The 115343-nt window shown below is 39.9% G+C and carries 95 protein-coding genes (2 of these 95 running past the window's edge); 43 read left to right on the forward strand and 52 right to left on the reverse strand.

Translation table 11 applies throughout. The features are described from left to right. Positions 1 to 1310 carry the 5' portion of an asparagine synthase-related protein gene (locus G0Q07_RS04180; protein WP_163344912.1) on the reverse strand. The gene continues 241 nt to the left of window position 1, outside the view, so the window shows 1310 of its 1551 coding nt (coding positions 1-1310); the start codon lies at positions 1308 to 1310; its stop codon lies off the left edge, out of view. Positions 1311 to 1312: 2 nt separating this feature from the next. After that, positions 1313 to 2659, reverse strand: a complete 1347-nt coding sequence (locus tag G0Q07_RS04185; protein ID WP_163344913.1) for an oligosaccharide flippase family protein — start codon at positions 2657 to 2659, stop codon at positions 1313 to 1315. A gap of 138 nt (positions 2660 to 2797) precedes the next feature. On the opposite strand from G0Q07_RS04185, the gene G0Q07_RS04190 reads away from it, so the two are divergent. The 6 genes from G0Q07_RS04190 to lon all read left to right on the forward strand — a co-directional run bounded on the left by G0Q07_RS04190 (position 2798) and on the right by lon (position 10029). Beyond that, positions 2798 to 3502 carry a DNA alkylation repair protein gene (locus tag G0Q07_RS04190; RefSeq protein WP_163344914.1) on the forward strand — a complete coding sequence of 235 codons (705 nt, stop codon included), beginning with the start codon at positions 2798 to 2800 and terminating at the stop codon, positions 3500 to 3502. A gap of 123 nt (positions 3503 to 3625) precedes the next feature. After that, on the forward strand, positions 3626 to 4396 hold the full coding sequence (locus tag G0Q07_RS04195; RefSeq protein WP_163344915.1) for a Bax inhibitor-1/YccA family protein: 771 nt from the start codon (positions 3626 to 3628) through the stop codon (positions 4394 to 4396). A gap of 113 nt (positions 4397 to 4509) precedes the next feature. Beyond that, the gene (locus G0Q07_RS04200) at positions 4510 to 5673 is read left to right on the forward strand and encodes a GNAT family N-acetyltransferase (RefSeq protein WP_163344916.1); all 1164 of its coding nucleotides are present in this window, start codon (positions 4510 to 4512) and stop codon (positions 5671 to 5673) included. A gap of 51 nt (positions 5674 to 5724) precedes the next feature. Continuing rightward, entirely contained in the window at positions 5725 to 6891 is a 1167-nt protein-coding gene (locus tag G0Q07_RS04205) for a GNAT family N-acetyltransferase (RefSeq protein ID WP_163344917.1), read from the forward strand. 156 nt (positions 6892 to 7047) lie between these two features. Beyond that, positions 7048 to 7311 carry a type B 50S ribosomal protein L31 gene (locus tag G0Q07_RS04210; protein WP_163344918.1) on the forward strand — a complete coding sequence of 88 codons (264 nt, stop codon included), beginning with the start codon at positions 7048 to 7050 and terminating at the stop codon, positions 7309 to 7311. A gap of 264 nt (positions 7312 to 7575) precedes the next feature. Further along, a complete protein-coding gene (gene lon / locus G0Q07_RS04215; RefSeq protein ID WP_163344919.1) occupies positions 7576 to 10029 on the forward strand; it encodes an endopeptidase La in 2454 nt (817 codons plus the stop codon). Positions 10030 to 10096: 67 nt separating this feature from the next. On the opposite strand, the gene G0Q07_RS04220 is transcribed toward lon, so the two are convergent. Both G0Q07_RS04220 and G0Q07_RS04225 read right to left on the reverse strand, forming a co-directional pair. Further along, the gene (locus G0Q07_RS04220; RefSeq protein ID WP_163344920.1) at positions 10097 to 10402 is read right to left on the reverse strand and encodes a metal-sulfur cluster assembly factor; all 306 of its coding nucleotides are present in this window, start codon (positions 10400 to 10402) and stop codon (positions 10097 to 10099) included. 12 nt (positions 10403 to 10414) lie between these two features. Next, complete coding sequence (locus G0Q07_RS04225; RefSeq protein ID WP_163344921.1) at positions 10415 to 10837, reverse strand: SufE family protein; 423 nt, start codon at positions 10835 to 10837, stop codon at positions 10415 to 10417. 164 nt (positions 10838 to 11001) lie between these two features. Between G0Q07_RS04225 and rbr the strand changes: the two genes are divergently transcribed. Next, the gene (gene rbr / locus G0Q07_RS04230) at positions 11002 to 11580 is read left to right on the forward strand and encodes a rubrerythrin (RefSeq protein ID WP_163344922.1); all 579 of its coding nucleotides are present in this window, start codon (positions 11002 to 11004) and stop codon (positions 11578 to 11580) included. A 90-nt stretch (positions 11581 to 11670) separates the two neighbouring features. Here the strand turns inward: rbr and G0Q07_RS04235 are convergent, their stop codons facing one another. From G0Q07_RS04235 to sufB, 5 genes are all read right to left on the reverse strand, one after another. After that, entirely contained in the window at positions 11671 to 12888 is a 1218-nt protein-coding gene (locus G0Q07_RS04235; RefSeq protein WP_163344923.1) for an aminotransferase class V-fold PLP-dependent enzyme, read from the reverse strand. Between the two features lie 54 nt (positions 12889 to 12942). Beyond that, positions 12943 to 14310 (reverse strand): Fe-S cluster assembly protein SufD, encoded by a 1368-nt coding sequence (gene sufD / locus G0Q07_RS04240; protein WP_163344924.1) that lies wholly within the window; start codon positions 14308 to 14310, stop codon positions 12943 to 12945. A 1-nt stretch (position 14311) separates the two neighbouring features. After that, on the reverse strand, positions 14312 to 15064 hold the full coding sequence (gene sufC, locus G0Q07_RS04245) for a Fe-S cluster assembly ATPase SufC (protein WP_163344925.1): 753 nt from the start codon (positions 15062 to 15064) through the stop codon (positions 14312 to 14314). Between the two features lie 63 nt (positions 15065 to 15127). Beyond that, complete coding sequence (locus tag G0Q07_RS21375; protein ID WP_262888006.1) at positions 15128 to 15352, reverse strand: SufD family Fe-S cluster assembly protein; 225 nt, start codon at positions 15350 to 15352, stop codon at positions 15128 to 15130. After that, a complete protein-coding gene (gene sufB / locus G0Q07_RS04250) occupies positions 15256 to 16572 on the reverse strand; it encodes a Fe-S cluster assembly protein SufB (RefSeq protein ID WP_262887990.1) in 1317 nt (438 codons plus the stop codon). Before sufB ends, G0Q07_RS21375 begins: the two co-directional genes overlap by 97 nt. A 268-nt stretch (positions 16573 to 16840) precedes the next feature. On the opposite strand from sufB, the gene thiL reads away from it, so the two are divergent. Further along, positions 16841 to 17878 (forward strand): thiamine-phosphate kinase, encoded by a 1038-nt coding sequence (gene thiL, locus G0Q07_RS04255; protein WP_163344926.1) that lies wholly within the window; start codon positions 16841 to 16843, stop codon positions 17876 to 17878. 72 nt (positions 17879 to 17950) lie between these two features. On the opposite strand, the gene lpxA is transcribed toward thiL, so the two are convergent. From lpxA to G0Q07_RS04275, 4 genes are read right to left on the reverse strand one after another with little or no spacing between them, the layout of a single operon-like run. Next, positions 17951 to 18733, reverse strand: a complete 783-nt coding sequence (lpxA, locus tag G0Q07_RS04260) for an acyl-ACP--UDP-N-acetylglucosamine O-acyltransferase (RefSeq protein WP_163344927.1) — start codon at positions 18731 to 18733, stop codon at positions 17951 to 17953. A 28-nt stretch (positions 18734 to 18761) separates the two neighbouring features. Next, positions 18762 to 20141: a bifunctional UDP-3-O-[3-hydroxymyristoyl] N-acetylglucosamine deacetylase/3-hydroxyacyl-ACP dehydratase gene (locus G0Q07_RS04265; protein ID WP_163344928.1), complete on the reverse strand. Its 1380-nt coding sequence runs from the start codon at positions 20139 to 20141 to the stop codon at positions 18762 to 18764. 18 nt (positions 20142 to 20159) lie between these two features. Next, entirely contained in the window at positions 20160 to 21197 is a 1038-nt protein-coding gene (gene lpxD, locus G0Q07_RS04270; protein ID WP_163344929.1) for a UDP-3-O-(3-hydroxymyristoyl)glucosamine N-acyltransferase, read from the reverse strand. A gap of 36 nt (positions 21198 to 21233) precedes the next feature. After that, positions 21234 to 22490, reverse strand: coding sequence for an HD domain-containing protein (locus G0Q07_RS04275; RefSeq protein WP_246222979.1), 1257 nt, complete (start codon positions 22488 to 22490; stop codon positions 21234 to 21236). 268 nt (positions 22491 to 22758) lie between these two features. Between G0Q07_RS04275 and rimP the strand changes: the two genes are divergently transcribed. From rimP to G0Q07_RS04295, 4 genes are all read left to right on the forward strand, one after another. Further along, positions 22759 to 23223: a ribosome assembly cofactor RimP gene (gene rimP, locus G0Q07_RS04280; protein WP_163344930.1), complete on the forward strand. Its 465-nt coding sequence runs from the start codon at positions 22759 to 22761 to the stop codon at positions 23221 to 23223. 11 nt (positions 23224 to 23234) lie between these two features. Beyond that, positions 23235 to 24470 carry a transcription termination factor NusA gene (gene nusA, locus G0Q07_RS04285; RefSeq protein ID WP_163344931.1) on the forward strand — a complete coding sequence of 412 codons (1236 nt, stop codon included), beginning with the start codon at positions 23235 to 23237 and terminating at the stop codon, positions 24468 to 24470. A 60-nt stretch (positions 24471 to 24530) separates the two neighbouring features. Continuing rightward, on the forward strand, positions 24531 to 27515 hold the full coding sequence (gene infB, locus G0Q07_RS04290; protein WP_163344932.1) for a translation initiation factor IF-2: 2985 nt from the start codon (positions 24531 to 24533) through the stop codon (positions 27513 to 27515). A gap of 148 nt (positions 27516 to 27663) precedes the next feature. After that, on the forward strand, positions 27664 to 30447 hold the full coding sequence (locus G0Q07_RS04295) for a PQQ-binding-like beta-propeller repeat protein (RefSeq protein ID WP_163344933.1): 2784 nt from the start codon (positions 27664 to 27666) through the stop codon (positions 30445 to 30447). A 53-nt stretch (positions 30448 to 30500) separates the two neighbouring features. Here the strand turns inward: G0Q07_RS04295 and queA are convergent, their stop codons facing one another. From queA to G0Q07_RS04320, 5 genes are all read right to left on the reverse strand, one after another. Further along, positions 30501 to 31550, reverse strand: a complete 1050-nt coding sequence (gene queA / locus G0Q07_RS04300; protein ID WP_163344934.1) for a tRNA preQ1(34) S-adenosylmethionine ribosyltransferase-isomerase QueA — start codon at positions 31548 to 31550, stop codon at positions 30501 to 30503. 98 nt (positions 31551 to 31648) lie between these two features. Beyond that, positions 31649 to 32362, reverse strand: coding sequence for a tRNA pseudouridine(55) synthase TruB (gene truB, locus G0Q07_RS04305; protein ID WP_163344935.1), 714 nt, complete (start codon positions 32360 to 32362; stop codon positions 31649 to 31651). Positions 32363 to 32403: 41 nt separating this feature from the next. After that, a complete protein-coding gene (locus G0Q07_RS04310) occupies positions 32404 to 33183 on the reverse strand; it encodes an undecaprenyl-diphosphate phosphatase (RefSeq protein ID WP_163344936.1) in 780 nt (259 codons plus the stop codon). 12 nt (positions 33184 to 33195) lie between these two features. Next, on the reverse strand, positions 33196 to 33450 hold the full coding sequence (locus G0Q07_RS04315; protein ID WP_163344937.1) for a DUF3098 domain-containing protein: 255 nt from the start codon (positions 33448 to 33450) through the stop codon (positions 33196 to 33198). 30 nt (positions 33451 to 33480) lie between these two features. Next, complete coding sequence (locus G0Q07_RS04320; RefSeq protein WP_163344938.1) at positions 33481 to 34356, reverse strand: cell division protein FtsX; 876 nt, start codon at positions 34354 to 34356, stop codon at positions 33481 to 33483. A gap of 394 nt (positions 34357 to 34750) precedes the next feature. On the opposite strand from G0Q07_RS04320, the gene rplM reads away from it, so the two are divergent. The 4 genes from rplM to tsf all read left to right on the forward strand — a co-directional run bounded on the left by rplM (position 34751) and on the right by tsf (position 37329). Beyond that, the gene (gene rplM, locus G0Q07_RS04325) at positions 34751 to 35206 is read left to right on the forward strand and encodes a 50S ribosomal protein L13 (RefSeq protein WP_163344939.1); all 456 of its coding nucleotides are present in this window, start codon (positions 34751 to 34753) and stop codon (positions 35204 to 35206) included. Then, positions 35206 to 35592, forward strand: coding sequence for a 30S ribosomal protein S9 (rpsI, locus tag G0Q07_RS04330; RefSeq protein WP_163344940.1), 387 nt, complete (start codon positions 35206 to 35208; stop codon positions 35590 to 35592). The genes rplM and rpsI overlap by 1 nt, the downstream gene beginning before the upstream one ends. 100 nt (positions 35593 to 35692) lie before the next feature. After that, complete coding sequence (gene rpsB, locus G0Q07_RS04335) at positions 35693 to 36460, forward strand: 30S ribosomal protein S2 (RefSeq protein ID WP_163344941.1); 768 nt, start codon at positions 35693 to 35695, stop codon at positions 36458 to 36460. Between the two features lie 44 nt (positions 36461 to 36504). Beyond that, on the forward strand, positions 36505 to 37329 hold the full coding sequence (gene tsf / locus G0Q07_RS04340; RefSeq protein WP_163344942.1) for a translation elongation factor Ts: 825 nt from the start codon (positions 36505 to 36507) through the stop codon (positions 37327 to 37329). Between the two features lie 124 nt (positions 37330 to 37453). Here tsf and G0Q07_RS04345 read toward each other — a convergent pair whose 3' ends face one another. Continuing rightward, positions 37454 to 39229, reverse strand: a complete 1776-nt coding sequence (locus G0Q07_RS04345; protein WP_163344943.1) for a T9SS type A sorting domain-containing protein — start codon at positions 39227 to 39229, stop codon at positions 37454 to 37456. Positions 39230 to 40405: 1176 nt separating this feature from the next. Between G0Q07_RS04345 and G0Q07_RS04350 the strand changes: the two genes are divergently transcribed. The 3 genes from G0Q07_RS04350 to G0Q07_RS04360 all read left to right on the forward strand — a co-directional run bounded on the left by G0Q07_RS04350 (position 40406) and on the right by G0Q07_RS04360 (position 42753). After that, on the forward strand, positions 40406 to 40753 hold the full coding sequence (locus G0Q07_RS04350; RefSeq protein WP_163344944.1) for a hypothetical protein: 348 nt from the start codon (positions 40406 to 40408) through the stop codon (positions 40751 to 40753). Positions 40754 to 40808: 55 nt separating this feature from the next. Beyond that, entirely contained in the window at positions 40809 to 41555 is a 747-nt protein-coding gene (locus tag G0Q07_RS04355) for a PRC-barrel domain-containing protein (protein WP_163344945.1), read from the forward strand. Between the two features lie 499 nt (positions 41556 to 42054). Next, complete coding sequence (locus tag G0Q07_RS04360) at positions 42055 to 42753, forward strand: energy transducer TonB (protein ID WP_163344946.1); 699 nt, start codon at positions 42055 to 42057, stop codon at positions 42751 to 42753. A 73-nt stretch (positions 42754 to 42826) separates the two neighbouring features. On the opposite strand, the gene G0Q07_RS04365 is transcribed toward G0Q07_RS04360, so the two are convergent. The 4 genes from G0Q07_RS04365 to lysS all read right to left on the reverse strand — a co-directional run bounded on the left by G0Q07_RS04365 (position 42827) and on the right by lysS (position 47501). Then, the gene (locus G0Q07_RS04365; RefSeq protein WP_163344947.1) at positions 42827 to 43291 is read right to left on the reverse strand and encodes a hypothetical protein; all 465 of its coding nucleotides are present in this window, start codon (positions 43289 to 43291) and stop codon (positions 42827 to 42829) included. A 188-nt stretch (positions 43292 to 43479) separates the two neighbouring features. Further along, positions 43480 to 44643, reverse strand: coding sequence for an IS4 family transposase (locus G0Q07_RS04370; RefSeq protein ID WP_163348876.1), 1164 nt, complete (start codon positions 44641 to 44643; stop codon positions 43480 to 43482). Positions 44644 to 44783: 140 nt separating this feature from the next. Then, positions 44784 to 45182: a hypothetical protein gene (locus tag G0Q07_RS04375; RefSeq protein ID WP_163344948.1), complete on the reverse strand. Its 399-nt coding sequence runs from the start codon at positions 45180 to 45182 to the stop codon at positions 44784 to 44786. 612 nt (positions 45183 to 45794) lie between these two features. Continuing rightward, on the reverse strand, positions 45795 to 47501 hold the full coding sequence (gene lysS / locus G0Q07_RS04380; protein WP_163344949.1) for a lysine--tRNA ligase: 1707 nt from the start codon (positions 47499 to 47501) through the stop codon (positions 45795 to 45797). 241 nt (positions 47502 to 47742) lie between these two features. On the opposite strand from lysS, the gene recJ reads away from it, so the two are divergent. Next, positions 47743 to 49470 carry a single-stranded-DNA-specific exonuclease RecJ gene (gene recJ / locus G0Q07_RS04385; protein ID WP_163344950.1) on the forward strand — a complete coding sequence of 576 codons (1728 nt, stop codon included), beginning with the start codon at positions 47743 to 47745 and terminating at the stop codon, positions 49468 to 49470. On the opposite strand, the gene G0Q07_RS04390 is transcribed toward recJ, so the two are convergent. The 5 genes from G0Q07_RS04390 to purE all read right to left on the reverse strand — a co-directional run bounded on the left by G0Q07_RS04390 (position 49467) and on the right by purE (position 54835). Continuing rightward, entirely contained in the window at positions 49467 to 50099 is a 633-nt protein-coding gene (locus tag G0Q07_RS04390) for an HAD family hydrolase (protein ID WP_163344951.1), read from the reverse strand. The genes recJ and G0Q07_RS04390 overlap by 4 nt on opposite strands. 129 nt (positions 50100 to 50228) lie before the next feature. Continuing rightward, complete coding sequence (locus G0Q07_RS04395) at positions 50229 to 51371, reverse strand: 1-acyl-sn-glycerol-3-phosphate acyltransferase (RefSeq protein WP_163344952.1); 1143 nt, start codon at positions 51369 to 51371, stop codon at positions 50229 to 50231. Between the two features lie 39 nt (positions 51372 to 51410). Then, the gene (locus G0Q07_RS04400; protein ID WP_163344953.1) at positions 51411 to 53453 is read right to left on the reverse strand and encodes a helix-hairpin-helix domain-containing protein; all 2043 of its coding nucleotides are present in this window, start codon (positions 53451 to 53453) and stop codon (positions 51411 to 51413) included. Continuing rightward, positions 53450 to 54268, reverse strand: coding sequence for a PorV/PorQ family protein (locus tag G0Q07_RS04405; RefSeq protein WP_163344954.1), 819 nt, complete (start codon positions 54266 to 54268; stop codon positions 53450 to 53452). The genes G0Q07_RS04400 and G0Q07_RS04405 overlap by 4 nt, the downstream gene beginning before the upstream one ends. 60 nt (positions 54269 to 54328) lie before the next feature. Continuing rightward, positions 54329 to 54835, reverse strand: coding sequence for a 5-(carboxyamino)imidazole ribonucleotide mutase (purE, locus tag G0Q07_RS04410; RefSeq protein ID WP_163344955.1), 507 nt, complete (start codon positions 54833 to 54835; stop codon positions 54329 to 54331). A gap of 88 nt (positions 54836 to 54923) precedes the next feature. Between purE and hpt the strand changes: the two genes are divergently transcribed. The 11 genes from hpt (at position 54924) to G0Q07_RS04460 (ending at position 69511) form a co-directional block, all read left to right on the forward strand. Further along, entirely contained in the window at positions 54924 to 55463 is a 540-nt protein-coding gene (hpt, locus tag G0Q07_RS04415; protein WP_163344956.1) for a hypoxanthine phosphoribosyltransferase, read from the forward strand. A gap of 16 nt (positions 55464 to 55479) precedes the next feature. After that, the gene (locus G0Q07_RS04420) at positions 55480 to 56052 is read left to right on the forward strand and encodes an adenylate kinase (protein WP_163344957.1); all 573 of its coding nucleotides are present in this window, start codon (positions 55480 to 55482) and stop codon (positions 56050 to 56052) included. 88 nt (positions 56053 to 56140) lie between these two features. Beyond that, the gene (gene obgE, locus G0Q07_RS04425; protein WP_163344958.1) at positions 56141 to 57130 is read left to right on the forward strand and encodes a GTPase ObgE; all 990 of its coding nucleotides are present in this window, start codon (positions 56141 to 56143) and stop codon (positions 57128 to 57130) included. After that, positions 57130 to 57822, forward strand: a complete 693-nt coding sequence (locus G0Q07_RS04430) for a phosphatase PAP2 family protein (protein WP_163344959.1) — start codon at positions 57130 to 57132, stop codon at positions 57820 to 57822. Before obgE ends, G0Q07_RS04430 begins: the two co-directional genes overlap by 1 nt. Then, a complete protein-coding gene (locus G0Q07_RS04435) occupies positions 57823 to 59601 on the forward strand; it encodes a MutS-related protein (RefSeq protein WP_163344960.1) in 1779 nt (592 codons plus the stop codon). 324 nt (positions 59602 to 59925) lie between these two features. Beyond that, complete coding sequence (locus G0Q07_RS04440) at positions 59926 to 61194, forward strand: ATP-binding protein (protein ID WP_246222980.1); 1269 nt, start codon at positions 59926 to 59928, stop codon at positions 61192 to 61194. Further along, the gene (locus G0Q07_RS20590) at positions 61080 to 61760 is read left to right on the forward strand and encodes a toprim domain-containing protein (RefSeq protein ID WP_246222981.1); all 681 of its coding nucleotides are present in this window, start codon (positions 61080 to 61082) and stop codon (positions 61758 to 61760) included. Before G0Q07_RS04440 ends, G0Q07_RS20590 begins: the two co-directional genes overlap by 115 nt. A gap of 139 nt (positions 61761 to 61899) precedes the next feature. Beyond that, the gene (locus tag G0Q07_RS04445; RefSeq protein ID WP_163344961.1) at positions 61900 to 64551 is read left to right on the forward strand and encodes a DNA gyrase/topoisomerase IV subunit A; all 2652 of its coding nucleotides are present in this window, start codon (positions 61900 to 61902) and stop codon (positions 64549 to 64551) included. An 18-nt stretch (positions 64552 to 64569) separates the two neighbouring features. Further along, a complete protein-coding gene (locus tag G0Q07_RS04450) occupies positions 64570 to 65067 on the forward strand; it encodes a shikimate kinase (RefSeq protein ID WP_163344962.1) in 498 nt (165 codons plus the stop codon). A 167-nt stretch (positions 65068 to 65234) separates the two neighbouring features. Next, a complete protein-coding gene (locus G0Q07_RS04455) occupies positions 65235 to 66866 on the forward strand; it encodes a thiamine pyrophosphate-binding protein (RefSeq protein WP_203532671.1) in 1632 nt (543 codons plus the stop codon). A 188-nt stretch (positions 66867 to 67054) separates the two neighbouring features. Then, positions 67055 to 69511, forward strand: a complete 2457-nt coding sequence (locus G0Q07_RS04460) for a helix-turn-helix domain-containing protein (protein WP_163344963.1) — start codon at positions 67055 to 67057, stop codon at positions 69509 to 69511. A 109-nt stretch (positions 69512 to 69620) separates the two neighbouring features. Here the strand turns inward: G0Q07_RS04460 and G0Q07_RS20215 are convergent, their stop codons facing one another. After that, entirely contained in the window at positions 69621 to 74153 is a 4533-nt protein-coding gene (locus G0Q07_RS20215) for a PKD domain-containing protein (protein ID WP_203532672.1), read from the reverse strand. A 1654-nt stretch (positions 74154 to 75807) separates the two neighbouring features. Between G0Q07_RS20215 and G0Q07_RS04495 the strand changes: the two genes are divergently transcribed. The 4 genes from G0Q07_RS04495 to G0Q07_RS04510 all read left to right on the forward strand — a co-directional run bounded on the left by G0Q07_RS04495 (position 75808) and on the right by G0Q07_RS04510 (position 85569). Further along, a complete protein-coding gene (locus tag G0Q07_RS04495; RefSeq protein WP_163344964.1) occupies positions 75808 to 76443 on the forward strand; it encodes a response regulator transcription factor in 636 nt (211 codons plus the stop codon). Between the two features lie 488 nt (positions 76444 to 76931). Further along, a complete protein-coding gene (locus G0Q07_RS04500) occupies positions 76932 to 81329 on the forward strand; it encodes a T9SS type A sorting domain-containing protein (protein WP_163344965.1) in 4398 nt (1465 codons plus the stop codon). Between the two features lie 288 nt (positions 81330 to 81617). Beyond that, positions 81618 to 84863, forward strand: a complete 3246-nt coding sequence (locus G0Q07_RS04505; RefSeq protein ID WP_163344966.1) for a ligand-binding sensor domain-containing protein — start codon at positions 81618 to 81620, stop codon at positions 84861 to 84863. Next, entirely contained in the window at positions 84847 to 85569 is a 723-nt protein-coding gene (locus tag G0Q07_RS04510; protein WP_163344967.1) for a L,D-transpeptidase family protein, read from the forward strand. Before G0Q07_RS04505 ends, G0Q07_RS04510 begins: the two co-directional genes overlap by 17 nt. 11 nt (positions 85570 to 85580) lie before the next feature. Here the strand turns inward: G0Q07_RS04510 and G0Q07_RS04515 are convergent, their stop codons facing one another. Then, positions 85581 to 86243: a transaldolase family protein gene (locus tag G0Q07_RS04515; RefSeq protein WP_163344968.1), complete on the reverse strand. Its 663-nt coding sequence runs from the start codon at positions 86241 to 86243 to the stop codon at positions 85581 to 85583. A 198-nt stretch (positions 86244 to 86441) separates the two neighbouring features. Here G0Q07_RS04515 and G0Q07_RS04520 point away from each other — a divergent pair, with 198 nt between their 5' ends. Next, positions 86442 to 87230, forward strand: a complete 789-nt coding sequence (locus G0Q07_RS04520; protein ID WP_163344969.1) for a M23 family metallopeptidase — start codon at positions 86442 to 86444, stop codon at positions 87228 to 87230. A gap of 59 nt (positions 87231 to 87289) precedes the next feature. Continuing rightward, complete coding sequence (locus tag G0Q07_RS04525) at positions 87290 to 88177, forward strand: alpha/beta hydrolase (RefSeq protein ID WP_163344970.1); 888 nt, start codon at positions 87290 to 87292, stop codon at positions 88175 to 88177. A gap of 39 nt (positions 88178 to 88216) precedes the next feature. On the opposite strand, the gene G0Q07_RS04530 is transcribed toward G0Q07_RS04525, so the two are convergent. Further along, positions 88217 to 89104 (reverse strand): hypothetical protein, encoded by an 888-nt coding sequence (locus G0Q07_RS04530; RefSeq protein WP_163344971.1) that lies wholly within the window; start codon positions 89102 to 89104, stop codon positions 88217 to 88219. A 196-nt stretch (positions 89105 to 89300) separates the two neighbouring features. On the opposite strand from G0Q07_RS04530, the gene G0Q07_RS04535 reads away from it, so the two are divergent. Beyond that, positions 89301 to 90617, forward strand: a complete 1317-nt coding sequence (locus G0Q07_RS04535) for an aspartate kinase (protein ID WP_163344972.1) — start codon at positions 89301 to 89303, stop codon at positions 90615 to 90617. Positions 90618 to 90656: 39 nt separating this feature from the next. Here G0Q07_RS04535 and G0Q07_RS04540 read toward each other — a convergent pair whose 3' ends face one another. The 3 genes from G0Q07_RS04540 to G0Q07_RS04550 are packed head-to-tail and all read right to left on the reverse strand — an operon-like array spanning position 90657 to position 92765. Then, entirely contained in the window at positions 90657 to 91487 is an 831-nt protein-coding gene (locus G0Q07_RS04540) for an MBL fold metallo-hydrolase (protein ID WP_163344973.1), read from the reverse strand. Between the two features lie 58 nt (positions 91488 to 91545). After that, entirely contained in the window at positions 91546 to 92088 is a 543-nt protein-coding gene (locus tag G0Q07_RS04545; RefSeq protein WP_163344974.1) for an isochorismatase family protein, read from the reverse strand. A gap of 56 nt (positions 92089 to 92144) precedes the next feature. Then, entirely contained in the window at positions 92145 to 92765 is a 621-nt protein-coding gene (locus tag G0Q07_RS04550) for a KpsF/GutQ family sugar-phosphate isomerase (protein WP_163344975.1), read from the reverse strand. Between the two features lie 383 nt (positions 92766 to 93148). On the opposite strand from G0Q07_RS04550, the gene sucC reads away from it, so the two are divergent. Together sucC and sucD are read left to right on the forward strand one after the other, a co-directional pair. Then, positions 93149 to 94279, forward strand: coding sequence for an ADP-forming succinate--CoA ligase subunit beta (sucC, locus tag G0Q07_RS04555; protein ID WP_163344976.1), 1131 nt, complete (start codon positions 93149 to 93151; stop codon positions 94277 to 94279). Positions 94280 to 94308: 29 nt separating this feature from the next. Further along, a complete protein-coding gene (gene sucD / locus G0Q07_RS04560) occupies positions 94309 to 95181 on the forward strand; it encodes a succinate--CoA ligase subunit alpha (protein ID WP_163344977.1) in 873 nt (290 codons plus the stop codon). A gap of 53 nt (positions 95182 to 95234) precedes the next feature. Here the strand turns inward: sucD and arsC are convergent, their stop codons facing one another. The 12 genes from arsC to G0Q07_RS04620 all read right to left on the reverse strand — a co-directional run bounded on the left by arsC (position 95235) and on the right by G0Q07_RS04620 (position 108017). Beyond that, a complete protein-coding gene (arsC, locus tag G0Q07_RS04565) occupies positions 95235 to 95573 on the reverse strand; it encodes an arsenate reductase (glutaredoxin) (protein ID WP_163344978.1) in 339 nt (112 codons plus the stop codon). A 14-nt stretch (positions 95574 to 95587) separates the two neighbouring features. After that, the gene (gene ppk1 / locus G0Q07_RS04570) at positions 95588 to 97654 is read right to left on the reverse strand and encodes a polyphosphate kinase 1 (RefSeq protein ID WP_163344979.1); all 2067 of its coding nucleotides are present in this window, start codon (positions 97652 to 97654) and stop codon (positions 95588 to 95590) included. A 99-nt stretch (positions 97655 to 97753) separates the two neighbouring features. Next, a protein-coding gene (gene prfB / locus G0Q07_RS04575) for a peptide chain release factor 2 (protein WP_163344980.1) occupies positions 97754 to 98843 on the reverse strand; the annotation gives its coding sequence in 2 pieces (ribosomal slippage) (positions 97754 to 98779 and positions 98781 to 98843; 1089 coding nt in all). Positions 98844 to 98925: 82 nt separating this feature from the next. Continuing rightward, entirely contained in the window at positions 98926 to 99396 is a 471-nt protein-coding gene (locus tag G0Q07_RS04580; RefSeq protein WP_163344981.1) for a regulatory protein RecX, read from the reverse strand. Between the two features lie 120 nt (positions 99397 to 99516). Next, a complete protein-coding gene (locus G0Q07_RS04585; RefSeq protein ID WP_163344982.1) occupies positions 99517 to 100815 on the reverse strand; it encodes a WD40/YVTN/BNR-like repeat-containing protein in 1299 nt (432 codons plus the stop codon). Between the two features lie 11 nt (positions 100816 to 100826). Next, positions 100827 to 102224 (reverse strand): outer membrane beta-barrel protein, encoded by a 1398-nt coding sequence (locus G0Q07_RS04590; RefSeq protein ID WP_163344983.1) that lies wholly within the window; start codon positions 102222 to 102224, stop codon positions 100827 to 100829. Positions 102225 to 102324: 100 nt separating this feature from the next. Continuing rightward, positions 102325 to 103053, reverse strand: a complete 729-nt coding sequence (locus G0Q07_RS04595; protein ID WP_163344984.1) for an ABC transporter ATP-binding protein — start codon at positions 103051 to 103053, stop codon at positions 102325 to 102327. A gap of 98 nt (positions 103054 to 103151) precedes the next feature. Beyond that, complete coding sequence (locus tag G0Q07_RS04600; protein ID WP_163344985.1) at positions 103152 to 104618, reverse strand: DUF5687 family protein; 1467 nt, start codon at positions 104616 to 104618, stop codon at positions 103152 to 103154. Between the two features lie 77 nt (positions 104619 to 104695). After that, positions 104696 to 105400 carry a hypothetical protein gene (locus G0Q07_RS04605; RefSeq protein WP_163344986.1) on the reverse strand — a complete coding sequence of 235 codons (705 nt, stop codon included), beginning with the start codon at positions 105398 to 105400 and terminating at the stop codon, positions 104696 to 104698. Positions 105401 to 105407: 7 nt separating this feature from the next. Next, positions 105408 to 106121 carry a hypothetical protein gene (locus tag G0Q07_RS04610; RefSeq protein ID WP_163344987.1) on the reverse strand — a complete coding sequence of 238 codons (714 nt, stop codon included), beginning with the start codon at positions 106119 to 106121 and terminating at the stop codon, positions 105408 to 105410. After that, positions 106122 to 106454: a PadR family transcriptional regulator gene (locus G0Q07_RS04615; protein WP_163344988.1), complete on the reverse strand. Its 333-nt coding sequence runs from the start codon at positions 106452 to 106454 to the stop codon at positions 106122 to 106124. Positions 106455 to 106577: 123 nt separating this feature from the next. Next, on the reverse strand, positions 106578 to 108017 hold the full coding sequence (locus G0Q07_RS04620) for a lamin tail domain-containing protein (RefSeq protein WP_163344989.1): 1440 nt from the start codon (positions 108015 to 108017) through the stop codon (positions 106578 to 106580). A gap of 85 nt (positions 108018 to 108102) precedes the next feature. On the opposite strand from G0Q07_RS04620, the gene G0Q07_RS04625 reads away from it, so the two are divergent. Beyond that, positions 108103 to 109113, forward strand: a complete 1011-nt coding sequence (locus G0Q07_RS04625) for an aspartate-semialdehyde dehydrogenase (RefSeq protein WP_163344990.1) — start codon at positions 108103 to 108105, stop codon at positions 109111 to 109113. A 117-nt stretch (positions 109114 to 109230) separates the two neighbouring features. Here the strand turns inward: G0Q07_RS04625 and serS are convergent, their stop codons facing one another. Beyond that, complete coding sequence (gene serS, locus G0Q07_RS04630; protein ID WP_163344991.1) at positions 109231 to 110505, reverse strand: serine--tRNA ligase; 1275 nt, start codon at positions 110503 to 110505, stop codon at positions 109231 to 109233. A 182-nt stretch (positions 110506 to 110687) separates the two neighbouring features. Here serS and G0Q07_RS04635 point away from each other — a divergent pair, with 182 nt between their 5' ends. Together G0Q07_RS04635 and G0Q07_RS04640 are read left to right on the forward strand one after the other, a co-directional pair. Next, on the forward strand, positions 110688 to 111602 hold the full coding sequence (locus G0Q07_RS04635) for an alpha/beta hydrolase (RefSeq protein WP_163344992.1): 915 nt from the start codon (positions 110688 to 110690) through the stop codon (positions 111600 to 111602). Then, complete coding sequence (locus G0Q07_RS04640; protein ID WP_246223019.1) at positions 111596 to 111739, forward strand: hypothetical protein; 144 nt, start codon at positions 111596 to 111598, stop codon at positions 111737 to 111739. The genes G0Q07_RS04635 and G0Q07_RS04640 overlap by 7 nt, the downstream gene beginning before the upstream one ends. Before the next feature lie 97 nt (positions 111740 to 111836). Here the strand turns inward: G0Q07_RS04640 and rpmA are convergent, their stop codons facing one another. The 5 genes from rpmA to G0Q07_RS04665 all read right to left on the reverse strand — a co-directional run. Further along, positions 111837 to 112400 carry a 50S ribosomal protein L27 gene (gene rpmA, locus G0Q07_RS21380; protein ID WP_163344993.1) on the reverse strand — a complete coding sequence of 188 codons (564 nt, stop codon included), beginning with the start codon at positions 112398 to 112400 and terminating at the stop codon, positions 111837 to 111839. Between the two features lie 19 nt (positions 112401 to 112419). After that, a complete protein-coding gene (rplU, locus tag G0Q07_RS04650; RefSeq protein WP_163344994.1) occupies positions 112420 to 112731 on the reverse strand; it encodes a 50S ribosomal protein L21 in 312 nt (103 codons plus the stop codon). Between the two features lie 172 nt (positions 112732 to 112903). After that, entirely contained in the window at positions 112904 to 113056 is a 153-nt protein-coding gene (locus G0Q07_RS04655; RefSeq protein ID WP_163344035.1) for a hypothetical protein, read from the reverse strand. A gap of 11 nt (positions 113057 to 113067) precedes the next feature. Further along, complete coding sequence (locus tag G0Q07_RS04660; protein WP_163344995.1) at positions 113068 to 115089, reverse strand: transglutaminase-like domain-containing protein; 2022 nt, start codon at positions 115087 to 115089, stop codon at positions 113068 to 113070. Between the two features lie 51 nt (positions 115090 to 115140). After that, positions 115141 to 115343, reverse strand: partial view of a hypothetical protein gene (locus G0Q07_RS04665; RefSeq protein WP_163344996.1) — the 3' portion only. The gene runs 544 nt beyond the window's last position; only the last 203 of its 747 coding nucleotides appear in the window; its start codon lies off the right edge, out of view — the gene reads right to left on this strand; its stop codon occupies positions 115141 to 115143.

The following is a 115343-nucleotide window of genomic DNA, read 5'->3' on the forward strand; positions in this document are numbered from 1 at the left end:
TCAAAATCAAGCTCATGCTTTTTGAAAAAATGATCTTCGAGCGTTTTATTATATAGTCGCTCCCGGTTTTTGTTTCGGGCATCAATGCCGGCAAAAAACTGAAGGCATTGTTTATCAAAAAGTGGCATAAAAACATCAACCCCGAAAAATGAATAAACCTGGTTTGAATTACTTATAAATTTACATTGTCGCTCTTGTAAATCCCAGTATTCAAATGCTTCAGCAGGACTAAGCTTACTTTGTTTTAACAGATATTCGTCGAGGTATTTCTGTAATTCAGCTTGAAAATCTGGCTTTGCCGGAAGCGAAGTGCCTAAAGTTTTTGTCAAGGTAGTTCCGAGCTCCGATGTTTTTAGATCCAGTATTGAATTGTTAAGGTGATCACCTCTTAAAAAATCTCCGGGATGGCCGGGAAGTACAACGGTGTTCTCGTCGATAAACTTATTTTCTTTCAAAAACTTTATGGCAAAATAATCCTGCAAATAAGGCATCGACGACCAGTGTGATGAATATTTTGCATAGTCGGTAAATGTTTTTTCCTGCTGAAAATTCTCAATTAACGCTTCATTGTATTCAATAAATTGGTATTGAAATCCTAGTTTCCGGGCAACCTTTTCAGCTGTTGCTTTTTCGGTATTATTTTTTCTTCCCCATGTAGCACATATTACATTTTTATGCCCGAATTCTGCCAGCAGACAAGCCAGTAACCGCGAGTCGTAGCCTCGGGTAAGCGGCAGCAAAACCTGTTTGTTTTTTAGATGCTTGTAGTATTTTTCAAATGTTGCGCTTAAATGACCCGATACAGTTTTTGGAGTCTGTTCTTTGTTTGCTTTCTGATGGAGTTGAAACACAAAATCAGAAAAAACCTTACCTGAACTATTTTCAACGTTGATAATCTCGCCAGGTTGTATTTGTGCTATGTTTTTGCTGAGTGTTTGGTTAAAAGGCGTTACTCCAAACTGTAGAAAATGAGAAGATGCAAACGTGCCAATATCTATGTCTTCAAGTGTTTGTTGCAACTTCTCCGGTTGGTCGCTAATTGAAAGTTCAACATTATCTTTTTTATAAAAGAATGGAAAACTCCAGGTATGCGAACACGTTGCCCAGGTTTCTTCTTCGTTTTTTATAATGATAGAGAATTGTCCGTTTAGCCCGGAAACAAAATCTTTAAATTGCCGGAAATCAGAACTGTTTTTTTGTATCTGTTCCAAAAAATCTTGTTCGCGTAAAAACGTTTCATTCAGCCAGGCAAACCCGGTAACACTGGCATTTTTTTCTGTCGACCATTTATATTTTTCAAGATACAGCATGCTTACAACCAAATTTTAAGAAGCGCAATGGGAATAATCAAAAGTATCATTTTAAAAAAGTATATACCTGCTTGTTTCAAATTTACGCCTGCCAAAAACAACGAATAAATCGTTAAAAATGCAAAAAACAGTACGCCCGATAAACTATACAAAACAACGGTGGAAACCACATCCTTTAGAATTAAACCACCAACCACCAAACTTGCCACTCTGGTAATCAGTAAAAGGATATTGTACCACATCGATACGTTTTGTTTTTCTTTAACAATAAGGATTGCGGATAGTGGAGAACCCAGCATTACAAAATAAAGCCAGGGCGCAATAAACTGCGCCAGGTAACCTGAAAATGCCCATTCGCTGCCAAAGAGTACACTGAAAATCTGTTGACCCCAGAAACCGAGAATGGCAAAAGGAACCAGACCAATGAAAACTTGTTTCCGAAAAAGAGAATAGGTAAGCTCTTTTAATTTAGCAGGTGTTTGGTCGAGTGTTTTTGCATTTTGAATGTAAACACTGGATATTGAAATGCTTAACAACTGAACGGGCACGCTGATGTAGCGATGCGAAAAGGAATAAAGGCCCAGCATTTTATCGCCAAAAAATGGTTTGAAAAGAAATACGGGGAGTTGACTGCTTACAAAATTCATCACCTCTGAAACGATTGAAAACTTAGGAAATTTAATGTAACGCTGTGCCAGCGCCTTTTCCTCAACATTAAATTTTCCGAGACGGAAATGACTTGCTTCATCAACTTTAAACGAGAATATGATAAAGGTTAAAAGTTGCGCAACTACAGCTCCCAAAAACAGTCCTGTGGACGGAAATAAAAAAAATGCGCATTGCAAAACGCCTGTCAAAAAAGCACGGCTAATTTCTAAAATCGAAAGCCGGCGAAACTGTTTTTTGCTGATATAAATATTCCGGATCAATTGAATAGCACTAAAAAAGTAGGCATATAAAGGGACAAGGAGTAAATGCAGTTTTTGGTTGGTATCCGGCTGCCAAACCAGAATAATTAGACCAACTATTGCCAGCATAATTAAATTTACTCCGGAATTAATTTTCTGGGCAAAACTGCCAATGAGTTTTCGTTCGTTTGGTGTATCAACCAGAATAATTGCTTTTTCGTATTTGCCCGTTGATACAATCGAAAGTACCGATGCAATGGTCAGGTAAAGTACAAAATCGCCAAACTGTTCAGGAGCATACAAACGGGCAATCGCCAAGGCAAAAACAAAAGGAACAGCACGGGCTAGCACCATTCCGGTAAAAAGGGAGGCAATGTTTTTATAAAAATCACTTTGATTAAACCGGTGAAATCTATTTCTGAAATAACTGGAAATATTCATGCGTTTAAAACACGATGTTTTTATTTATGTAAATATCATAAAAATAATTGCTTTGATTAAGCTTTTTCGTGAAAACGAAGAAATACTGGCGCTTTTTATATTTTTGCTCACTGAACATTAAAACGGGAAACAGTAATAATGGATTTTATTCTCGATAATCAGGAAACGGAAAAAAAATTTCAGCAGCTGATAAAAGTTATCAGGCTACGGCAAAGTGGAGAAGTGGCAGAGGCAATGAAAGAGCGTGGAATTTCGTATAAAGTAAGTTGGGGCGTGTCGTTGCTCGATATGCGCGAAATTGCCCAATCGTATGAAGCCGATCATTTACTGGCGCTTAAACTTTGGAACAAACAATGGCGCGAAACCATGATATTAGCCACTCTCATTGATAATCCGGCGGAAGTGACCGAGGAACAAATGGATTTTTGGACAAAAAGTTTTGAGAATATCGAAATTGCTGAGCAAGCCTCAACCAACCTTTGGGTGAAAAGTAAGTTTGCATTTGTAAAAGCGCTGGAGTGGTGCCGCGGTAAAAAACATCTGGTGCGCTTTACCGGAGTTCACCTGATTGGGCGACTGGCAATAACCGACAAAAAAGCAATCGACGAAATGTTTGAACCGTTTTTCGAGGAGCTGACAACACTGGCAAAAGACAAAAAATTGTATACCCCAATCTATCGTTCGGTAATTGGTATGGGAAGCCGCTCGAAAGTGCTGAACGAACAATGCATTGAGCTGACAAAACAATTTCAGTTGAGCGAATCGGAAAATGCCGTGAAGCTCGGCGAGAGTTTATTCGACGAATTAGGCAGTGAGTATGTTCAGGAACGATTTCAGGAATAATTGCATTAACTTTCTTTAACTGCAAAGCTGTCATGCCGAAACTTCATGGCAGGTTCTTTGTTATCATTGTCTCGACTCAGTAAAAAACAGAAAACTGGGAATTGTACGTTTAATCTTAATAAAATGATGAATCTTTCAAAATCTTCAAATCCTGTTTTAAAAGAAAAAGCTTTTAGCAGGAACTATACAGCACAGTCGGATGTGATGACTGTACATGGAACAATAAACAAAACTGCTTTAATGTTGCTACTGGTAATTGCCGGTGCGGTATTTACCTGGAACAAATTTTTCGATGCCGGTGCAACTACCCTCGAAGGAGGTTTGGCAGCAGTTGGCCCTTGGTTGGCAATTGGCGGAATTGGTGGTTTTATTACCGTTTTAGTTACCGTTTTTCGCCCTCAGAGTTCGGGAATATCTGCACCGATATATGCTGTGTTTCAAGGCCTGTTTTTAGGTGGAATATCGGCCCTTTTCGAGGCGCAGTATTCTAATATTGTGATGCGTGCCGTAATGCTTACACTCGCCGTTTTTATGATGATGTTGTTTTTGTATCGCTCGGGAATCATTAAGGTTACAAAAAGATTTATGATGGGTGTTATGGCAGCCACAGCAGGTATTGCCTTGGTTTACTTTGTCAGTTTTATTGCCGGTATGTTTGGTGCCCAAATGTCATTTCTGCATGGTAATTCTAATCTCAGCATCGGAATTAGCCTGGTTGTTGTTGCCGTTGCGGCATTAAATCTGGTGCTCGATTTTTCATTTATCGAACGTGCTTCAGAATCCGGCGCTCCAAAATATATGGAATGGTACGGAGCATTTGGTTTAATGGTAACGCTCATCTGGTTATACCTTGAAATTTTGCGTTTGCTATCGAAATTAGCCAGCCGAAATTAAAATATATCAACTTTAAAAAAGAGGATTTATGCTGAATGAAAGGGTAAGTCCTTTTTTGTTTTTAATGCTGAAGTATTATTTTCGAATATTGTTCAACCATAAACCAGAATGGAATGGAGCTTATTCAGGTTACCGGTAAACACCTGGTAGACGATTTTCATAAAGTACCGAAAGTAATTTACAAAAAGGATAGAAACTGGATCCCCCAGCTTCGGGCGATGATCGAAAATACGTTTGATCCGGCAAAGAACAGCCGTTTTCAGAAAGGCGATGCCCGGCGATGGATTCTAAAAAGTGACGAGAAGCTAATTGGAAGGATTGCCGCATTTTATGACGATGATTATTCCTCGAGCTACGATCAGCCAACAGGCTGTTGTGGTTTTTTCGAGTGTGTAAACAACGAGCGCGCTGCTTTTAAACTGTTCAATGTGGCTTACGAGTGGCTAAAAGAAAATGGGATGGAAGCTATGGATGGCCCGGTAAATTTCGATGAGAATTTCTTTTTCTGGGGATTGCTAAAAGACGGATTTCGGCCGCAAACGTTTGGAATGAATTACAATCCGCCCTACTACAATGATTTATTCGCCACCTACGGTTTTAAAACCTATTACGAACAGTACAGCTATTCGTTAGACATAACGAACCCTGATTTGCCCGATCGTTTCTGGAAAATTGCAGAATGGGTGGCAAAAAAGCCGGGCTATTCTTTCGAGCACTTTTCTTTAAAAAATCAGGATAAATACCTTCGCGACTTTATTGAGATTCATGAAAAAGCCTGGGGGAATCACAGTAACTATAAACCAATTGAATTTAAGCTGTTGAAAGATCTTTTGGCGAGCGCAAAAGTTATTTTAGATGAGGAATTTATTTGGTATGCATACCACAACGGAAAACCCATTGCCTTTTTTATGCAGGTACTTGATTTGAACCAAATTATTAAAAAGCTAAAAACAGGGAAACTGAGCTTTTGGGACGGAATTAAACTGCTGTATTTAAAAAAACGAAAAACAATCACTCGCTGCCGGGTTATTGTTTTGGGGGTGGTTCCGGGCTACCAGGGTAAAGGAATTGAATCAGCTATTTTTTATCATCTGAAGAAAGTGCTGTTACGGAAATCGTGGTACAATGATATGGAAATGAGTTGGATTGGAGACTTTAATCCAAAGATGATTGCCATGTTTAAAGCGTTTGGAGCTGACCAAACACAAACGCACTCTACACTGCGTTATTTGTTCGACCGGGAAAAAGAATTTGTACGGGCTCCGATTATTGATTAAAATTAGTTCTTATTGTAGTTTTTTAAATTATAATTGCCACAAAATTAAAGAATGCAGTTACTAGAAGTTGTAGACAAACGGACAAAAAAACAATTTCACCAGGTACCGAACATCATTTATAAGAATGATCCGAACTGGGCCGCTCCTTTGCAGGGGATGGTTGAAGGAATTTTCGATCCAAAAAAGAATAAGACTTTTCGCAATGGGAAAGCCATTCGCTGGGTTTTGGTTGACGACAATGACAATTTAATTGGCCGGATTGCTGCATTTATAAATTTCAACCTCGCAAAAACATACGAGCAACCAACAGGTGGCTGTGGTTTTTTCGAGTGTATTGATGATCAGGAAGCAGCAAATTTACTATTCAAAGCGGCTGCCGATTGGAATACGGAAAATGGTATGGAAGCCATGGACGGGCCGATAAATTTTGGCGAGAATTACGTAAACTGGGGCTTGCTGGTTGATGGATTTATGCCACAGGGATTTGGCATGCCCTATAATCCAAAATATTACGAAAAGCTTTTTCGCGAGTTTGGTTTCGAGGTTTATTTCGAGCAGTATTCTTTTCACCTCGATTATACCGTTCCGTTTCCCGAACGTTTTTGGAAAATTGCCGGCTGGGTAGCTAAAAAACCACAATATCAGTTTAAACATTTCGATTTTAAACAGGCTCATAAGTTTGTGAAAGATTTCTGTACGGTTTATGATGCAGCCTGGTCGTTTCACGAACATTACAAACCGCTTGATCCGGACGATCTTCACGATTTTCTGACAGAGTCGAAAGCGATTCTCGACCCCGAGATGATCTGGTATGCGTACGCTGATGGTAGGCCGATTGCTGTGTTTGTGATGATTCCTGATATTAATCAGCTACTCATAAAACTAAATGGAAAACTGAATTTGCCGGGTATTTTAAAGTTTTTTTACTACAAAAAGAAAAAGGTAATTAACCGTACCCGAATCTTCCTGATGGGGGTAGATCCGAAATTCCAGCGAGCTGGAATTGAATCAGGGATATTCTGGCACCAGGAACAAATAATGAAAAAGAAATCGCACCAACATTATAAAGAAGTTGAATTGTCGTGGGCGGGTGATTTCAACCCGAAAATTATTGCCATATACGAGGCAACAGGCGCTAAAAAGGCCAAAACACATTACACAATGCGGTATATGTTCGACCGGAGTAAAAAGGTGACAAAAGCACCATCGATCAGTTAGGATTAACAACTTGTTTAAGAAGCAAATAAATAGAGTAAGTTTTTGGAAAGTTGCAAACTATATATATCTTTGCAGCCCGAAAATTAGAGTAGAAATATAAATTTTCGAATGGATTGCACAACGAGAGTGTAACCATTCAACAAAAAATAAAGCAAAATGAAAAAAGAAATTCATCCAAAGGAATACAGACTGGTAGCTTTTAAGGACATGTCGAACGGACATACTTTTATTACCCGCTCTACTGTTGATACAAAAGAGAAAGAAACTATCGACGGTGTTGAATACCCGATTTATAAACTGGAGATTTCAAACACTTCTCACCCGTTTTACACAGGTAAAACCAAACTTGTGGATACTGCAGGACGTGTTGATAAATTCATGAACCGTTACGGGAAACACATGGAGAATAGAAAGAAATAATTTTTCTTACAGATATAAGGAAAAGCATTCGTCGAATAGATGAGTGCTTTTTTTATTTCTAAAAGCTCAGAAATGTCTTGTTCCGGGATGTTTTTGTGCAATTTTGTCGGTTGGTTTCCCGAATTCCGGTGAACAATCCGACAATGTAAGCAGTCTGTGTAAATGGCATGGCAATTGCTTTATTGTACCCCGCACATAAAACCGGCAATGTTTTGCCCGTTCTGCGTAATTAGCGACAGAATGTCATTATAATTAATAAGAAACATGGGTAAATATAAAAATACAGCTTTTCAAAAAATGTTCGGATCGGGAATGATGGATAACGAATCAGACTTTCTTCCAATTATTGCTGATGGCGATGACAAGGATTTAAAGAATGTGGAAGTACCGTCAGTTCTTCCAATTTTGCCCTTACGTAATACCGTTTTGTTTCCGGGGGTGGTTTTACCAATTACCGTTGGTCGCGAGCGATCGTTAAAATTAATTCGCGATGTAAACCAGGGAAGCAAATTACTGGGTACCGTTGCGCAAAAGGATTATACGATTGACAAGCCCGAAGCAAGCGACTTGTACGGAATAGGTACGGTGGCCGAAATTATGAAGGTGTTGGAAATGCCCGACGGATCGACTTCTGTAATTATTCAGGGAAAACGACGATTTCGAATTAATGAGTTTGTAGACGAAGATCCTTATTTTAAAGCATCGGTTGAACCGTTGACTGATATTACTCCTGAGGACGACAATGAGTTTAATGCCATTGTTGGATCGTTGAAAGACTTGTCGATAAAAGTTGCGCAGTTTTCGGCCAATGTGCCGCCCGAAGCAACTTTTGCCGTTAAAAATATCGAGAATTCAACTTTTCTGATCAACTTTATTTGTTCGAATACCGACATAAATGTTGACGATAAACAAAAGCTGCTGGAGATTGGAAGCCTGAAAGAACGTGGAGTGCAAGCCATTAGCTTTTTGGTGAAGGAAGTGCAGATGCTGGAGTTGAAACAGGATATTCAGAAAAAGGTGAAAACCGACATGGACAAGCAGCAACGCGATTTCATGTTGAACCAGCAAATGAAAACCATTCAGGACGAGCTGGGAGGTAATCCGGTAGAACAAGAAATAAATGCTTTAAAAGAAAAGGCAAAAGAGAAAAAGTGGAACAAAGATGTGGATGAATTTTTTCATCGCGAGGTGGAAAAACTGGGCCGATTGAATCCGGCAGCCGGCGAATATTCGGTACAGTTCACTTTCTGTCAGACTTTGCTCGATTTGCCCTGGAACGAATATACCAAAGATAATTTCGACCTGAAACATGCCAACAAAGTGTTGGATGAAGATCATTACGGTCTGGAGAAAGTGAAAGAACGTATGCTTGAGCACCTGGCCGTGTTGAAATTAAAAAACGATATGAAAGCGCCGATTCTTTGTTTATACGGCCCTCCGGGAGTTGGAAAAACATCGCTGGGGAAATCGGTTGCACGCGCTTTAGGGCGAAAATATGCACGAATGAGTTTAGGTGGGTTGCACGATGAATCAGAGATTCGCGGACACCGTAAAACGTATATCGGTGCAATGCCGGGGCGTATTATACAAAACGTAAAAAAGGCAAAATCATCGAATCCGGTGTTTATTCTGGATGAGATCGATAAAGTGTCGAAGCACTTTCATGGCGATCCGGCTTCAGCGCTGCTTGAAGTACTCGACCCGGAACAAAACGGCGAATTTCATGATAACTACATCGAACAGGATTACGACCTGTCGAAAGTAATGTTTATTGCTACAGCCAACTCACTGAGCACAATTGCACCACCATTGCGCGATCGATTGGAGTTGATTGAGGTGAGTGGTTATCTTGTAGAGGAAAAGGTAGAGATTGCAAAACGTCACCTGATTCCAAAACAGTTGGAGAATCATGGTTTAACGAAAGGGGATATTACTTTTCCTAAAGAGGTTATCGAGTTGATTATTGATGGCTACACCCGCGAAAGTGGTGTGCGTGAACTGGACAAAAAGCTGGCGAAAGTTGTTCGTCGGATTGCTAAAAAAATTGCTTTTGAGGAAACCTACAATAAAAAGCTGACCAAAACTGATGTGCGCGAATACCTTGGTGTAACCGAGTATTCAAAGGAAAAGTACCAGGGAAATCACTTTGCCGGTGTTGTAACCGGTTTGGCCTGGACTGCTGTAGGTGGCGAGATACTATTTGTGGAAACCAGCCTGAGCAAAGGAAAAGGAGCGTTAACGCTTACCGGAAACCTGGGCGATGTAATGAAAGAATCGGCAATGTTGGCACACGAGTATTTAAAATCGCATGCTTTCGAATTGAATTTAAAACCCGAGGTATTCGAGAAATGGAATGTGCATGTACACGTGCCCGAAGGCGCTATACCAAAAGATGGTCCGTCGGCCGGAGTGACAATGGTAACATCGCTGGCATCGGCATTTACACAACGTAAAGTCAAGAAAAACCTGGCAATGACTGGAGAGATAACCTTGCGCGGAAAGGTACTTCCTGTTGGAGGTATTAAGGAGAAAATTCTTGCTGCAAAACGTGCCGGAATTACTGAGATTATTCTTTCAGAACAAAACAAGAAAAATCTCGAAGATATTAAAGAGGCTTACATTAAAGGCTTGAAGTTCCACTTTGTAAATACCATTATGGATGTGCTGGATATTGCACTGCTAAAGGCTAAAGTGGATAAGCCGATGAAAATTGAGTAAATTTGGAAGAATCAAGAATAAAAAACGGGCTGCTATTTCAAAATAGCAGCCCGTTTTAATTTTTTTACTAAAAGAATCCCAGTTCCAGCCGGGCTTCTTCGCTCATCATCGATTTATCCCATGGTGGTTCGAACGTTAATTCTACATCAACTTTTTCTACACCGTCAACCGATTGAGCAGCTTGCGTAATATCATCTACCAAAATATCAACCACCGGACAGCCCGGTGCAGTAAGTGTCATTAATATATTGGCCTGGTTATTTTCGTCGATATCAACATTGTAAATCAGTCCCAGGTCGTATACGTTTACCGGAATCTCCGGGTCGTAAACCTCTTTCAGGTTATTTATTATTAAGTCTATTCTTTTATCCATTTCGTATCCTCCTTATCCTGCAATCTTGCTATAAGCAACAGCATATAAACGAATTTGTTTTACCATGGCCAACAGTCCATTTGAACGGGTAGGCGACAGGTGTTGTTTTAATCCCAGATCGTCGATGAAATGCAGCTCTGTTTCAAGCAATTCTTTTGGTGTACGCCCCGAAACAACACGAAGTAACAGCGCTACCAAACCTTTTACAATAACGGCATCGCTTTCGCCACGGAAGTAAATTTTTCCATCCTTCATATCAGCTACCAACCATACACGCGACTGGCATCCTTTTATAAGGTTTTGGTCATTTTTATCTTTCGCGTCAAGATCTTCCAAATCGTTTCCCAATTCAATCAGGTATCCATATTTATCCATCCAGTCTTCGTACATCGAAAACTCCTCAATTATCTCCTGCTGAATTTCTTCCATGCTCATAACTATCATTTTTAGCGTTAGCAAAGATCGTAATTTTCTGCTTTATGGCAATGATGAAAGCCGTTTATTCAGACTAATTCAAAACTATCTTTTTGTATAGTTTACAAATGTCGAAATCTTTATCTTTATCGCTACGAACAGAAAAACGAAAGATCAGTAGTAAAATGACAAAGTTAAAAGGTACAAAAACCGAACAGAATTTATTAAAAGCATTTGCCGGAGAATCGCAGGCACGTATGCGTTACGATTATTTTGCGAAGCAGGCAAAAAAAGAAGGTCTGGAACAAATAGCGGCAATTTTTGAAGAAACAGCGATGAATGAAAAAGAGCATGCCAAACGTTTCTTTAAATTTTTGGAGGATGGAAATGCTGTTGAAATCACTGCAAGTTACCCGGCCGGAAAGATTGGTACTACCATGGAAAACCTGAAAGCCTCTGCCGAAGGTGAAAATGAAGAGTGGATGGATCTTTATCCTGAGTTTGCGAAAGTGGCAGAGGAAGAAGGATTTCGAGATATTGCACTTGCGTTTAAATTAATTGCCCGAGTTGAGGAGGCACATGAAAATCGCTTCCGTACTTTGTACAACAACCTTGAAGAAGGGAAAGTATTTAAGCGTGGCGATAAAGTGGTGTGGAAATGCCGTAATTGTGGTTTTATCCACGAAGGAACTGCTGCACCGAAATTATGTCCGGCTTGTCAGCACTCGCAGGCTTATTTCGAAATTAAAGAGGCAAATTATTAAGCTAACTTTAGTAGAACTTTCATTATAAAAAATGCCATCCGATTGCTAGTTCAATCCGGATGGCATTTTCTTTTGTGTCAAGGTCTGAAACTATAACATCATAATCGCTTTATTCAGTGCCTCCATAAAAATATCAATCTCTTTTTTGGTGTTATACATACCAAATGAAATACGCGCACAGGCCGACATTTTGAAATGTTGCATCATAGGATAAGCACAGTGATGCCCTGTCCGAATGGCGATTCCCATTTTGTCAATTAGTATACCCAGGTCGTACGAGTGAATTCCTTCAATATTAAAACAGATTACTCCCGATTTTTGTGGTGCTTCTCCATAAATCTTCAAGCCTTTGATGGCTTTTAGTTTTTCGGTAGCATATTCCAGTAGCTCGTGTTCGTGGCGGCCAATGTTCTCAATGCCAATTTCGTTAACCAAATCGATGGCTGCACCAAAACCTGCAAGACTGGTAATATTTGGAGTTCCGGCTTCAAATTTATAAGGCAATTCATTAAATGTTGTTCCATCAAACGATACTTCCGATATCATTTGCCCGCCACCTTGGTAGGGAGGCATTTCTTCCAGCCACTTTTCTTTTCCATACAAAACACCAACACCGTTGGGGCCATACACTTTGTGGGCAGAGAATGCATAAAAGTCAACATCCAACTGCTGCACATCAATTTTTATATGTGCCGTAGCCTGAGCGCCGTCAACCAAAACAGCAACATTGTTTTTGTGGGCAATTTCAATAATTTCGGCGATAGGATTTATTGTGCCCAATACATTCGAGACGTGATTAACCGCAATCAACTTTGTTTTTGATGTAATCAGCCCCGGTAGCTTTTCTATTTCAAGTAAGCCTGTGTCGTTAAATGGAAGTTTTACAATTTTTGCATTACGTTTTTGGGCGGCAATTTGCCAGGGAACGATGTTTGAATGATGCTCCATTTCTGAAACGATGATCTCATCGCCTTCCGAAACATATTTTTCGCAAAAACTGCTTGCAACCAGATTAATGCTTTCGGTAGTTCCTTTTGTAAAGATTACTTCTTTGCGCGAAGCAGCGTTTATGAAAGTCTGTACTTTATCGCGAACCTCTTCATATTCAACCGTTGCTTTGTCGGCCATATAGTGTGCACCACGGTGAATGTTGCCATAGTAATCGTTGTGCAACTGTTCCAATTTCAGAAGCACCTGAACCGGTTTCTGTGCCGATGCTGCTGTATCAAGGTAAACAAGTGGCCTATTATATACTTTCTGCTGAAGTATGGGGAAATATGATCTGATTTTTTCGATATCGTAATTCATACACTTTGTAAAATACTGAGCCGGTGAATGCGATTCACTTTCTCAGTCGTTCTTTTAGTAATCGCACTGGTAAGCACAATCGTGACAACGGGCAACTTCGCCGCGCAGACGTTTGTCAACCAGTTCGTCGATACGATCGCGCAGTGGTTCCAGTTTGATTTCTTTTACCACCTCATGCGCAAATGCATTCATCATCATCAGGCGTGCACTGTCCTCCTTAATTCCGCGGGCACGCAGGTAAAATAAAGCTTCTTCGTCAATCTGACCAACCGTTGCCCCGTGACTACATTTTACATCGTCAGCATCAATAATCAGCTGAGGTTTTGTTTGCATGGTAGCTTCGTCGGTCAGCAACAAGTTGTTATTGCGCTGGAAAGCATTGGTTTTTTGTGCATCGCGAACCACGTGTATTCTTCCGGAAAATGCACCGGTCGATTTTTCGTCAAGCACATTCTTATAAACCTGGTTACTTTCGCAGTGCGGTGCGGCGTGAATCACTTCGGTGAAATTATCAACATGCTGTTTCTTGTCCATAAACGACATGCCATACATGTTTGCCTCGGCGTTCTCACCATTTAATGCAAATTTCAGGTTGTTACGAATTAATCCGCCGTGTAACGATGCGGTGTGCGTTGTAACTCGCGAATCGCGCTGCTGATCGATAAATACCGAGTTAATATTTGTTGCTTTGTTATGCTGATTTTGTAGTGCGTAAAACTCTACTTCTGAATTGTTACCGGCAAAAATTTCGGTAACCGAGTTGTTCAGGTACTGGTTAAGGTTTAGGGTATGATCGCATAACAATACCTGTACTTTAGCACCATCTTCAACCAAAATAAAATTCCGCTGTGTTGAGAAGGTATCTTTTTCATCCTGCAACAGATTGATGATCTGAATCGGACTTTCAACGGCTACATTCTTCGGAACATAAAGGAAAAAACCGTCTTTGGCAAAAGCAGTATTCAGCGCTACCATCGGGTCTTCTTCAACATTTGCCAGGCTGGCATATTTTTCCAGTAACTCAGGTCTTTCTTTCGAAATGCTGTCGAGGCTGTCGAAAATTACGCCTTCAGGAAGATCTCCTTTTTCTGTTTCGTTTTTGCTAAACCATCCGTTAAGAACCAGTGCCAGGTTGGTGTTCAGCTGCGGAACATCACAACGAAAAACCTCGTTCAAATCGGCTTTCTTCTCTTCCTTGGTATGGATGAATTTAAAATCGGGCAAAAATGCCGGATTGAGGTTGGTGTATTTGTAATTTTCATTTTTTCGCGTTGGTATACCCTGCACAACAAAGTTCTGAAACGCCTTATTTCGTTGAGCGTTCAAAATATCGGACGAGTTTGCAAAAAGCTCGTCTTTTACTTCGTTGTAATGCGCGGTATATTTTAGCGATAAATCTGTATTGTCAACTAAAACGCTCATGTTAATTTTCTATTTCTGATTTAATCCAGTCGTACCCTTTTTCTTCCAACTGGTGCGCCAGTTCTTTTCCGGCTGTTTTTACAATTTTTCCCTGGTAAAGAATATGAACAAAGTCGGGTACAATATAATCGAGTAGACGTTGGTAGTGTGTTACTACAATTGTTGCCCTTTCGGGAGATTTTAGCGCATTTACTCCGTTGGCTACCGTTTTTAATGCATCAATATCAAGTCCCGAATCGGTTTCGTCAAGAATTGCAAGTTTAGGCTCAAGCAGTGCCATTTGGAAAATCTCGTTTTTCTTTTTCTCTCCACCCGAGAATCCTTCGTTAACCGAACGGTTGGTCAACTTGGCGTGCATGTCAACCATGTCCATCTTTTCACGCATAAGTTTCAGAAACTCCCCGGCCGTAAGTTCTTTTAATCCTTTGTGCTTGCGGTGTTCGTTAACCGACGTTTTCAGGAAGTTTACCATTGGTACGCCCGGAATTTCAACCGGGTACTGGAAACTTAAAAAGATTCCTTCTTTTGCACGATCTTCAGGAGACTTGTCCAGTAAATCTGCTCCTTCGTAAAAAACTTCTCCGTGTGTAATTTCGTATTCTTCTTTTCCGGCAAGAACATTTGCAAGGGTGCTTTTCCCCGAACCGTTAGGTCCCATAATTGCGTGAACTTCTCCGGGTTTTACTTCAAGATTGATTCCTTTCAGGATTTCCATTCCTTCAACGGAAGCATATAAGTCTTTAATTTTTAACATCTTTACTATTATGGTGTTGCGGGAAAGAGATTAGACTCTCGCCCTGAGTTATTTATAATTTGTTTATCCTACACTGCCTTCAAGGCTGATCTGCAGAAGCTTCTGGGCTTCAACGGCAAATTCCATCGGAAGTTTGTTTAATACTTCCTTTGCATAACCGTTCACAATCATTCCAATTGCGGTTTCTGTGTCTATTCCACGCTGGTTGCAGTAAAAAATCTGGTCTTCACCAATTTTCGATGTTGTGGCCTCGTGCTCAACAACCGATGATTTATTTCCAACCTCGATGTATGGGAAAGTGTGTGCCCACAAGTATCGTTTAGAAGTAAGGAATCACACTGCGAAAAGTTACGTGAGTTTTTGGCTTTTGGCATCACTTTTACTAATCCGCGGTACGAGTTGTCGCTTTTACCGGCAGAAATACCTTTTGATATAATTGTTGATTTGGAATTGCGTCCAATGTGAATCATTTTAGATCCCGTATCGGCTTGCTGATGATTGTTGGTAACGGCCACCGAGTTGAACTCTCCAACCGAATTGTCGCCCATAAGAATACAACTTGGGTATTTCCATGTAATAGCCGATCCGGTTTCTACCTGTGTCCAGCTAATTTTTGACGATTCGCCACGGCAAATACCACGTTTTGTTACAAAGTTGTAAATTCCACCTTTGCCGTTTTTATCTCCCGGATACCAGTTTTGTACGGTTGAATATTTCACTTCAGCACGATCGAGCGCTATGATTTCAACAACGGCAGCGTGCAACTGGTTTTCGTCGCGCATTGGTGCAGTACAACCTTCGAGGTAACTTACATAACTATCGTCGTCGGCCACAATAAGTGTACGCTCAAACTGCCCGGTGTTGGCTGAGTTTATCCTAAAATAGGTTGATAATTCCATGGGGCAACGAACGCCTTTTGGAATGTAACAAAACGAACCGTCGCTAAATACTGCTGAGTTTAATGCTGCAAAATAGTTATCGGCTACTGGCACAGATTGTCCCAGGTATTTTTTTACCAGGTCGGGATGATCTTTTACCGCTTCCGAGAATGAACAGAATATTATTCCTTTTTCAGCCAACGTTTCTTTGAAAGTTGTTTTTACTGATACAGAGTCAATGACTGCATCAACGGCAACTCCGGCCAGTTGTTTTTGCTCTTCCAGCGGAATGCCCAGCTTACTAAAGGTGTCTAGTAATTCCGGATCAACTTCGTCAAGACTTTCATATTTAGGGCCTTTTTTTGGGGCTGCGTAATAACTTATTTCCTGAAAATCAATGGGCGGAACTTTTAAATAGGCCCAGTTTGGCATTTTCATTTTCTGCCATTTTTTAAAGGCGTCTAACCTGAAATTCAACATGAACTCCGGTTCTTCCTTTTTGGCAGATATTATACGAATCACGTCTTCGTTAAGGCCTTTATCAATAATGTCGGTTTCAATATTGGTCGTAAAACCGTATTTGTATTCGCCTTGTGTTACGTCATTCAATATTTTATCTTGTTCTTCCATTTTCTGACTCTCTTTCTCTCTCTTGAATGATTAAAAAATATGTGTCTTTTTTAAGGTGCTACTATTGCCGAATTAACTGTCCGGATCTTTGTTTTGACACTTCCGCTCATGAAATTTCCGGAGCTTAATATTATAAATAACAGCAATTTCGATTAAATAACAACGCTTTTTTATTCCTGTTCACGTATAAATTGCAAAGATATAAAACTATAGGTACTTTTGCAGGTGAAAAGCATATAAAAACATACCAATTGGTCTTTAATTAACAATGAATAAAGAAAGAAAACAAACGAATATTTCGGAGTTGGGTGAATTTGGTTTGATAGACCGCTTAACCAAGGGAATAACTATAAAAAACGAAAGCACGGTTAAAGGAGTTGGAGATGATGCTGCAATTCTTGATTTTAAGGAAAAACAAGTGGTTGTTTCATCCGACCTGCTAACCGAAGGGATTCATTTTAACCTGATGTATGTGCCATTGAAACATCTTGGATACAAGGCCGTAGTTGTAAATTTGTCGGACATTTTTGCCATGAATGCAACTCCCAAACAGGTAACAGTTAGTATGGCGGTTTCGGGAAAATTTTCGGTAGAAGCGTTAGAAGATTTGTATGAAGGAATTCACATGGCCTGCGAACAATATAAGGTTGATTTGGTAGGTGGAGATACAACCAGCTCGTTAACTGGATTAACACTGAGCATTACTGCAATTGGCGAGGTTGAAAAGGAGAATGTTGTGATGCGAAGCGGCGCACAACCAAACGATATTTTGTGTGTATCGGGCGACCTTGGCGGTGCTTACATGGGGCTTCAGTTGCTTGAAAGAGAAAATGAAGTTTATAAAGTAAACGAGAACATGCAGCCAAAGCTCGATGGTTACGATTATATTCTTGAACGCCAGTTGAAACCCGAGGCGAGAGGAGATATAATTGCCGCTTTTAAACGACTGGGATTAAAACCTACGTCGATGATTGATATTTCCGATGGGTTGTCGTCAGAAATTATGCATTTGTGCAAAAACTCGGGGGTTGGATGCAGTTTGTTTGAAGAGAAAGTTCCGATGGATTATCAGACCAAACAAATGGCTGAAGAATTAAGCATTAATCCGATTGTGGCAGCGCTGAATGGTGGTGAAGATTACGAATTACTTTTTACGCTTTCGTTAGACGATTATGAGAAAGTAAAAAATGATCCCGACTTTACCATTATTGGTCATATGACTGAAGTAGGTGAAGGGATAAATCTGGTAACCTCAGGCGGTTCTTCAATTCCATTGGAAGCGCAGGGATGGAACCATGGTCAATAAGTTGGTTTACCAATAAACAAAAAATGCCATCGGATTTCCGATGACATTTTTTTATACGATTCTGTTTGGTAATTAATCGGGGAAATAACCACGAATAATACCACGTTTTGAGTCTTTTACAAAAAGTAACACTTCGTCGCGCTCAGGTGTTGCCGCCATTTCTGCCTCAATAATTTCAACCGCCTGCGCAGTATTCAATCCTTTTTGGTAAATGTAACGGTAAATGTCCTGTACTTCACGAATTTTATCGTTGTTGTACTGACGGCGGCGCAAGCCAATTGAGTTGATTCCAACATATGATAGTGGTTCGCGACCTGCTTTAATAAAAGGAGGAACATCTTTACGAACCAACGATCCGCCGGAAATCATTACATGAGAGCCAACTCTTACAAACTGGTGAACGGCAGACATTCCGCCAAGAATGGCCCAGTCGTCTACCTGAACTTCGCCGGCCAACTGTACATTATTTACTAAAATAATATTGTTTCCAACTTTACAATCGTGCGCAACGTGCACGTAGGCCATTAAAAGGTTATTGTTTCCAAGTACTGTTTTCCCTTTTGCAGATGTACCTCTGTTTATGGTAACAAATTCGCGAATGGTGTTGTTATCGCCAATTTCAACGGTTGAATATTCTCCATTGAATTTAAGATCCTGCGGAACACCTCCGATTACAGCACCCGGGAAAATATTGCAATTCTTACCAATTCGTGTTCCGGGTAAAATAGTTACACTTGAACCAATTCTTGTCCCTTCACCGATTTCAACATCATGATCAATGGAAACAAAAGGCTCGATAACTACGTTATCAGCAACTTTTGCATCGGGATGGACATAGGCTAATGGTTGTTTCATTTTATATTTTTTAACTGTCTTTAATTATCTACTTCTTTACAATCTGTGCCATAAACTCACCTTCGGCAATAACTTTATCTCCAATATATGTTGTTCCTTTCATATTGGCAATTCCTCTCCGAATCGGCGAAGTTAATTTTAATTTAAAAATCAGGGTGTCGCCAGGTACAACTTTCTTCCTGAATTTAACATTGTCAATGCGAATAAAATAGGTTGCAAATTGTCCTTCTTGTTTGTTAAGTACCAATAAACCACCGCATTGCGCCATTGCTTCAACCAGCAAAACCCCTGGCATAATAGGTTCGTCGGGGAAGTGCCCCTGGAAGAATGGTTCATTAACAGTAACGTTTTTTACGCCAATTATTTCATCGTCCTGAATGCACACCACTTTATCTACCATTAAGAAGGGGTAACGGTGTGGGAGTAATTCTCTAATTCGGTTAACGTCCATCAACGGCTCGTCATTCGGATTGCATTTTGGAGCAGCATCAGCTTCTTTTTTCAATTGCTTCTTTAGGGCTTTGGCAAACATGGTGTTTGGGCCATGACCCGGTTTCGAAGCTATTATTCTGCCTTTTATGTGCTTGCCCAGCAATGCAAGGTCGCCAATTACATCCAGGAGTTTATGGCGGGCACATTCGTTGTCGAAATGCAAATCAAGGTTATTTAAAATGCCCTGAGGTTTTACTTCAACTCTTGCATGATTGGTTAAATCCGCCAAATGGTCAAGTTCTTCCTGGCTAATCTCTTTGTCGATAATAACAATTGCATTATTAAGGTCGCCGCCTTTAATCAGATTGTGGCTCAGCAAAAATTCAATTTCGCGAAGAAAAACAAAGGTTCTGCAACCGGCAATCTCTGTTTTGAAATCTTTTATTGATTCGAGCGTTGCATATTGATTGTTGAGAACGGCCGATGGGAAGGAAATCATTACATTTAAGCTGTAATCGTTGTCGGGCAGTGCAATAATATGCGAGCCTGACTTTTCGTCAAAAAGTTCAACTTTTTCACTGATTTCAAAATAATCCCGGTCAGCTTCTTGTTCAACAATGCCTGCTTTTTCAATGGCTTCAACAAAATATTTTGAGCTTCCGTCAATAATCGGAGCTTCTTCGTTGTTTACTTCAACTAAAACGTTGTCAAGATCCATCCCAACAAGTGCGGCGAGTGCATGCTCTATTGTTCCTATGCGTGCACCATTTTTTTCAAGTAGTGTGCCACGCGATGTGTCGACAACCAGGTCAACATCAGCGTCAATAATTGGTTGGTTCTCCAGATCTACACGTTTGAATTTAAACCCATGATTCTCCGTTGCCGGCAGAAAATTCATTGTTACATTAACCCCTGTGTGTAATCCTTTCCCCTCAATTTTAAATGAGTTTTTTAATGTCTTTTGTTTTACAACCATTGGAAAGTGAAATATTTCTTATTTTTTTTTGTCTGTATTGATTGTTTTCTTCAACTGAAGCACATCTCTGCGGATTTCGGGAAGGTCTTTCAGAAGAACATAGGCGCGCATGGCCGTTTTAATTTCGATGGCCGGGGAGCCAAGAAGTGTTTGGTTACTTTTGAGGTTTGAAACAACGCCCGATTGAGCACCAAGTGTAACGTTGTCGCCGATTGTAATATGGCCTCCAAGACCAACCTGCCCGCCAAACATGCAGTTTTTACCCACTTTGGCCGAGCCCGAAATTCCGGTTTGTGCAGCCATAACAGAGTTGTCGCCAACTTCAACGTTATGTGCAATTTGAATAAGGTTATCGAGTTTTACGCCTTTACGGATAATTGTAGAATCCATTGTGCCACAATCGATAGTTGTATTTGCGCCAATTTCTACATCGTCTTCTAACACGGCGTTGCCAATTTGGTGTATCTTTTTGAAAGTACCGTCTTCCTGCGGGGCAAAGCCAAAACCATCAGAACCAATAACTGCTCCTGAGTGTACGATGCAGCGGTTGCCGATTACACAATCGTCGTAAATTTTTGCGCCTGGGTATAAAACACAGTCGTTTCCAATTTTAACATTATCACCAACATGTACCTGCGGATAAATTTTTACGTTATTTCCAATCGATGCATTGTTGCCAATATAGGCGAATGCTCCAACGTAACCATCTTCTCCAAGAGTTGCCGTTTCTGCAATGTAGCTGGGTTGCTCAATACCTTGTTTCATGCTGGCTTTAGCCTGTGCATATAAATCAAGCAACGACGCAAATGCCTGATAGGCATCATCAACCTTTATTAAGGTCGCTGAAATCTCTTCCTTTGGAGAAAAACCTTTATTTACCAATACCACTGAGGCCTTGGTTGTATAAATGTAATGCTCGTATTTTGGATTGGCAAGGAAAGCCAAAGTGCCTGGTTTTCCGTCTTCTATCTTCGAAACATTTGATACTCTTGCATCACTATCACCAACAATTTCTCCATTCAAAAATGAGGCGATATCAGTAGCTTTAAAATCCATTATCTGTTTTTTTGGCGATGCAAATATAGGTTTTAACTAGTAAATGTCCAATTCTTTAGGATAACACACAAAATACTTCTTCACTGTTTTTGATAAAGTAGAGAGGTTTATATCGGAAGCATCGTTGATTTCTTTTACTGTTCCATCCTTGTATAAAACCGATATGTTTTCGTAGTGTTTGTTGTAGGCGTTGTTGGTTATAACACCCGTCATCAGGAAGTATTTAGCCAGGTCGGGGTCAGAAATAATATGCTTCTCGATTTGCTTTAAATACTTCTGTTCTTTGGCAGGCGAAATGGGTTTATCACTGAATTTTGTTCGTGGCAACTTGCGGTTGGTAATGCTTTTTGCCATTTGCGACAATACCGGATCCGGATGATTTTGCCATTCTTTAATCGAGATTAAAATGTCATTGTCATCAAGCAGCGTGTACCATTGCAATACATTTTTCCCCTGAATTTCAATATTTGAATGAAAATCCTCAGCGGTGAAATTATTTGTTAAGAATACGTTTAAGGTAGGAGGGGCAAACAATTCTCCTCCGTTTGTGATAATCTCTTTGGCCCGTTTTAATACATTTATTAATAGGAACTCGGCAGCAACAACTGTTTTGTGAAGATAGACCTGCCAGTACATCAGTCGTCGCGAGATCAGGAATTTTTCGATGGAATAAATTCCTTTTACATCAACCACTAATTGGTCGTTGTGAATATTTAGCATTTTTATAATGCGATCGATACCTATGGTGCCCTCAACCACTCCGGTAAAAAAGCTGTCGCGACTCAGGTAGTCCAGGCGGTCCATATCGAGTTGGCTGGCTACAAGTTGGTGCAAAAATTGTTTTTTGTATTTATTGGTGAAAACCTTGATTGCCAGATCTAATTTGCTATTAAACTCGCGGTTTAACTCCTGCATCAGCATTAAGGAAATTTCTTCGTGCGAAATATTTACGAGCGTATTTTCCAAAACGTGCGAAAATGGTGCATGCCCAATATCGTGCAACAATATTGCAATAGCAACTGCTTCGGCCTCTTCATCGGTAATTTCGTGCCCTTTTATTTGCAAAACAGAAATGGCCTGGCGCATTAAATGTACTGTGCCAATTGCATGCTCGAAACGAGTATGGTTAGCGCCAGGAAAGACGAGATACGATAAACCTAATTGCTTGATATGGCGAAGACGTTGAAATATTGGGTGTTCCAGTAAATCGAATATAATGTCTGATTGAAGGTTGATAAATCCAAAAACGGGGTCGTTTATTATTTTCTTTTTGTTGAGATGAATTTGTTGCACTAAGCTATTTATTCGATTGGTTTAAAACTACAAAACTTTCTGTAATACAAATGACAATGTTTTTTTTAGGAAATAAAACGTAAAGGCAGGTAAAAATGAAATTGTTATGCACAGAATGCGGTTAATGATTTTTTAGTTTAAAATCAGCTATTTATGTAGGAGTGGTTATTTGTTAATGTTGGATAATATTACTATTTTTGCCGAGAATTTTCTAAAAAGCGAAGTTTTTAGGGGACCGTTGGTTCCCTATTTTGTTACATATAGAGAAATGATTGCAAAACAGAAAGTTATAGAATTGGCAAGTGAACGTCTTGATGATCAGATGTTTATTGTTGATGTGACGATAAGTTCAGCCAACGATATTAATGTTTACGTTGATGGATTTAATGGTGTCACAATCGAACAATGTATTGCTGTCAGTCGTAATGTAGAGCACAATCTCGACAGGGATGAGGAGGACTTTTCATTGCAGGTTTCGTCTCCGGGGCTTACCGAAAGCTTTAAAGTTAGGCAACAATACGAAAAACATACCGGCAAAGAAATTGAAGTTGTAACAGCCGAAAGTCAGAAATTAGTGGGGCTGCTTTTAGAAAATAATGAAGATGGCATAGTGCTTGAGACTTCTAAACGAGAAAAAGTGGAAGGTCACAAGAAAAAGCAATTGGTAGTAAAAAAACATATTTTAAAATACGACGAAATAAAAAGTGCGAAAGCGGTTATTTCATTTAAATAAAGCGATGCAAGATGGAAAATATTAACCTGATAGATACTTTTGCTGAATTTAAAGAGCTAAAAAACATTGACAGGGTTACAATGATGAGCGTGCTGGAAGAAGTTTTCCGCAGTGTGCTTATCCGTCAGTATGGAACCGACGAGAACTTTGATGTGATTATCAATATTGATAAAGGCGACTTTGAGATTTGGAGAAACCGCGAAGTTGTTGCAGACGGTGAGATTGAAGATCCGAATGTGCAAATAACGTTAAGCGATGCACTGAAAATTGACGACGATTACGAAGTAGGCGAAGAAGTTACCGACGAGGTTAAGTTAGCCGATTTTGGTCGCCGTGCCATTTTGAATCTGCGTCAGAACCTGGCCAGTAAAATTCTGGAACTGGAGAAAGACCATATCTACGGAAAATATAAAGATAAGATTGGCGACATTGTAACTGGTGAAGTTTATCAGGTTTGGAAAAAAGAGATTTTGATTCTTGATGATGAAGGAAACGAACTCATTCTTCCAAAATCAGAACAAATTCCGTCAGATTATTTCCGAAAAGGAGATAACGTTCGTGCAATTGTATACAAAGTAGAATTACGAAATAACAACCCGCTGATTATTTTGTCGCGCACAGCTCCGACTTTCCTCGAGCGTTTGTTCGAGTTGGAAATTCCGGAAATTTACGATGGTTTAATTACCATCAAGAAAATTGTTCGTGTTCCGGGTGAACGTGCTAAAGTTGCGGTTGAATCGTACGATGAGCGTATCGACCCTGTTGGAGCATGTGTGGGAATGAAAGGATCGAGAATCCACGGTATCGTTCGCGAGTTGCGTAACGAAAATATTGATGTAATAAATTATTCGTCAAATCTTCAGTTATTTATAAAGCGATCACTGAATCCGGCGAAAATTAATTCCATTAAAATTATTGAAGACGATAAGAGAGCCGAAGTTTATCTGAAACCCGAAGAAGTGTCGTTGGCAATTGGTAAAGGCGGTTTAAACATTCGTTTGGCCAGCCAGTTAACCGGATATGAGATCGATGTTTACCGTGAGATGGAAGAAGATGATGAGGATGTAAACCTTGAAGAGTTTGCAGATGAAATTGAAAGCTGGGTAATTGATGCGTTAAAGGGAATCGGATGCGATACCGCAAAAAACGTATTGAACATTCCGCGTGCTGAATTGATTAAAAGAACCGACCTCGAAGACGAAACTATCGACGACGTTCTGAAAGTTCTTAATTCAGAATTTGAATAACAACCGACAATATTCATTGGTTTTTATTCACACAAATTAGAAAAGTAAATAAAGAAGTATATGGTAGCAGGCAAAACAACAAGACTTAGTAAACTTGCAAGACAGTTCAACGTAGGTATTCATACCATTGTTGAGTTTTTGCATAAAAAAGGGTATGAAATTGATTCGAACCCTAATACTAAAGTTGCAGAAGACGCCGTGCAACTTCTTGAAAAGGAATATAAAATAGATATTACCATCAAGAAAGAGTCGGAAAAAATGAACCTAAAGAGTCATCGTCCAAAGAAAGAAGTTATTTCGATGGATCCGGAGGCTGCTGATCGGGAGAAAGAAGAACCAAAGAGTGAAGAGCCTGCTGCTGAAAAAAAGGTTGAAAAAAAGGTTGAAGAAAAACCGGCAGAAGAAGTTGTTGAAAAACCTGAGGTAAAAGTTACAGTTCTTGATAAGATTGATCTGGACAAGTTTAACAAGCCAAAAAAGAAGGCTGAAAAACCTGTTGAAGAGAAAACTGTTGAAGAAAAACCTGCCAAAGAAAAAGAAGAAAAGGAATCTGTAACAGAGAAACCTGCAAAAGAGGTTCCTGCAAAAGAAGAAGAAAAAGAGGCACCTGCATCCGAAACAAAAAAAGAAGCTGCTCCTAAAGCTGAAAAGGAGAAAGCTGAAAAAACAACGGAAAGTACTCCGAAGGAAGAAGAGAAAGAGGTTGTTGAGAAAAAGGCGCCCAAATCTGAAGATAAGATAAAGGTGGTTGGCAGGATTGATCTGAGCAATATGAATCAGAAAACACGCCCGGCCAAAAAAACAAAAGAAGAGCGCGAAAAAGAACGTAAAGAGCGCAAAAAGCAGAGAACTGTCGAGCGCCAGGGACAAAATAAAGTTAAAGGAGAAGGTCCTAGCGTTATAAAAGCTAAAGCTAACAAGCTTAATGGTCCAACTGTTCTTGGTAAAATTGATCTTCCCGATAAAAAACAAGAAGGAGGCGACCAAAGCAACAGGAAAAAACGCAGAAAACGTATTACTAAAGATACTGGAAAAGTAAGTGTCGACAGACAACAAAAACCAGGAGAACGTCAGCGAGGGAAATTCCAGCCAACTAAACAAGGGGCAGGAAAGAAAAGACGACCACTTAAAAAAGAGGTTAACGAGGAAGACGTACAAAAACAAATTAAAGATACACTTGCCCGTTTAACAACAAAGGGTAAATCCAATAAAAGAGGTGCAAAACACCGTAGAGACAAACGAGCCGCTGCCAGTGAAAAAGTACAGGCAGATATGGAACAGCAAATGCTGGATCAAAATATCCTGAAAGTAACAGAGTTTGTTACCGTTGCTGAATTGGCTACCATGATGAATGTTACTGTAACTGAGATTATTTCATCATGTATGTCGTTAGGTATGTTTGTGTCTATCAACCAACGTCTTGATGCTGAAACACTAGCTGTTGTGGCCGAAGAATTTGGCTACAAAGTAGAGTTTGTGAGTGTTGAAATTGCAGAAGCAATTGAGGAAGAAGTAGATAATCCGGAAGATTTGAAAGCTCGTCCGCCAATTGTAACCGTTATGGGGCACGTCGACCACGGTAAAACCTCACTGCTCGACCATATTCGAAGTACAAACGTAATAGCCGGTGAGGCCGGTGGTATTACGCAGCACATTGGAGCATACCACGTAAGCCTGGAAGACGGAAGAGATATTTCTTTCCTTGATACTCCGGGCCACGAAGCGTTTACCGCAATGCGTGCCCGTGGTGCACAGGTAACCGATATTGCAATTATTATTGTAGCAGCCGACGATAATGTGATGCCTCAAACCATTGAGGCAATCAACCACGCATCTGCTGCGGGTGTACCTATTGTTTTTGCAATTAACAAGATTGATAAACCGGGAGCAAATCCTGAAAAGATAAAAGAAGAACTGGCCAATATGAATTACCTGGTGGAAGAGTGGGGTGGTAAATACCAATCGCACGATATTTCGGCCAAAAATGGAATAGGAATTGAGGAACTTCTTGAAAAAGTATTGCTTGAGGCAGAAATGCTTGAATTGAAGGCGAATGCGAATAAAAAGGCTCAGGGTACAATTATTGAATCGGAGCTTGACCGCGGTAGAGGTTACGTATCAACCTTGCTGGTTGAAAGCGGGACATTAAAAGTTGGCGATATAATTATTGCGGGTCAGTATTACGGTCACGTAAAGGCAATGTTCAACGAGCGTAATCAAAATATTGAAAAAGTTGGACCTGCACAGCCTGCTATTATTCTTGGATTGAACGGTGCACCACAAGCGGGTGATAAGTTTAATGTGATGGAGAGCGAGCGTGAAGCACGAAGCATTACCAATAAGCGCGAGCAATTGGCCCGCGAACAGGGACTGCGTACTCAGAAACATATTACACTTGATGAGATTGGTCGCCGTATTGCAATTGGTAATTTCCAGGAGCTGAACCTGATTGTTAAAGGTGACGTGGACGGATCTATCGAAGCACTGTCTGATTCATTGATCAAGTTGTCGACCGAAGAAATTCAGATTAATATCATTCATAAAGCAGTGGGGCAGATTTCTGAATCTGATATTTCGCTGGCTATTGCATCAGAAGCGATTGTAGTTGGGTTCCAGGTGAGGCCATCGTTAAATGCGCGTAAAATGGCAGAAAGAGAACAAATCGATATTCGATTGTACTCAATTATTTACGATGCGATTAACGAGATTAAGGCCGCAATGGAAGGAATGCTTTCTCCTGAAATTAAGGAAGAAATTACCGGAACTGTTGAGGTGCTTGAAGTATTTAAAATCACGAAAGTGGGAACCGTTGCAGGTTGCCTCGTTCGTGATGGAAAAGTATCACGTAACTCGAAAGTTCGTGTAATCCGCGATGGTATCGTAATCTACGATGGATTGTTAGGTTCCCTTAAACGTTTTAAAGAAGACGTGAAAGAAGTGAAGAACGGTTACGAGTGCGGATTGAACATCGAAAAATTTAACGACATTAAGGTTGGCGACCACGTGGAAGCCTACCATGAAATTGAAGTTGCAAAGACATTATAAAAAACGATAATTCTATAAAAGAGAAGGCCGGGGAGACCCGGCCTTTTTTGTTGCCCTTAAATTATTAACAGTCAATGTTTAATTTCGTAAACCAAAAAGGTAGTTTGAAGCGTTAGCTAATTATTACATTTGACAAAAAGAATAAAAAATGAAGCGGTACCTCATAATCATACTTTTTATTTTGGCAGTTGCTGTAGCCGGGTTTCTGTATTTTTCAAAAGAAAAAGTTGTATTTCAACAAGAATCGTCGTTGTATAAAGCAGTTCCGTTAACAACGCCACTCTTTATTGAAGCTGAAGGATTAAAACCCATTCCTGCCGATAACCCTGTGGTAGCAGAATTATCAGGAATTCCTGAATTTAGCAGATTGTTAAGCCAGGTGTCGAGTATCCAAAATATTATCGATACTGAACCTCAGATTCAGAAGCAGCTTGGAAAACGTAAGGTTGTGCTGGCACTCGATTTTGTTGGAAAAAATGTGTTACATCCGGTAATTATTAGCAACTTAAAAAGTGCAAAAGAGCGAGAGGGGCTCGAGTTATTAATCGAGAAGCTGACCGGTATCTCAAGAACTTCATTTCAAAAACGAAATTATAATGGATATGCAATAATTGATGTTGCCGATTCAAATGGAAACAACAAGCTCAGTTTCAGTGTTGCCGGCAAACTGGTAATTATCAGTCCCGAAGTAATTCTGGTGGAGAAATGTATCAGGCAATTAAATGCACGCGGTATTACCGATAACCAGTATTTTAACCTGGTGAACAGAACTGTTGGCAACCAGTCGGAAGTAGCGTGGTATATTAATCACAGACGCTTCCCTGAACTGTGGGCCAATTTCCTGAATTCGAAAACCCAAAAGCAGGATAATGAATTTGGCGAGACCGACAGGATTAACCTGAAACGAGATGTGCTTAAAATAAAGGATTACGCCAGCTGGAGTGAACTCGATTTAAGTTTTTATGACAACCGCTTAACATTGAATGGAATTACTGCTGCCGATGATTCTTTAAATCATTTCCTTTCCGTTTTTCAGGGGCAGCAAGCAGTAAGTTGTAACGCCGACCGTATGTTGCCAAAGTCAACCTCTTTTTATGTTGGATTTTCGTTCTCCGATAAGGAGCTGTTTTTTACGAATCTGGAAAACTATTTTGTGCATTCCGAAGCCTACTACGACCGGGAAGAGAAAATAAAAAAAATGGAGCAGGATTTCCGTACTGATAGTCGCGAGAAATTGAGAAACCTGGTGAAAGATAAAGTGGTGGCAGCAATAACCTCTGTTCCTACAGAAGCAGAGATGGGATCGCTTTTTATTATAAGCGGGCAGTCGCGGAAAGAAAGCCGGGAACTTTTTGAAGGGATGTTGACCAATTATGCCAAACGGAAAGATATTGAATTTGAAAGTTTGGCGAGCTCGTTTACATCATCAGAAGAACAAAACTATCGAATTTATGAATTCCCCTATCCAAGGCTACCTGGTATTTGGTTAGGAGGAGCTTTCGATTTTGCACGTGCCAGATTTGCTGCCTTTCGAGATGAGTTGTTGATTTTTGCCAGTTCGAAAAAAGGTTTGGAGAAGTATCTCAACGATATGGATTCAGGAACGTCCTTAAGAACGGCTGCCGATTACGAAACAGTAAGAAAGTCGGCCGAGAGCAAGGCAAACCTGAATGTTTACGCCAATATAAATAATCTTTATGCACTGCGCCACGATTTGTTTAATTCAGAAATAAACAAAGGGTTGGAGAAGAATGAAGCGATTTTCAGGAAGTTTAATGCGATAAGCTGGCAGGTGGTATGCGAAAACAATATTTATTTTAACGCTGTAAATTTGGGTTACGAACCGAAACCGAAAAAAGATGTGCGTGCAAAATGGGAGTGTCGGCTGGGTGCCGAAGTGGCGATAAAACCGCAGCTGGTCATTAATCACAATAATAAAGCTGAGAAGGAAATAATTGTTCAGGATGTGAATAATCAGCTTCATTTGATTAGTGCCGGTGGAAAAATTATTTGGAGCGCTCCCGTTAGCGGAAAGATTCTGGGAGAAATTCACCAGGTAGATTACTACAACAATGGCAAATTACAGTACCTGTTTAATACCAGCGAGAAAATCTATCTTATCGACCGAAACGGCACCAGCGTTGCAAACTTCCCCATTATTCTAAAATCGCCGGCTACCAACGGTGTTAATGTTTTCGATTACAACAATAATAACAGTTATCGTTATTTTGTGGCTTGTAAGGATAAAAAAGTTTACGCCTACAATCACGAAGGTAAAATTATAAGTGGCTGGGAATTTGGGAAGACCAGTGGAACGGTAACCAACCCGGTGCATCATTTTAGAGTGAGTAATAAAGATTATATTGTTTTTAGCGATGAAACAAAGGTTTATATCCAAAACCGAAGAGGACAGACACGTGTCAACTCATCGGCAAAATTTTCGCCATCAGCTAACGATGTAACTTTAAATGCGCAAGGCCTCACTAAAATAGTAACCACCAGCAAAAATGGAGATGTTTTCTATCTGTTCTTTGATGGGAAATTTGCACAAAAGAAAACCGAAAAGTTTTCACCAGACCATCAGTTTAAGGTGGACGATATTAACGGCGATGGAAAACCAGAATTTGTATTTGTTGATGAAGACAGATTGGTTGTTTTTGATGAGGGCGGAGATAAACTGTTTGAGGAAGAGTTCGACAATGATCTGCACGGGATAAATCTGTATGCTTTTACAGCCACTAAAAAAATGATTGGTGTAACCGATCCCGATGAAAACGAAATTTTCTTATTTGATTCTACCGGAAAACAATATGATGGGTTTCCGTTGAGTGGCAACAGTGAATTCTCGATTGGTAAACTTACAAATGGTGGTTCGTTGAGTCTGGTTGTTGGAGATGAAGACGGTAGCTTATTCTGTTATGAACTGGAATAAAAAAACCACGAAATAAATTCCGTGGCTTTCTGTATAGTAGTAAAATTTACTTATCAAATAATTAGCATAGCATCGCCATAAGTACCAAAGCGGTAATCGTGTTTAGTTGCAACTTCGTATGCTTCCATCACAAAATCGTATCCGCCAAATGCGGCAACCATCATCAACAATGTTGAATAAGGCAGGTGGAAGTTTGTAATCATGCTGTTTGCTACGCTAAACTCGTAAGGAGGGAAAATGAATTTATTTGTCCATCCTTCAAACGGCTTCAAATGGCCTTGAGTTGATACCGAACTTTCAAGAGTTCGCATTACGGTTGTTCCAACGGCACAAACATTACGTTTCTCCTGTTTTGCTGAGTTTACCATCTCGCAAGCTTCATTGTTAATCCAAATCTGCTCCGAGTCCATTTTGTGTTTTGTCAGGTCTTCAACATCAACACTGCGGAAGTTTCCTAATCCCACATGCAACGTAACATACGAGAAATCAACACCTCTGATCTCCAGCCGCTTTAACAACTCGCGACTAAAGTGCAAACCAGCTGTAGGTGCAGCAACTGCGCCTTCGTGTTTTGCAAAAATAGTTTGGTAACGGTCTTTATCTTCGGGCTGAACCGGGCGATTGATAAATTTAGGAAGTGGAGTTTCTCCCAGGCTGTAAAGCGTTTGTTTGAATTCGTCGTAAGGACCATCAAACAAGAAACGTAAAGTGCGTCCGCGCGATGTGGTGTTATCGATTACTTCCGCAACCAACAGGTCGTCGTCGCCAAAATACAGCTTGTTCCCAATACGTATTTTTCTTGCCGGGTCAACCAAAACATCCCACAAACGTTGCTCGCGGTTTAATTCGCGAAGAAGAAAAACTTCGATTTCTGCTCCGGTTTTTTCTTTGTTACCATGCAAACGTGCTGGAAACACTTTGGTATCGTTAAAAACCATCACATCTTTATCATCAAAATAATCAAGCAGGTCTTTAAACAATTTGTGTTCAATTGTTTTTGTTGCTCTGTTTAATACCATAAGTTTCGATTCGTCACGGTTATCGGCCGGGTGCAAAGCAATCTTTTCCTGATCTAAATCGTACTTGAATTTTGATAACTTCATATTGTAATTTATTTATTAATAGTCTTTTTTATGCGATCTGCAAAAATAATACAGTAAGTTGGATTTTTTGTTCAGAACCACTTTATACGGTGAAATTTTCAATTGGTTTCATCTAAATTTAAGTTTTCCAGAAAATAATTCACCTTAAACGCTTCTTCTATTTTGTAATCGCCAATTCTTGTTCTTTGTAAACCGGTTAAGTAGGCTCCACATTTTAAAGCCTCGCCAATGTCGCGGGCCAACGATCGGATGTAAGTGCCTTTTCCACAAACAATCTTTAGTTTTACCTCCGGAAGATCAAACGATTCAATTTCGATGCTTCTTATAACAATTTTTTTTGCTTTAAGTTTTACCTCTTCTCCATTTCGGGCATAATCGAATGCGCGTTTTCCTTTTACTTTTACTGCTGAAAATACCGGTGGAACCTGCTCTATTTCTCCAATAAACTGCGGCAGTACCTTTTCAAAACTTTCGCGTGTTACATGCGAAAAATCGAATTGGCTATCTTCTTCGGTTTCTAAATCGAAAGACGGAGTAGTTGCTCCTGTTTTTAGCGTAGCAATGTATTCCTTTTCGCCCAGTTGTAACTGCTCTATTTGCTTGGTAGCTTTGCCTGTACACAAAATTACCAGCCCTGTTGCCAGTGGATCAAGCGTTCCCGCATGACCAACTTTCAGCTTTTTTATGCCCAGTTTCCGACATAAAATGTACCTCACTTTGTTAACAACATCAAACGATGTCCATTCCAATTCTTTATCGAAAAGTAAAATTTCCCCACCAGGGAAATCATATGTTTTTTTGAAATCGGGCATTAAGAATCTATCTTCCAGTATTTTAAGCCTGTTTTGAAAAATCAGGCTGCAAAGATAGCAATTAGCCCAATAAGAGCGCAATAAATTGCAAAATAAATTAATTTGCCACGTTTTACTATCTTAATCATCCACGAGCAGGCCAGCCATCCTGAAATAAAAGCACTTACAAACCCAATAAGCAAAGGCATTAATTCTACTTTGGTTGATTTTAGTTCGCCTGTTACGATATCAATAAAAGCAGCTCCCAAAATAGGTATTAAAACCATTAGAAATGAAAAACGGGCCACATCTTCCTTTTTGCCTTTTAAGAGTAGTCCGGTTGCGATTGTTGCTCCACTGCGCGAAATTCCGGGCAGTACGGCAAGTGTTTGGGCAATTCCAATTAGCAGTGCTTTCCCAAAAGTGATCTTTCCATCACTTTTTTTAACAAATTGAGTGAGTGTAAGTAGGCAAGCCGTAAGAAGAAGCATGCAGCCAACAAAATATAGATTGCCGGTAAAAAGAGATTCCAGCTCATCGCGAAACAGAAATCCAACAATTACTATGGGAATTGACGAGAATAGAAGTTTGCTGATATATTTGGTGGAATCGTTCCATTGAAATGCAAAAAGATCTTTACATAAAACCAAAATGTCTTTTCTGAATACAAGAATGGTACTCAAAACTGTTGCAACATGAACGGTTAAAACAAAAAGCAGACTGTTTTCATCTTTTATTCCCAATAGTGTGTGACCTATTTCCAGGTGTCCGCTTGAACTGACGGGAAGAAACTCAGTAAGTCCCTGGATGATGCCGAGGAGTAATGCCTGGAGTTCTGTCATGAAAAAATGGGCTTAATCGTCTTTTGGTTTTTTCATAATGGCATAAATCTCGAACACAAATCCTAGCAGTAACAGGATGGGAGCCAGCGTAATTCGGCGAAAACTAAAAATATCTTCGCTAAAAACATTCGGATCGTCACTTCCGCCGCCGGCCATTAATATAAATCCAACAACGATTACGGCAAAACCGATTGCCATTAGTTTATAGTTTTCTTTGCCCAATGCAAAGCCTGCTGATTCTTTTACGTCTTTACTTTTTTTAGCCATTATTTTGTGAAATTGGTGGTGTAAAGATAATTAATAAAATAATTCATCAAATTTCATTCGAAGGAATTTGCCTAATGCCAGCCATGTTGATAGAAATGAAATGGAAAAGCCCAGTAAAAATACGATTCCAACAATGAGCAGGATTGTTTGCAGGTCGGCAAAGTTTATTAGGCCGTAAAGTTCTTTTTTGTATGTGTAAATACTGCCAATAAGAATAGTGCTGGCAAGAATTCCTCCTAATGCTCCCAATACTAAACTTTTAATTAAAAATGGTTTGCGAATAAAGCTTTTGCTGGCACCAACCATTTGCATTGTATTTATGGTAAATCGTTGCGAATAAATTAATAAACGAATGGTGTTGTTAATTAATCCGAAGAAAATAAAGGTAAGCAGTCCGCTCAGTATCAGCAGAGCCAGGCTAATCTTTCGTACATTTTCGTTAATAAGGGTAACCAGGTTTTTTTGGTAATATACTTCTGTAACTTGTGGATACGCCAAAAATTTCTGTTCCAAAACCCGAAGACTGTCGCTTTGTGTGTAAGCGGCATTTAGTTTTATATCGAGCGAGGCAAACAGCGGGTTGTAGCCCAGAAATCCCTGGAAATCTTCGCCCAGTTCCTTTGTCAGTTCCTGTGCTGCCAATTCTTTATCGATGTAGTTAACCGATTTTACAAAGTCGCCGGCACTTAAAATTTTCTGGAGACGAATAATTTCAGTTTCGCGCAAGTCGTCGGCCAATACCAGTGTGAAGCCGATTTTTTCGCGCACATAATCCGATAGTTTTTTACTGTTTATGAGAACAAAACTTAGCATACCCAGCAAGATTAGCACAAGCGTAATGCTGGTTAACGAAGTAACCCACGAATTGAAAAAACGCTTTTTAAACTTTTTAGGTTTTTTGCTCATACATCTATCAAATTTCTGCTCCTTACAAATGTATATAAATTTGTGAGCGACAATAAATTCCCTTTGCCTACTTTTTTTGCATCGGGGTATTAACATTAAATTCATCTGGTTGAATTGTTTTAGATACTCCGCGAAATAGAGGATCTTAGCTGTTTTTGTGAAAGGATTACAATTTGGCAATAAAATCATTTAACTAATTGAATTTTTGGCTGTTATTTCTTTGGAAATACGAAAAAAGAGAATACTTTTGCAGTCCCGATTATTATCCTTAGAAATAAGGAGTGTAAATAGTTGATTTTCTTTGCGTAAAGCAGTTTGTTGAAAAATTCCGTTGAGACAAAAAATGCGACAAAAAGTAAAATCTAGATGTTTTAAACAATAAAAAATTAAAGAAGTGGACACACTTAGTTATAAAACAGTTTCGGCAAACAAAACTACCACGAATAAAGAGTGGCTTGTTGTTGATGCTGAAAACATGGTATTGGGACGTTTGGCAAGTGTAGTTGCCAAAATGTTAAGAGGTAAATACAAGCCAAATTTCACACCTCACGTTGATTGTGGCGATAATGTAATTGTTATCAATGCTGAAAAAGTTGTTTTGAGTGGTAAAAAAATGACGGACAAAGTTTATGTACGTCACACTGGATACCCTGGAGGACAACGAACTCAGACTCCACGCGATATTTTAGCTAAATATCCTGAGCGTTTGGTAGAGAAAGCTGTAAAAGGTATGCTTCCTAAAAACAAATTAGGTAGCGACTTATTCAGAAATTTACATGTTGTTATTGGCGCAGAGCACAAATATGAGGCTCAAAAACCAAAAGTTGTTGATTTAAATACGATTAAATAATGGAAGTAATAAACACAATCGGACGTAGAAAATCAGCTGTTGCTCGTATTTACGTAAGCGAAGGTAAAGGAAATATTACCATCAATAAAAGGGAATTGAAAGAATACTTCCCTGCAGAAACATTGCAATACATCGCTATGCAACCACTAAATCTTTTAGAGATTGTAGAAAAATATGATGTAAAAGCCAACCTCGATGGTGGCGGCCCAAAAGGACAAGCAGAAGCTTTTCGCTTGGCACTTACTCGTGCGTTAATGGAAATTGATCCTGAGTCAAGAGCACAGCTAAAAGCTGCAGGATTTGTTACCAGAGATCCACGCGAAGTGGAACGTAAAAAACCTGGGCAACCAAAAGCAAGAAAACGTTTCCAGTTCTCAAAACGTTAAGATTATTTATTTATCAATTATATGGATCTAAAACGGCTGTGATTTCGTCGGATGGCGAACTACTCAGTGGTTGCTTTTAGAGCATAGAAAAAGTAAAAAGATGCCAAAAACAAATTTTCAAGAATTATTGGAAGCAGGTGCACACTTTGGACACCTGAAACGAAAGTGGAACCCAAAGATGGAGCCTTATATCTTCATGGAGAAAAACGGTATCCACATTATCGATCTGCAAAAAACAGTTGTAAAAATTGATGAAGCTGCTGCAGCTATCAAACAAATTGCAAAATCAGGTCGTAAAGTATTATTCGTTGCCACTAAAAAGCAAGCCAAAGAACTGGTTGCCGAGCAAGTAAAAGAGGTAGGAATGCCTTATGTTACTGAGCGCTGGCCAGGTGGTATGCTTACCAACTTCCCAACAATCCGTAAAGCGGTGAAAAAAATGATCTCCATCGATAAAATGATGAAGGACACCAGTTGGGATAACCTTTCAAAACGCGAAAAATTACAAATTACACGTCAGCGTGCTAAACTGGATAAAGTATTGGGTTCAATCTCAGACCTTACCCGTTTGCCAGCTGCATTATTTGTTGTTGACGTATTGAAAGAAAAAATTGCTGTTCGTGAAGCAAATAAATTAGGTATTCCAGTATTTGCTATCGTTGATACCAACTCGAATCCTAATGATATCGACTTTGTAATTCCTGCTAACGACGACGCTTCTCAATCAATCCGAATTATTGTTGGTGAGATGTGCGACGCTGTAAAGGCCGGTTTAAACGAGCGCAAAATCGAGAAAGATAAAGAAGAGGTAACTGCCGAAGCGTCTAAGAAGAAAGAAGCAAAAGCAGAAAAAACTTCTAAGGAGTAAATAAAGGTTAAGTATAATATAAACCATTTATAAGAAATTTAATTATGTCTTTTACAACCGCAGACGTAGTAAAATTGCGTAAAGTATCGGGCGCAGGGATGATGGATTGCAAAAATGCCCTGAAAGACGCCGAAGGTGACTTCGACAAGGCACTGGAAATCATCCGCGAAAAAGGTAAATTAATTGCTAACAAACGTGCAGACAGAGATGCTGCTGAAGGTGTAGCTATTGCAAAGGCAACAGAAGACGGTAAATTCGGTGCAATCGTTGTATTGAATTGCGAAACTGACTTTGTTGCTAAAAACGAAAGCTTTGTAGCATTTGCTGAGAAAATTCTTGCAAAAGCTCTTGAGACAAAAGTTGACAGTTTGGAAGCATTAAAAGCAATTGAGCTTGATGGATCTACCATTGAAGCACAAGTTACCGAACAAACCGGTGTAACTGGTGAGAAACTTGACCTTTCGTACTACAAATGTTTAGCTGACGAAGCTGTAGTTCCTTACATTCATCCTGGTAACAAATTGTCAACTCTTGTTGCTTTCAACAAAACTGTTGATACGCAGGTAGGCAAAGATATTGCAATGCAGGTTGCCGCTATGGCTCCGGTTGCTATCGACGAAGATTCAATTCCACAAGCTGAAATTGATAAAGAATTAGAGTTTGCAAAAGAAAAATACCGCAAAGAAGGTAAACCAGAAGCAATGCTTGAAAAAATTGCACAAGGTTCATTGAACAAGTGGTATAAAGATGTAACACTTTTAAACCAGGCTTTCGTTAAAGACGGGAAAATGCCTGTAAAAGATTACTTAAAGCAAGCTGATGCAGATTTAACTATAACTGCATTCGATCGCTATACTTTGAACGCTTAATAGATAGCAAAAAAATATATTTAAAAGCCATTCGATTTTTCGGATGGCTTTTTTTATAAACAAAAAAAGAGCCTTTTCAGAATTACTATCTGCAAAAGGCTCAAATTTTTATGTTGAGGAAAGCTTATCGTTTCAATACCATTTTCTTAACCTGGCTAACTTTGCCATCTTTTATAAAACGACACAGATAAACTCCTGAGGTCGCTGGTGCGCCATTCATGTCATCGCCTGACCATTTTATACGATGAACACCTTTGTTATACTTGCGTTCAGATAGAAGCTGAACACGTTGTCCAAACAGGTTGTAGATCTCAATTTGTATATCTGAAGCATCGCTAATCATAAACTGAATTGTGGCAGATGAACTAAATGGATTAGGATAGATCGTTAAATCAGCTTCAGGGATAGGTACAATATCTTCAACAGATGTGACGGCGTTACCTTGTTTTACAACAATAGTGCTGAAGTGAATAATATTAGCATAGATTTTATTTCTTACAGTATCGACAGCTACGTGCTCGTCAATCTCTTCAAAACCTGTGTTTTCTGCGAAAAATACATCCAGTTCTTCAGGTGTAACGCCCAACGAATCGAGCAAGTCATGTTTAAATACCAGGCTTAAATTAACAGGTACATTAAAGAAATAAGGTTCTACAATAGTATCCGATGCAACCGGTTTAACGCTAAATTTTACACCGGTAATTACCTCATCAGTAAAAGTTACTTGTGTACTGCTATCGCTAACCTCTGCATATTCTTCAGGAATAAACATGAAAATCTCAATGTCTTCATCAATGCATCCGAAAGGAAAATGAAGCATGCCAGCATTAAGTATATTTAAGGGATAGGGCAGACCACCGATTTTATAACTTTCTCCTTCTTTAAAGGTTTTAGCTTTTAGTTCTTGTCCATCGGGCAATACCCTGCGCATGGAGATGGTATTTACTTCCATATCAACTGTTGAGTCAACAACTAACAATTCAACTGAAGCTTTAAAATTGCTGTATTCTGCATGCACCAGTGTCATTCCTGTTTCGCCACTCAGGGTAAGTAAACCTTCGTTTGAAATTGCAGCAACACTAGTATCCGAAACGCTCCACAAGAATACAGCATCCTGGTGTTTCGTTCCGTTTGTTTTATAATCAGCAGCGTATTGAATTGCCTCATGTTCGGTGTATACTACCATGTCTCCCGGTTCAATCATTAGCTGTTTGCCCCTGTTGTTTTTAACTTGTTCATGCTTTTCTTTTTTCTCTTTTTTGGCCTTGCTTTCATAAATGGTAACTTTTGCCGTGTCGGCCAAGTCGCCCAGCATAGCAATTACAATTCCCTTTCCGGTAGTGTTGCCAGTGTAAAACATACTTGCCTCCGGATCGGGGAACAGACCCAATTCTTCGGGCTCAATCGACCATACAAACGAAGTGTCAATTTTTGTTCCTGTAGAATCGATATAAAAGGCACGAAGTTCTACCGAATCGCTCACTTCCACTTTTATATGGTCAGGAACAATTTTAATCTTCGGATATACATCCTCCATTTCATTCTCATCGTCTTCATCATCATCGTCTTTAACGGGGCCATTTACTTTCAATAGAACCGAATCGCGCAGCTCCTTGTACTTGGCAATCAGGAAACCTTCGCCTGAATGGTTTGTAATTAAATACCCATTTTTGTCAACTTTCCCAAGGTAGCCGGGCTCGGTGTTCCATTTAATTTTGGCATCGTCAATTGGAGTTCCGGTGCTGTCGGTATAAACAGCCGAAACAGCGTACATGGTGTCGGGGTTTAGTGTTAGGTCTCCGCCTATGATCTCAAGCGATTCCTGACTTGTTGCAGCGAATGACGTGAGCAGCGCGGTTAGTAACAGCAATAATTTTGAGTTTGTGTAAAATTTTTTCATAAGTAAAATTTTAAATTTTGCCAACTTAATTATCGCATATTGTAAGTAAGGGAAAAGACAAGTCAAGTTACAGATTACCGGCGTAAAAACAAAGTACCAAATACCTCTGTGCAGATGAGTTTCTTTTAATTGACTTTAAAAAATAATTAAATACGTCCTATTATAATATTCCGAAAAAGACGAAAAGGTAATCCTTTTGCCCTTGTTTCCCGTATAAGAAAGTGGCTTGACATAAACGTAATAATATGAAAGAAGAGTTGGGATTAGATGGGTGTGCTGACAATGATATAATGTATTTATTGGCCACCCAATTATTAAACAAGTTAAATAGCTGTTGTTATGGTAGTATTTTTATATGCAATCGTGATGATAGCCCTAATTATTGCAGAACTAATTTTGTGCTATCGCGATTTAAAACATAGCTAGTTGTATTTTGGTATGGTGCTGCAACCGGAAAATACCAATTAATGAATGGTTGTAAATGCCATAACAGGGAAATTTTGTGCTTGTTTAACTGCTTTTTTTATTGTGTAATTTCGCCCACACCACCTTGTTATTTTTGCTTGGAGATGCTGGAAAAATTCTACGTTTTTGTACTTCTAAACTTTTAAATTCCTCCTACATATTAACAATGGAAATTTGATAACTATCACATTTAAAGAGAAACAGCTATTCATTTAAAGCGTAACTTCAATTGCAATTTAAAAACAATGAGTGATGGCAGTACTTATTTATGGCGTATTATTTCTGATGGCAATATCTGTAATGATGTATAGAAGTTACCAGGATGTTAAACAGAATCATTGATTTTCTGTTAAGCAGTTAATCGTTAAATTATCTATTGTGGAGTAATGAGGTTTGTCAAACTTCGTAATATGGATTGCTGCTCCTTTTCAGAAAAACAAAACTCGATTTTAAAATAGGACTTCACCTTATTATTTCGCTCCAAATCACGCATCCTAAATTGGTTTTCTCCAAATATTCAAGGTCAAACTGTAACTCTTTTCCACAGTTAATGTGACTTTTTTTCCACAAAAAATTGCATTCATTTTCTATTTATTAAAATCCAGCAATGTTCTAACAGTCATTATGTCAGTATGATGTATTTTCTTTCTGAGTGGGGTTTTAACTATGGCACATGTTTAGATGAGATATTAATTACAAAATTAAAGAGTTATGAGAACAGAAGAAATAAAAATTCAGATTAATAAGCACAAAAGTGAAATGAATGGTCAGATTCTAAAATTGAAAGATCAGTCGAAGAAAGAACCGGATAATCAGGAACTTTTAATGTTAATTAATGACTTGGAAAGAAGAAGAGATGAGATTATTCTTCTTTATAATGCCATCGATTCGCTGGAACCAGGCGACTCGGAAAAACTGAGTGAGCTCGAAAGCAGTATTTTCGACTCAATTAGGTCGTTTAACGAGGCTTATCAGAAATCTGGTGGATTCATCAGTAGTGAAAGGATAAGCAGGAAAGATCACCACATTGATTTTAACAATCCCGGAAATACACGATAAAACAGTTCTGAAAACTAACGGGCGATGGTACATCTAAAAATATAAAATTAGTATTATGAAACTTAGCATTAGGGAATTATTGGGATATTCAATTAAAGCAAAAGATGGGGAAAAAGGAAAAGTAAATGATTTTTTGTTCGACGAAAAAAGTTGGATAATTCGTTACCTGGAGGCAGATTTAGGAAACTTTTTTAAAGAGAACAGGGTACTGATACCCCATAGTTTATTGGGTGAACCTGATGGGGAGGAAAAGGATTTTGAAATTGAGTTAAGTATTGACAATATTAAACGTTCTCCTAATCTGAGTTTTGACATGCCCGTTTCGCGAGTATATGAGAAAAAATTGGCTAGCCACTATGGAATAAAGTATCCATACTGGATGGTTGACTCCGCTGCTTTTACCGGAAATGAGGTGGTCTTTTATCCGGGAGTGGCATTTAGAGCTCCACGGCAAGTGATTAAAGAAGAGGATATAGACACCAGTTTGCGAAGTTTTAACGAAATTAGAGGGTATGGAATTAATGCCATTGACGACCAATTTGGGCATATTTCCGATATGATTATAGATGACACAGATTGGCAAATTCTGTATTTTGTGGTAGACACCAATAATTTATTCCCATGGAGTAAAAAAGTGATTCTTCCGATTGAAAAGATCGATAAAATAAGTTTCACAGATCGTGAAGCTCATGTTGATATGACAAAAGAAGCGATTAAAAATTCGCCGGAATACAATCCGGATGAAGCCGTAAATGCAGAGATAGAGAAAGTGCTGTACGATTATCACGGCAGAAAAAAATAGAACGAATTGAAATAGAATAGTGCATAACCGAAGACAGTTGGTCTTCGGTTTTTTTATTCAAATCTTGTAAAGTGTGTAAAATCAATGAATTAATGTAGAATTATTTCACACCTATTTTATAATTGATAACTAGCCGCAGCATAAATTAAATTTTTGGGTTAAATAGAAGGTTATTCAGGAGAATCGTTGAAATTCGCTACCACGTGATTTGTTTGGAATCGTTCTAAATAGCACACGACCAGTTGAATAGAAAGTTGAACGTTAATTTCAAAACGCCTGGTTTCCAAAATGATTTAAAGTCGAAAAGTATAGTTGTAACTGCCTGAAACCAGGGAAATACTAAAATAGAAACAAGTTGTGGCATAGTATTTTCAATTATAACAGTAAAACCTGAAATAGGTAGTTGAGCGGCCGATATCAGTTTTAAAGATTTCGGAAACGCACACTTGTTTCAGTCAACTTTCTTAACACATTTAATAGAAAAGGAGAAATTTAAGGTATGAAACGATTTAGAAAACAATTTTATTTTAAAACAATTTTAATAACACTGGGATTCTTGATAGCCGCGGCAGCCTTGCCATTAAAAGCTCAGGAAAACCATGTGAAAACGGTTTACACAGAGAACTCCATGGAGCATCACCACATGGAATATGCCGACCAGTTGAAAGCGATTATTGACAAGTATCCGGCTTTTACATTTAAATACAGTATTGAAAACGGAGAAGTACAAGATGTGGTTGTTTCAGGAATAGATGATAAAATCGACAGAAAAAGAATGGAAGTCGTGTTGTTCGATTTAAACAGCCATCATAATATGGTAAAACAAACCGATGAACGTGTTGGCGTGTTTTACGAACTTGAAAAGCAAGCACGTTACGAACATGGTGAAGATGCTTTAAATGATGAATTGATGAGCCACCTGGAATATTCGAAAGGTGCAAAAGACTGGGGTATTGAAGGAACCATATTTGTAAAAGTACTTGTGGATGATAATGGTACAATACCATTTGCAACTACAGCTACCAACATCGAAACTTCTGCTGACGGTTACCTTGACGATCTCGAGGAACAAGCAATTGCCGCAGTGCGCGAAACCTCGGGTGATTGGGAACCTGCAACGGTTGAAGGAGTAGAAGTGGCTTCGTTGGCAATAATTCCAATTACATTCGAACTTGAAAATCATCCGTATAAACCATAGAAAAACGGTTAAAATAAAAGAAACACCGGCCAAAATTTTGGTCGGTGTTTTTTATTTGGGTCTAAGCTGTGTTTTATTGTTCTTTGAGAGAAGAGATAAACTCGTAGTTATAGAGTAAACAGTACTTCTCCAACAAGCGAAATCCATTGGCCGACAGTTCGATCAGTTCAGGGAAGAAATGAATTAAAAGTTCTTTTGCTTTTTGGTGTGTTTGCCGGGCAAATTCAGATTCCCGAAAAAACGACGGATATTTCTCCATCGCCCGGGTCATGGCTTCCAGCTCCAGTGTTAATCTTATTTCGTTGTAATTTTGATCCTTGTCCGCAACCGAATCGGCACAACTAAACATATGGTTGGCATAGTTTTTAAGCTGATCTTCTAGTCCTTCCTTCGACAGATCAGAAACCACGTGCTCGTTTGCCATAAGCCATTGTTCGCGGATAAAGTGTTGCTGAAATTTCTCCAGGAACTTGTCGATTCGTTCAAACTCGGCATTTAATTTCAGGTGAAAGTCTTTGTTGAAATCCTGCTGTTCCATACTCTAATAACACAAAAGCGGTTAAAAAGATTTTGTCTGATTAAAATTACGCGAAACAGGAAATCTTTCAAAAGAAATGAATATGGTTTAGAGCATCTTAGTAAATGGAGTTAGGAGTTTTATATTTAAAAAAAGCCCCCTGCAAATACAGTGAGCTTAATCAAATAATATAAATCATTGCTGTCCACTTAAAATAGATTGAGGGACAGCTGTTTATAATTTAGTTCTTTGACATTTTTGTAATCTATATTTGTAAGAAGCTCATTTATAGGCGTTTTATCCAGTAGGGATATTCCTAAAATCTGTAATATTTCGTAGGTTGAGCGTTCAATTTTTAACTCTTTACCTACAATGGCAACTAAACAGTAAGCTATAATCGCTGAATGAATTTGTATCCTGACTGCGTTTTCTGACGTACCCCAGAATGCTTTAATCTTCAGGTGTTGTTTTATCCATTTAAAGAATAATTCAACCTGCCATCTGTTTTTGTATAGGAGCACAATCTCTTCGGCTGTCAATTCCATGTTGTTTGTCAAGTAAACGAAGTAGCGGTTACTTTCAGCATCAAAGAATTTGATTCTCCGTAATTTATCAGGATAATCTTTTGAGACATAGAAACCAGACAATTTTCCAATCTGATCGCAAATCAGACCTGATTGTCTATCGACTTTATTCGAATACATCCTGTTAAACTTCAGGTTTGCTTTTGCCCTTACTACAAAAAATGCAGAAAGTGTTGTTATCCGATAAAGGCGTTCAAAGTCAACATACCCACGGTCGAAAATGTAATATGCTCCTGTTTCGTATGGAATAACATCCATTACATTGACATCGTGAACCGAAGCTGCCGTAATGTGTATAAATGCTGGTATTTGCGTGGTAATATCGTAAAGCGTGTGGAGCTTTATACCTCCTTTTGTTTTACGAAAACTCGCCCACCAGAAAACGCTTAAACACAAATCGATGGTTGAAGAATCGAAAGCATAAATTTTTCCTTTTATTTCAAAATCATCGTTAGCAAGCTTTTTTCTGGCCAAGTCAATCATGTAATAAGCAAAATCTTCAAAGATTCTGTAATTGCGCTTTTCGTTAGCTTTGGCCAGGTTGCTTCTTGTTACTGATTTCCCAAAACCAAGATGATAAGCTTTGCTTCGGTGAGCATGAATAATAACTATCAAATCGCGCAAACTATCACGATTGGTCAGTTGACCGAAAATCATACAAAGCAACTGGTTCCAGCAGGTAAAGTGCCTTACATACTTGTTGCCGGAATAGTTGGTAACAAATTTATCGAATACCCTTTGTGGTAAAAAACCTATTAGTTGAGCGAAAACGTATTTTCCGGTGTTCATGTGATAATTAAAATCCACGAACTTAACTGATTCAAATCGTCACGCTCAAAAAAGCCGCGTAAAGTATAGATTTACAATTGTTTCAAAGAACGTTGTTTAATTTTTAGTGGACACTAATGATAAATGAATAATTTTTAATTTTAATCAGATTCTTGCCAATTCATCACAACTGATGCATAGCCATCTGAATCTACAATTGCTCTTGCCTTTTCTTCTGATACAAAATGATAAATTTTTCCATCAAGTTTGAATTGTACTGCAACTCTGTTTAAGGTAATTTTTTGCTTTCCTTTTGTTGGCCAAAAATCTGAGAGATCAATGTCTTCCTTGGGATTTCCTAGGTCAAATGTTGCCTTTAATTGTACATTGCCACTTGCTGAAACTAAAACGTACGCATCGACAAATAATACTCTATCTCCTTCAACTTCAATATTGCAAAACTGAATTTCAGCTTCACGAGATGCTTGAGCATTAGAAACATTAGGCGCAATAAAAGCCACCAACAAAAAACTAAATAATAAAATTTTGAAATTTTTCATAATAATTAATTTAAAGGTTTAAAAAATAAGTTTATAGGTTTTTAATAAATATTGTTTGATATCTGCATTAAAGCAGAATGAGAGTATACATCAGCCCAAAATGATACTGGTTTTATCACAAATTAATTGGTTCGCTGAGGGATCGTGTTTACTTCCGTAAACAAATGTCAGATTTGAACAACGACGTTCAAGAAAAAACCCTTATTTTTTATCTTAATGTCGCAAAATTTCATTGATAACACGGTTATCGTGCAACTCATTTCGAGTTAAGGTTCATAATTTCAAAAAATTATAAAATTATCCATAGTCGAAATATGTTAATCAAACATAATGCCATACTTTGTAAGTTTCAGTGTGTGAGTGCGATATGGGTAGTTTTATTTCTTCTGCCTTTTTTTCAGAATTGGAAAATATGGGTTTAATTAGTAAAAATGGGACAGCTAAAAAGAAAGGATATTTCCAAATAAGTGACACTCAGGATGAAATACCAAATTCTTTTGCACAAAAAAGCCCCTCCGAAAATCGAAGAGGCTTCTGTATTTTTAACCCCGATGCTTCGATCGGGATTTCGTCCGTTTTAACGGACTCAACTTTTTCCTTTTGACTTGTTTCTTATAACGCAGTCACCATCAACCCATCATCCGTATTTTCAACCTTTGCAACATTTTTCTTGGTAAGGCCTTTAATGGCTTTGTCCCATTTTTTGTTGCTCAATCCGGCTTTTTCTTTTAGTGCAGGTAATTCAACCGGTGATTCAGCTTTCAACAGTTCGAAAACAGTTTTCTCGTCATCAGTCATTTCCACTGCCTTTTTCTCCGGTTTCATTTGTGGGAAGAACAACACATCCTGAATCGACGGGCTGTTGGTCATAAACATTGTTAAGCGGTCCATTCCAATTCCCATTCCCGATGTTGGCGGCATACCATATTCCAGCGCACGCAGGAAATCCTGGTCGATAAACATCGCTTCGTCGTCACCTTTTTCCGACAATTTCAACTGGTCTTCAAAACGTTCGCGCTGATCGATCGGGTCGTTCAGCTCCGAGTAAGCGTTGGCCAGCTCTTTTCCGTTTACCATCAACTCAAAACGTTCGGTTAAATCCGGGTTGTCGCGGTGCTTTTTAGTAAGCGGCGACATTTCTTTTGGGTAGTCGGTAATAAAGGTTGGCTGAATGTAGTTGCCTTCACATTTTTCGCCAAATAGCTCATCAATCAGCTTGCCTTTACCCATAGTTTCGTCGATCTCAATATCGAGCTTATTGCAGATTTCGCGCAGCTCGTCTTCCGACTTGCCATTAATATCGTAACCGGTGTGTTCCATAATCGCTTCGGCCATGGTAACACGGGGGTAAGGTGCTTTGTAATCGATAATGTTATCGCCCAGCTGAACTTTTGTGGTTCCGTGTAGAGCTAATGCCACGCGCTCACAAATTTCTTCGGTAAAGCTCATCATCCATTTGTAGTCTTTGTAGGCTACATAAATTTCCATAACCGTAAACTCCGGGTTGTGGGTGCGGTCCATTCCTTCGTTACGGAAGTCTTTTGAAAATTCGTAAACGCCTTCAAAACCACCAACAATCAGTCGTTTTAGGTAAAGTTCGTTGGCAATACGCATGTACAACGGCATGTTCAAAGCATTGTGGTGCGTAACAAACGGACGCGCAGCTGCTCCTCCCGGAATCGGCTGCAAAATTGGCGTTTCCACCTCGTGATAACCATACTCGTTAAACATCTGGCGCATGGTATTGTATATGATCGTCCGTTTCTTGAACGTCTCTTTCACTTCTGGATTTACAATCAGGTCGATGTAACGCTGACGGTAACGTTGTTCCGGATCAGTAAAAGCATCAAAGGTTTTGCCGTCTTTTTCTTTTACAATTGGCAGCGGGCGCAACGATTTATTCAGCACAGTAAACTCCGTAACATGAATGGTTAATTCGCCCATTTGAGTAATAAAAGCATGCCCTTTTACGCCGATGATATCGCCGATGTCGAGTAATTTTTTGAATACCTCGTTGTACATCATTTTATCTTCACCGGTGCAAATCTCATCGCGGTTCACATAAATCTGAATACGTCCTTCGTGGTCCTGAATCTCAGCAAACGCGGCTTTTCCCATAATTCTGCGGCTCATCAAACGGCCCGCAATCACTACATCCTGAAAATTCTTTTCGTCTTCCTTGAAGTTCTGTTTTATTTCTTTGGTGTTGGTATTTACGTGGTACTGTGCTGCCGGGTAGGGTTCAACACCCAACTCGCGCATTCTTTGCAACGAATTTCGTCTGATGATCTCTTGTTCGCTTAATTCCTGATGACTCATTTCTTCTTCACTTTTAAATTCCTGTCATTCTTTTGTTTAAATGACAATTTATTGCCCGGGAAACGTTTGCTGAATCCCTCTAAAAAAATTTGGGCAAAGATAATAAAACAGATTGGTTGTAATTGTGTTGTAACATTGAATCAAATAAAAAATAATGTAGGGGGTGAATCATTTAATTTCCATATGCAATTGCATTTTGTATCTTTGTGAATTCACATCTTGATAAACACGATAACGCAGCATGGATAGAATTTGGAACTTAAAAAAACAAGGCGACCAAAACGAGGTTAAACATCTTTCAGCGGCGTTGAATGTGAATATGGTGATAGCCCGCTTGCTGGTGCAGCGGGGAATAGAAACCTACCCCGAAGCCAAAGCATTTTTCCGCCCCCGACTGAGTGACCTGCACGATCCGTTTTTGATGAAAGATATGGATAAAGCGGTTGCCCGATTGGATAAAGCAGTTGAAAATAAGGAAAAGGTAATTGTTTACGGCGATTACGATGTGGATGGAACTACATCGGTGGCGTTGATGTATTCGTTTTTGAAACAGCGGATTAAAGATATTGAATATTATATTCCGAACCGTTACAGCGAGGGATATGGAATTTCGCCAAAAAGTATTGATTATGCCATAGATAAAGGAGTAACGCTTATTGTTGCCCTCGACTGCGGTATTAAAGCTGTTGAAAAAATTGCCAAAGCCAAAGAGCGCGGGCTCGATTTTATTGTCTGTGATCATCATAATCCGGATGATGAAGTGCCGCCGGCTGTTGCAGTACTCGACGCAAAACAATCGGATTGTAACTATCCTTACAAAGAACTTTCGGGTTGCGGTGTAGGATTTAAATTATTGCAAGGGTACTGCAAAAAACACGAAATTGATTACGAAGAAATATATGATCTGCTCGATTTGGTAGCGGTGAGTATTGCTGCAGATATTGTTCCGATAACCGGAGAAAACAGGGTGCTGGCTTATTATGGCCTTAAGAAACTTAACTCGAATCCGGGAATTGGCTTGCAAACCATTATTAATTTTGCAGGAATTGCCGGTACCGAAATTACCATCAGCGATATTGTTTTTAAGATTGGGCCACGATTAAATGCCTCGGGCCGTATTGAGCACGGTAAAAAATCGGTGCAGATATTGGTTTCAACCGATGAAGATAAATCGGATCTATTAGGCGAAGAGATTGACTCTTTCAACGAGATCAGAAAAACATTAGACCGCGATATTACCCAGGATGCGCTGGATACCATTGAAAACAATCCCGAGTTTAAAGGTAAAAACAGCACAGTGCTTTATAACCGCGACTGGCACAAGGGAGTGGTTGGAATTGTGGCATCAAGAGTTACCGAGCAATATTACCGGCCAACGATAATTTTAACCGAATCAAACGGTTTGGCAACGGGATCGGCACGTTCGGTGCGCGATTTTGATCTTTACGAAGCTATTGGGCAGTGCAGCGATTTGCTGGAATCGTACGGTGGGCACATGTACGCTGCAGGATTAACAATGAGGATTGAGAACATTCCGGAATTCCGGCAACGTTTTGAGGAGATTGTTACCAAACAGATAACTGATAAACAACAAGTTCAATCTATTGAGGTGGATGCCAAAATTGCGCTTAGCGAAATTACGCCGCGCTTTTATCGCATTTTAAAACAATTTGCACCGTTTGGGCCGCACAATATGATGCCGGTTTTTGTTACCGAAGATGTTTTTGATGCCGGTACCAGCCGTTTGGTTGGTAAAAACCAGGAGCACTTAAAACTCGATTTGGTGGAGCCCGATGTTAATTCAGGAATATTCCCGGGCATTGCTTTTAATCAATCGGATGCTTACGATGTAATTACTTCAGGCTCGCCTTTTGATGTGTGCTATTCGATTAACGAAAATGAATACCGTGGTAAAACCAATCTTCAGTTATTTATAAGAGATATCAAGAAAAGAGAGTTCCTGAATTAAGGTAGTAGCGACTTTAGTTGCGGCAATTCTTCAATTACTCTGGCGCCCGTTGCCACCAGCCGCTGTTTCGACTGATGTCCGTCGGCCACCAAAATGCAATCTATTTCCAGTTGTTGAGCTACCTCAAAATCATGATTGGTGTCGCCAATAATAGTTGCCTGGCTTTTGTTGATGTTAAATTCGCTAATAAACTGTTTGCCACGTTCTATTTTCGAAGATGCATAATGATCGTTCAATCCGGCAACTCCCTCAAAATAGTCGAAAATATTCTGATGTTTTAAGGTTTGCTCCAACATGTTTTGTTGCATAGCGGAAAGTACAAATTGTTGGAGCCCCAAGCTTTTAAAATGCTGGAGTACGTCAATCGCTCCGGCATGTAATTTACACTGAGAAACTCCTGCGTTGTATATGTCCATATATTCCTGTGCCGAAATGGAGAAATCTTCTTTTGAAAAATCAAAACCGAGAGATTCGTAACAATCCTTTACAGGAAACGAGAATACCTCTTTATACGAATAATGATCAAGCAGATTTAGCTGCCGATTTTTCAGCAGCACATTTATCGTTGAAATGCAAAAATCAAGATCGTTGAGCAGTGTACCGTTCCAGTCCCAGATAATTGTATGCATTTTATACCGATTGTTTTTTAGAGTGAGCGTTAAGTGAAATGATAAATTTACAGTGGTTAATGCCGGTAGTAAAGCAAAAAGGCTTTGTAAATAGATGTAACAAAGGCTGCATTTGATTTCTAATCGGTACTATTTTTTAGGTCTGTCGAATTTGTTAATTACCGGGTAAGCATACAATTTCAGAAAACGTTCCTGAATGTCAGTTATCGGGAAATCGATATTCACCATGGCTTGCTCCACCATAATTTCAAATTTCTTTTGTTCTTCGCTGGTGTATCGATCTTTAAATCGGTGCTCCTGCATAAGCATGTCGTAGGCCACAAAATTGCTAGGCCACAGTTTAAAATTTTTGTAAATCTGGTCGTCGATCATTTCGGCCAGGCAACGAATGTAAGAATTACGTTGTTCGTTATTTTTTGCCAATTCAAAATGGGTTTCTATAGGTGTTCCAAAGGAAAAACGCATTCTCCCTTTTGGTGCGAACATTCCCATCGACATCGCTTTTAGGTCGTCTTTACTTCGTTTCGATTCGCCGTAATGTTCTTTTTTTATTAATTCGCGAAGTTTGGCCAATCCACAAGGTTCAATCTCGTACGAAATGGATACCGGCACAATATTTAATTCGTTAAATCCGTCCGATATGCCTCCTGTGTTACTCATGTTCAGCATTTTTAGAACACTGTCCTGTGTTTTGTCGTTCCCGTCTTTTGTACGGCCTTCGCGTTGAGCTATCCAAACCGACATTTTGTCTTCAGTAATGGACTTTCGGATAAAATGAGAGACCTTTTTTGATGCCATCATCAGTTCGCGTGGCGGCAAATTTCGTTTAATAACAAACGACCTGTTCAGCTTAACTGTATGTTCTATCCACTCGTATTGCAGCAGGTTGTCGCCAATGGCAATCTGGGTGGTGTTCATCCCGTGCTCAAAAATGAGAAAATTTAATAAAGCGGCATCTAAAATAATATCGCGGTGGTTCGAAATAAACAGATAGGGCTTGGAATTGTCCAGCTTATCCATTCCGGTAACTTTTAATCCGTCCGAAGTTTTGTCTACCAGCCAGTGCAAAAGATCGTAAATAAAAACGCCCTGAAGCTGTTTAACACTGCTTACCCGGCGCAACTGAAATTTTACCATTTCAACCTTTGGCCGGTTTTTAAACAAGAGATGCAGTACCCTGTCAAAGGTTTTATCCTTAACTAGTTTTCTGATCTTTGCTTTAACTTCTTTGTCGGTGTAGGGGCGAATATCATCAAAATTAATGTCTCGCATTATTTATAATTTTAACCCGACAAAGTAAGGTATTCAAAATCAGAATTTCAACCTCAATTGGAATTTTAACTCCGTTTTGTGGTGTCCTGTTATCTCGTTGTAGCCGGAACTTATGGTTTCACGGTCGGTCCACCACGTATTAGCCAGCTTTAGCCAGCACTCAATCTTTTTCGCCGGCTGGTATTTTAAATTGATATAATTTCTTATTCCCTTCCCGTAATAGGCAGGAATGGAAAAAGCATAAAGAATGTCGTTTTCGTACGCATAAATACGGCTGTTATAGCTTTTGGTATGAAACCAGGCCAGTCGTGCCGCAAGGTTCAACGGAAATTGTTTGGGCTTAAACTGGATGTCCTGGAAAAGCAGAAATCCGTTCTCACTATTCTCGCCTTTATAATAAACATGCTCGGCACGTGTTTTTAGCAAGATTGTTTCCGATATCTGAAACTGTGTATGAAAGCGCATTTTCTGAACGCGTTCTGGCAGATTGATATAGCGCCCATCGTTCTTGAATTTTTGATCTTTCTCCTCATTTTTAAAACGTAGGTAGGCGGTAATCTTTTCGCTGATCTGAAAATCTGCTTGTGTAAAAATATCCCACGAACGTGCAGGGCTGGCAGTGGAGTAGTTAAACCATTCTGATTGATAAACATCGGAATAGGCTGAAAGCTTAACAAATTTGGCCGGTAAAAGACGCACCCCAAAATAAAGTCCTGATTCGTTGCTGATGTTACTTCCTTCGGCCATCGTATTGGCCCAAAAAGCGTGGTAATCTTTATCGAAATGACGAAACAATGCCGAAAATGCCAATTGGTCGTTAACATGTACAATTGCTCCCTGTGTAACTGCTTTTCCTTTTGATTTTGATAGGGCAGCCTCGCCAAAAAGCGTATAGTTATTTTTGTTAAAAAGGTAATCGGCACCGACGGTATAATTATCGGTCCCTTGGAAACGAAATTTGTTGTAAAGCCGTTCGCTGCGAATAAATGGTTTGTCGAAATGTTGATATACAACGGTTACCCCAAGTTTAAGGTATTTAAAATGATGGGTAAAAACTCCGCCGGCATTGGTAAAATTTACCGTTTTTTCATCGGCAATTTCGCTGTCGGTGCGATGATAACCCGAAGTTTGCAAACTGGAGAAATGGTTTACTTCTGCATCCTTATAAACCAGGTTGCCATCGGCATTTTTGCGCGAATAGAATAGACTGAATCGTGAATTACCCAATTTTACGGTTCCGGCCGCCCCTCTGAAAAAGAAATTCTCATCCACAGAAGTGTAGCCCCGAACTCCCTGGCCGGTTTTTGTGATTCCCAAAACATTTTGCGATTTCCCGTTGGTGTAGCCTTGCCATAATACCAAACCCTGGCCGGTTCTAACAAGGTAGTCGCCGACCGAAATTTTTTCAAAAGTGCTATTGATTTTGAAACTAACATGCCCCGAATAGTAATCGAAACCACTTTTGTTAGAACCTTTAAAGAATGCTTCGCCGGGATCTTTCTCGGCCGTTATGCCAATAGAAAGTTTGTCATTGGCCCTAAAATTATAGCGCGTGTAATAGCGAAATCGGTTTCCTTCGTAAGGTGTGGTGTTATCGTCTTTTGTTTTGTATCCGCGTGCTTTCTGTAAATTACCCAGCGTTCGAATTAGCAATTGGTTATCGGCATATTTTAGCTGTTGTTTTAATGTTTGTTGTTCCTGTTCTTCGGGGCCAAATACAATAAAATACTGCAATTTTTGCAGCAAATCAGGTGAAAACCCATCAATGGTTTTTAGTTCGTAAATAGAATATACAGGGCCGTAAGTGTCAGTATATTCAAGTAATTTTTGAATTTGTATTTCATTTAACAAATAGAGCCGTGCCAATTCTGTGGTGCTTGTTGCGTTAATATTAACGGGATGTTCAAGAAAATACTCCAGATCCTCAATAATTAAGGCCGCATCAGTGCCTTCTTCAATTTTATCGAGATGCGATTCCAAAATCGATTCAATCAATTTATCGGGCGAGTTATTTTGCGCCGATGCCGCCAAAAATGTAAGCTCAAGTAACATGAAAATTATATGTTTGGCAATGCGTGTCATTTAAGATTGTATTGAATGGAAACCGAGGGTGTAAATCCTAAATTTCCATGGTAACTAAATGCAATATCTGTGCTGATATTTTTAAAAATGTAGCCAATTCCGGCAGTATATTGAACCGGCCGTCCCGAAATCCCAAAGCGAAAGGCCAGATTTTCAAGTGGCATAAATTCCAGTCCGCTTTTTATTAAAACATCCCGCTCCGATTCTTTTTGTGTTTCAAAGCTCACCAGCACATGCTGGTCGAAAGCATAGTGTGCACCAAGCCTGTAAATCGATGGGAGTTTTGTTTTTTCTTCGCGATAATTGTAGCCGTTTTTAACCGGATTAAAGGAGTGAACGCCTAATGTAATTTTCTCGGTAAGCTTATAACTTGCCCCGATTTCAAACGTAAGAAACGAAAAAGCATCCGCATTTTCCGGCATACGTTCTGCGAAATAATCGAATTGGATAGAAGCGTTAAGACGTTCAGAAAGTGGCTTGGCATAGGCAAGGCCCAGTTTATGCGCTTTAAAAATGCCCTTTCCAAATTGGTAAAAACTTAATCCGAAAGTTCCGGTGTTGGTTGGCAAAACAATACTTGATGCCGCCAATTCAAATTCATCAATTCCGAATTTTGATTCGTAAAATATTCCGGCGGAAAAATTGTTGAGTTGCGCTAATGTTGCCTGGTTATGAAAAGTGCTCCAGCTATCGGGAATGGATACAAAAGCATTTGATAGCGCAACAGAACGTGCACCTCCTGTGTAATTTTGAGAGGAGGCTACCGAAGCGATTATGGTAAAGCACGCCAACAGTATGTAAAAGGGTTTATGCATAAAAAAAGAGGTATTGATTAAATACCTCTTTAAAATTAAGTAAAATATTTTTAACTACAATTAGTTTGTTTTAAATCTGTACTTTACCTCCGATAACTCCTGGTTGGCTTTTACAATTTTTTGTTTCAGGTTTTCTTTGTAAGTAACCAGTTTGTTCATTAGTTCTTCGTCTCCGGTGGCCATCATTTGAGTAGCTAAAATAGCCGCATTCATTGATCCGTTAACTGCAACAGTAGCAACTGGAATACCCGGAGGCATTTGCAGAATAGCAAGAATAGAATCAAACCCCGACAGGCTGGCGTTAATCGGAACACCAATTACAGGAACCGGGGTCATTGCAGCAATTACACCCGGTAAGTGAGCAGCCATTCCGGCACCGGCAATAATAACTTTTATTCCGCGGTCTTTGGCTCCTTTGGCAAAGCTTTCTACCTCTTCCGGAGTACGATGTGCCGATAGCGCATTGATCTCGAAAGGAATTTCAAACTCATCGAACAATTTGGCCGCTTTTTCCATCACGCTTAAATCGGATGTGCTGCCCATAATAATACTAACTTTTGGAGTCATGTTTTATAATTTATTTGTTACTTTGTATCTTTTTATTTTCAGCACGAAAATACAGCAAATTAGCAATTAATAAAAATCAAAACCACATATGAAGAAGGTTAAAATTCTGGATAAAGAATTTGAGTTATTTATTCCATATGAGAAGATTCGTTCAGTTGTTGAGCAAATGGCTGAAACAATGAATAAGGAGTTGGCAGGCAAAGACCCGCTTTTTCTTTGTATATTAAACGGTTCGTTTATGTTTGCCGCCGAATTATTCAAGCGTATCGACTTTGTAGAGTCGGAGATTTCGTTTGTAAAACTGGCTTCGTATCAGGGCGATTCAACAACCGGAAGAGTGAAACATCTGATCGGGTTGAATGAAGAAATTGAAGGACGAACCGTAGTGATTCTGGAAGATATTGTTGATACGGGAATTACCATCAACAATATTATGGAGCAACTGGAACTAATGAAGCCCAAAGAAGTGCAGGTAGCCACCTTGTTATTAAAACCGGATGCGCTTCAGAAAGAAGTAGATCTTAAATATGTGGGAATGGAGATCCCGAATGATTTTATCGTAGGTTACGGACTTGACTACGACGGCTACGGTAGAAATCTGATCGATATTTACACGGTAGTAAAATAAAAAATAACCAAAAACTATGTTGAATCTCGTATTGTTTGGCCCACCGGGGGCAGGAAAAGGAACCCAGGCCGAATTTCTTACTAATTCATTTGAATTGATCCACTTATCGACCGGCGATTTGCTACGAAGCGAAATTGCCGAAGAAACCCCTCTGGGAAAGGAAGCAAAAAACTTTATGGATAAAGGCGAGTTGGTTCCCGATGAAGTGGTGATTGGAATGATAAAAAGTAAACTTGACGCAAACAAAGATGCGAAAGGTTTTATTTTCGACGGATTTCCACGTACCGTTGATCAGGCGAAAGCGCTGGATGTTTTGCTGAACGACAATGGAACACCAATCTCGGGAATGCTTTGCCTGCAGGTTGAGAAGCAGGAATTGATCGATCGTTTGTTAAGCCGCGGAAAAGTTTCGGGCCGTTCCGACGATCAAAACCAATCGATTATTGAAAACCGCATTGCAGTTTACACCGAAAAAACACTTCCTTTAATTGAATACTACAAACCGCAGGGTAAACATTTCGATGTTAATGGAATGGGAACTATTGAGGAAATTGCAGGTAGATTAAAAGACGTTGTAGAAAAATTATAACATCGATAGGTAAGTGAGAAGTTTGCCACATGGCAGGTTTCTCACTTTTTTTACTTGTATATTACAGAAAACGAACAGGAAAAATCAGATGGCAGAGACCAATTTTGTTGATTACGTAAGAATTCATTGTCAGTCGGGTAACGGAGGTTCCGGCTCAGCGCATTTGCGCAGAGAGAAATTTGTTGCCAAAGGAGGTCCCGATGGAGGCGATGGTGGTCGTGGTGGCCATGTTATTCTTGTGGGCAATGAGCAAATGTGGACACTGTTACATTTGAAGTTCCGCAAACATATTAAGGCTGGTCACGGAGATCCGGGGGGGAAACAACGCAGTAAAGGCGCCGATGGCGAGGATGTATACGTGGAGGTGCCACTGGGTACGGTTGCCCGCGATGTGGAAACCGGCGAATTCCTGTTTGAAATTACAAAGCACGGCGAAGAGCAAGTGCTGCTGGAGGGTGGTAGAGGTGGCCTGGGAAACGACCATTTTAAAACCTCGACCCATCAGACTCCACGATTTGCACAGCCCGGCGAAGAAGGCGAAGAAGGCTGGAAAATTCTGGAGCTAAAAGTGCTGGCCGATGTTGGTTTGGTTGGCTTCCCGAGTGCCGGGAAATCTACACTTTTATCGGTAGTTTCTGCGGCAAAACCAAAAATTGCTGATTACCCGTTTACTACCCTGGTGCCTAATTTAGGCATTGTGGGGCATCGCGAAAAACGATCGTTTGTAATGGCTGATATTCCGGGAATAATTGAAGGCGCGCACGAAGGTAAAGGCTTGGGGCTTCGTTTTTTAAGGCACATCGAGCGTAACTCGATGTTGTTATTTATGGTGCCGGCAGATAGTAAAGATCACCTGAATGAATATAAGGTATTGCTCAACGAACTGGAGAAATATAATCCTGAATTACTCGATAAACAGCGATTTTTAACCATCAGTAAAGCAGATATGCTGGATGAAGAACTGATGCAGGAAATCAGTAGTGAGCTGGGCGAAACTCCGCACATGTTTTTTTCGGCAGTATCCGGACTAAATATTCTACCACTTAAAGACCGAATCTGGGAAATTTTAAATAGTTAATGGAAATATTGCAACGAATACTGGAGCTGGATAAAGATTTGTTTTTATTCCTCAATGGATTACACAGCGATTTTTGGGATCCCATTATGGTGATGGTAACCCGCCAGGAAATATGGATTCCGTTTTTTGCCAGCATTCTATTTTTTATTGTCAAGAATTATCGAAGCAAAACCTTGCTGATTCTTATCACCCTGGCGATTTTAATTGCAGTTACCGATCAGTTTTCAGGATTAATAAAAGATACTTTTCAGCGTTTGCGGCCGGTGCACGATCCTGCAATCGCGCAATTGGTTCATATGGTAATGGGCAAAGGCGGATCTTTTGGTTTTGTTTCGGCTCATGCCGCTAATTCTGTTGCTCTTTTAGTGCTAATTTCCCGGATATTTAAAAGCCGCGGGTATTATTTTTTAATGCTGACTTGGGTGCTTGTGTTTTGTTATTCGCGTATTTATGTAGGGGTGCATTATCCTCTCGATCTTATTTGTGGTGGACTTGTCGGCTGGCTAATTGGTTGGGGGCTGTACAAGCTTATGATGTTTGTCGAAAACCATTTCTTTTTTGGGCGTTCGCCAAAAATTGAAAAAACGGCAATTTCAACAAAAGATACCGGTACTATGGTTTTAGTATTCTCGGTATTAGTAAGCACTTTTTTTATTGCTGTCTTCATCCTTCGCCATTATAATCTTTTATAAATGAGCAACCCGATCCGGCTTTATTCCGAAAAACTTTCATTTTACACTGATGAATTCAATAGTGTGTCGGCGAAAGTAAAACGTTTTGCCTGGTATCGTTTTGTTGCGTTTGTCGGAATATTTCTTCCGCTGATTATTCTGGGTTGGAAGATCACAACGCTCTACTCAACGCTTCCTTTAATTGTGCTGTTCTTTTTTCTCGTAAAACGGAATCTCATTCTCGAAAAGTTAAAGAAAACACTTGCTGTTAAAAAGATGTTGCTGGAAGATGAGCTAAAAGCATTGGATCATTCTTTTCTTCATTTTAAAAATGGCGAACAGTTTCTGAACGTGGAACATTCTTTTGCCTACGATCTCGATTTGTTTGGCGAAGGTTCATTGTTTCAGTATTTAAACCGAACCTCAACCGTTGAAGGTCAGCAGTTATTGGCCGATTGGATGCAAAGGCCATTAAAGGAAAAAGACGAAATTGAGCAGCGGCAAGGCGCCATTAAAGAGCTAGCTGAAATGCCTTTGTGGCGGCTCGACTTTTTAACTGAAGGCAAACTGTTTCAGGAATCGGAAGAACAGTATAACGAGATTCGTTCATGGACGGAAATGGAGCTTGGGCTGAATCATTCCAACCTGATGAAGTGGTTGATTCGTATTGTTCCGGCGATAACGATAGTGGCTGCAATTCCGGCAATAATGGGACTGAGTAACTTTTATCTTGTGGTAATGGTAGTTGCTCAGTTTTTGCTGCTGTTTGCCTGGTCGAAACGTGTGAATTATTACTTTGGTTTTTTTGGTCGGAAGTCGGAGCTGCTGGCGAAATACATGCAGTTGCTGAAAATTATTGAGCAGAAAGATTTCGATTCGAAATATTTAAGCGAACTAAAGAAAAAAGTAACTGAGCCCTCGGCCGGGAAGGTATTTGGTGAATTAAAAAACCTGGTAAAGGAGTTTGAATACCGCCAGAATTTTTTGGTGGGAGTTGTGCTCAACGGGTTATTAACCTGGGATATTCGTTGCGTATACAAGTTGTGGCAATGGCATAAAGAGAATCGGGGCAGGTTAGCCAATTGGTTGGAAATTATAGCGCAAATGGATGCGTTTATTAGCCTGGCAAATTATGCCAATAACCAACCTGGTTTTGTATATCCGGAAATCACAAATCAGGCTTTTTCGTTTTGTGCCAGCGAATTGGGGCATCCCCTGCTTAAAGAAGAAAAGCGGGTAAACAATGCTATTGAAATCCAGGGCTGGTCGAAAATAATGATCGTTACGGGGGCAAATATGGCCGGGAAAAGTACTTTCCTGCGCACCGTTGGAACAAATATTCTGTTGGCCGAAATTGGAGCGCCGGTTTGTGCCACATCGATGACGATCAGGCCCGTTGGTCTGTATACCAATATGCGCACAACCGACTCGTTACTAAAAGACGAATCGTATTTCTTTGCCGAGTTGAAAAGAATTAAAGCAGTTCTGGATCGTCTGGTGGCAGGCGAGCAAATTTTTGTCATCCTCGACGAAATGCTAAAAGGAACCAACTCGATTGATAAGTTGAATGGCTCGAAAGAACTGGTGCGAAAACTGGCGCAATACCAATGTTCAGCAATGATTGCAACGCACGATCTAAAATTGAGCGAAATGGAAAAGGAGCTTCCTCTGCAAGTCTTCAATAAATGTTTCGAGATACGGATTGAAAACAACGAGTTAATCTTTGATTACAAACTTTCGGATGGGGTTACTCAAACCATGAATGCCACTTTCCTGATGAAAAAAATGGGAATTATTTAGTTTTTCTTGAGCGGTTTTTCATCATCTGTGACTCAGTATTTTGTCATATTAGTAAATGAAAGGTGCATTGCGAACTTTCACAACAAGTTGGATGTGGATGTCCGTCTTCGCCCGCTCATACGCCTAATTTTATCCACACTTTTTCAACGGCCGATTGTTAGTTATTGCTGCTGCGAAACCCCTTGGCAAGTGGAGGATTTGATTATATTTGTGACAATTGGGTGAATTCTGTGTTTTTTGATAAAAACAAAGTCCCGCAAGCGCAAAACCAGTAAAAATACAGAGTTCACATAAATTTCGAAAGTTGATTCTGGAAATTGAAGTATGAGCGCAAACTACGACGAAGCTACTATTAAAACGTTAGACTGGCAGGAGCATATTCGGCGACGTCCGGGAATGTATATTGGTAAACTCGGTGACGGAACCTCTGCCGACGATGGTATTTATGTATTATTGAAAGAGGTAATGGATAACTCTGTCGACGAATTTATGATGGGGCACGGAAAACGGATTGTTGTAAATGTTGATCAGGATTCTGTTACTATCCGCGATTTTGGACGTGGAGTTCCGTTGGGAAAACTGGTGGATGTAGCCAGCAAAATGAATACCGGTGCAAAATACGACAACAAGGTTTTTAAAAAGTCGGTGGGATTGAACGGCGTTGGTATAAAGGCTGTAAATGCGCTTTCATCTGATTTTATGATAAAGGCAGTGCGCGAAGGCGTTGCCAAAGAAGTTTATTTTAGCCAGGGCGTAAAAACCGACGAGAAAGACATTAAAAATATTGATGAGGAAAACGGAACACAAGTAACCTTTATTCCCGATGAAAGCGTGTTCAAGAAGTATCGTTATATGAGCGATTATATCGTGAATATGATGAAAAACTACACTTTCCTGAACGCCGGGTTAACCATAGAATACAATGGCGATAAATTCTACTCGCGCAACGGATTGCGTGATTTGCTCGAGGAGAATATGGATCACGACCCAATTTACCCAATTATACATCTCAGAGGCGAAGATATTGAGGTGGCCATAACACATGGCAACCAATACGGAGAAGATTATTATTCGTTTGTTAATGGCCAGCATACCACTCAGGGTGGAACTCACTTACAGGCTTTTCGCGAGGTTTTAGTAAAAACAATCAGGGATTTTTACAAGAAGGATTTTGACCCGTCGGATATACGGGCATCGATTGTGGCGGCTGTTAGCATTAAAGTCGAAGAGCCTGTATTTGAGTCGCAAACCAAGACCAAACTAGGATCAAAAGATATTGGACCAGAAGGTCCGTCGGTGCGTGCACACGTTGGTAATTTCCTGCAGAAGGAACTGGATAACTTTCTGCATAAAAACCAGGAAACAGCAGAAATGTTGTTGAAGCGCATTGTAGAATCGGAGCGCGAAAGAAAAGCAATTTCGGGAGTAAAAAAACTAGCCCGGCAGCGCGCCAAAAAAGCCAATTTGCATAATAAAAATTGCGCGATTGCCGTATTCATTTCAATAGTAAGGATGATCGGAAAGAAGAATCGAGCATTTTTATTACAGAGGGAGACTCGGCAAGTGGATCGATCACAAAATCACGCGATGTAAATACTCAGGCGGTGTTTAGTTTGAAAGGGAAACCGCTGAATACTTATGGCCTCACAAAAAAAGTGGTTTACGAAAATGAGGAATTTAACCTCTTGCAGGCGGCACTGAATATTGAAGAGGGGATGGAAGATTTGCGCTACAACAACGTAGTTATCGCTACCGATGCTGACGTTGACGGAATGCACATCCGTTTGCTGCTCATAACTTTCTTTCTGCAGTTTTTCCCCGAGTTGATAAAAAAGGGGCATGTTTATATTTTGCAAACACCGCTTTTTAGGGTGCGTAACAAGCAAAAAACGTTCTATTGCTATTCGGACGAAGAGAAGCAGAAAGCCATTAATAAGCTGCGTGGTAAACCCGAAATTACGCGATTTAAAGGACTGGGTGAAATATCGCCGGATGAGTTTAAGCATTTCATTGGAAAAGACATCCGGTTGGATCCGGTGCAAATGAAAAAGCATGAATCGGTGGCAGAAATGCTATCCTATTACATGGGGAAAAATACCCCCGACAGACAGGAGTTCATCATCGAAAACCTGTATGTTGAAAAAGACGAAGTAATGTAATTGAAACGACCATGGCAAAAATATCCCATAAGAAGATGATTATATTCCCTGGGAGTTACATAAGTTACCATGGAAAATTAACAATTATAAACGAATGAAATAGCCTCGAAAGGGAGCACGATAAATTTCAAAGAAAAGAATGTCAGAAGAGAATTTAAATCAGGACGAAATTCAGGACGATAGCATTAAAGAGGAAGTAACGTACCTGTCGGGTATGTACCGCGACTGGTTTTTAGATTACGCCTCATATGTAATCCTCGAGCGGGCAGTTCCGTATATCAACGACGGGTTAAAACCCGTTCAGCGGCGTATTATGCATGCCATGCGCGAAATGGACGATGGGCGCTATAATAAGGTGGCAAACATTATTGGGCAAACCATGCAATATCACCCGCATGGCGATGCATCCATTGGCGACGCCATTGTGCAAATGGGGCAAAAAGAATTGCTGATCGATTCGCAGGGAAACTGGGGGAATATCCTAACCGGTGATGGGTCGGCTGCTCCACGTTATATCGAAGCCCGATTGACCAAATTTGCACTGGAGGTGCTTTTTAATCCGAAAACTACCAATTGGAAACTGTCGTACGACGGCCGTAAAAAAGAGCCGGTAACACTACCGGCTAAATTCCCGCTTTTGTTGGCGCAAGGCGTTGACGGAATTGCCGTTGGGCTGGCCTCAAAAATGTTTCCACACAATTTTGTCGAACTTATCGATGCTTCCATCAATTACTTGCGTGGGAAATCGTTTGAATTGTATCCTGATTTCCCAACCGGTGGCTCGGCCGATTTTAGTAAATACAACGATGGTTTGCGCGGAGGTTCGGTTAAAGTGCGTGCAAAAATTGAAAAACGTGATAATAAGACGCTGGTAATAAATGAGGTGCCTTTTGGAAAGACAACCACAACCTTGATTGAGTCGGTTATTAAGGCCAACGACAAAGGTAAAATAAAAGTAAAAAAGATTGATGATAATACGGCTGAACACGTGGAGATCATTGTGCATCTTGCAGCCGGTGTGTCGTCGGATAAAACCATCGATGCACTTTACGCGTTCACCGATTGTGAAGTTTCTTTGTCGCCAAATGCATGCATTATTAAAGATGATAAGCCGCATTTTATTGGTGTTTCCGAAATTCTGAAACGTTCAACTGATTCAACAAAAGCATTGCTGAAACTTGAACTGGAGATCCGTAAATCGGAACTGGAAGAGCAGTGGCATTTTTCTTCGCTGGAGAAAATTTTTATTGAAGAGCGACTCTACAAGGATAAAAAGTTTGAGGATTCGGAAAGCATGGATCAGGCAGTGGCACACATCGACAAGCGCCTTGATCCGTGGAAACCAAAACTGAAACGCGAAATTACCCGCGAAGATATTCTGAAACTGATGGAAATTCGTATGGCACGAATCCTGAAATTTAACAAGGATAAGGCCAACGATGTACTGAAATCAATTGAGGATGAAATTGCGGAGGTTGAGCACAACATCGAAAATATTATTGACTTTACCATTGCCTGGTTTAAGCACCTGAAAAAGAAATACGGTAAAGACAAGGTGCGGAAAACAGAGATTCGTAGTTTCGAAAACATTGTAGCCTCGAAGGTAGTGGTGAGAAATGAGAAACTGTATGTTGACCTCAAAGAAGGGTTTGTTGGTACATCGCTTAAAAAGGCGGAATTTGTTTGCGATTGTTCTGATATAGACGATATTATCGTTTTTCGTCGCGATGGTTCGTATTTTATCACCAAAGTATCTGATAAAGCTTTTATCGGTAAAAACATTTTACACCTGGCCCTTTTTAAGAAAAACGATAAACGCACCATCTACAATGTGGTGTATAAAGATGGCAAATCGGGGAATTTCTATATGAAACGGTTTTTTGTTACAGGTGTAACCCGCGACAAAGAGTACAACCTTACCAAAGAAACAAAGGGCTCGCGTATTGTTTATTTCTCGGCCAACCCGAATGGTGAAGCCGAAATATTGCGCGTAATGTTGAAACCGAAACCACGCTTGAAAAAGTTGGTTTTTGAAGAAGACATGGGTGAGCTGGCCATTAAAGGTCGCCAATCGATGGGAAATATTCTTAGCAAAAACGATATTCATAAAATTACCCTCAAAGAAAGGGGTGTTTCTACGCTGGGAGGTCGTAAAATATGGTTCGATCAGGATGTATTACGCCTGAATGCCGAAGGAAGAGGAACCTATCTTGGCGAGTTTACAGGAGAAGACAAAATTTTGGTGATCTATAAAAACGGCGAATTCCAGTTGTATAATTACGATCTGAGCAACCACTTTCAGCAAGATATTCTGGTAATTGAGAAATTCAATAAACGTAAAATTCTGTCGGCAGTTTATTACGATGCCGATCAGAAATATTACTATGTGAAACGTTTTGAAATTGATGAACCGGAAGGGAAGCTGGTGCGTTTTATTGGCGATAATAACGACAATAAACTCTTAAGTTTAACCTGGGTACATTATCCGCGACTTGAGCTAACGTTTGGCGGGAAAAATGCCGAACGTGAAAACGAGATTATTGAGGTGGCTGAATTTATCGGAGTGAAATCGTGGAAGGCAAAAGGTAAGCGTCTGAGTAATTACGAGGTGGATAATATTAAAGAAATTGAACCGGTAATAAAAGATGATTACGATCATCGGGAAGATGAGGAAGGCGAATCGGAAAATGAGCAGGATAGCAAAGCTGAAAAAGGGAAAGATGCTGATGATATCCCGTTTGAGGTAACCCGACCCAAAAAGGAAGATGACGGTCAAGGCTCTTTGTTTTAGTCAGTAACAAATAAAAAGATGCGAGTATATTTGATTGGATACATGGGATGCGGCAAGTCGCGATTGGGGCGCCTTTTATCGGAACACATGGGTGTACAGTTTGTCGACATGGATGATTACATTGAAGAAAGAAACTGCAAAACGGTACCACAGCTATTTGCCGATCACGGCGAAGAAGGTTTTCGTGAAAGGGAACGAAAGGCTTTGGAAGAACTGGCCGAATTCACCGACGTTATAGTTGCTACCGGAGGGGGAGCACCATGCTTTTTCGATAATATTGACCTGATGAATAAAACGGGAAAAACTATATTTCTGAATATCGATCCTGCGATTCTTGCTGATCGGTTGATGAATTCAAAAACCGAGCGGCCACTTATTAAAGGAAAATCGCGCGAAGAGCTGGTTGCGTTTATCGATGAAACACTAAAAAAACGAAAGCAATTTTATTCGCAGGCCCAGTTTGAAATTACCGAACTCGATTTAAGCCTGGACCGTATTCAGGAAATGATTTCCTAATTCAGGTAGTTCTTTCTCGTAATCCATTTTGCTTTTGCATTCTCCTGAAATGGCTTTAAATTAGCTTGGCGTTAGGTCAAATATCAATTTCTGGTAGTTATTTATACTATTGTTTGTATTGGTGGTAGATCCTTTTGCCTTTTTACTTGATATAAAACAGAATAAGCATGTCAACAGTTGCAGAAGTTTTTGCCCATACTTTAAAAGAAATTGGTATTCGTTATGTTTTTGGAGTGCCCAGTGGCAACATGATCGATTACATGGAAGCTTTACGAAAAGAGGTGGGTATCGATTTTATATTGGTGGGCCACGAAACAACGGCAGCTTTTATGGCTGGTGTTTGCGGCCGGCTGACCGGAGTGCCTGGTGCATGTTTTGCAACTTTTGGGCCGGGAGCAACAAATTTAAGCACCGGTGTTGGCGGCGCGCAACTCGACCGGTTTCCGCTATTGGCTTTTACCGACGAAATGCCCGATGATTTGTTAAAACGCACGGTGCAAATGAACATCAATCATCAGCAATTATTTTTCCCAATTACTAAATGGACAACTCGTCTAAATCCGAATAACATTGAAGAAATTATTTTGAAGGGAGCAGGTATAACTACTGACGATACTCCCGGTGCAGTTCATATAGGAATTCCTGCTGGGATAGGACGAAATCCGGTGAAGGAAGCAAAATCGGATGTGGACTACCTGCGACTGGAAAAGAAACGGTGGTCGCCATTGGTTGAAGATCAGGTAGCGAAAGTTGAAAAGTTAATTCATAAAAGTAAAAAGCCTGTTTTTGCTGTCGGTTTATCAGCAGTGCGTGCACAGGTAAGTGAGCAACTTATTGCATTAGCCGAAAAATGTCAGGTGCCCGTTGTTCTTACGCCCATGGCAAAAGGACTATTTCCCGAAGCTCATCCCTTGTATGCCGGTGTCCTTTTTCATGCTTTATCAAATGAAGTGGCTAAAGTTTATTCGCAGGCCGATCTGGTAATTGGAATTGGCTACGATCCTGTGGAGTTTAATTACGAAGACTGGATGCCGGAAGTTCCACTGATTCATATCAATAATTCAGAAGCTGATGTGGCACCCGGAAAATTCCCGGAAGTGTCTAATGTGGTTGGCGCTGTTGATGTTGCCTTGAATGAGTTGCTTAAACTTAACGTTGAACCAAAAGAATGGGACCTTCAGTTTTTGAAAGCAAATAAAAAGCAGATCGTTAAAAAACTGACGCCTGAAACCGATAGTTTTGGACCGCTGGCAGTGGTTGCAGAATTGCGAAACGCCATGTCCGATGATGGAATTCTTACTGTTGATGTGGGCGCTCATCTGCATTTAATCGGGCAGCAATGGCATACCCCCTCACCTGAAAAATTGTTGATCTCCAACGGATGGTCGAGTATGGGTTTTGCTATTCCGGCAGCTTTGGCCGCAAAACTCTGTAATCCGGGATTGCCGGTTGTTGCCTTAATGGGAGATGGTGGTTTTCTGATGACGGTAGGCGAGTTGGCGATAGCAAAACGACTTAACCTGAACATTGTTTTTGTGGTGATATATGATGATAGTTTATCGCTGATAAGTATTAAGCAGAATAAAAAGCACTTTGATCGTAGCTATGGAACAGATTTAAATGTGCTGGAGGGAGAGCCTACAAATCATTATTTTGGAGTACCTGTTGTTCGTGTAACAAACAGTAATGAATACAGAAGTGCATTAAAAAAAGCCTTTTCTGCTGCTGGCCCTATTGTAATTGAGGCTGTTGTTGGCAGCAAGGAATATGACCAACTTGTTTTACAGCCGAATAAATAATTTCATTCCTTTATAATTGTTTATTTTAAAGGAAACTCAAGTCTGCCTGACCGGTAGGCAGGGAATTCGTATAATCATGTTCCTGTTTATTAGAAAGACTTTTTTAATCTGCTCGTTTCTGCTTATATTTATTGTTCAAAATAATTACCAATCAGATTTTCTGAAAATGAGCTTTTGAATAAAATAGGATGAAAACCAACAAACAACTCCAATTAGCTTTCGATTTTGTACAATACACCGGACAAAATATCTTTCTAACCGGAAAAGCCGGAACCGGGAAAACAACCTTTCTGAAGAGTTTAAAAGAGCGTTCGCCTAAACGTATGATAGTGGTGGCACCAACAGGTGTTGCGGCTATAAACGCGGCAGGAGTTACCATTCACTCATTTTTCCAATTATCGTTTGCGCCGCAAGTGGGGCACGAGAGTAAACACAGTAGCGAGCAGCGGTTTACTAAAGAGAAGATCAATATTATGCGAAGCCTCGACTTATTAGTGATCGATGAGGTGAGTATGGTGAGGGCCGATATTTTGGATGCGATAGACCGCACCCTGCGCCGCTTTAAAAACAGGCGTAAACCTTTTGGAGGAGCACAGGTATTAATGATTGGCGATTTGCAACAGTTGGCACCGGTTGTAAAAAATGAAGAGTGGGGATTGTTGCGCCGCGAATACGAGACACCTTATTTTTTCAGCAGTAAAGCACTCCGCGAATTTCCGCATGTGAGTATCGAACTCACCGAAGTGTTTAGGCAGCAGGATGAAAAGTTTATTTCGGTGTTGAACAAGGTGCGCGAGAATAAATTGGATGAGGAAGCGCGGCAGCTTTTAAATACACGACATATCCCGAATTTTGAACCCGAAGATGAGGATGGATACATTACGCTTTGTACGCATAATGTGAGTGCGCAGCGGATAAACGATTCGAAACTGAGTGTTTTAACCGGTAAAAAGGAAGTTTTTACTGCAGCGGTGGAGGGGAAATTTCCTGAATATTCGTACCCCACAGATTTTAAGCTGGAGCTAAAAGTTGGTGCCCAGGTGATGTTTGTTAAAAACGATTCCAATCCTGAGAAACGATTTTATAACGGAAAGATCGGGCAGGTGCAATCCATCGGTAAAAACTGTGTTTATGTCTTGTGCCCGGGCGAAGACGAGGAAATAGAAGTGGAACCACAAAACTGGGAGAACTATAAATATTCAATCGATAAAGAATCGGGCGACATTCGCGAAGAAATGGAAGGAATGTTTACCCAGATTCCCTTAAAACTGGCCTGGGGAATCACTATTCATAAAAGTCAGGGATTAACTTTCGAGAAAGCCATAATTGATGCAGAGGCTTCTTTTGCGCATGGTCAGGTTTATGTGGCGCTCAGTCGTTGTAAATCTTTGGAAGGCATGGTACTGTCATCGCCGATTGCCGGTCGTAGTATCATTAACGATAAAACAGTTAGCGGATTTATTCAGGAGGTGGAAGAAAACCAACCCGGCGATCAGGAATTACATGCTGCAAAACTGGCTTTCCAGAAAGAGCAGTTGATAGAAATATTTCGCTTTTACCGCTCGGAAAACTTATTGCGAAATATTGCAAAATTGGTTAACGAGAACAAGGGGAGTTTCCCGGAAGTAACAATCACGCAACTTGAAAAAATGCGTAATGAACATGAGAGTGAGATTGTTGCTGTAGCAGCCAAATTTCATCATCAGATTACTGATTTGTTGCGACAACAACCTGATGTTTATAAAAACGAAACGTTGCAGGAACGCGTAAAAAAAGCAGCTGCCTATTTTGGCGAAAAGGTGCAGCATATTTTGGCCGAAGGAATTAAAAAGGTCGACCTGGATGTTGATAATAAGGAGATTAAACGGCAGTTGAAACGCTACGTGAACGATCTGAAAGACGATGTGCAATTAAAATTATCGGCATTTGAATCGTGCCTTGAAGGATTTGACGTAAAACGCCTGATGGATTCGCGCGCTAAAACACTGGTAAAACAAAGCAAATCTTCTGGGAAACAAAAGGCAAAAGAGATTACCGATTTTGAAAATATACCAAACCCTGAATTGTTTGAGCAATTGCGTAACTACCGCACCGAAAAAGCCGGTGAATTGGAGATTCCTCCTTTTATGATCTTTTCTCAAAAGGTGTTGTACGCACTGGTAACATACTTGCCTGCCGACACCACTTCGTTAAAACTGATAAATGGCCTTGGTCCGCGAAAGATTACGCAGTTTGGTGCCGATATTATCGCTGTGATCGATTACTATTGTAAAGAAAACAACATCGATAAAGGAGAAATACCCCTACAGGAACCGAAGAAGAAAAAGAAGGAAAAAGTGGAAACCAAACTGTTAAGTTTTGAGCTGTTTAATAACGGAAAATCGATTGAGGACATTGCAACCGAACGTGCTCTTTCGGCCAATACCATCGAAAGTCATCTGGCACATTTTATAAAATTGGGAGATCTGGAGGCAACACGTTTAGTGGATGAAGAGAAACTGAAAAAAATAGCAGACTATTTTGCAAAGACAGAAGATAAATCATTCGGAACAGCGAAAGGCCACTTTGGTAACGAGGTTAGTTATGGCGAGTTGCGGATTGGGTTGAGTTATTGGGAGTTTGAAAAGTCGGCTCAGGATAAATAGAATTTCAGTAACGACTATGCTGAATCTCTTTTGGACAAAAAAAGCGGGTCACTAAAAGTTTCAAACTTTAGTAACCCGCTTTTTATTTTATCTTATTTGCCAGAGATCTCTAATCCTTTTTGATAATCTTATTAACGGTTAGCTTATCAAAGTTTAACACCTTTAAAAGATAGATACCTGAAGGAAGTTCAGATAAATCGACTCGGGTAAATGAAGATGTAATTTGTCCTTGAACCAGTGCTTTCCCACTCAGATCGTAAATTGAATACGAATCTTCAAATCCCACTTCATCAATACTGATATTAATAAAATCTTTTGCCGGATTCGGATAAACAGCAATTGTATTTTCTATTATCGATTCTGCAAAAGGGCTGGTTGCAGAAGCCTTTGGAGTGGCAAATGATATCACATAATCTTCAACTTCTCCGTCAAATCCGTCTTCACATGGTGCCGGTACTCCTCCAACTTTCATGGCAATTCGCATACGAGTTGATCCACTTGCATAGGTCGGGATGGAGATATAATCACTTACGGTTCCTTTTTTGTTATTCAGGGAAAATACCGTCTCGTCAGCATCCTCAAAGTCGCCATCCTGGTTAAAATCAATCCAGATTCTCCAGAAATTCCGAGTGGTTCGTAAAAGTGGATCTAACTCGGTAAGGGAACTCTGTCCCGGTGTAATTTCTGCGAATGTTATTCCCGATAGTTGGTAACCATTGGCTCCCGATTGTACTTCGGTGCCGGCAAATATTACATTGCGAATATAATTTGCAGAGGTGCTGATATTGCCGGGTGTACAATAGTCTAATACGGGGGTGTTCTGATCATAAACCGTAATGATCTCACTTTTCTGCGAACTACCCAACTCATTGGAAACAGTCAGCGTAACAGTATATTCTCCGGGACTATTATACGTAACAACAGGTTCCGGATCTATGCTGGAACTTGAAGCATAAGTGGAAATTCCAAAATCCCATGATAAACTAGTTGGATTATACAATGAGGTATTTGTAAACTGTACCGATTCGCCAACGGCAACATTGGTGCTGCTTACGGTAAAGTCAGCCACAGGTGCCGGTACAAACAGGTTAACGGTGTAATCCTCAATCTCTCCGGTTAAAGCATCACAGGCAGTTGGTTCTGAAGAACCCATTGCCACCCGCATTCGGGTTGTTATATTTTCCCCGGCAGGAATATTAATTGTACTGGAAACTGCTGATTTCGATTTGGAAGAAATAAACAGTCTTTCTGAATCTTCAAATGCCATATTCTGATTAAGATCGATCCAAACTGCCCAGTATTCAAATCTACTTCTGGGGCTAAAATCAGGTGTAAGTTTTATAAATTGGTCTGTTCCTCTCTCCAGATCAAAAATAAATGACGTGAAATCAGTATAACCATTTGATCCTGATATTTTTGATTGTCCGGAAATCTCAACGCCGGCAATCCATTGACCGCTGGCATCAGCTGTAGGAATACAATAGGAAGGAACATAATCATCCACCTGGATATAGTTGTCAAGAATTTTTGAATCGGAGCCACCACTGTTTGAAGCCACCAGTGTTACGCTATAGTTACCGGGAGTAGCATAGGTAACAGTTGGATTTTTCTGATTAGAAGTACCCGGAGTTCCACCTTCAAAGGTCCAGCTCCACGTTGTTGGTTCATTAGCCGAAAGATCGGAGAATGTTACTGTTTCCCCTTCTGTAATTGAAGTCTGATCTGCTGTAAAATTAACTGCCGGAGCTAGTACAGGGGCATTCACCTGTATATAACCCGTAACAGTTTTTGTATCCGATCCATCAGCATTAATTGCTTTTAAAGTTACGTTGTAAGTCCCTGCAGCATTATAACTAATCGTTGGATTTTGTGCTGTTGATGTCCCCGGTGTTCCTTCTTCAAAAGTCCAGTTCCATGCTGTTGCATCCGAAGACTGATCAGAGAAACTTACTGATTCGCCTGTGTTGATCGAAGTTTGGCTGGCTGAAAAATTAGCAACAGGAAGAAGTATAGGTTCGTTCACCTGAATGTAATCAATGCTTGTTTTTGTATCCGAGCCGTCAGCATTAGTTGCTGTTAAGCTTACATTGTAAGTACCGGCTTTGCTGTAAATGATTGATGGATTCTGAAGTGTTGATGAAGTTTTGTCCGCTCCTTCAAAAGTCCAGCTCCACGAAGTCGCATCGGATGAAAGATCAGAAAAATTAACCGACTTTCCTGTTGTAATTATCGTTTTGTCCGCAGCGAAATCAGCCACAGGAACAACAACAGTTACCGGATCGTTAACTGCTATGTAGTTGTCAAGAATTTTTGTATCCGATCCATCAGCATTTGTAGCTGTTACAGTTACCTTGTAGGTGCCTGCGGTATAGTAAGTTACTGCCGGATTTTGTGCTGTTGATGTTGTTGGTGAGCCTCCTTCAAAAGTCCAGCTTCGTGCTGTTGCATTCGACGACAGATCAGAAAAACTAACCGATTCGCCAGTGCTGATTATGGTTTTGTTTGCAGCGAAATCAGCGACAGGTAAAACTACAGGTTCAGTCACCTCGATGTAGTTGTATGCTGTTTTTGTGTCAGAACCACTGGCATTTGTTGCGGTTAAGATAACCTTGTAAGTTCCGGAAGTGTTATAAGTAACTGTCGGATTTTGTGCTGTTGATGTAGCAGGATTTCCACCTTCAAAAGTCCAGCTCCACGAGGTAGGGCTGTTTGACGAAAGATCGGAGAAGGTAACGTTTCCACCTTTTTCTAGCGATCTCGGATTGGCTGAAAAATCAGCAACCGGTGCAACTATCGGCACTGTAACTGTAATGTAGTTATCTACACTTTTTGTATTCGATCCATCAGCATTTGTTGCAGTTAAAGTTACTTTGTAGGTTCCAGCAGAACTATAGGTAACAGTTGGATTTTGTGCTGTTGATGTTGCCGGATTTCCTCCTGCGAATGTCCAGCTCCACGAAGTTGGGGTGTTGGTTGACAGGTCAGAGAAAGAAACAGTTTCATTTGTATTTACTGCCGTTTTGCTGGCTGTGAAGTTCGCGACAGGTACTGCTGTTCCTCCTAAGGGCATACAATAGCCGTATTCATCTAAAGGCCCCTTAGTGGCATCAGAATCATCACCATCTGCTAAATCAGGGCATGGAGGACAGTTTGCAGGTTTTTCTCCAAGTCCCCACCAGTAATAACCGTCTCCGTCGGCATCTGTGCATTTTACTTGATAGTTATTTACTTCACTTGTTATTGGGGTTTGAATAGCACAGGTCCAGCCCATATTTGTAATTGGTGTTTCTACATATGTATAACCTTCATCTCCCCAATCGGCACCCCAACTATTTTTAAATATCCAAACTAATTTGCCAATTAATGGATCGTCTGCTGTTACTGTTTTTGTATAATCAAATCCTCTTGGATCACTGTAGAAAAACACGTCTCCTTCTTTAACAATTTTATAGCCAACCAATACCATTGTATGATTCCAGTCTCCAAGGCCACCACTTATTGGCCCCTTTTCTATAAGCCATTGTTTTAAAAGATCTTCTGATTTAGGATAATCGATTGACCCAAATTGTAATTTCCCTTTGATTTTAATTAGTTCATTTGGATTTGTTCCTTTATCGGTACAAGCCTGATCAGAGCTTGAATAAGGGAAAGTTACTTCATCTACAATACCGCTTCTTGCGATATAGTCAAGGGCGTATTGAGGAACACCTCCAATACAGTCTCCGGCATTGCTGCATGATACTAAATCCTGTTCCGATAAATCAAGATTAAGTTGTTGATTAAAATAAACATTTACCATGGCTTCAGTTGCACCTGTTGATGCAAATGCCCAGCAAGAACCACAGGTTTGCTGATCTGTTACCGGAGTAATCCAATTTTTTGCATGCCGATCGCGCCAGTCCCAGTAATCCACATATGGACTTGATGTTGTGGTGGCAGATTTTAAGATGACATCACTGGTGCTGGTTGATTCTGTGCTTCCGGCGGTTATTACCCCTCCTGCATAATATTCAAATCCAGCAGGGAAGGTGCTTTGTCCGTATAACTTTTTCCGTTGGCCATAACTTAATTCCGAAACATTGGTTGGCCCGGCTACCCAGTGTTTCCCTTTCTCTTTTAGGTTTTTATTGATCTTGTTGATCTTGACCTCATTCTGGCCTTGTTTCTTTTCCTTTTTTGCCTGCTCTACATCAAGTCCGGAGTCGATACTGGTTGAGTAGCTCAGACTTTTTAGTTTCAACTGAGCATTCTCGATCTCAATTTGTAGCGAATAAGGCTTTACGCCATCCAGGATACTTGTTTCTTCGCAAATGTCTTTAATCGAAAAAGATTTTTCCGCCTCCAGTAAAAGGTTATAACTTTCGTAAATCAGATATTCATTAAAGTTATTGTCGATAAGCACCAGGCGAATCAACGAATTTTCGCCATTCAGCGTAATGTCTGCCGTGGCATCAAGTCCGTAAATTGGCTTTCCGATCTGTCCGAATGGGAGGATTTCTACTGTTTCCGAATAGGTTTGATTGATAAGAATAGATTGGGCGTTTTGCCCAACCATTTTGAATCTGTTGTCTGGATTTTGTCCAAACGATGCCCAGCTGATCACACATAGAACCAGCAGTGCTAAAAGCCCTGATTTTTTCATAGCATACCCTTGAAAGTGATTAAATGGTCCTGCCTTTTTTTTTGATCTGTCTGTTACAACAACAAACAGTGGGTTTGCAAAAACTTCAAATAACCCTAATCAAATTCTCTCAACTTAATTAAAATTAATACTTCAACATTTAAAATCTCTACGTTCTCAAAAGATGCATGGATAAATAAAAAGTAGTCCATCGACATTTAATGATCGCTGTATAGATAGGTTTGCATCGGCTAATGTATATGCTTAATTTTTTATTACCAAGCATTTTTGTTAACAAGAAAGGCTCTGGGTGAAAAACAGCTAGTTTAAAAGTGATTGGGATAGTAATGAATGCAGGTGTTTTTATGCGATTTGAAAAAATAAAGAAAAATAGAATAAAATTCCATAATCGACTGATAAACAGGATCGTGATAAACAGTTGCATTCTTATGTAAATGCTTTTTTGACTAAAAACTAACGGAATGAAACTTCTTATTTTAACTAAACTTAGCCATCCATTGTAAGGATGAACAGCATTAATATTAGTATATGAATCGCATCAGATTAATTCATGTTCATGGTGGCTTGTTATTAAAAAATCAGGCTATATTTTGTTTTTTACAAAAGTATTATAAGTGGTTTGTTTTCAGGAGTTAAAAAAGCTCATGGTTTGGTCGGGTTTAATTATGTAGTCTGTAATTTGACTTATGTTTAATTATTCCTACAGCTTTCCGCCATAGCTAAAAAGGCTGCCTTACTTCAAAGATAGCCGGTTAGCGACTTCCTTTTCCTGGTTTTTGAGGTCATGATCCGATGTTCAGAGTGGGCTGGCCCAATTTGTTTCTCCTGTAGTTTTGAATAAAAAAGAAGAAATACCAGATTTAACCTCGTAAACCCGGTTTATAATTTCGTTAGTTTGATTTTTTATTGAAACAGGCCTGGAAAAAGTTAGGAATTGCTTGCTTGTATTCGAATTCATGTCGTTAAAAATAACACTCAATCTTACTTTTTTTCGGGGCTGGAAGTCTGAAAACAAGGATATCCTCAAATTAAGTGAGAATTTCGATGTTATACAGGAGGGTTTCCTTGTTTAATTCGAGAAGTATTTTCGCTGAATCCGGACTCATCTTCATTTAAAGTCAAGATTATCTGATAATTTATCAGGTTTCCGGTGTATTAAATGGAATTAACGAATGATTTTCTGAATCTCTTTCTTCCCACACACATAATAATTGGGAGAGATACTAAAATGCATTTTTTCGTTTTTCCGGATTTAAAGAGCATGAAAAACGAAATAATTTTCAGGATAAACTATTGTTACGGGTAGTGAGCTGATCGCTTGAAACAATTCAACTTTAAAAAAAATGCCATTTAAATAGAGGATTTTTATACTCATGTTTAATCCTTTTCTAAGGAATTCCCAATTGAATAATACGGATTTTTACGGATTGATTTCCATTGAATATTGTCGTAACTTGTAATTCCATTGATACCAAAAGATCCCTTTTCCGGAACCAACCAGCAGAACTAACTTTTTGAAGATATGATTGAAATGCAAATAAAGTAAAGGCAAGATTGCTTTATTTGGAATACCAAAATGCAACATGAAAATATTGAATTGTTCAGAAAACTACATTTTGAGCGACAGTATTTCACTTACTCTGAATTTAAAGCCATGTGTAAAATTGCAATACTGGAAACGTTCACCTTCTTTGCTTCAGGAATAAGGGCAGTACTTCAAGGCAGAAACGAATGTGATATAGTTGCGTCGGCCACAGATTGTAATGGACTTTTTGTACAGCTAAAAGATGCTAAGCCCGATGTTATTATCATTGATGTTATTCATGGTGAGAACTCGGGCATGCGAACGCTAAAAAAGGTCAGGCGAGCTTACCCCAAAATACCGGTTTTATTAATTCTGAGTCAGCAATATTCCGATTGTTTTGAAGACTATATAAGATTAGGGGCAAAAGGTTTTATTTTTAACGATGCCAGTGGAGAGGACCTGCTCGAAGCCATTGAACAATTAAAAAACGGGGGAGAGTTTTTCCGAAAAAAAGTGTGGGATATTTTTAAATCATCCATTCAAAAGCGGAAATATCATACCCAAAAAGAACAAAAACTTACCGACCGGGAAGTTACTGTATTAAAATTATTCTGTCACGGGTTAAGCTACAAAGAAATTGGGAGACGTTTAAATATCAGTCCGCGTACGGTAGAAACGCATAAGCGGAATATCCTTTCGAAATTAAAAATTAATACTACAGCTGATATGGTACGCTATGCTTTCCATAATCATCTTTTATCGTAACAAACGCTAAAAAAACAAATTGGAGTGCAAACGTTTTATTTCCTTCAGGGAGAGCCTGTCCCGATCCTGGCACCAGTAACTAGGCTTTTGCAACAAAGGAGTGAAAGGTAGAACTGGTGATTAGTTACAACAGAACTTATTCGATATTAGATTTCACTATCTCACTGCTGAAAACGCGGTTTCCCTGTTGGGAATGCGGTGAAATGTTCGTGCGCAGGTTTTATCTTTACTTTCCCCAAAAAATATCGCTAAAAATCAAACAAATTCTTAAACTCTCACTCCATTTAATTACGTAATAAACCCGATTGACTTCTTAATGATTCCGCCGTAACTTTTTTTCGTGAAAATATTTAGAAAACTCGGACTTAACTCTGTACCCCTTAGAATTAAATCCAAATAAACCAATTTTATGAATAGTGACGCGTATGGAGGCTTTTTTTGATGATGTGATAAGACTAAAACACATTTTAACTAAAAATTATCAGATTATGAAAAAAAATTACACGCACTTCAAAAGATGGTATTGCTATCTTTTGTTACTCTTTGGTGCATTGCTGTTTAGTTATACGGGCAATGCACAAATTACTATTGACGGTAATCCAAGTACCATTTCTGGCGAGTGGGTAGACGTATTTACTGATGGAAATATTATTTCCTCATTTGTGATTGACGCAAAGCGACTTGATGGAACCGATAACCAGTTTACAGGTGGAACAAAAGACTATGATTTGGCCACAGGAATGTATTGGGAATGGGGACAGGTTTCAGACAAAGATGAACTCACCAATGCCGCAGTTGCTGTTATTAATGACACCATGTATTTCTGTACCGACAGGAATTCCACGTCAGGTTCGTCTGAAGTTGGTTTCTGGGTATTTCAGGACGGAACTGCTCCTTATGAAGCAGGAATCACTCCGGGTTTTGAAAATGAGGACAAAAATGCATTCTTCCCTGCAAAAGTCTATGGAGATATGCTTATTCTTGCAAAGTTTACTGAAGGTGGACGTGTTCCGAATATAGAGGTATACCAGTTTGATCCTTCACAAAAAGGGAAAAAAAGACTTATTGAAGCTACTGTATTTGCAGAAGCTGAAGTAAGCAGTGCAACGTATCTTGTTCCTGATTATTCTGATCCTGTAACCGGACTTAACTGGAATGAATACGAGCATAAAGACACCAAGACTTCTGGTAATTACTATCCTGGTTCTTTCTTCGAAGGTAGAGTTGATTTACTTGGACTTCCTATAGGAATAGATTTGTGTGGTGCCTGGTTCTTTTTCGAAAGTAGGAATTCGCATTCAACTGATGCTATGTTGAACGACTTTGTTGGCGGCACCGTTGGTGCCAGCCCTGAAATTGACCCTGTACCTGATATTGTTTGTGTGGGTGATGATGCTGTATTATGTGTTGAGCCAAAAGAAGCAGGTAGAGACATTAGCGAATCTACATTTTACTGGTTTATGGAGAAACCAGATCTAAACGAAGAAGGTATTGTAATATTAGTACCAGAAGATATAATCCAGGAAAGTTCAAGTCCTTGTTTAACACTTGTTGAGCCAGGAGTAGGACCACATTCTCGTTGGGCGGCTGAATTTGACAAAAACGACTGCTGCAGTAATCTTGTTGAGGTAACTGCAACAGTTGAGCCTCGCCCGGATTTAACCCCGGATGTATTAACTGTATGTGAAAACGAGCCTGGCGGAGATCTGGATGGCACTTTTGACCTGACCACCGCTGTGATAGGTATCGATGAATCGATGGATGTTGTATTTAGTGTTAATGGAGTTCCAATTCCAGAAACAGTGGATTTGACGACATATGCTGCCCTTAACGGAACAGAAGTAGATGTGGATGCCGACTATTCTGACAATACCCTGGACTGTTCGGAATCTACCACAATTACATTGGTAGTGGAACCACGTCCTGAATTAGAACCGGATAAATTAACCGTATGTGAGAACGAGCCTGGTGGTGATCTGGATGGTATATTTAATCTGACTTCAGCGGTAATTGGTATTGATGGATCGATGGATGTTGTATATAGTGTAAATGGAACTCCAATTCCAGAAACTGTTGATCTGACTTCGTATGATGCACTTGATGGTACAGTAGTGAATGTTGAAGCTGATTATACAGCCAATACGCTGGATTGTTCGGAATCTACTACAATTACATTGGTAGTAGAGCCACGCCCCGATCTGAGCCCTGATGAATTGACCGTATGTGAAAATATTACCGGCGGCGAACTGGATGGTACGTTTAACCTTACTTCAGTGTCAATAGGTATTGATGAAACGATGGATGTTGTATATAGTGTAAATGGAACTCCAATTCCAGAAACAGTGGATTTGACGACATATGCTGCCCTTAACGGAACAGAAGTAGATGTGGATGCCGACTATGCTGACAATACTGAGGATTGCACAGAGTCTACAACTATTACGCTGCACGTAAATCCAAATCCTGGCTTAACTGAACAGACTGCCTGGTGGTGTGAAGATGGAATACCGGAAGACTTTAATCCAAATAATTACAATGCTGACATTTTGGATGAAGGACAGGATATAAATGATTTTACATTCGATTGGGACAGATTAACCGATCCTGATTTGCCGGATGATAATTCTACACCTAAAGAGACTGAATACAATGTTACTGTAACAGACATGTCTCAGCCAACACATTGTCAAAGCCTGTCTAAGTTGACCGTAACACTATACCCGCTTCCGGAGTGTTATGTAAAAGTTAATAAAATTCCTACCAAATGGTGGACATCAGATGGAGAAGTAGAAGTTGTTGCAGAGGGCGGTACCGGTGATTATACATATAAATGGTATAACCATACTGAAGATCCAACTCATACGACTGTTATTGGTACAGATGCAGTACTTTCAGATATAGCTGGAGTACTTGAAAGCGATTTATTGGCAGATCCTCCTCAACAACGACCAGATGGTGTACTTTATTGGGTAGAAATTTGGGATGGACAAAATTGTTTCACAGAATGCTATGAGTATCTTATTCCTCCTGCAGCAGCCCTCAATTGCGATGTAACTACTGAACCTCCTATATGTGTTGATGGAATTGGATTAGCAACAGTTTCTGTTGACCCATCAAATACTGATGGACCTTATACCTACATGTGGTTTATTGGGGACGGTACGGGAAATCCGGTTGGTGAACCGATTAACACAACAACTGATACCATAATGAGACATCCCGGAGAATATATATGTGTGGTAACTGATGCCGCACGTTATACAGGAAGACCATGTTCCAATGAAATTCTGAATGCAGAGTTTGTTGATATTGAGCTACCTTGTCCGGATGTAAGTCCTTTGGAGGCATCTTGCCAGACTCAGGATACTATCGATGGTAAATTCGGAACCTGGTTAGATGGTTTTAGATTTAATAGCCTCGATGATTTAAAAGGAATTCCGCCTCTTACAGTGTTGTATTATGTTGACGATGTTAAAGTTGATAATTTAGACAATGTTCCTATTCCGGATCACTGTGGTGGCACAGTAAAAGTAGAGGTTGATGTTACAGATTTTTGTGGAACGCATAAAAATTGTACTCATACATTTACTGTAGAAAATACTCCTAAAATTGAAGTAGATTGCCCAGAGCCGGTGACATTAGGAGAGTGTGCTTCAGAAGCCACTATTAGAGCCCAATATGATGACTGGGTAGCAGGATTTGTAATCCTCGAAGCAGGCTGTTCCGGCGCAACTGTAGAAGGCATACCTCCACTGCCTGCAGATTTATGCGGTGAAATTAATTTGTACTTCGAATTGGATGTGTCTGACGATTGCAGCGATGATTACTGCAGTAGTACATTCTATAAACCAGCAGCAACACCAGTGGATGCTTATTGTGAAGCTGGCCCTGTATTAGCCGATTGTCTGTCTGATGGAGATATAGAAGCTGCATTCCAAACCTGGAAAGGTAAGTTTGGATATAAGGATGGTTGTGAACCTGTAACTACCAATCAGGAAGCACTTGATGCACTTGACTGGAGAGACTTTGGAAATTCAGTAGACGGTTATAACGTTTTATTTAGATACAAGGTTTCAGATGCTTGTTCAAATGATTTTGCAGAATGTTCATTCACTGTTCCTCCTTGTGATGTATGCGAAACCGCTTACGGTTTCTATGCCGCAAATAACGAGTGCTTCTTAAATACATTTACGGGTTCTGAAAATTGGGGTTGGACAAATAACTTTACTAGTACCGGTGAGTTCTCAATCCCAGTTTATGCAGGTACTCCGGTATGTGATCCAACAGGTCCAGAATGGAATGGCTATGAAGTGGGAACAGCAACAGTAAATATAACATCCACCGATGTTACCGTAACATTTGCACTTTATACTGCATTTGAACTTGCAGGTTATCATATAGATGATACTCACGTATATGCAGGTTTACTTCCTTATCCTCAGAAAAATGGTGAGAATACTATTTCTCCGGGACAATATGGTAATAAAGCTGGTGATGGAATAGAAGTTACATTCCCTACAACTGGTGGTGTATGGGTTATTGCACATGCTGTTGTTTGTGGCCCACCACTACCTGGTCCAGAAGCACTTCAATCAGCTCAAATACCAATTCCGGTTACTTTCGATGAAAGTACTCTGAAAGTTTACCCGAATCCATTTAGCGAAAAAGTTACTTTCGAATTTGTATCTGGAGTTGATGCATATGGAGTTCTTGAAATCTACAATATCACCGGTCAGAAAGTGGCAAGAATACTTGATCGTCCGGTTGAGGCTGGAGTAATGAATCGGATAGAATACGAACCGGAACACGATGTTACCGGAATATATCTCTATCGTTTAGATCTGGATGGAAAACTCCAGATTGGAAGAATTATTTACAAAGAATAATTTGACCCTTATTTTTTATCATGTATAAAGCCAAAGTCGCCCAGACTTTGGGCTGAGGATTCGTCCTTAGTGGGATTCTTAAAAGAGGCTGACTTCGTATGGTCAGCCTCTTTCTGTTATAAGCTACTGGAACAATAATGTAATATTACAACCTGCTATTTATCTACGCAATAGCATTTGATCTGTAATGAATTGTCGGCTGGAAAGACATATTTTGAAATAACCCAACTTATAACGAACTTCGCAATGCGTTGGTTGATTTCTCATCAGTTAATTACGAAACTTACCATGAAACGATTGTGCTGTTTTTTGATCTTTAACTTTGCGCTTCTTTCAGCTTTTTCCCAACAATACAATTTCAGTACTTATTCCATCAACGAAGGGCTGTCGCAAAGTGTTGTAAACTGTTTATTTCAGGATTCGAAAGGCTTTATCTGGATTGGCACACAAAATGGGCTAAATCGTTTTGATGGTGAAAATTTTAAGGTGTTTCGTTTTCAACCCGATGATTCAACGTCCATTTCAAATAACTGGATTTATGCCATTTCGGAAGACCGTGCGGGCGACCTTTGGATTGGAACCAAAGGAGGGCTTAACAAATACCTGATAACTGAAGATCGGTTTGTACGCGTGCGATACCAAACAAACTATTCGCCTGATGTTACAACTCACAGTTACGATAACCTGCTTTTAAACGACGGTCGAATAGTAATAAATACACCACCGTTAGTTTCTGTCTTCAATTTCGATACAAATACATTTTCGCATTTTCGCAGCGAGGCTCCATTCAATCCGGCTGTCCAAGATGTTAAGCAGCCCGTTTTGGAAGATCGGTCAGGTATAATATGGACAGGTTGTACAACCGGAATTAATGCATTCTCGTTCAGGAACGAAGATTTCATGTGTTACCCTTTTCTTTCTGTTGCTGGCGATTCATTAAAATCGGTCAACGTAACGGCATTGTTTCAGGATAAAGAACACCGCATCTGGGCTGGTACCAGAATTGGATTGTATTGTTTAAATCCGAAGCAAAAAAGTTTTGAGGAACAGGAATTCAAACTGAAAGATGGAGGTGTTTTTTCTTTTACTACCTGCATAAGAAGCATTGTTGAACCCCAATCGGGAGAATTGATAGTTGGAACGGAAGGGAATGGAATTTTTGTACTTTCCGAAGATTCGGCTGGCAGGTATGTAATTCAGAATTTTACCTCGGAGAACAGCCAGCTGGCGCATAATATAGTACAGAGTTTGTTAATCGACCGGTCGGAAAACCTGTGGGTGGGCACCTTGTCGGGGATGAGTAAAACCGACCTTAAACGAGACAAGTTTCAGCTTTATCGAAGTGGTAATTCACCATCGTCGGTAGATTTGTTGGGGAATGTTATTGCCGGAATATTAAAAAATGACGATGGTAAACTGTGGATTGGGAACTGGGGGCAAGGACTAAATATTGTGGATCCGGAAACCAATGAAGTGGAACATTTTTCTTCGCAACAAACGGGTAAAAATTATCTGCCTAACGATTTTGTTCATGTTATTTTTAAAGATGCTGACCGGAATATCTGGTTAGGTACGCGGGACGGCATTTTTATCTGGAATGCGGTAAATAATAGTTTCAACGATTGGCGGCAATTCTTTGACCGGCCTAACTGGCCAGCGTTTGAAAATACGCGGATCTATCATATTATTCAGGATCGGCACCAATTAATTTGGATCGGCACATCAAACGGACTTTTTAGGGTAAATGGTAGAACAGGCCATGTTGAGCGGTTTAATCAACAGTTGGAAGGAAGCCGGCAAGTTAGTTCTAACCTCATTTATAGTTTGCTTGAAGATTCGGATGGATTGATTTGGATTGCCACAATAGGTGGGCTGGATGTGTATAATACAACAACGAACGAGCTAAAAGAATACAAAAAAACGGATAGTGGACTGAGCAGCGATTTTGTTATTTCGTTGTGTGAGGACAGCCTTCGGCGTATTTGGATCGGTACCAATGCAGCCATAAATATCTTTGATAAAAACACGCAGGAGTTCAGCTATTTTAGCGAAAAAGACGGATTACCCAGTAATTATATTTATGAAATTATTAAAGATAAAAACAATGATCTGTGGCTTGCCACTGGAAATGGATTATGCCGTTTTTTAGTAAAAGAAAATGAATTGCAAACTTATACTTCCGACGATGGCTTGCAGAGTTCCGAATTTAATTTGCGCGCTGCTTATTGTGCCAGTGACGGCGAATTATTATTTGGCGGGATGAATGGTTTTAACACCTTTTATCCCGACTCATTGAAAGGAAATCCGCATATACCCAATATTGTGTTTACCGCTTTTAACTCAATAAGTGGGGCACAACAAAAGGAGGTAAATATTGCAGGTACATCAAAGGTTGTATTGCGCCACAACGTGCAGTCGTTTACCATTGAGTTTGCTGCACTTGAGTTTACTAATCCGCAAAAAAACAATTACGCTTATAAAATGCAAGGTGTTTCCAACGAGTGGATCGAAGTTGGTAACCGGAAATTTGTGCCCTTTTTTGCGCTACCTTCCGGCGATTATACGTTTTTTGTAAAAGGATCGAATAACGATGGTCGTTGGAATAATGATGGAATACAGTTGCAAATTGTAGTTCTTCCTCCGTGGTGGCGAAGTATTTACGCTTACCTGGCTTACTTTGTTATTATTGTGTTTGCTGTTTGGGGATTTATAAAACTACGCGAACACCGGCTGCGACTGGAAAATATTCGCCTGGAGAAAAAAGTGTTGGAGCGTACCATTCAGATTGATAAACAGAACCGTATAATTACCGCTAAAAATGATGAGTTAAATGAGCTAAACCGGACAAAGGATAAATTCTTCTCCATCATCGGGCACGATTTGCGCAATCATTTTAACATTATAGTAGGCTTCTCAGAAAACTTGCTTTTGGATTTTAAATCAATGGATCAACTTCGCTTACAGCACCACATTTCAAATATTTACAAATCATCGGTACTGGCCGACGACCTTTTGGGGAATCTGCTTACCTGGGCACGTTTGCAGCGTAATGCCATTGTTTTTCAGCCTGAAATGATAAAAATTCCGGAGAAAATAAGAGCATTGCTGCGTTTCCACGAAGAGGCGGCATTAAAGAAAAATATCCTGATTGAGGTGTTTGCCAGAGAAGAGATTGAAGCCTGGGTAGATGTAAATATGTTCTCAGCAATCATCCGAAATTTACTCGCCAATGCCATTAAATTTACACACAAAGATGGGGAGATAACAGTACATATAACACGCGAAAATGGTTGGTGTGTAATAAAAGTTAAAGACTATGGAATCGGGATTTCAAAAGAAAATCTTGACAAAATATTCACGATCGAAAATAATGTCAGCAGTCGTGGTACCGGAGGCGAAAAAGGTACCGGGCTGGGATTGGTAATTTGTAAAGAATTTATTGAGAGACACGGAGGTCAGATAAGCGTTAGCAGTGAAGTTGGGAAAGGCAGTGAATTTATTTTTACTTTGCCTCTAAATGGAACAACTAAATAAAATAATAATCTTTTTTTTGGTGTTATTTCTGCTATTTTCCTGTAAATCGACGGTAGAAAAGCAGCAGGAAACGGGGCAGGAAATACTGGATAGAATTGCTACAACGAATTTGTCGGGCATAAAACAGGTGCTGTTAGTTTATAACATCAGGGCAAACGATCATCAGGCATTTCTGTTAGCTTACGAAAAAACAGAGCAAGGCTGGCAAGCTGTTTTTGATGTTATTCCGGCAGGAATTGGCGAAAATGGTTTTGCGCCAATTAACCAGAAAATTGAAGGCGACAGCAAATCACCAACTGGCATTTTTGCACTTGGGAAATTATTTACTTACCTCGATAGTGTCGATACAAAAATGCCTTTTCAGAAAACTACGATTGAGGACAAATGGATTGACGACCCGGAGTCGGAAAACTACAATCGTTATGTGCAGGGCGAAACCGATGCCCAATCCTACGAAAATCTGCTGCTAAAAAGCGATGCCTACAAATATTGTATGGTAATTGAATACAACACAAATCCGGTTGTAAAAGGAAAAGGAAGTGCCATTTTTTTTCATCTGAATAAAACCGGCAACGAGTCAACAGCAGGGTGTGTGGCCGTAAGCGAAGAGAATATGCAAAGGGTGCTAAAATGGCTCGATCCCAAAAGCAATCCACACATTATTATGGGAAATAAGGATGAATTGCTTTCAGGAATAAGCCGTTAATTCATTTTACGTTAAAAGATATTGTATAATCCTTCGCCGTCTTTTTCAAACTGCGCAATGCTAATGTCGGTCATTGGGTGCTTTATCAGTTGAAAAAGCAGTTCGGGACTAATGGTCGCCGACTGTGCTCCGGCCATGCTAACGCGGTGAATTTGGTCGACTGTTTTGAAACTGGCTGCCAGTACTTTTGTATCCAGATTAAATTCTTTTGTGTTTTTTACAATGTCACCAACTACCTCAATTCCATGCGACGAAATGTTGTCTAAACGGCTAACGTACGGTGCCACAAAATCGGCTCCGGCACGTGAGGCCACCAATGCCTGTTGTTGCGTAAAAATGGCTGTTGCGGTAACATTTATTCCCGCATCCTTTAGCATACGCATGGCTTTGTAACCTTCGATGGATACCGGAATTTTGGCGTAAAAATTATCGCCCAGGTTAAAGTAATTTTTGTAGGTTTTGGCCTCATTTACCATATCCTCGGCTTTGTCACTCATCACCTGAACGTGAATGCTGCCTTTGCCAACTATTTCAATAATATTCTGAACGGCTTCTGAGAGTTTTAATCCCGATTGTTTTAAAATAGTAGGATTTGTTGTTACGCCGGTTAATGGGAAAAACTCGTACAGATGTTTTAATGCCTGAATGTCTGCGGTGTCTGCCAGATAAATCATCTTTTTTATTTTTTGTTGTTGTATAAAAGTTAAGTGATCAGCTCTGGTTAAGTCGGTACTGCAAAGATAATCATGAATTTTCGGAGACGGATGATTTCGAGCTATTCTCTTTATTTATTAACATGAAATTATTTCGCACAGAATATTCTTCTTTGTTTCTCGTTTTCGATTTCAGAATCTTTTAACTTTTTTTGTAGCATGTTTAGGAGAAGAGGGGTAATTTTTTGTTTGCTGTTTTTGGCAGTTTTTTTGGCCTTCGGGCAACATAGAGTGGTTGATAATTTGGTTGTGCCGGATGTGGTAAAACCATTAGATGTAGAGGGCTTCAGAACAACTCTGGATAGTTTTCCCGAGTCGGCAAAACAAGGCTATCTGGAGCAGTTTATCCTTCCCGGTAGCGATGGTTATATTATCAGTCGTTTCGGACCGCGCTCCGGTCGTATGCACTACGGCACCGATATTAAAATGTATAAAGGCGATACGGTAATGGCCACACAAAGTGGAGTGATAGCCCGTGCAAACTGGGGCTATGGATTTGGCCGGTTGGTGGTTGTGCAGCATCGAAATAATATTCAAACGTATTACGCTCACCTCACCAAATTCCTGAAGAATAAAGGCGATAAGGTGGAAAAGGGAGAACCGATAGGTTTAGCCGGAAGTACAGGGCGTGCCCGTGGTCCACATTTGCATTTTGAGATGCGTGAAAACGGACAGCCTTTTGATCCCGAGCTGGTGTTTGATTTTAAAGAAGAAAAAATACGCGACGATGCTTTTGATATGGAGAGTTTAATGGCTTTGCATAAGAAGCTAAAACCAAAAGGCTACTCCACAAATGTTGCTATTCCGGAATATTACAAAGTGCGCTCGGGCGATTCGCTTTGGGTGATCTCCAGAAAGTTTAAAACCTCGATAAATGAGTTGTGCCGCCTGAACAATATTTCGGAAAACTTCGTATTGCAAATTGGGCAAGCGCTGCGTATGTATTAACAGAAGACAACTTATTCTTCCTGATTTTGGAATCTCGCCAATAAAACGAAAAAACAATAATGACTGATATAGCAGAATTTCCACAGGCCATAAACGCTGCCGGTGTGCATGCAACTTTTGCAAACGAACGCTACGGCGATCATGAACGAAATACTTTTGATATTTGGTTAGCGGATACGGATAAACCTACTCCGCTTGTAATTTATATCCATGGAGGCGGTTTTATTGGTGGCGATAAAAGCCGCTATTACGATTCCGAAGATTGGGTGCGTTTACTCAATGCCGGGATCTCGGTTGCCAGTATCAATTACCGTTACATGAGCGAGCCTCCATACGGAATTTTAGGAAGTATGAACGACTCAAAACGGTGCTTGCAGTATATCAGAGCCAACGCCGAAAAATATAATCTCGATAAGAATCGAATTGCTTGTAGTGGCGGATCTGCCGGAGCAGGAACTTCTTTGTGGCTGGCTTTTTCAGCTGATATGACCGACGCAGAAAGTAATGATCCTGTTTTAAGGGAATCGACAAAAATTAAGTGTGCGGCAGCTTTTTCCACACAGTCGACTTACGATATTTTACGCTGGCCCGATTTACTGGGAATACCTCCCTACAAGACCCCCGAAGAGTTGTTGTCAGTTGCCCGGGTTTTTGGTTTCAAGTCAGCAGAGGGAGTGGATTTGTTTGCGCAAAATGAAATTCGTAAGGAACTCGATTTCCTGGCGAAAATGACAAAAGATGCTGTGCCCTTTTTTGTGTTCAATCATTATGAAGGAGGCGTGCCAACCAACGAAGATGAATTGAATCATCATCCGCTGCATGCCAAAGCGCTTAAAGACCGTGCCAATGAAGTTGGAGCCGAAGCTATTGTTTATGCGCCGGCCATCGGTATTTCAGATCCCTCGGGGAAAGATGTTGTTGAATTCTTTATCGAAAAGTTACGGTAAAAAAGGCTGTTCGTGTTTTTGAATAAACAGCCTCCGTTTTTATTCAGTAAGTTTTTCCAGTGACTTTTTAATGTCGCCCGGTGTGCTCATAATCTTCATGAAAGTGCCCATAGTAAGTTCGGGCCAATGCAGTGCAATTCTGTATTTCCCGGGAAGTATACTTGCGGTATTTCCCTGAAGAATGATTTCGTAAGGCATGGCTGCCACATGTTCGTCGCCAATTATCGGTAAAAAATGCGCTTCTCCATCTTCTGCGTTTTTCAGTCCTACTCCCCAAACAGCTATCTTTTTATTGGAATAAACCAACTCATAAACTTTTTGAGTTTCTCCTTTGCCGGTTTTCAGATTTTGTTGGATGGTTTTTAATCCTTCATCAAACGAATTAAAACTCTTCAACACCTCGGCATCGGTAAAGTACGGCATCATTATTTTGTAGTGGTATTTTTGCAGTTTATTCTTTTCCACTGTTCCGCCAAAAGGTTCATTCAGTATTCCAATTGTTTGCATGGCTTCAATTGCCTGATCTGATATTTCGCGCAATGCCTCTTCCTGTTCATCAATGCCATCAACAAAATAGGAGTAAAACAGATACATTGGATTTAGCATGCTTATTTTTAATGTTTCGCCTTCTTTCTTAAAACCTATTTTTAACACCGCAGCTAAAGCTCCTCGATCGTTAAAACCAAGCGCTATTTTTTCCAGTTCGGGATGAGTATAACATATAATGCCCAGGTCCTGCGACTGGGCTGGATTGTACTCTCCAATAACCTTGAACCCCGATTCGCTTAACGCCGATTTGGCTTTTGAAATCCCATCTGCTACTGATTCTGCCGATTTGCTGATGAGCAAATACGGTGATTCTTCTTGCGCTTTAACTACAGAGAAAGAAAAAAGGTAAATAATGGTTATTAGAAAAATACGTGTCATTTATTACTGATTTAGTTTTTGCCAAATGTACCTTTTGCCTTATAATCGTTTTTAGGAAAGGATGTGATACTTATCATAGCAAAATGTTAATATATATGCAAAACAACTGCATGTATATGCAGGAAGAGTAGAAAACTTTTCTTTTAAGTTAAAAATTATTCATATTTGCACCACTAAAAATTTGAATTAAAGAGAGATGAAAGTTTTAAAATTCGGAGGAACATCGGTTGGCTCGCCCGAGAATATGCGGGCTGTTATGGATTTAGTAACTGATGGAGAGCAAAAGATTGTGGTTCTATCAGCTATGTCGGGAACAACCAATGCTTTGGTGGAAATTTCAAATTATCTTAAAAAGAAGAACAAGGATACTGCGCGTATTATTATTGGCAAATTGGAGAATAATTACAAAAAGGTAGTTGCCGAACTTTTTACTTCTGAAGAAAACAAGAAAAAGGGATTACAATTAATAAACGACGTTTTTCAAACCATAAAATCTTTTACATCGGGGACTTTTGGCAGTGTTGGCGAGAATACAATTCTGGCTCAGGGCGAGATTATTTCAACCAACCTGGTAACCATGCTAATGAATGAAAACGGGCATGATACAAAGTTGTTACCAGCGCTTGATTTTATGAAAATTGATGAGGACAAAGCTGCTGATCTGAATTTCATTCGCAACCATATAAAACCGGTGATGAAAGAGGTTGGTGAAGCTAAATATTATATCACTCAGGGATTTATTTGCAGAGATGCCGAAGGCGAAATTAACAACCTGCAACGTGGCGGTAGCGATTACACGGCATCGTTAATTGGTGCGGCACTTGATGCCGAAGAAATTCAAATTTGGACTGATATTGACGGTTTCCATAACAACGATCCGCGCTTTGTGGATAATACCAAAAAGATCGATCAGCTGTCGTATAACGAAGCGGCAGAGTTAGCCTTTTTTGGCGCAAAAATCCTTCATCCGCAAACTGTTCTTCCGGCGCGGATTCAGAATACTCCGGTTCGCCTGAAAAACACCATGAATCCTACGGATAGTGGCACATTAATTACGGCAGAATCGGATGGACAAGGAATAAAAGCAGTTGCCGCTAAAGATAATATTACTGCGGTGAAGATTCGGTCGGGAAGGATGTTAAATACTTACGGTTTTCTGGCAAATGTTTTTAAAATTTTTGAAGATTTCCGTACACCGATTGATATGATTTCAACATCGGAGGTAGCCGTTTCTTTGTCTGTCGACGATACCCGTAACCTTGATTCAATTAAAGAGGAGTTGGATAAATTTGGCAGTGTGGTGATCGACAGGGATATGACGATTGTTTGCATAGTTGGCGATATTATTCAGGAAGAAAAGGGGTTTGCATCGAAGGTTTTTAATGCGCTTGATGGCATTCCAATTCGTATGATTTCTTACGGCGGAAGTCGTCATAATATTTCGATACTGGTGCCTACACAACGAAAAGATCAAACGCTGCAGGCTTTAAGCGATAATTTACTAAATAGTTAGGAGTTATTCCAAACTGTCGACAGATCTCAAATAAGTTCATTAAAATTCGGGAAACCGGAGTTTTAAATTCTGTGACTTGTTCGGGATTTGTTTTTTATGGCCGTTGTTGGATGAGAGCTGGTAAACTTCCGATGCCTCAAACCGTGATGCAATATTTATCTCAAACTTTTCTGTAAGCGTTTGCATCGTTTTTAAAGCCTTTTCGTGTGTGTTGTTATCTTTTGAGATGTGACTAAGGAACACACATCTCAGTTCGCCGTTGGTGTGTTCATTCAACAGCTCAAAAGCCTGGTTGTTGGAGAGGTGTCCAACTTTCGAGGCAACTCTTTCTTTTAGGAATTGAGGATATCGGCCTGCCCAAAGCATTTTTTCGTCGTAGTTCGATTCCAGAAAAAGTGCATTACATTTTCCAACATGTGCTTTTACATTTTCACATGCTTCGCCAATATCGGTAAAAACGCCAATATTCAGATTCTTGTAACTTATTCTGAATGAATAGGGCTCGGCAGCATCGTGGTATTTTTTTACCGGATGAACTGTAAATTCGTCGACTGCAATTGTTTCGTCGCAGGTAAAAAAACGTGGATAATCGGGGCGCAGATTTTTATACGAACCATCGTAAGTCTTTGCGCTCATGTATACAGGAATTTGAAGCCGTTTTCCCAAAACCCGCGCACCGCGCATGTGATCGCTGTGTTCATGGGTAATAAAAACTGCCCGCAGTTTGTCGGCATCCAAACCACGTTCGCTCATCCGGCGTAGAATCTGCTTGGTAGAAATTCCGGCGTCAACCAAAATGGCCGAATTTTCGTTGCCAATGTAATAGCAGTTTCCGTTACTTCCTGATGCGATGGCACAAATTTCGAGCATATTTGATTTTATTAATTGTCACCGCCTGAATTTATCCAAACGATGACTAGTATTTCTTTTATTTCACGAGTTTTGAAATGGCGCGGAACGAAGGGTCGCCAGCCGATGCAGTTAGTTCAAACAGTATCGATTCGTACGAAGTCATCATAATTCCTTCGTAGCGGAAACGCTCTTTTGCCAGTTCAACATTAGCAGCTGTGCGCGATGAAACACAATCCATTACTACAATTGGGTTTAATCCGGCAGCTTTCAGATCAAGTGCAGTTTGCAGCACGCAAACATGCGACTCGATACCGCAAATAACGATGTTTTTAACTTTCAGCTCCTTTAATTGATCAACTATTTCCGGTACCTGAAAACAGCTAAAGTCTTTCTTCTCAAAGTAGCTGAATTCATCAAAAACTGCCTGAATTTCTGTTACTGTTTCGCCCAATCCTTTTGTGTATTGTTGCGATACCAGCATTGGTATTTCCAGTTCTTTTAACCCTTGCGATAAAGTGGTGCAATTTTTCAGCAAGGTCTCTTTTTCGTTCATTACAGCAATTAAGCGCTCCTGAATATCGATAACTAATCCAACCGTATTTTGTTTTGTAATTCTCATCTTCAATTTTTGGTTATAATTTACTAATTATCACTCTTGTCGGTATAATACAATCTCTAACAATCGTTTTTATCACTCTCGGCCTGCAAACGCGATTTGCTACCCAAATATCCACCGTGGTGGCGTTTGGCGTAATCGACGTTAGTAAAAGCAATTTTTTTCATCATCGATACTACCAGCGCATCACCAATTACAGTCATTACCGTGGTAGATGTTGTTGGTGAAAGCCCCAACGGACAAACTTCCTGTGGGTTGCCGGTGTATATAAAAGCGTTGGCATTTTTTGCCAGCACACCTTCCGGATTGCTAGAAATTACGATGAACGGAAGTCCTGCATATAAATTTTCTGCCAGCTCAATCAATTCTATAATTTCGCGGGTTTTTCCTGAGTTCGAAATAACCAGTAAAACATCATTTTGTTGCAGCACTCCCAAATCGCCGTGTTGCGATTCGCTGGGGTGAAGAAAAATAGCCGGCGTTCCGGTTGAGCTAAATGTGGTGGCAATATTTGCGGCAATTTGCCCGGCTTTGCCCATTCCGCTGGTAACCAGTTTCCCATTCTTTTGGTGTACCTGGCGGTGTATCAGTTCAATAGCCTCAAGCATCCCATCTTCAACGGGAATAGCCTGGATTGCTTTTGCTTCGTGTTCAATAACTTGTCTGATCGCTTCTTTCATCTTATTAAAATTGTTTGTTTCCAGGTGTATAAGATGGAACTTCCATGATTTTATTTATGTGTCTAAATGGCAAAAGTCTTATCATGGTCGTTTCATTCGTAATCTGTTTTAAGTGCTGCAAATCTACTGAAAAAAAAGAAGTGACTAAGTACGGCATTCCTGTTTTAAAAGAATTTTACAATCAAGTGATTTTGGTTACAGAAAAAATGTGTTGTAAGTCATAAAATTTCAAAACAAAATGAAGGGTTTAACGGTTAAATAATCGTTACATTTAACATTAATTTTTAAAAACTGAAAGTCAATTAGGAATGAACTAGTGCTTTAACCATGTTTTGCTCCTGGTCCGGTTATAGTTGGCTTTCGATGACAAACAATTAATATATATGAAAATTCACGAATATCAAGCCCGAAATTTATTCAGGAAGTACGGGATTCCTGTACCGGAAGGCGTTGTTTGCCATACGGTTGATGAAGTAAAACAAAATGTGTCGGACAAAGACAAGCTACGTGTTGTAAAAGCACAGGTACATGTTGGGGGCCGCGGCAAAGCCGGCGGTGTAAAACTGGCAAATACAAAAGCTGAAGCCGTTGAAAAAGCCGAACAAATACTTGGCATGGACATTAAAGGAATATGCGTTGAAAAAGTATTGGTTGCCGATGCTGTCGACATTGAAAAGGAGTTTTACGTAGGTTTGATCAACGATAGGAACACCAAGTCGGTAACTTTGATGGCCAGTGCTGAAGGTGGCGTCGAAATTGAAGAAGTGGCAAAAGTATCGCCGGAGAAAATTATTAAAATGGCAATTGATCCGTCGATGGGATTAATGCCGTGGCAGGCACGAAAAGTTGCATTGCAGTTATTTGGCGATCCAAAAGAGATTAGACAGTGCGCCAATATTCTGGTAAAACTTTACCAGCTTTATATTGATACCGACTCGTCGTTAGCCGAGATCAATCCACTGGTTCTTACACCCGACAAACAAGTTTTAGCTATCGACGGGAAAATGAATTTTGATGACAATGCGTTGTATCGTCAGAACGAAATTCTGAATATGCGGGAGGCCGATAAAGAAGAGCTAAAAGAGATTGAAGCCAATGCAAAAGGTCTTTCGTACATTAAACTCGATGGAAATATCGGTTGTATGGTAAACGGCGCCGGTTTGGCCATGGCTACCATGGATATGATAAAATTGTATGGCGGCGAACCTGCTAACTTCCTTGATATTGGCGGATCATCGAATCCGCAAAAGGTAGTGGATGCCATGAATATCCTGCTGAGCGATCAAAATGTAAATTCGGTAATGATCAACATTTTTGGGGGTATTACCCGTTGCGATGATGTAGCACGAGGTTTAGTAACAGCACTCGACCAGATAAAAACTGATGTGCCCATCGTAATCCGTTTGTCGGGAACCAATGCCAAAGAAGGCCTTGAGATTATCGAGCAAACAGGATTGCCGGTAGTGAAAACTATGCGCGAAGCGGCTCAGAAAGCAATTGAGTTAAGTAAATAGGATTTCAGAAAGAAGAAAAAAATTGAAAAATGAGCATATTAATAAATAAAGATACAAAAGTAATAGTTCAGGGAATTACCGGTCGCGACGGAGCTTTTCATACCTCAAAAATGAAAGCATACGGAACCAATATCGTTGGTGGAACTTCGCCAGGTAAAGCCGGTCAGGAAGTTGAAGGCGTACCGGTTTTTAACAGTGTTGAAGATGCCGTTAAAGCTACTGGTGCCAATGCATCGGTAATATTTGTGCCGGCGGCTTTTGCTGCCGATGCCATTATGGAAGCCAGTTATGCAGGTATTGAATTGGTGGTTTGTATTACCGAACACGTTCCGGTTCAGGATATGATTAAAGTAACGCCGGTTTTAAAAAAGCACGGAACAAAATTAATCGGTGCTAATTGTCCCGGATTGATAACTCCGGATGAGTGTTTGATTGGTATTTTACCGGCAATGATATTCAAAAAAGGAAATGTTGGTTTAATCTCGCGTTCAGGAACATTAACCTACGAAGTGGTGAATATGTTGACCGAAAGCGGGCTGGGTCAAACGACTTGTGTAGGGATTGGTGGAGACGCCGTTTCTGGCCTGTATTTTATCGACTTGCTGGAGATGTACGAGAACGATCCGGCTACAGAGGCTGTTGTTTTAATTGGTGAAATAGGCGGTGATGCGGAAGAGCAGGCAGCCCGTTTTATTAAGGAGAAAATGACTAAGCCGGTAGTTGCATTTATTGCCGGGCAATCAGCTCCAGCAGGAAAACGTATGGGACACGCCGGTGCTATTATTTCTAGCGGATCGGGAACTGCAGAAGAAAAGATAAAAGCTTTTGAAGCGGCAGATGTTCCGGTGGCAAAGGAACCACGTGAGATTCCTGATTTGGTTAAGGGAAAATTGGGATTGTAATAATTTTGCGAGATAATAATAAAGCCGGTAATAATTATTGCCGGCTTTGTTTTTTATAGAATATCGTCAATATTTTCGGGAGGATTTCCCAGAATTGCTTTATCGCCATTTACCACAATCGGGCGATGTAATAACTTCGGATTCTCGACTAATACTTTAATCCATTCATTGTCGCTCAGCATTTTCCCTTTGTATTGCTCTTTGTAATCTTTTTCGTGCTGACGAACAAAATCAAAAGGTTTTTTCCCTGTTTTCGCAATTATTTCGGTTAATTCTTTTTCAGCTAAGCCTTCATTCAGGTAGTTTATAATTTCAAATTCACACCCTTTCTCATCAAGGTACTGCAGCCCTTTTCGGCTTTTCGAGCAGCGTGGATTGTGGTATATCTTCATTTTAAATCTTTTATTTATTCTTTAGTTATCGATTTTATGTAATTGTAATAGTCTTCCTGGGCACGGTATTTTTTATCGTTATTATTTCTCCGTGCATATTTATTTGATAACTCAGGATCGAGAATTCTTGCTTTTGAATTATCCTGAAGTTGAATCTCCAGCATTTTCTTCAACTCCATTTTAATGTTTTCATCGTAAATAGGACAGGCCACTTCAATGCGTCGGTTCAAATTTCGGGGCATCCAGTCGGCCGATGAAATATACATTTTCTCCTCGCCGCCGGCACCAAACAAAAATATACGTGAGTGTTCCAGGTATTTATCTACAATACTAATTGCAGTAATGTTTTCGCTGAATCCGTTCAACCCAATCTGCAGTCCGAAAATACCACGTACAATAAGTTTAACTTTCACTCCTGCCTGAGCTGCTTTGTAGACCTTTTTCATCATTTTCGGATCGATGAGGCTATTCATTTTCAATGTCATCCATGCTGGTTTTCCCTGTTTGGCCAGCACAATCTCATCTTCAATATTTTTTTCCCATTGTTTACGCATGGTAAAAGGACTAACAACGAGGTGTTTATAGTCGTGGCGCAGGAAGTTCTGTTTAAAGAAATCAAATATTTTTTCTACTTCATTCGCCAATCTCGGATCGGCAGTTAACAGGCCATCGTCGGCATAAACACGGGCAGTTCCCTCGTGAAAATTACCCGTCCCGATGTAAGCGTAATTCCGCATTATACCATCTTCCTCGCGGTGCACCCACGCCAGTTTGCTATGTACTTTCATTCCCGGAATTCCGTTTATTACGGTAGCACCCTCTTCCTGCAATTTGTTCGACCAGAATATGTTAGCCTCCTCGTCGAAACGCGCCTGAAGTTCAATAACTACAGTCACTTTTTTCCCGTTTCTAACAGCGTTTAAAAGGGCATTTACAACTTTTGATGCCGAAGCAACGCGGTAAATGGTCAGCCCAATTTCTTTAACCTTCGGATCGATAGCTGCTTCGCGCAAAAAGTCGATAAAGTGATTAAACGTTTGGTACGGATAGTGGAGCATGATGTCCTTTTGGCGCATCATTTTCATTATACTGGTAAATGGCGGCAAATCTTTATGCCTGAATGGAGGTAACTTGGTATAATAGTGTTCTTTTTTCCCTATCTCGGGGAAATTCATAAAGTCTTTGTGGTTGTGATAACGACCTCCCGGAATGGCATCGCTTCCTTCAGCTAGTTTCATCTTTTTCAGTAGAAATTTCAGCAGATCTTTGGGCATATCGCGGTCGTAAATTAAACGAACGGGTTTTCCCTTTTTTCGCTTTTTCAAGCTGTGGCTCATTTTCTCCACAAAACTTGTAGAAATGTCATCATCAAGATCGAGTTCGGCATCGCGGGTAATTTTTATTGTATACGCTCCGTACATGTCGTAATCAAAATAGAAGAAAATATCGCTCATGCAGAAACGAATAATATCGTCGAGAAAAAGTACAAACTGTTTTCCATTCTCCTCAGGGAGCACCAAAAAACGAGGTACCGAGCGTCCCGGAATCCTGATTAGTGAGTAAGCCAAATCTTCAGGATCTTCTTTCTTCCACAGTTTAACAGCCAGATACACCGAGCGATCTCTCAGGTAGGGGAACTTATTTTTTTTGCTCAGCATAATAGGTACCAGGTTGGGCAGTACTTTTTCGTAAAAGTAATTGCGCACAAACTCGCCTTGCTTTTCTGTCAGGTCCTTTTCGTCTATGATTGAAATATTATTCTCCTCCAGTTCATCAATAATGTTGGCATAAATCTCCTGAACCTTATTTTGTTGCTCAATTACAATTTCCTGGATATTATTATGAAGTTCTTCGGGAGTTATTGCTCCCAGTAGGTTTTCTTCATCTTTACCGAGCGCAACCATTCTCCGAACAGCTGCCACCCGCACCCTGAAAAATTCATCAAGGTTATTCGAGAAAATACCTATAAAACGAATCCGTTCGAAAAGAGGAGTTTCCGGATCTTCAGCCTCCTGAAGAACTCTTTCGTTAAATGATAACCAACTTATTTCCCGATTTATGAACTTTTCTTCTGAGTACATATTATATGACGATTTGAAAGGTTTCTAAATTACCTGATGACTTTTACAAGATGTAAAAAGCCAGTGAGAAAAGCAAGGATAAAGCGGGTTTTCGGAGTTTTATTGCCCGCCAAATTCCATAAGATATGCTTTGATAAATCCGTCAAGATCACCGTTGAGCACAGCATCAACATTGCCCGTTTCGAAATTGGTGCGTACGTCCTTAACCATTTTGTAGGGTTGCAACACATACGACCGGATTTGAGATCCCCATTCAATCTTCTTTTTTTGCGATTCTATGGCGGCAGTTTTTTCATAGCGTTTGCGCAACTCTATTTCGTAAAGCTGTGATTTTAAAAGGCGCATTGCATTTTCTTTGTTGCCCAACTGGGAACGACTTTCGGTATTTTCAATGATAATTCCTGTTGGTGCATGGCGTAAACGAACACCGGTTTCCACCTTGTTTACGTTCTGTCCTCCGGCGCCTCCACTTCTGAAAGTATCCCAGGTAATGTCAGCCGGGTTGATTTCCACTTCAATGGTGTCGTCAATTAGCGGTGCCACATAAACCGATGTAAACGAGGTCATTCGTTTGTTTTGCGCGTTAAATGGCGACAGACGCACCAGCCGGTGAACGCCGTTTTCGCTTTTCAGAAAACCGTAGGCAAATTCGCCTTCAATTTCTATGGTGCAACTTTTTATGCCCACTTCGTCGCCGGCCTGCATGTCGGCCACTTTCATTTTGTAACCCTGCTTTTCAATCCAGCGGCTGTACATCCGAAACAGCATATCAGCCCAGTCGTTACTTTCGGTACCACCGGCACCGGCGTTAATACGCAAAACTGCGCCAAGCCGATCCTCTTCGTTACGAAGCATATTTTGTGTTTCCAGCTCTTCAATTAGTGTCAGCGTTTCGGCAAACATCGCATCAACTTCTTTTTCGCTGGCTTCTTCCATTTCAAAAAATTCGTAGAGAACCAAAAAGTCTTCGGTGGCTTCGTGTACTTTGTTGAAACCGTCGGTCCACACTTTTATCGTGCGGATTTTTTTCATTTGTGCTTCGGCTTCTTTTGGATTATTCCAGAATTCAGGATCCTGGGTTTTTAATTCTTCTTCTTCCTGCTCAATTAGCTTTGCATCGTAGTCAAAGATGCCTCCTCAGCGCATCCCGGCGCTCAACAAGGTCTTTTACCTGTTCCTTTAAAATCATTTAGTGTTTTTTTAATAGGACACAAATGTACGATGAAAAGTTCAGAGTTTAAAGTGCTGTGTTCGGTGTTTTGGGTTATTTTTTATTCCAGCACTTCATTCATGTGTCGATGAATTAATTCCGGCTCAAACCCACGACCCTGTGTATAACGAATGATTTGCCCCATTTTCGTGAATTTGTCTTTCTTTTTAATGGTTTTGGCTTTGTCTTTCATGATTTTGACGAGCACCTTTTTGTATTTTTCTTCATCGATTTTATCCATTCCTTTTTGAATGGTAGCATCAGAAAGTCCTTTTTGTCGCAGGTAATGACGTATTTTTATACGTCCCCATTTGTTGAATTTAAATTTGTCATTCACATAGGCTTTCACGAATCGTTCGTTATCGATGTATTTTTCCTCGATTAGTTTTTCGATGATCTCATCCACTATTTCATCCACAATTTCGTAGGCGAGTATTTTTTTACGTATATCAGCAGAGCATTGCTCCGAACGGCTACAGAGTTGTGCCATTTTAGAAAAAGCCTGTTGTGCTTGTTGTTCTTGATTTTCCATTCGCTCAAAACAATTTTTAAAGGAAAATAAAAATAGTGAAAAATCTAATTTAATCCTATTCTGCTATTGCACAGCATAAAAGGTTATAATTATTACGAATAGAAAAACGAAAATGTACTCTTACTTTTCAACTGCAAAAACAAAAGTATGTTCAGGATCTGCATTGATATAATTGTAACCGGATGCGTATATATTTCCTTTATGGTCGATAAAAAGTCGATGTTGATATGTTGACAAGCTTATTAAATGCTCAAAGTCTTTAAAGTCTCTTGTTTTCCATACACCACTACTCGGAACCATAATATAATAATTGTTTTTAAACTTGTTGTAGGTATGCCAATGCTCTCCACGCCCCATGGTTGTATAAGGGGCTAGAACCAATTTGAAGCTTTCTCCGTCATCTGTTGATTTATGTAATTTGAATCCTCCCTGGTTTTGAGCGATAATTGTTGAGTCGTTAGGAACATACATGGATAATGAATACTCGGGTGTGTTGATCGTATCCCAGGTAATTCCTTCATCTTTTGTTTGTATAATAGATGTCGGATTACTACTCATTGTGAGGTACGAGCTTCCATATTTGTAGATTGGCCCGAGTGTTGATTCTTTAATCATTGTAGTACTGTCCTGAGTCCATGTTAGCCCTTTGTCTTTTGAGCAATATACTCCAAACGCAGCTTTGCTTGCCCACAGGTAATCGTCGCTTGTAATATTAAAAGAATAGTAATAATCATTATTAGGAATTGGCTTGGTAATGTATGACCAGTTTTCGCCCCAATCCTCAGATTTGTAAAGAGTTCCGTTCCAAACAGCAGCAAAAACAGTTCCATCGCTACTCATGTCAAGCATTCTAATATTGCCGGGAAATGGGAATCCCAAACGAATCCATGAGTAAGGCTCGGAGGATGATTTCCAGATGTCTCCATGACTAAGCATCATGCTTCTGTGGTTAATAGTGTCGGCAATCATATCCTGTATGCCTATCAAATTACCTTGTGTAATAGTATTCCAATTATTGTAGAAATAGGCAGTAGCTACAATTGTAAATTCTACATATTGTTTGTTGTCTGAATCCAGAATACGGCATGTTAGAAGCTGGTTGTTTGTGTCGTTGCCAAGTTGCCATTTTGTTGTCATTACCCCGTTTTCATCGGGATATAAAACGTCGTTGTCAACAATTCCACCGCCTTCGCTTACTGTTATTTCCATTTTGAATTCTCCAACTTCTGACGTAATCAGAGAATTGAAATCGATCTGTGCACCAACTTCTTCTGAAAGATACTGTAGTCCTTCAGCAGATTGGTTATTGCCAATTACAGAGCAGTAAAATTGTTCCAATGTTTCGCTTCCTGGTTCGGGATAGTGTTCGCAGGAAAGAAGCAAGGCAAAGATAATTATAGTGTAGAGTGATCTTTTCATGCGGAATAATTTTAATTAACGGGAATTGTTAAGCCGATAAGGATGGAAGTTGCACGATTGTATATTTTCTCATTACCTGTATTTATGTAAGCTCCTGGCGTCTCTTCATCGTTGTTTAATATATTTTTGACTCCAAACGATTGGTTAAACCACAAAAACATATTTGCCCATTGAAATATGGGGTAACCGATTCTGTACGAAAGCATAATCCCCGTGTCTGTATTTCGGAACCATTCATCGGCACTATCATTAAAATAGCTTTTGGTTATCTGGTAACTTTGATTGTTCGTGTAGGTTTCAATTCGTTCACCTTCTGCAAAAGCATTTTGAAGTAATGAAAAGTAACATCCTAAATTAATGCTTGACTGTATTTTATTGCCCATTTCAATGTTAAACATTAATGGAATGGTGAGGTAGTCGAGTTGTACTTCAGATTCGATTTGTGGTGCATTTTCTCTTTCAGACTGTATCGGATTCTTATAAATGGCGTTGTGATAGCCTTGGTAATTAAGTCCGTAACCTTTTCGTTCGTACCAGGCACCTGTAAGCAATGCAATGTTCTGACCCAACAGGAACTTTAATGAGACGCCTGAACTTAAGCCAAGCGATGTTTTGTATTCGCTTTTGTTTTCTGTACTTTTTGTATTTGAAACGAGAATCCCGGAGTGTGCAAGTATGCTAATATTTTGACCAAGCGAATCTGACGAAATATTTGATATATTTTTGTTGAAGGGTTTATATCCAATTCCAAAAGTAAGCTCGGTCGATCCTGTTTTACCTTCCACATTTTCGAAATATTCTTCTTTGCCATAAGTTACCCTTCCGCTAGCAAATACACTCCATTTATCGTTGATGTTGTAATTCACCGAACTTTCCAAAATCCAGCCTCGGTCATGCATTTTTGGAAAGTTTTCATCGCGGTATTCTTTGGTGAAATTATCGCGGTCTTTACCCCTGTATTCGTCATTGGTTAGGAAAGCATAATAGGCACCTCCTCCAATCTCAAAATTTAATTTTCCAGGTGTTCTGAACTTCAAAGTCAAAGGAACTCTTAAGAAGCTATAATATGATCGGCCTGTTGAGTAATAAGGTGCAAAACTGGAGGAGAGTGTAGGATCGTAGGAGGAAGTTGGGAAGAAGTCTGTGTAATAGTAATTGTATTGTCGTTCGTTGTAGTGGAAAGTTGCGTGGTTCACTCCTGATTGGAGAAGGAAAAAGTTTCCCAATTGATATTGGGCAAATATTCCGTTAACCGGGCCGGCTAGAGCAGCGAATCTGTCGTAATCGTATTTTTTATGTACGTTGGAATAGTTAATACCATTTTCAATTCCAAAAGTGAATTTCTGGGCATGGCATATCTGCAACGAGAATAAAATGATAATAAAACTCAGGATTAGTTTGGTTTTCATAGGAAACGGTTTTAGTATGAGATGGAATTTGGCGGAAAAAGGTTGCGTTTATTAAAAAAATGGCCATTGAAAATATCAATGGCCATTAAAGAATTATAATTTAGTCTTCCATAAAATCAGGTTCTTCTTTGCGCACTCCGGTAAAGAATTCTTCCAAATCGGCCAGTGTCGATTCTGTTTTTTCCACATCGCGCACTACTTCGCCTTTATCGAGAATAACAATACGCGAGCAAACATCTGCAACATGGTCGAGGTCGTGGCTCGAAATAAGCAGCGTTTTTTCCTTTTGTTTTGAAATGTCTTTAATAATATTTCGCAGCTGGTATTGCGACGAAGGGTCGAGATTGGCAAAAGGTTCGTCCAGTACAATTACTTCAGGATTTCCGAGAAAAGCGCCAACAACACCCACTTTTTTCTGGTTTCCTTTCGACAGGTCGCGGATAAATTTCTTTTTACCCAAAATCTCGTCTTTAAAGAAGTCGGTGTAATCTTCCAGGAAATTGGAAACGTCTTTGGCATTCAAACCGCGTAATTCGCCAATAAATTCGAAATACTCATCGGGCGTTAGGTAGCCAATGGTAAAACTTTCGTCGATGTAAGCAGCTACTAGCTCTTTCCACTCTTCTGTTTTCGAAACTTGAATACCATTGATTACTACTTCTCCTTTGCTGGCCCGAATCAGGTCGAGGACAAGAGAGAAAAAAGTTGTTTTTCCGGCTCCGTTGTTACCAACCAAACCAAATACTTCGCCTTTGGCAATGTGTAATTCTTCAAGATTAAGAACTGTTGTTCCGTTGTATATTTTTTGTAAGTCTTTTACTTGTATCATGATTTAAAAAGTTTGAAGCAGGAAGCGCGAAGTTGGAAGATTTGTGCTCCCGGCGTATTGTTGTTATTAATTTTGTTTCTTAATGCAATTGTTGTCTTCTAACTCGACTTGTAGTTGTAAACCATTTTGTGTTTACGTTTCAGGTATTGGCCCGTAAAATAGTCGATTAAGCGCGGGTGAAGAATGATTCCGATAACGCCCAAAGAACCAAAAACGACATACGCAGCGATACTTCCGAAAGCCCACGAAAGCAATCCGTAGAGTGCCACCGGACCAAAAATAACAGGGAAACTCATCAACCACTGCGTAGCGCCAACGCCCTGGTAGTTAAATGCTGCTCTTTGGTTTAATTCGATTGCTTTTTTACTATTTAGGCCGAGTGCAAAAATCACCCACGAGTTTACGCCAACGTTGTAAAGCATAACCACTAAATGAATGTACAGTACCTTTGGCGAAATGTACATGTAGCCCAACGAAAGAAGGTAAAAAACAACGTTCGTTACTGCCATCAGAAAAAAGGCCGATTGAATAACTTGTTTCATGCGTACGTTTTGAGCCATTAGCAGCGGGTAGTATTTCCCGTGCCAGGCTGGGAAAAACTGACCGTACATCATGCTGAAAATACCGGTCATAAACATGCCGCCAAGAACGAGAATAAACTCCGGAACTGCTTCTCCTCCATTGGTTTTGTAAATTAGAAGCCCGTAAAAAAGAAACAGCACCGACATCATGGCTGTATTTTTCGGTCGTTTGTTTCGCATAATCATTTTTACTTCCAACGACAACATTTTTCCATAGTCGCCAACATTGTTAAGCCAGGAGAAATCGTGCGTAGATCCTTGTTTTTTCTTTTTGCTGAGTTCGTCGAGATAAAAGCGGCTGTTGATATACGATTGGTTTAAAAAGTATAAAGCAACAATTGCAAGAGGGAAGATTATTGCTGCGTATGGATTTGCCACAACAAAATCGAAGAGTTTTCCGAAACCTCCGGTCAGGTCAACAATATTAAAATAGTCGATGGCGGTTAAGCCCGCGGCTAATCCCAGGAAACTGTAGAACAGAATATCCGATTCATTAGTTCGCCATTTAATGTACAGCGCCAGAAAGTGGTTAACGAAAATCATACAAAAAAGTGCTGCCAGCCAGGCCCAAAATACGGGGGGTGCCAGTGTTGGCGCAGCAATGCGTATAACAAACGGTAGTCCGAGTATTAATGGTAAAACATTAAAAAAATGCAGCAACGATTTGTTGAGCAGATAGCGCGCAATACGTTTGCGTTTTACCGGCAAAAGTAAAAACGGCTGAAACCCGAAAGTTGGCAGGTTTTGGATCATAATTCGCAGAACGAGCTCGTAGCCAAAGTAAATCAGCAATAGGGCATTAAATGCCTGAATTGGATTTTCAAGATCTTTTAATTTTTCAGTGAGCTGGAAGCCCATAAAAACGGCCACCAGCGAAAAATAGATGGCAAAAAAAATGAGAATGCCTTTGGTGGCCATGTTTTTGTTTTTCGATGCCGAGCGGAGAAATTCGCGCCAGGCAAAGTAGAAGAAGTTTCGTTTCATAAAGCACAATTATGTATTTAAAAGTTGAATGTTGTTTTTGTTTTTCTTATTTGTTGGTCAGCCGGAACATGAAAAAGTTACAAAGCAAACTCGGCAAATTGTTCTAGAAAGTGTTCTTTTATCTTTTTGGGTAAGTAAAAAAGCTGCCCGTAAAGCAACACGGTTAAGGCTACCATGATAAATGAAATAGCTAAAAGAATCCATGAATTCTTAATTGCAAAGGTGCCTGATAAATTAAAAAGCTGGACGCTTATATTTGGTAGTTGGATTGCCAAAACATAAACTGATGTGACTTTTTCTAACTGATCAGCAAGTAGAAATGATTTACCGGGAATGATCTGTAACTTGATTTTTTTTAAGAAAAAGCGGTGGTAAATAATAACACCAAAAAGAACGAGGAAAGCAAAAGTTGCAATTATCCAAAAGGTTTGATCTACGATTTGAAACAGCAAAAACAATCCAAGCGTACATATGAATGTTGTAATTACTTTTGGCCAGCGGTAAAACTTCACTAAATATTTCCAGAGCAAACGGTTGTACTTTCGCTTCAGTTCTCTTTCTTTTTGCTTTTTAATCTTGCTAAACCCATAAATGCCAAATTTTTTAAAGGAGTTTTTCAAAACTTCGTCAAAACTCAGTTCCGGGTTTTGTTGCCATTGTTCTTCAATTGCCGATGCCAGGTGATCCACCAGTTCAATTTGTACATCGTAATGATACACGTAATGTCTTCGACAAAATTGGAAGAGCTGTTCGTTTTCTTCTTGGGTTATGGTTCGGTTCATGGTACTTCTATTTTACAAATCCGGGGAATTGTTGGGTGAAATGTTCTTTGATTTTTTGAGGAATGAAAAAAAGATAAGCAAACAGAACAATGGTTGAGCTTACTATGAAAAAGGAGACTGGGAACAAAACAATGAAATTTGCTGGCATACTTATGCTTTGTTCCTCAAGTAATTGAAATGGCAGATTTGCCCCAATAGGTAAATAGCATAGAAACATTGCAAAGTATTGAATGTGTTTAAGTTGGTCTAATAATAAAAAGGATTTATCAGAAATGGGGTTTGTTTTGTTTATTGATTTATACCGAAGATGATAAACAAGGTTGCCACAAACCAACACCAAAATGTAAATAGCAAATAGCCAATGCAGTTGAGGAACAATTTTAAACAGTAAAACTACTGCCAAACTTAAGGCCAGGGTTAACAGCATTTTGGGCCAGCGATAAAATTCAAGCAGATATTGCCACAGAATACGATTGTACTTTTGGGTCAGTGCCCGTTGTTTTTGTTGTTTTACCTGTTGAAACCCGGTTGGCCCGAATTTTTGGAGTGCTTTATAAACGGCGTACTTAAAGGGATCTTCCGGTTTCTCTACCCAGTGTTGTTCAATTAAGGATGCCAGATGGTCAACCAGTTCAATTTGTAAATCGTATTGAGAAACATCGTGGTTTTCGCAAACTTTAAAAAGATGATCGGTTTCTTCCTCTGTAATTTGTCGGTTCATTTAAGCCAGTTTTGGGTTAATCAATACTTCCATGTTCGAAATAAAACTTTTCATTTCATTCAACAGGTTGGCGGTTTCTTTTTTCCCTTTCGCTGTGATATAATAATACTTCCGTATACGGTTGTTTACTTTGGCCATTTCAACGCTTAAAAGTCCTTTGGCTTCCAGTTTGTGCAGGGTGGGGTAGAGTGCACCTTCGGTAACTTTAAGTTGTCCGCTGGTAATTTTTTCCACCTCACGGGTAATTTGGTAGCCGTACATTTTGCCCTGCTCTTTTAACAGCGAAAGCACTATGGTTGAAAGACTTCCCTTGTACAAGTTGTTTTTTTGCATGGATTAAAATTATGAAAAATATAATACCTAAGCAAATTAGGTATGGGCTTTTTGGGATTTGCGGTTTTTAACCGCAATTTTAGCTGCGGTTAAAAACCGCAGGTCCCTTCTGTCGCAAGTTCCTTATTCAAACCTGTCAGTTAAGACCACGCCGTCTTTAAAACGTTCAACCGTTCCATCGGTATTAAAAACTTCAACCATTACAATATATGGGCCGGTTGCCAGTTGGTTTCCGTTTTCATCTTCTCCGTTCCATGTAATTTGTTCGTTTATTCCCAAAACCGCATTTTCGGCCAGTTTCCACAGGCGGCGCCCACCGGAATCGAATATCAGAATGTTGCAAATGTAACCAGGTTTGTCCATCGTTAAATCTATGGAATACGTGTCGTTATAACCATCGTTGTTGGGCGAAAAGGCTTCCGGTTGAAAAGTAACTGATATTTTTTGTGCTTCATGATTCATAAATTGTGAATTCTGATAACCCGGAGTTCCATAAACCGATTGTGTGGATGCAGAGTGCCAGTTCGAAACGTCGTTGGTAGCCTGCGAAAAAGAAATTCGTTCGAGTGCAATTCCCTCACGGTCGTAAAAAATTGGTGAATGCATTTTTTCGTAGTAGTAAAATTCATCGATGATTTGCAGATCGTTGTTCAGTAAAACCACATAATCATCATCGTTATTAAACGACGGAAATTTTTCCATTTGCAAAAAACATTCGGGGCACACTATGGTAAACCATGGGAAAACGCCGAGTGTGTCTTTGGTTAAAGCCAGGTATTCGTTTGGAAGAAGTTTTTTCCGTTCGCTGGTGAGGGCATACACCTGCGTAAGTTCCATGTCGTTGTCGCGCGAGGCAAGGTGGATTTTATTCAGCGCAATTTCTTTGTCAGAGTTGTTATAAATCTCCACATAATCTTCACCATCGGGAACCGGATTAAAAAGCACCTCGTTCAAAACAATATCGCCGGGCTCGATGATAATGGGATTTTTTTCCTCGCCCGAAACAATCACTTCATCCAAAATCACTTTATTCGATGAGTAATGGTTGTTCATATAAATCACGATTTGCAATTCATTTCCATTAAGACCGGTTTGTTCGGCTACAGCTTGCCCCCAGTTTCCCTGATTATCGCCATTGGTTTCAAAAGCTTCCTCTTCACCCTGATCAAGAATATAAAATGCTCTCAAGTACTTGTTTTCTTCGTTTTCACTGCTGCCTGTTTCGTTGGCATTTAGCTGAATGATGATGTTTTTGTAGGCAGTAATATCGATAATTTCCGAGCGCCAAACTACTTCACCATTAATATCGCAGCATTCAAAACGCCCGCCGGAAGTCGTAACTGTTTTAGCATAGTCATCCTCGTTTTCGAGAGTGATCTGGCTAAAATCGAGAGTCCATTTTGTAATGCCGGTGAAGTCAGAATTGATACCTGCTCCATCGCTATTTCCCCAAACGCCTTTGCCGGGAACAGAAAAACTTTCGTGCCAGATTTCCTGCGCATTTATCGGGTTGAAAAACAGGATGAAAGAGTATGTTAACAATTTTAGAAGATTGGGTTTCATAGCATTTACAATTAGAAGCAAAATACTAACTTTGAAGCACATTTAGACAGAAAAAGACTTTAAATTTTTTAAAATTAAAATTAACATGAAGGTTGCAATTGTTGGAGTGAGCGGCGCTGTTGGACAGGAGTTCCTGAAAGTGCTTGCTGAGCGGGATTTCCCGATGGACGAATTGGTACTATTTGGATCGGCAAGAAGTGCCGGAAAAACTTACGAATTTAAGGGTAAACAGCTTACAGTTAAAGAACTCAAACACGGCGACGATTTTAAAGATATTGATATTGCATTGACTTCTGCCGGTGCAGGCGTTTCGAAAGAATATGCGGAGACCATCACTAAGCACGGTGCGATAATGATCGACAATTCGAGTGCATTCCGCTATGTTGATGATGTACCGCTGGTAGTTCCTGAGGTAAATCCTGAAGATTCGAAAAACCGTCCACGTAATATTATTGCCAATCCAAACTGTTCAACCATTCAAATGGTTGTGGCACTGAAACCGATTGAGAATTTGTCGAAGATCAAACGTGTTCGTGTAGCTACTTATCAGGCGGCAAGTGGTGCCGGTGCACAGGGAATAGCCGAGTTGGAAGATCAGGTAAAAGATATTGCAGAAGGTAAGCCTGTGAAAGTAGAGAAATTCTCACATCAGCTGGCCATGAATATCATCCCGCACATCGATGTTTTCCTTGATAATGATTACACCAAGGAAGAGATGAAAATGAACTGGGAAACCAAAAAAATTATGCATACTGAAGCTGAGGTGAGCGCAACTTGTGTTCGTATTCCTGTAGCACGTGCACACTCGGAAGCAATTTGGGTGGAGACTGAAAAACCACTGACAGCAGAAGCTGTAACAAAAGCTTTCGAAGCATTTGAAGGTTTGACAGTGATCGACAATCCGGCGAAAAACGAGTATCCGATGCCGTTGTTTGTTTCAGGTAAAGACGATGTTTATGTTGGTCGTATTCGTCAGGATGTTACTGATCCGAACAGCATTACTTTCTGGTGTGTTGGCGATCAGATAAAAAAAGGAGCTGCACTTAACGCTGTTCAGATTGCCGAGTGGCTGATCAAAAATGGCGAAGTGAAATAAGACTTTGAAATACCGATATAAAAAAGCCCGGAAGATTTTTCTTCCGGGCTTTTTGCTTCTTGGGATTCATCGGATGACTATATGTTGTTAATAATAGTCACCCGATGAATAAAGTATTTAGCTAATCATGTCAAAACCAGTAAACGGAACCAGTACCTCAGGAATTTTAATTCCTTCCGGAGTTTGGTTGTTTTCAAGCAATGCTGCCACAATACGAGGCAATGCCAGCGCACTTCCGTTAAGTGTGTGTGCAATTTGTGGTTTTTTTACACCTTCTTCGCGGAAACGTAATTTCAGGCGGTTGGCCTGGAACGATTCGAAATTGGAAACCGAACTTACTTCCAGCCATTTTTCCTGGGCTGCAGAGAAAACCTCAAAATCGAAAGTTAATGCTGCGGTAAAACTAATATCGCCGCCACACAAACGAAGAATGCGGTAAGGCAACCCAAGTTTGGCAACCAAACCTTCAACGTGAGCTACCATTGTATCTAGTGTCTGGTATGAGTTCTCCGGATGTGCGATTTGTACAATTTCCACTTTGTCGAATTGGTGCAGGCGGTTCAAGCCGCGAACATCTTTACCGTACGAACCGGCTTCGCGACGGAAACAGGCACTGTAGGCAGTGTTTTTATAAGGCAAGTCTTTGGCATCCAGTATTACATCGCGATAAATATTGGTTACCGGAACTTCTGCTGTTGGAATCAGGTAAAGGTTGTCTTCGGTAATGTGGTACATCTGGCCCTCTTTATCGGGCAGTTGACCGGTTCCAAAACCCGAAGCCTCGTTAACTGCCAGTGGTGGTTGAATTTCTTCGTAACCTGCTTTTGAGGCTTCGGCTAAAAAGAAATTGATAAGTGCGCGTTGCAGTTGCGCTCCTTTGCCACGGTAAACCGGAAATCCTGCTCCTGTAAGTTTTACGCCCAGTTCAAAATCAATCAGGTTGTATTTGGCAGCCAGTTCCCAGTGAGGCAATGCTTTTTCATGCATTTCCGGAATGTTGCCAACTTTTTTAACCACTTCGTTGTCTTCCTCGCTTTTTCCGGCGGGAACCGAATTGTGTGGTAAATTAGGTAGTTGAACCTGCAAGTTGTACACTTTTTCTTCGATAGCTGCAAAATCAGTATCAAAGTTTTTAATGTTTTCCTTTATTTCGGCAGTACGGGTTTTAGCGGCATTGGCTTCTTCTTGTTTTCCTTCGCGGAAAAGCTGGCCAATTTCTTTCGAAATTTTATTCATTTCAGCTTTTGCCGTATCAGCTTCGCCTTGCAGTTTGTTTTTCTGTGCGTAAAGATCTATAATGGTTGAAACAATTTCCGAGGCATCGAAATTCTTACGTTTTAGTTTTTCTACTACTAACTCCGGATTGTCTTGTATAAATTTTATGTTGAGCATGTCTTTTCCATTTATTAGACTGCAAATTTAATAAATGAATTGGCACTTTATTATTAAACCTATTTCTAATTTTCAATCTAATAGTATAAGTTTAAAACCCTGTTTGTGAAATAAAGAAATCGCAACCTTTTTTTAGAAGAGTTCACTTAATCAGCTATTTTTATGAAACAAATAAAAAATTTATGAAAAGATTATCTTTTTTCCTTTTAACTGTAATTGCGCTAACAAGCTCTGTAAACGTTCTTTTTGCTCAACAAGAAAAACAAGAACGAAAAACTATCCCCGGTATGGGAAATCTATTAATTCCGCTTGAAATTAAACCTTCAGATAACAGCACCAGTATTGTGCTAGAAGATATTTCCGGTACTCCCAAAATGCATAGGGAGGTTCCTGAAAACCTTACGCTTACTGAAAATGTGATTTTTCACGAAACCAAAAGTTCCGATGGCGATCCCATGTCGATGAAAATGGATATTGTCAGGCCGGCAGATGAGGAGATCTATCCGTGCGTAATTTTTATTACCGGAGGAGGTTTTATGTGGGCTCCTAAAAACAGTAATTTGTATAACCGGTGCGAGATTGCCACAGCCGGATATGTTGTGGCCAGTATTGAATATCATGTTGTGTCGAACGGCTTGTATAGCGATGCTGTTAAAGATGTAAAGGCTGCCATTCGTTTTATGCGTGGCAATGCTCAAAAGTATAAGTTAAATCCTTTAAAAGTTGCTGTTTGGGGCGAGTCGGCAGGTGGATACCTAACTGCAATGACGGCAACAACCAATGGAGTTAATGATTTTGACGTAGGTGAATACCTAAATGAGAGCAGTAATGTGCAGGCAGCAATTGATGCGTATGGATTATCCGATCTTACAAAAATTGGAGCCGACTACGATAAAGAGGCAGAGGCAGCGCATTTTACAGCAGATGCTCCAGAGGCAAGGTATGTGCACGGTAAAAACAGTGGTTTAACAATCCTGGATAAACCTGAAATTGTTGCCAAATCAAATCCGGTAAATTATGTGGATAAAAAAGATCCCCATTTCTTTTTATTCACGGATCTGCTGATCAACTTGTTTCGCCCAGTCAAACTCTGCTAGTGCACACTGCATTGAGAGCGTCGGGAGCGAAGTCAACGCGTTATGTAATAACCGGAGCCAATCATGGCGGTGGGCATTTCTCCGACCCAAAAGTGATTGAGATTATGGTTGATTTTCTGGATAAAACCTTAAAGTAGAAACACTAAAAAATTTCCATAAAAAAACTCCTGTCGAAACCGACAGGAGTTTTGTATTTCCTTTGAGGGAGGTTAAACCCTCTGGTTTATCAATATCTTAAGCTAAACCTTTAGCTTCTTCAATCCATGGTTGTGGATCTTTTGAAGCGTAACGGCTTCCTGCTGCTTCAAGAACTTTCTGAATTGCTTCAACAGATGCTGCAGCAATTTCAGCATAAGTTGTAAAACCACCTTCAGCTAATACTTCAGCTAATTTTGGTCCAACACCAGTTAATTTCGTAAGATCGTCGCCTTCTGCTGTTGCTTTTGCCTCAGCTTTAGGAGCTTCTTCTTTTACTTCTTCAACAACCGGAGCAGCTTCTTTTTTAGGAGCAGCTTTTGCAGGAGCTTCTGCAACTGCAACATCAACTTCAGGAGCTACCGATACGTATGAGCGGTTGTTTCTTTTCTTTCTGAAAACAACAGTTCCTTCAATCAATGCAAATAAAGTATGGTCTTTACCCATACCTACATTGTCTCCAGGAAAATGTTGAGTACCACGCTGGCGAACTAAAATATTACCAGCTTTTGCAAACTGACCTCCGAAGATTTTTACTCCCAGTCGTTTACTTTCCGATTCGCGTCCGTTTTTCGAACTACCTACACCTTTTTTGTGAGCCATGGTAAATTTCTTTTATTAATTATCCAACTATGGTTTCTACTTGAATTTGAGTAAATTGCTGACGGTGACCATTCATTTTTTGATAGCCTTTACGACGTTTCTTTTTGAATACGATCACTTTGTCACCTTGAACATGTTCCAGCACTTTGGCTGTAATTTTAGCACCTTTTACGGTTGGAGTACCAACGGCAACTTTACCGTCGTTGTCAACTAACAATACTTTATCGAAATCAACTGATGCACCTTCTTCTGCATCCAGTAGATGTACGAAAAGCTTCTTGTCTTTTTCTACTTTGAATTGCTGTCCTGCAATATCAACAATCGCGTACATATTTATACTTTTAATGTTTACACCGTCAGGCGGATACCTTTCCAGATTTCACTTATTCGAGCCTGAACGATTCAAAATTCGGACTGCAAAAGTAGTTATTTTTAGATAATTAGCAAATAAATGCCAATAAATTGATGGCTAATTTTTGTGCTTATCTACTATTCACCGAAAATCAACTTTTGCAGTGGCTCCCATTGGCTCTGAAGATTGGCTTAACATTTGGAACAATGGACACTACTTCGCCGTGCAAATTATTTAAAAATTGCTCAAGTATTTGCTGATCTTCATTCATATTAACTTTTAGTTTGTGCACTTTGTATTCCATGGCTGCAGTTTTTAAAGTTCAATTTGTTTTTTCAAATAAACGCTTACATATATCAGCATTCTAACAACTTCATTTTTATCATTTCTTACAAACTCAACTTCATTTTTGCCGACTTCATCCTTCCATAAACCGGTATTGGTTTGCGTTGTTAGTGTTACTGTTTCATTCGCGATAGGATTTACGAATGCCAGTACTCCGTTTTCATAAATTACTTTAAAATCGGCCTGTGCCTGTGCCAGCCAGTAATTTCCAACAAGTGGTTTTATTTCGTTTGGCACTTCAGAGGCAATGCTGTCCTGTTCAAACTTTTTACCTAAAGGAATTACCTGTTGCAATTTCATGATAGAAATATTCCCATAGATGTCTTTTCCGAAAGAAAAATTCAGTTGCCTGGATACCGTTGGATAAAACACCCCGTTTTCATCGGGTGGATTAAGTGCCAGCACTTGTGCATTGGGAATATCAACAGCGAGACTTCCATCTTGGTAGAGAATCTTAAAAATGCTGTTTCGTTCTTCAAACAGGTAATTGCCGAGGTATTTTTTGTATTCATCAGGAACGGTATTATCAACCATTGCGTTCTCCATTTGATAGTCCAGAATTTTCATGGCTTTCGGATTGAAGGAAGTTTTTTCACCCAACCTGATATGTCCGGCATCTACAAAATCAAACTCGTGTGCAGTCGCATCAACAGCTACCCATCCGGCATCGCCCATATAAACCTCTGTCCAGGCGTGTTGGTAAAAGCAACCACCGGCATATGAAATGTACATGCATCCGATTGAAAGGCGAGCCGGAATGCCAACCGCACGGCAAAAAGCTGTCAGTAATCGCGAATGGGAGCCGCATTCTCCTTCGCGGGTATTGTAAGTATTAATGGCTGATGTGCCGCCCGGAATAGCTGCCATAATATTTTCGCCAACCCATGTGCTGAGTTTAACGGTTGCTTCCCAGGCATCTTTTGAATCTTTTGTAATACGTTCCGCCTCCTGAACTAAAACGGGATGATCCGATTCAATCAGTCTTTCCGGTTCAAGGTATTTTTTAAGTTTTTCATCAGCAAACTTCGGTGGAAAAGGTGGGGCATTTTCTCCTGTGTAATGCTGTCGGTCAACTTCAAATACTCCTTCAATTAAATTATTGCTTACAGTTCCTTCGAATTTCTGCCCCGGAAAATTTAAGTTCTTCGCTGTAATGACTTCTCCTTCTGATTGTATGGTTGCTTCAATTCTCATGGAAGAAATAGCGTGAACATTGGCGATAACCTTATCTACCCGGGCAAAAAGCAAATTATCGACATCAACAACCTGAATGCTCTTTTTTATGGATTCGTCGGCAAGGTAAATGAGCCGGTTTGAACCTTCGGTTTTTAACGCGCGACTGTTTTCTTTATCCAGCCAGAATTTTGCAGTAGTACCTGTTTGATGATTGAATTCTTCTAATACAATTGTATTATAATTGGCTCCCGCCAGTTCCAGTTTTTCTTCACCGATCCTTTCATAGGTTTTCGATATTATATCCCCACTCTGGATATCGAAAACCCTGTATTCTTTTGTTGCTGCATTTCCCTGAATAAAATCGTTCATTAAATGGGGGTAGGAGAGTGTATTCTCTAAAATTACACCATTGGGTAATTGGATTTCCCGAGGTTTTCCTCCTACAACGGCAGTATAATAAGCAACACCGTTGTTAAATGTGGCACACGAGTAGATCTCGGCTCTGGTTTTAAAACGCTGTTCAACAAAAACGGGGAGTTCTGTTTCAGGTGTAATTAATACATTCTCTGTAATGATTAACTCCACATTTCCGCCCAGTGCACGCTGTTTTACGAACGCTTCTGTATTTACGCTTAATAATTTCCGGCCATCTTTTTCAGTAGAAGTTATGGACATCTCAGAATAGCCGCAAAGTACACCGCTTATCTCAACGGCGTAAGTCATTTTTTTCGGCATGTCGTTTAGGCTCTGCCCAGGTGCTGCTATCCATAAAAAAGTAGACAGCAATAGCCAACTTATGGTTTTTATTGTTTTCATGGCAGTAAATTTTTGGTTGATGAACAGTACGTTCACTGTTCCTCGTTCGGTTTATTTGACAATAAAACCGATGTTTTTAAGTACAATAACAAGCAGTAGAATTCCGGTAACAAGAACCAATGCCAACAGTATTTTATTGGACCGGTCGCGTTTTCGTTGTAGTTCAATGTTTTCAGAAACCAGTTCCAGGTTTTTGTCATTTAGATCATTCAAACAGATTTCGAGGTGTTTAATGTGGTATTTTACCTGTCCCT

Source organism: Draconibacterium halophilum, assembly GCF_010448835.1.
Taxonomy (GTDB): domain Bacteria; phylum Bacteroidota; class Bacteroidia; order Bacteroidales; family Prolixibacteraceae; genus Draconibacterium; species Draconibacterium halophilum.

Excerpts from the sequence above, each read along its gene's own strand:
- G0Q07_RS04225 (WP_163344921.1), bottom strand. The coding sequence starts at position 10,837 with ATGAGCATGGAAGAAATTCAGCAGGAGATAATTGAGGAGTTTTCGATG.
- G0Q07_RS04530 (WP_163344971.1), bottom strand. The coding sequence starts at position 89,104 with ATGACACGTATTTTTCTAATAACCATTATTTACCTTTTTTCTTTCTCT.
- G0Q07_RS04430 (WP_163344959.1), top strand. The coding sequence starts at position 57,130 with ATGGAAATATTGCAACGAATACTGGAGCTGGATAAAGATTTGTTTTTA.
- sufD (WP_163344924.1), bottom strand. The coding sequence starts at position 14,310 with ATGAGCGTTTTAGTTGACAATACAGATTTATCGCTAAAATATACCGCG.
- G0Q07_RS04315 (WP_163344937.1), bottom strand. The coding sequence starts at position 33,450 with ATGGCTAAAAAAAGTAAAGACGTAAAAGAATCAGCAGGCTTTGCATTG.
- G0Q07_RS04515 (WP_163344968.1), bottom strand. The coding sequence starts at position 86,243 with ATGATTTATCTGGCAGACACCGCAGACATTCAGGCATTAAAACATCTG.
- G0Q07_RS04605 (WP_163344986.1), bottom strand. The coding sequence starts at position 105,400 with ATGAACCGAACCATAACCCAAGAAGAAAACGAACAGCTCTTCCAATTT.
- G0Q07_RS04265 (WP_163344928.1), bottom strand. The coding sequence starts at position 20,141 with ATGGTTGTAAAACAAAAGACATTAAAAAACTCATTTAAAATTGAGGGG.
- G0Q07_RS04420 (WP_163344957.1), top strand. The coding sequence starts at position 55,480 with ATGTTGAATCTCGTATTGTTTGGCCCACCGGGGGCAGGAAAAGGAACC.
- G0Q07_RS04510 (WP_163344967.1), top strand. The coding sequence starts at position 84,847 with ATGGAACAACTAAATAAAATAATAATCTTTTTTTTGGTGTTATTTCTG.
- ppk1 (WP_163344979.1), bottom strand. The coding sequence starts at position 97,654 with ATGTACTCAGAAGAAAAGTTCATAAATCGGGAAATAAGTTGGTTATCA.
- G0Q07_RS04310 (WP_163344936.1), bottom strand. The coding sequence starts at position 33,183 with ATGACAGAACTCCAGGCATTACTCCTCGGCATCATCCAGGGACTTACT.
- nusA (WP_163344931.1), top strand. The coding sequence starts at position 23,235 with ATGGAAAATATTAACCTGATAGATACTTTTGCTGAATTTAAAGAGCTA.
- tsf (WP_163344942.1), top strand. The coding sequence starts at position 36,505 with ATGTCTTTTACAACCGCAGACGTAGTAAAATTGCGTAAAGTATCGGGC.
- G0Q07_RS20215 (WP_203532672.1), bottom strand. The coding sequence starts at position 74,153 with ATGAAAAAATCAGGGCTTTTAGCACTGCTGGTTCTATGTGTGATCAGC.
- rplU (WP_163344994.1), bottom strand. The coding sequence starts at position 112,731 with ATGTACGCGATTGTTGATATTGCAGGACAGCAATTCAAAGTAGAAAAA.
- G0Q07_RS04590 (WP_163344983.1), bottom strand. The coding sequence starts at position 102,224 with ATGAAAACCAAACTAATCCTGAGTTTTATTATCATTTTATTCTCGTTG.
- G0Q07_RS04220 (WP_163344920.1), bottom strand. The coding sequence starts at position 10,402 with ATGGATAAAAGAATAGACTTAATAATAAATAACCTGAAAGAGGTTTAC.
- G0Q07_RS04520 (WP_163344969.1), top strand. The coding sequence starts at position 86,442 with ATGTTTAGGAGAAGAGGGGTAATTTTTTGTTTGCTGTTTTTGGCAGTT.
- G0Q07_RS04655 (WP_163344035.1), bottom strand. The coding sequence starts at position 113,056 with ATGGAATACAAAGTGCACAAACTAAAAGTTAATATGAATGAAGATCAG.
- lysS (WP_163344949.1), bottom strand. The coding sequence starts at position 47,501 with ATGAGTCATCAGGAATTAAGCGAACAAGAGATCATCAGACGAAATTCG.
- serS (WP_163344991.1), bottom strand. The coding sequence starts at position 110,505 with ATGCTCAACATAAAATTTATACAAGACAATCCGGAGTTAGTAGTAGAA.
- G0Q07_RS04345 (WP_163344943.1), bottom strand. The coding sequence starts at position 39,229 with ATGAAAAAATTTTACACAAACTCAAAATTATTGCTGTTACTAACCGCG.
- G0Q07_RS04350 (WP_163344944.1), top strand. The coding sequence starts at position 40,406 with ATGAGAACAGAAGAAATAAAAATTCAGATTAATAAGCACAAAAGTGAA.
- G0Q07_RS04550 (WP_163344975.1), bottom strand. The coding sequence starts at position 92,765 with ATGAAAGAAGCGATCAGACAAGTTATTGAACACGAAGCAAAAGCAATC.
- G0Q07_RS04320 (WP_163344938.1), bottom strand. The coding sequence starts at position 34,356 with ATGAGCAAAAAACCTAAAAAGTTTAAAAAGCGTTTTTTCAATTCGTGG.
- G0Q07_RS04440 (WP_246222980.1), top strand. The coding sequence starts at position 59,926 with ATGAGCGCAAACTACGACGAAGCTACTATTAAAACGTTAGACTGGCAG.
- G0Q07_RS04450 (WP_163344962.1), top strand. The coding sequence starts at position 64,570 with ATGCGAGTATATTTGATTGGATACATGGGATGCGGCAAGTCGCGATTG.
- G0Q07_RS04455 (WP_203532671.1), top strand. The coding sequence starts at position 65,235 with ATGTCAACAGTTGCAGAAGTTTTTGCCCATACTTTAAAAGAAATTGGT.
- sucC (WP_163344976.1), top strand. The coding sequence starts at position 93,149 with ATGAAAATTCACGAATATCAAGCCCGAAATTTATTCAGGAAGTACGGG.
- sucD (WP_163344977.1), top strand. The coding sequence starts at position 94,309 with ATGAGCATATTAATAAATAAAGATACAAAAGTAATAGTTCAGGGAATT.
- G0Q07_RS04370 (WP_163348876.1), bottom strand. The coding sequence starts at position 44,643 with ATGAACACCGGAAAATACGTTTTCGCTCAACTAATAGGTTTTTTACCA.
- G0Q07_RS04600 (WP_163344985.1), bottom strand. The coding sequence starts at position 104,618 with ATGAAACGAAACTTCTTCTACTTTGCCTGGCGCGAATTTCTCCGCTCG.
- G0Q07_RS04635 (WP_163344992.1), top strand. The coding sequence starts at position 110,688 with ATGAAAAGATTATCTTTTTTCCTTTTAACTGTAATTGCGCTAACAAGC.
- sufB (WP_262887990.1), bottom strand. The coding sequence starts at position 16,572 with ATGGAAGAACAAGATAAAATATTGAATGACGTAACACAAGGCGAATAC.
- G0Q07_RS04625 (WP_163344990.1), top strand. The coding sequence starts at position 108,103 with ATGAAGGTTGCAATTGTTGGAGTGAGCGGCGCTGTTGGACAGGAGTTC.
- queA (WP_163344934.1), bottom strand. The coding sequence starts at position 31,550 with ATGAAGTTATCAAAATTCAAGTACGATTTAGATCAGGAAAAGATTGCT.
- G0Q07_RS04460 (WP_163344963.1), top strand. The coding sequence starts at position 67,055 with ATGAAAACCAACAAACAACTCCAATTAGCTTTCGATTTTGTACAATAC.
- G0Q07_RS04525 (WP_163344970.1), top strand. The coding sequence starts at position 87,290 with ATGACTGATATAGCAGAATTTCCACAGGCCATAAACGCTGCCGGTGTG.
- G0Q07_RS04505 (WP_163344966.1), top strand. The coding sequence starts at position 81,618 with ATGAAACGATTGTGCTGTTTTTTGATCTTTAACTTTGCGCTTCTTTCA.
- G0Q07_RS04210 (WP_163344918.1), top strand. The coding sequence starts at position 7,048 with ATGAAAAAAGAAATTCATCCAAAGGAATACAGACTGGTAGCTTTTAAG.
- G0Q07_RS04535 (WP_163344972.1), top strand. The coding sequence starts at position 89,301 with ATGAAAGTTTTAAAATTCGGAGGAACATCGGTTGGCTCGCCCGAGAAT.
- lon (WP_163344919.1), top strand. The coding sequence starts at position 7,576 with ATGGGTAAATATAAAAATACAGCTTTTCAAAAAATGTTCGGATCGGGA.
- recJ (WP_163344950.1), top strand. The coding sequence starts at position 47,743 with ATGGATAGAATTTGGAACTTAAAAAAACAAGGCGACCAAAACGAGGTT.
- rpsB (WP_163344941.1), top strand. The coding sequence starts at position 35,693 with ATGCCAAAAACAAATTTTCAAGAATTATTGGAAGCAGGTGCACACTTT.
- G0Q07_RS04375 (WP_163344948.1), bottom strand. The coding sequence starts at position 45,182 with ATGAAAAATTTCAAAATTTTATTATTTAGTTTTTTGTTGGTGGCTTTT.
- G0Q07_RS04540 (WP_163344973.1), bottom strand. The coding sequence starts at position 91,487 with ATGCTCGAAATTTGTGCCATCGCATCAGGAAGTAACGGAAACTGCTAT.
- G0Q07_RS04500 (WP_163344965.1), top strand. The coding sequence starts at position 76,932 with ATGAAAAAAAATTACACGCACTTCAAAAGATGGTATTGCTATCTTTTG.
- G0Q07_RS04595 (WP_163344984.1), bottom strand. The coding sequence starts at position 103,053 with ATGATACAAGTAAAAGACTTACAAAAAATATACAACGGAACAACAGTT.
- G0Q07_RS04200 (WP_163344916.1), top strand. The coding sequence starts at position 4,510 with ATGGAGCTTATTCAGGTTACCGGTAAACACCTGGTAGACGATTTTCAT.
- G0Q07_RS04445 (WP_163344961.1), top strand. The coding sequence starts at position 61,900 with ATGTCAGAAGAGAATTTAAATCAGGACGAAATTCAGGACGATAGCATT.
- G0Q07_RS04190 (WP_163344914.1), top strand. The coding sequence starts at position 2,798 with ATGGATTTTATTCTCGATAATCAGGAAACGGAAAAAAAATTTCAGCAG.
- thiL (WP_163344926.1), top strand. The coding sequence starts at position 16,841 with ATGAATAAAGAAAGAAAACAAACGAATATTTCGGAGTTGGGTGAATTT.
- G0Q07_RS04185 (WP_163344913.1), bottom strand. The coding sequence starts at position 2,659 with ATGAATATTTCCAGTTATTTCAGAAATAGATTTCACCGGTTTAATCAA.
- G0Q07_RS04610 (WP_163344987.1), bottom strand. The coding sequence starts at position 106,121 with ATGAACCGACAAATTACAGAGGAAGAAACCGATCATCTTTTTAAAGTT.
- G0Q07_RS04355 (WP_163344945.1), top strand. The coding sequence starts at position 40,809 with ATGAAACTTAGCATTAGGGAATTATTGGGATATTCAATTAAAGCAAAA.
- G0Q07_RS04390 (WP_163344951.1), bottom strand. The coding sequence starts at position 50,099 with ATGCATACAATTATCTGGGACTGGAACGGTACACTGCTCAACGATCTT.
- lpxD (WP_163344929.1), bottom strand. The coding sequence starts at position 21,197 with ATGGATTTTAAAGCTACTGATATCGCCTCATTTTTGAATGGAGAAATT.
- purE (WP_163344955.1), bottom strand. The coding sequence starts at position 54,835 with ATGACTCCAAAAGTTAGTATTATTATGGGCAGCACATCCGATTTAAGC.
- arsC (WP_163344978.1), bottom strand. The coding sequence starts at position 95,573 with ATGAAGATATACCACAATCCACGCTGCTCGAAAAGCCGAAAAGGGCTG.
- G0Q07_RS04495 (WP_163344964.1), top strand. The coding sequence starts at position 75,808 with ATGTGTAAAATTGCAATACTGGAAACGTTCACCTTCTTTGCTTCAGGA.
- hpt (WP_163344956.1), top strand. The coding sequence starts at position 54,924 with ATGAAGAAGGTTAAAATTCTGGATAAAGAATTTGAGTTATTTATTCCA.
- G0Q07_RS04580 (WP_163344981.1), bottom strand. The coding sequence starts at position 99,396 with ATGGAAAATCAAGAACAACAAGCACAACAGGCTTTTTCTAAAATGGCA.
- G0Q07_RS04585 (WP_163344982.1), bottom strand. The coding sequence starts at position 100,815 with ATGAAAAGATCACTCTACACTATAATTATCTTTGCCTTGCTTCTTTCC.
- G0Q07_RS04205 (WP_163344917.1), top strand. The coding sequence starts at position 5,725 with ATGCAGTTACTAGAAGTTGTAGACAAACGGACAAAAAAACAATTTCAC.
- rpmA (WP_163344993.1), bottom strand. The coding sequence starts at position 112,400 with ATGGCTCACAAAAAAGGTGTAGGTAGTTCGAAAAACGGACGCGAATCG.
- G0Q07_RS04295 (WP_163344933.1), top strand. The coding sequence starts at position 27,664 with ATGAAGCGGTACCTCATAATCATACTTTTTATTTTGGCAGTTGCTGTA.
- infB (WP_163344932.1), top strand. The coding sequence starts at position 24,531 with ATGGTAGCAGGCAAAACAACAAGACTTAGTAAACTTGCAAGACAGTTC.
- G0Q07_RS04435 (WP_163344960.1), top strand. The coding sequence starts at position 57,823 with ATGAGCAACCCGATCCGGCTTTATTCCGAAAAACTTTCATTTTACACT.
- G0Q07_RS04360 (WP_163344946.1), top strand. The coding sequence starts at position 42,055 with ATGAAACGATTTAGAAAACAATTTTATTTTAAAACAATTTTAATAACA.
- G0Q07_RS04400 (WP_163344953.1), bottom strand. The coding sequence starts at position 53,453 with ATGACACGCATTGCCAAACATATAATTTTCATGTTACTTGAGCTTACA.
- sufC (WP_163344925.1), bottom strand. The coding sequence starts at position 15,064 with ATGTTAAAAATTAAAGACTTATATGCTTCCGTTGAAGGAATGGAAATC.
- G0Q07_RS04395 (WP_163344952.1), bottom strand. The coding sequence starts at position 51,371 with ATGCGAGACATTAATTTTGATGATATTCGCCCCTACACCGACAAAGAA.
- G0Q07_RS04545 (WP_163344974.1), bottom strand. The coding sequence starts at position 92,088 with ATGAGAATTACAAAACAAAATACGGTTGGATTAGTTATCGATATTCAG.
- G0Q07_RS04195 (WP_163344915.1), top strand. The coding sequence starts at position 3,626 with ATGATGAATCTTTCAAAATCTTCAAATCCTGTTTTAAAAGAAAAAGCT.
- G0Q07_RS04620 (WP_163344989.1), bottom strand. The coding sequence starts at position 108,017 with ATGAAACCCAATCTTCTAAAATTGTTAACATACTCTTTCATCCTGTTT.
- G0Q07_RS04365 (WP_163344947.1), bottom strand. The coding sequence starts at position 43,291 with ATGGAACAGCAGGATTTCAACAAAGACTTTCACCTGAAATTAAATGCC.
- rpsI (WP_163344940.1), top strand. The coding sequence starts at position 35,206 with ATGGAAGTAATAAACACAATCGGACGTAGAAAATCAGCTGTTGCTCGT.
- lpxA (WP_163344927.1), bottom strand. The coding sequence starts at position 18,733 with ATGAAACAACCATTAGCCTATGTCCATCCCGATGCAAAAGTTGCTGAT.
- rimP (WP_163344930.1), top strand. The coding sequence starts at position 22,759 with ATGATTGCAAAACAGAAAGTTATAGAATTGGCAAGTGAACGTCTTGAT.
- obgE (WP_163344958.1), top strand. The coding sequence starts at position 56,141 with ATGGCAGAGACCAATTTTGTTGATTACGTAAGAATTCATTGTCAGTCG.
- G0Q07_RS04660 (WP_163344995.1), bottom strand. The coding sequence starts at position 115,089 with ATGAAAACAATAAAAACCATAAGTTGGCTATTGCTGTCTACTTTTTTA.
- G0Q07_RS04235 (WP_163344923.1), bottom strand. The coding sequence starts at position 12,888 with ATGAATTACGATATCGAAAAAATCAGATCATATTTCCCCATACTTCAG.
- G0Q07_RS04615 (WP_163344988.1), bottom strand. The coding sequence starts at position 106,454 with ATGCAAAAAAACAACTTGTACAAGGGAAGTCTTTCAACCATAGTGCTT.
- rbr (WP_163344922.1), top strand. The coding sequence starts at position 11,002 with ATGACAAAGTTAAAAGGTACAAAAACCGAACAGAATTTATTAAAAGCA.
- G0Q07_RS04405 (WP_163344954.1), bottom strand. The coding sequence starts at position 54,268 with ATGCATAAACCCTTTTACATACTGTTGGCGTGCTTTACCATAATCGCT.
- truB (WP_163344935.1), bottom strand. The coding sequence starts at position 32,362 with ATGCCCGATTTCAAAAAAACATATGATTTCCCTGGTGGGGAAATTTTA.